Here is a 115,343-nt window from a genome sequence, read left to right on the forward strand (position 1 = left end):
TAACTGGGAAAGGCCACATCAGGGGATTAATGGTAAAAAGCCCATTGATATGGCTACCCTAAACAACAAAAATAATCCCTAATTCTGTTACCGAATTATCTAACCTTTACAATTGCGAGGTACTAAGCAATCGCACGGGAGCAGAGGTGCTATGCGAAACCGCCCCGTACAGTTCGCGATTGCTTCGTACCTACCCATGACAAGTTTAAAATGGGTGTCATGCTGAGCCTGTCGAAGCATGGTGGGTAGGGCCTCTGCGCGCTACTCTTCGACAAGCTCAGAGTGACCGGTCCGCCCGCAAATGTCATATCTCCTTCAGAGGCCTCGGCTTTTATTACTCGCAATGACGTTATTTACATCCTTCCCAAAAGCAATCCTCTTGCAATAAATACCAATTTAAATAGCAAATGCTATTTAAAATTCTATTTTTGTATCCACAAAAAATAAGGTCACTTTGTAGGTGACCGGTTAAACGTAATTTTATAAATTTAAAATCATAGTTGTAGATGATTAACATTACACTTCCTGATGGTTCCGTTCGTCAGTATGACAAGGGAATCACTGCCGCACAGATCGCACTATCGATCTCTGAAGGATTAGCACGTAACGTATTAGCGGCCGAAGTTGACGGCCAGGTTTGGGATGCAAGCCGCCCTATTGAACAGGACGCGCATGTAAAACTATTAACATGGAATGACGCCGACGGCAAATCAACATTCTGGCATTCATCGGCCCACTTAATGGCTGAGGCGCTTGAGGCTTTGTATCCGGGTACTAAATTCGGTATTGGTCCGGCTATTGAAACCGGTTTTTATTACGATGTTGATTTTGGTGACAAGGTTTTATCTTCTGACGAGTTTAAACAGATCGAAGATAAAATGATCGAGCTGGCTAAAACCAAAGAAGAGTATATCCGCAAACCGGTGAGCAAAGCCGATGCGATTGAATATTTTACTGAAAAAGGCGACGAGTACAAGTTGGATTTGATCAAAGATCTGCCAGACGGTGCCATCACTTTTTATTCGCAAGGTAATTTTACCGATTTGTGCCGCGGACCACACATCCCAAACACAGGCTTTATTAAAGCGGTTAAACTGATGAGCCTTGCCGGTGCTTACTGGCGCGGTGATGAAACACGCAAGCAGTTAACCCGTATTTACGGCGTTACTTTCCCTAAAGCCAGCGAACTAACTGAATACCTGCACATGATCGAAGAAGCTAAAAAGCGCGATCACCGTAAGCTGGGTAAAGAATTGGAACTGTTCGCTTTTTCAGAAAAAGTAGGTATGGGCTTACCATTGTGGTTGCCTAAAGGAACTGCTTTGCGCGAGCGTTTGGTAAACTTCCTGCAAAAAGCACAGGTTAAAGCCGGTTATGAGCAGGTAATCACTCCGCATATCGGTCATAAAAACCTGTATGTAACTTCGGGCCACTACGAAAAATATGGTGCCGATTCGTTTCAGCCAATTAAAACTCCGCAGGAAGGAGAGGAGTTCTTCTTAAAACCGATGAACTGCCCGCACCACTGCGAGATCTATAAAACAAAACCACGCTCGTACAAAGACCTGCCGGTTCGTTTTGCAGAGTTTGGTACCGTATATCGTTATGAACAAAGCGGTGAGTTGCATGGTTTAACCCGTGTACGTGGCTTTACTCAGGATGACGCGCACTTATTCTGCCGCCCGGATCAGGTGAAAGAAGAGTTTAAAAAAGTGATCGATCTGGTGTTATATGTATTTAAAGCTTTAGGTTTTGATAATTATATTGCACAGGTATCATTACGCGACCCTGAAAACCGCGCAAAATATATCGGTACAGATGAGAACTGGGCTTTAGCCGAGAACGCGATCATTGAAGCTGCTGCCGAGAAAGGCCTGCCAACTGTTGTTGAATACGGCGAAGCTGCATTTTACGGCCCTAAGCTCGATTTTATGGTGAAGGATGCCTTAGGCCGTAAATGGCAGTTAGGCACAATCCAGGTAGATTATAACCTGCCTGAGCGCTTTGAACTGGAATACACTGGCAGCGACAATATGAAACATCGCCCGGTAATGATCCACAGGGCACCGTTTGGCTCGATGGAGCGCTTTATCGCGGTGCTAATTGAGCACTGTGCCGGTAATTTCCCGTTGTGGTTATCGCCCGAGCAATTTATCATTCTGCCCATATCAGAAAAATATGAAGAATATGCAAAAAAACTTTCTGATATCTTAAAAGATTCCGATATTTGCGGGCTAATCGACTTCAGGGACGAGAAAATAGGCAGAAAGATACGTGATGCTGAAGTTAAAAAAATCCCTTATATGCTGATTGTGGGTGAAAAAGAAGCTGCCGAAGGGCTGGTTTCTGTCCGTAAACACGGTGCCGGCGATCTGGGAAGTATGAGCATAGAAGAATTTAAAGAACAAATAACAAAAGAAATAACAGTATAACTTGGCATTAAACAAACCTTTCAATAGAGGACCAAGGCTTCCTTTTAAGAAAAAAGAAGCTGAACACAACATTAACCAATTCATTAGGGCTCAGGAAGTTCGCCTTGTAGGTGATAACGTTGAGCAGGGTATCTTTTCATTAAGAGACGCGCTCGCTATAGCAGCTGAGCAGGAATTGGACCTGGTTGAAATATCTCCAAACGCCGTACCTCCCGTTTGTAAAGTAACTGATTACAATAAGTTTATTTACGAGCAAAAGAAAAAGCTTAAGGAAATAAAAAGTAATGCCAAGCAAACGGTTATTAAAGAGATCCGTTTCGGACCGAACACTGATGACCATGACTTTGAGTTTAAACTGAAGCATGCCATCAAGTTCCTTGAATCGGGAGAAAAGGTTAGGGCTTACGTACACTTTAAAGGCCGTGCTATTGTTTACAAAGAACAAGGCGAGATCTTACTGCTTCGTTTTGCTCAGGCATTAGAAGAAGTAGGTAAAGTAGAGCAATTGCCAAAGCTTGAAGGAAAAAGGATGTTTTTAACCCTTGCCCCTAAAGCAGCTAAAAAATAATTTGAATTGCACCTGCCGCAAGGGAGGTGCATTAAAATAAAACGTTGAGAAACGTTAATTATCTAAACACAAATAAATAGAGTTATGCCAAAAATGAAAACCAATTCCAGTGCAAAAAAGCGCTTTAAGCTTACTGGAACCGGTAAAATCGCAAGAAAAAACGCATACAAAAGCCACATCTTAACCAAGATGTCGACAAAACGTAAGCGTGCCCTTGGTCAAACCAGCTTAGTATCTGATGCCGACATGGGTAACGTAAAACGTATGCTTTGTATCGGAAAGTAATTCACATTTTTTAAAAACCAGGTAATAGAGTTTTAAGTTCGGCACTCAAGATGCAGGCACTCACTACCAAAAAACAAACAAGATGCCACGTTCAGTTAACGCAGTAGCGTCGAGAAGACGCAGGAAAAGGATCATGAACCTCGCCAAAGGTTATTGGGGTTCACGTAGCAAGGTTTATACCGTTGCAAAAAACACAGTTGAAAAAGGTTTACAGTACGCTTACCGCGACCGTAAAACCAAAAAGAGAGAGTTCAGAGCTTTATGGATCCAACGTATCAACGCTGGTGCCCGTCAGCACGGAATTTCTTACTCTCAGTTAATGGGTAAATTAACTGCTAAAGAAATTGGTTTAAACCGTAAGGTATTAGCTGATTTAGCAATGAACAACCCAGATGCTTTCAAAGCAGTTGTTGATGCAGTAAAATAAATATCGTTTAGATAATATCCAAAAAGGGCCGCAATTTGCGGCCTTTTTTATTTTACGGAATTTGATATCTTGCATTAAATTCCTGAACCAATGAAATACCTACGATTTCTGGCATTACTAATACCTATAAGTTTTGCTTGCATAGAAAAAGATCAGGCCCAATCAAAGTTAGAGAACACGCCCACAACTATAATAGTTAGTTATGGATATGTGGGCTGTACCTGTGCGCAATGGGTAATTAACGATGATAGACTAAACACAACTAAAGCAGAGTATATTTATCTTGAACAGGGAAATAAGAAACTGATCAAGGCAGATGATCTACCTGATGGCCTCCATAGTATGAGGATTAAAGTAACCGGATATTTTTACAAGGAAAAAGGATTTCCACGAAATTATACACCTGCAAAAGGTGACCCCGAACCTGCCAGGGTATTCAGGTATTCTAAGATACAAAAAGTCAAAGTAAAAGGCGCAAATGGGTAATATGCCATTGCGCCTTTAATGTGTTTATTAATGATCATTCAATAATGATCACCTCAGTAAATTCATCAGCATCATTATTGATATCCATGTACTGCTTAAAGTTTTGAATATCCTTATCAACCATGCTTTTAAATACAGGGTTTAATATTTTAGCTATTCCGGCTCCAAGCCCTCCTGCGGGTGGCTGATAGCTGATCACCACATCAACTACAGTTCCTGTACCATCAACGCTATCCTGAAAACGCACCTTGCCAGCGTTATTGATCATCGAATCGGGCAGGGAACTCCAGCCAATCATCTCGTTTGGTTCATCGTGTACAATTTCGGCATGCCAACTCACCGTGGCCACATTTTGCGGTAGCTTTAAAACCCAGTATGAGTATTTCGAATCGATAACTTCAACACTTTCGAGGTGCTTCATAAATAACGGAAGGTTATCCAGCTTGCGCCAAAAATCATAAACCTTTTGTCTCGGCTTATCAACGGTAAACGACGAACGGATATTTACATTGATTGGATTTGTAGAGAGTTTACCAATACGTTTATATAATTCACAATGCCCTGTTATGCCACGGTTTAGCAGGTAACCGCCTGCGCCAATCTTCACGATGCTGGCTAAAGGGTTACTGAAAAGATTTTTAAATCCCGAAAAGCCGATCTTCATTCCGCCCGCTATTGAAGTAATACGCTCTGGCCAATTCAGGTTTATGCGGTCGTCTCCGTAAAGTACGGGATAGTTATCGGTATATTTTACTATTGTAGTTGCCATAGGTTTTTAATAGTTATGTGTTTAAAACACTGTAGCTATCGTTAAAGTTTTGTTTAAGTGAATTTTATTGCTTTTTAGTGTAAGTGTGGCTTCTCATATCGATGGTTCATGCTAAAATTTTGCCCTTGTGAGGTACTTACTGTACCTTCGCAACGCTTTAGGTTTCATTAAGCATTTAATGAATTAAAAGGGAATACGGTGCAAGTCCGTAACTGTCCCGCAGCTGTAAGCTCTGTAACCTTGGTCAAATCAACAATGTCACTTCTTGTAATGCAGGAGGGAAGGCCAGACCAATAGGGGAGTAAGTCAGAAAACCTGCCAAAGCATAGTAAATTATTCAAAGCTTTCGGGGATTGAAGCTTGAATGCGAATGCTCATCTGTTTGGCGTATTTTCATTTGTGCTCATTTCCGTGTTAGCTTTTTAAAACACATTTATTTCATTGATAAATACTACATGGAAAAAAACTACTTGAAATTTTTATTCGGTTTGGGTTTGGCACCTTTTGTGGCGCTTAGTTCGGCCCAGGCGCAGGATACCACCAAAACGTTAAATACTGTTGTTGTTACGGCAACACGCTCACCTAAAAAACTATCAGACATTGTTAGGGTGGTTACTGTGATCTCTTCTGCCGAGATCAATCAGGCGCAGGGCAAATCGTTACCGCAGTTATTGAACAATGTAGCGGGGCTCACCTTTTCAGGCGCTAATAATGCGCCAGGTATTGCCACTTCCGTTTTTTTGCGTGGCGCATCAAGTGGTAATACGCTTATTTTAGTTGATGGCTTCCCGGTAAATAACGCCGGAAGTATTGATGGTAGTTATGATCTTAACGCGTTCTCGGTTGATCTGATCGATCATATTGAAATCCTAAAAGGTAGCGGATCTACTTTGTACGGTTCAGACGCTGTTGCAGGCGTGATCAACATCATTACCAAAAAAGCTAAAACCCAGGGCTTAACCGGGAGTTTAATGTTTACCGGCGGTAGTTATAATACCTTTAAAGAAGCAGCTTCGGTAAGTGGCAAGTTAAAAAATACCTCCCTTGCTGTTAACCTATCCAATACCGATTCCAAAGGTTTTTCGGCAGCTACAGATAAAACAGGGAATGACGCCTTTAAGAAAGATGGTTTTCATCAACGTTCGGCAAGTGTAAACCTCAGTCAAAATTTATCAGAGAAGTTTATCCTCAATGGTAATTTCCAGGCAAGCCGTAATACCGGCGATCTGCCTTACGGCGCTTTTGCGGGTGATAACGATTACACCTATAAAAACACATTCGTATTTGGCGGCGTAGGTGCAAAATTGATCTTACCTAAAGGCGATCTGAATTTAAACATATCGCAAAACACAGTTCAGAATAATTTTACCAATTTACCAAGTGACAATGATAGCACTCACCAGGTAACTAAAAATACAGGGCGCATAACCAATGCCGAGGCTGTATTTAATTATCAATTGAATAAATACCTGGATATCACGAGCGGCGCGGCTTTTAAATATAGTAATACCAGCCAGTACAGTCTGTACGAAGCTGCCGGTTATGCAGGGCCGCCAAGTATTATAAAAGCGGGCGATACGCCAACCAATATTTTTAGCGCCTACACATCATTGTTTTTTAAGTACGATATATTTCACCTTGAATTAGGTGGCAGGTACAATCATCACAACAGGTATGGCGATAAATTTACCTATACAGTAAATCCTTCTGTCTTCCTGGCCGATCAGTTTAAGATATTCGGTACCATTGCTTCTGCATTTAAATCGCCATCGCTGTATCAACTATATTCTGAATATGGTAACCAAAAGCTAAACCCGGAGATCACTACGTCTTATGAGGCAGGGTTTGATTGGGAGATTGTTAAAAACGCTTTGTCATTCAATACAGTTTTTTTTAAGCGAAATACAAAAGATGTAATTTACTTTAAGAACATTAATGATTTTCCTTACGGCATATACGAAAACGGGCAATTGCAAAAAGATAAAGGTTTTGAATCTGAATTGAAGTATCATGCGAATGGAATAAGCGCTTCGGCATATTATGCCTATGTAACCGGTAAGCTAACCAACGAGATTGGAAGTCAAAGTGATAACCTGTTCCGCAGGCCAAAAAATACTTTTGGGGCTAACTTTAGCTATCAGTTGTTAACCGGTTTACAGTTTGGCGTTAACTATAAATACACCGGTAATCGTACCGATGTGGATTTCAGTTCAGCCTCGGGACAGGCGCTTTTAAAACACTACAACCTGGTTGATCTGCACCTGGAATACAACGCCACCAAAAATCTAAATATTTTTGGCGACCTGAACAACGTTTTTGATACTAAATACGTAGACTGGTTAGGATACAATACCCGCGGCATCAATTTCGTGCTCGGTGCCAGGTATCAATTTAAATAGCACATTCCAATTATCCGGATTTTATAATTAATTTTACGGCATATGACCACTAAAGATAACTATACACGTAATTTGTTTTTAATAGCAATTATACTGGTTGCTGCTGCTTTCAGGCTATTGGCATTTGAGTATAAGGAGTTGAGCAATTTTAACCCGGTAGGCGCTATCGCTTTATTTGGAGGCGCATATTTTACATCTAAGTGGAAAGGTTATGTTACTGTGCTGGCAACCTTGTTTACTACGGATGTTATTATCAATTACCTATATACTTCAAAACTTACTTTTTGGTACAGCGGTGCGGAATGGGTTTATGGATGTTTCGCATTAATGGTATTGGTTGGCAGTATGTTAAAAGTGGTGAATGTTGCCAATGTTTTATTGTCATCAATTGCTGCGGTGCTTATTCACTGGTTAATTACTGATCTGCCTTGGTTGTACGGTACACTTTATCCGCATACCCTGGCTGGTTATGGCGAATCGTTAGTTAAAGCTATTCCTTTTGAGCGTAATATGGCAATTGGTACTTTGGTGTTCAGCGCTATTCTTTTTGGCGGTTTTGAGTTAGCTAAAAGTAAGTATACCGTTCTGCAGGATAAAAAGCAACTGGCTTTATAAAATAAAAGCATTTAAATTTAAAGCGGATTGTTGTAAGGCGATCCGCTTTTTTTATGACCTCGCGGTCTTTCATCTACATCAATTAAAATGAAAAATATAGTTGTATTAACAGGTGCGGGCATCAGCGCCGAAAGTGGGTTAAAAACATTCAGGGATAGTGACGGCCTTTGGGAAGGTTACAATATTGAAGATGTAGCCACGCCACAAGCCTGGGAATGGAACCCGGTGATGGTGCAGCAATTTTATAACGAACGCCGTAAAAATGTACTGGATGCCAAGCCCAACGCCGCTCACTTTGCACTTGCAGCTTTAGAAGAGAAACATCGGGTAACCATTATTACCCAAAATATAGATGACCTGCATGAACGTGCCGGCTCAACCAATGTTGTGCATTTGCATGGCATCATCACCCGCTCGCAATCAAGCGTTAATCCCGAGCTTACTTATCCCATAGATGGTTGGGAACTAAAAATGGGCGATAAATGTGAACTTGGTTCGCAGTTACGTGCGCACGTAGTTTGGTTTGGCGAACCTGTACCAATGATTGAGCGGGCCGCGATGATCTGCGCGGGTGCTGATCTTTTCATTTTAGTAGGATCGTCACTTGCAGTTTATCCAGCTGCCGGGTTGATCGGCTACCTTGATCCGGAGGTTCCTAAGTATATTATCGACCCGAAAATACCTGAAGTTAATGTGCGCGGGCCGGTTATCAAAATAGAAGAAAAAGCTTCGGTTGGATTAACTGAGCTTGTAAGTAAATTATTGAACGAATAAGCTAAACCAACTTAATTTGAAATGCATTTTTAACTGGAGCGGCGGTAAAGACAGCGCCCTGGCCTTATACTATTGTCTTCAGGATCCCGATATTGAAATCGCCTACCTGGTAACTACTGTTAACGACGCTGCCGACAGGATCTCCATGCATGGCGTACGTACCGAATTATTAATTGAGCAAGCCGCGAGTATCGGTATTCCATTGTACCAGATCCGTTTACCAGAAATGCCCGGCATGAAGGAGTACGACGAGGTGATGCGCCATCATTTATCCCACTTTAAAAGTGAGGGCATCACTCATTCTATTTTCGGAGATATCTTTTTGCAGGATCTGAGAGATTATCGGGATACTCGACTAAGCGAGGTCGGTTTAACCGGACTGTACCCTTTATGGAAACGCGATACCCGTGAGTTGATCAACGAGTTTTTAAGGCTTGGTTTTGGTACGGTGATAGCCTGTACCCAGCAAAGATTAGAGCGGATAGTAGGGCGGGAGATCAGTCCCGAATTGATCGATTCTTTGCCTGGTGACGTTGATGTTTGCGGTGAAAACGGCGAGTTTCACACCTTCACTTTTAAAGGCCCCATTTTTAAAAGAGCCATCGCTTACAAAACAGGCGAAAAAGTTTTTAAGGAATACAAAGCCCCAAAAAATGCTGATGATTCCTGCGTTTCTTCAACCGATGAAAAACCTGCCGGCTTTTGGTATTGCGACCTTTTACCTGCTTGATTCTTCATCCAAGCCGATAGCAGCGTAAATGCATTGTGTAAATATTGTTATTTATTTGGCCAATGCGAAGCCTTCAGTCCATGTGGCTAAAATCAATTTGGTTTAATAAATTGATTTTTTGATATTGGCCGATCAATGATCTTAAAATAGTTAATTCGTCAACTCTATATCATAACATCTTTTCTATGGATTCTATAACATTTTCAACTATCGCTCAAATTATAAAAACACGCCGTTCGGTTAAACCAGCTGCCATGAACGGTCATAAAATACCTAACGCACAAGTTGCGGCCCTGCTTGAACTGGCCGATTGGGCGCCCACCCACGGTTTTACCGAACCATGGCGCTTTGTTGTGTACGAAGATCCTACCGTATTTTCGGCCGAGCATGCTGAGGTGTATAAGAAAAGCGTATCTACCGAAGATTTTAACGAAACTACCTACAACAACCTTAAAAATCTGGGTAACAAGGTATCGCATGCTATTATCTCGATAATGAAACGTGGTGACCTGCCGAAGATTCCGCAGTTTGAGGAGATCGCCGCGGCATCAAGTGCCATTCAAAACATTCTTTTAGGGGCAACGTCGTTAAATATCGCATCGTTCTGGAGTACCGGTGGTGCTATCCTGAAGCCTGCTTTTAAAGATTTCTTAGAATTGGGCGAAGAAGACGTTGTAATGGGGGTGCTATACCTTGGTTATGCAGACCAATATCCCGAAGGAAAACGTACAATTCCGCTTGAGGACAAAGTAAAATGGGTTAAATAATTTAACCCATAACCTTTTCTTTTTTACGCCCGTATAAAACTGGGTTTTGTTACTTAACTTTTAACTTATTTTCATTTTAGTAAAAAATACCTTTTTATTAACTTGCATTTTAAGTTTTAAAGTATATTTTTGTGTTAACCTGTTAATAGCAGGTTAACCAACCGTTCAAGACCTGTTACTATACCCTAATTAATTAAAGTTGAATTAAACTCAGGCAAAGCGTATGAGGAAACATTTCTCGTGGGTTACCATGGCGGTATTCTTTTTTTCTGCAACAATTTTAAGCTGGAAATCGGATGGTGCAAACAGATTAGTGAGTGTAAGAAAGAATGTAAATTTTACTCCAAAAGAATTATTTGATCAATACGTAAACACCCTTTACCAGGCAGCACAGCTACAACAAGCCGGTTTAGCGTTTGATGTATTTGAAAAAGCGGTTACCGGTTATACTAATTTGAAGTTAAACCATGTAGTACCCGAAAATAGTTCGGTTTTAACGGTGATTGATTTTACCCGCTCGAGCAGGGAAAAGCGCATGTGGATTGTTGATCTGCTTAACAGGCAGTTGTTAATGAATACATGGGTAGCACATGGATCGGGCAGTGGCGATGAGATGGCAAACAGTTTTTCGGATAGGAACGATTCGCACCAGAGCAGTCTTGGTTTTTATGTTACCGATAAACCATATATTGGTAAACATGGTCGCTCATTATACCTGGATGGGATGGACGAGGGTTTTAATTCAAGTGCACGTATGCGCAGCATAGTGTTACACGGCGCAAATTATGTGAGCCAGGCGGCTATTAATGAGCAGGGTTTTTTGGGTAGAAGTTTCGGATGCCCTGCAGTATCGCCTAAATTGGTGAACAAGATAATTAATACAATAGAGGGGAAAACAGTAATGTTTATCAACGGCAATGATATGTCGTACACCTCAAAATACCTGGATGAGGCTGGGCCGTTTAGCTTAATGGCCAATGCCGATACAACAGCATTTGATTCGGTTAAATTTTAAATCCAAACCAAATATAAACCAAATCATGAAGCCCGGCTTACTTTGCAGTTTGCCGGGCATTTTTATTATTTAGCCAATACGGGTTGCAGGTGCGAGTACAATACAATATCTAAACCGTACACATCGGGCCGGTATTGGATCACTCCATTCCCATCAACCCAACAGGTTACGTAAGTGATATAGATGGGAGTTTTCTTTGGTAGACCGATATTTGTTGGCTCAGGTTTGTTTACTATCATATCGTTAGATATGGTATCCAGATCCGCACCTTCGCCAAACAGGTTAGTTGCCAGTCCGAGCGGATCGCCCAAACGTACACAGCCATGGCTTACTGCTCTCATTGTTTTACGGAATGCTGCTTTGTTAGGTGTATCATGCAAATAAACGCTGCTCCGGTTTTTGAACAGGAATTTGATTTTTCCTAATGAGTTATCCTCTCCTGGACGCTGTTTAAATTCGTACTCTAGGTTGTTAGGTGTAACCTGCGACCAATCAATCGTTTCCGGATCGGCTATTCGCTTACCATCTTTAAATACATCGATGTTTTTGTTAGCAAGATAAAAACGATCTTCAGCCGCTTCAACAATGATCTCTTTAGTGGCTATACTGCGCGGGATGTTCCAAACCGGGTTTACCTCAACGCTATGGATCACACTATTCAGAATAGGAGTTTCGCGTGGAAAAGGCTTGTCTGCGCGGGCTGTATCATCAAAATGCTCCAGTGTATTTTGGTTTTCCATGTTACGGCCCTGGCCAACGCAAACCTTCATGTTTAAAACAGATTTGCCATCTTCCATTACATCCAACCTGAAATCGGGAATATTTACGATCACGTATTTAGGTTCGTAAGGTTTATTTCTCCAACGCAAACGTTCAAGGCTCACCAATAAATAGCGCTTACTTTCTTCGCGGCTCAAACCTTCAATGGTGGCGCTATCGCGATATGCTTTTTGTATGGCTAAGTATTGCGGGCTTTTAGGTTGGATGCTATCAAGGTATGTTTTGAAGCTGGCAGTGCCCAAAGTGTTAAGCATCCCTAAGCTATCTGGCCTGCGGGTAGCCATAAAGTACCTGGAATAGATCTTTTTAGGATTAATAACTCCGTATTGAATCGCGTTTGAATATTTTACAAGTGCACCGGCAGATAGGATCTCCAGTTTAGCCACTGTTTCATAGCCTTCCTCAATGGTTTTTATAGCCGTTTTATCTTTCAGTTTAGCTACAAGGGTTTTAATTTCCTCGGTTGGATAAATGGAAGGATCAAGGCCATGTTCGTTGAGCCTGTTGATGTATTCGGGCAGGGCGTCCAGATCGCCGTTGTTGAGGTGGTTTACAACCAGCAGCGGCTCGTATTCATTTTTTTTGAAGAACGATTCGATAACCATTGGGTTGGCTATCTTTTTCCTGTATTTGGCAAATACACGTTTAAAAACAGGCAGGTATTCGGCTGTATCGGCCTTTTTAAAAATTTCGTTTTGGGTAACCCTGAACATCTCATCGGCAATTACCGAGTGTTTCTTTTTACAACTTTGTAAGCCAAGCAACACGATCAGGCACGTGGAAAGTATAATGGGTATAAAATGCTTTCTAATAGGGATAGGTATCATATTGCTTTGAAGATAGTTAAATATTGCACATGAATAGCAATAGCCATACCATAAAGCACCATCCTTTTTATTTATTTTTGAAAAACGCCCGTTACAATCGTTAAACCAAATAATCAGTTTAATTAGAATGAAAAAACTGCTGCCACTTACATTGCTCATCGCGCTGCCTTTCATGGCTTTAGCACAAGGTTTTAAACCAGTAAATAAAGAAGCATCGCCCGAGGTAAATAAATTGCTCGGCTTTTTATATAGCATAAAAGGCAAGCATATTTTGTCAGGTCAGCAGAATTATAACAGCGATCGTGACGTTTTTTCAGACAGCGCCAAAGCTATCACCGGGCAATTCCCCGCTGTGTGGGGTTCAGATTTCATGCTTTGGGGAGATAAAGACCTTGGTCCCGACCTGGTAAAAACCGCTCAACAAAAATGGCAGGATGGTTACCTGGTTACCCTAATGTGGCACCAGGGCAGACCTACCGATAACCCACCGTACGGTTGGAAGGAAAGTATCCAGGGCAAACTAACCGATGCTCAATGGCAGGAACTGGTTACTCCCAATACCGAGCTAAATAAAAAATGGCTTGCACAAATTGATGTAGTGGCCGGATACCTGAAACAACTTAGAGATGCGCATGTACCGGTACTATGGCGGCCTTACCATGAAATGAACGGGGTTTGGTTTTGGTGGGGAAATAAGAAGGGAAGTAACGGCATTATCAAACTTTGGAAAATGATGTACGATAGGTACACCAACTATCATCATTTAAATAACCTGATCTGGGTTTGGGGGCCGAATGGCTTACGCGATTTGCCATTGGATGAGGCTTATGATTATAAAGATTTTTACCCTGGCGCTGATTACGTAGATATTTTAGGTGCTGATATTTATCATTTTGACTATGAGCAACGGGACTATAACGATCTGTTAAAAGTGGCCAACGGAAAGATCATAGCCCTAACCGAAACCGGCGAATTGCCAAAGCCCGAGATACTGGCTGCCCAACCCGAATGGGCTTGGTTTATGGTATGGACAAGCTGGCTATGGACAGATAATACCCACGAGCGTGTAAAAACTATTTACGGCTTACCACAAACCCTTAACCACGAAGCAGTGAAAACCCTGTTAAACAAAAAATAATGTCCGCTACTAAATTACCCGAAGTATGGCTCCGCGGCCCGCTTAATGATGTACCGCCTTTATTGCAACCCGTTGCACATGCGTTGCTGCAAGCCCGCGAAGAATTGAATGAATTGATGACTGGTTTTCCCGATAATTTGCTTTGGGAAAAAGTTGCTGGTATGGCGTCACCGGGTTTTCATTTGCAGCATTTAACAGGCGTGTTGGACAGGCTTTTTACTTATGCTAAAGGCGAGTTATTGAGTGAGGAACAGTTAGCTTATTTGGCCGCTGAAGGAAAACCCAATGGCGAAGAAATTGCCGCTGCATCTTTAGTTGATGCTTTTAATCTGAAAATTGATAAGATAATTCAGCAGCTTAAAACTACTGACGAATCTACCTTAACCAATTGGAGAGGAGTGGGGCGTGCGCAACTGCCATCTACAGTAATTGGTTTATATACACATTCGGCCGAGCATACGATGCGGCATTTGGGACAGCTTATTGTTACCGTGAAGGTGCTTAGGCAGGATAAATAACCGATATGGATCGCTTATATAAACGTGACACCTACGGAGTCAAGAATCTTGCGTTAAGGTTTCTATAAACACGTTACTCCTACGGAGTGTTATCCATAACCAAAACAAACTCCGTAGGAGTAACGTGTTTATAGCTGATGAAGAAATGATTGAGGGCTCCGTTAGGTGCCTCGTGTATTTTGCTGATTTATATACCTCTACTGGTCGAAGTTTAGCGATAGCGTAACTTCGTCCTAAACTGTGTTAAGCTTTCAGCTTAACTTTATAAGATCTTACTTTACTATTTTCGAAATCAAATAACTTTAGTGCCGGACTACGGAAGCAGAATGCTTCCAATAGTTTAGGACGAAGTTACGATATCGCTAAACTTCGACCAGTAATTGGAGTACTATGTTTGTAGCCCATCGAAATAAAGGTTTCCGGCTCCGTAGATGCTTCATGCTTTTTAAGAATTTAAGGCCACTACGGCCGCATCTTTGAGGTTTTGTGAGCGATAAATTGCTTCTGCATCCGGATGTTTGTTTTTCGGATCGTACAGAAAAGTATCGATACCTAATTCATTTGCGGCTTTTATTTCAGACTCAGGATCATCGCCAATAATCAACACGTCCTCAGGCTTAAAATTATATTTCTCCAATATCGATGCAAAAATGTCCTTTTTAGTTAGCGGAGAAAGCGCCGGATCAACAATATGGATCGCCTCAAAATCACCTTCAATATCCAACATCCTAACTTTGCTCCATTGTAGTTTAGTAAAGCCGGTGGTAACTAAAAACCTGGTAATTTTTGCCTCGCGGATATGGGTGTAATCGTCAAAAGGCTGGATGGGTAGGTTGTATTCGATATTGTTTAGCAATGCAAGTCCTTTGTTTTTTAAACTTTCGCTAAAATTGTGCTTATCGGCTACTTTTTGGTAGGGGATGCGCTTCAGATCTTCTTTGATGTTATAGATAAGATTAGCATCATCGATATGCTCATTTAGAAAACTGAACAACTCATGGAATAACTCGCCGGCGATAGAACTTACCGGGTATATCGTATTATCAAGATCTAATATGAGCGCTTTTTTCATAGTTTCAAATTAGGGCAAAACCGGGACTTTTTTATCTGTAGGTATTGAGCGTTTCATAACATAATAGCCAATGGCAACCAGGAAGCAAACGCCACCAAGCAGCCACCACAACATTTCAAAGCCGCCATAAGCAATTACCTGGCTGCCAACAAAGGGCGCGATGATCTGTGCGCCGGCCCACGACATTGCATATAAAGCGGCATATTCGCCACGGTTCCGCACGTTAGATCTTGCTATCCAAAATGTATTCATAAAAGGCATGCTCAGCATTTCGCCAAGGGTTATCATAGTTACCACAAGGATGGCCACCCATGCTGCATGCGGCATAATGTTTAATAAAGCAAAGCTGCAGGCTGCTACCAATATGCCGGATATGATGTACGTTAACGGATGCTGTTTACCATCAAGCCAATTGATCAGGATCATTTCTACCAGCACGATCAGTACGCCGTTCAATGCTAATAAGAATCCGATAAAGCCTTCGTCAAAGTGCCACTGTAGTTTGTAAAATACAGGCTGCATTATAAAAAACTGGAAAAAGCAGGTAGCAAACAGCGTGGCTAATAAAATAAATATCAGGTAAGTACCATCTTTGTAGGCAGACGAAAATACTTCATCAAAGTCGGCAGCGGCTTTTTTAATGGTTTTTGCAACGCTGGCCCGCGGCATCAGCGTTAGCAATAACAAACCGGCCAAAATATTGGTGCAGCCATCAACCCAAAACAATAAATGATAATCTACCTTAGCCAATACGCCACCTAAACCGCCGCCAAAAGCCCATCCCAGGTTAGTGGCCAAACGGTTGAGCGAGTATGAACGGGTTTTAGTTTCTTCCGAACTGTAATGAGCTATAGCTGTTGAGTTTGCCGGTCTGAATGATTCATTGCAGATGCTTAATAGCAGCGTAAAAATAGCTACTTTGATAAAGCTGTGTTGGTACCCGAGTATGAGGAACAACAACCCACCGCTAAGCAAAGCGCCAACCTGCAGGTCATAAAAACCTATTTTGTTGATCAGTTTACCACCAATAAACCCGCCGGATACAGCACCCACGCCAAAAATGGCCATAATATACCCCGACTGCTCAATAGTAAAATGAAGCTGACGAATGGTATAGATGGTCATGAAAGGCACTACCATGGTGCCGGCACGATTGATAAGCATTACAATGCTCAGGTACCAGCTGTTTTTTGAAAGTCCGCTATAGGCTTGTTTGTATAATTGGATAAGATTGGTAAACATAGCCTTACAAAGATAGGAGAAGATGTGCAAATGCGCGGATGTGCAGATATGCAAATATGCAAATTGTAAATTATGCAGATGTGTTAATGAGGAACCATTTGCACATCTGCATATTTGCACATCGGTTAATCTAACCGCGCGTTTTTGTTCCTAAGCCAATGATCGGCCAGAACAAGGGCTGCCATTGCTTCAACAATAGGCACGGCACGCGGAACTACGCAAGGATCATGGCGACCTTTGCCCGAGATCTCGGCGGCGTTACCCTCGCTATCAATAGTAGCCTGATTTTTCATGATGGTAGCAACCGGTTTAAAGGCTACCTTAAATTCGATAGGCATACCATTGCTGATACCTCCCTGGATACCACCAGAGAAATTGGTGATGGTATGTACATCGCCTAAATGCGATTTTACAAAGATGTCGTTATGTTCTGAACCGCGCATTTCGCTGCCTTCAAAGCCTGAGCCAAATTCAAAGCCATGTACAGCATTGATGCTTAGCATAGCTTTGCCTAAATCGGCATGGAGTTTATCAAACACCGGTTCTCCAAGGCCAACAGGGCAGTTTTTTACGTAGCAGCTGATCTTGCCGCCAACAGTATCGCCATCTTTACGTACGCCATCAATAAACTCGATCATTTCTTCGGCTGTGGCCGGATCGACGCAGCGAACAATATTCTTTTCGCGTTCTTCAATAAATTCAAGCGGATCTGTGATAGATACGTTAGGCGCGTTGATCTTACCTACGCTGCTTACATGGGCAACAATTTCGATGCCTTGAGTTTTAAGCAACAGTTTGGCCAAAGCACCGGCAGCTACACGGGCCGCAGTTTCACGAGCTGACGAACGACCGCCGCCACGGTGGTCACGGATACCATATTTGGTTTGGTAAGTATAGTCGGCATGCGACGGACGAAAAACATCTACGTTATGACTGTAATCCTTCGAGCGCTGATCTTCATTAGGGATCAGCATAGCGATAGGAGTGCCGGTAGTTTTGCCTTCGAAAGTGCCAGATAAGATCTTTACCGTATCGCTCTCTTTACGCTGTGTTGTTATTTTTGACTGACCGGGTTTACGTTTATCCAGTTCGCCCTGAATATATTCAAGGTCAACCTGTAAACCGGCCGGGCATCCATCTATAATTACACCAATGGCCTCACCATGCGATTCGCCAAAAGTGGTTATCCTGAATAATTGCCCGAATGAGTTACCTGCCATTTGTTTTTAGATATGAGATGTTAGATATGAGATTTGAGTCTGATATCTTTAATTAATTGGTTATTGTATTAATACCACGTCATTGCGAGGCACGAAGCAATCGCGAACTATACAGGGTAGACCTGCTAATCGGGGATTGCTTCGTACCTCGCAATGACGCGTTGGGGAAGGCTTAGTTATTCGCTTTATGCCTTAAGCCTTCTGCTTTAAGCTTCTTTCTCAACCACTTCAAACCCTTGCTTTTCCAGATCGGTCCAGAAAGCGGGGTATGATTTTTCAACTACCGGGCCGTTCTCAAATTCCATTTTTGGAAGAATGAGGGCCAGTGGCGCGAAGGCCATAGCCATACGGTGATCGTGGTAGGTGTTGATGAAGATGTTATCCGGGATAAACTTTCCGCTGCAATCTAAAGTGTAAACTTCATCTTTCTCAATTAGTTTAACACCCATTTTGCCAAGCTCGGTTTGTAAAGCTAAAATGCGGTCAGTTTCTTTGATCTTCAGGGTTTCCAAACCTGTAAATGATGCTTCGTAGTTTAAGGCTGCGCATACAACAATTACGGTTTGCGCCAGATCGGGGCATTCCTTCAAATCAAATTCGCGACGGGATATCGGTTTGTTCTCTTTTTTCAAATGAACGCCGCCATCTTTAAATTGCGAAGTGATGCCAAAGTTAGCCATGATCTCGGTGATCACGCTATCGCCCTGCAGGCTGTAAGCTGTCAACCCGCTTAAAAACAGTTCGGCCTCATCAGCCAAAGCAGCAATGGCATACCAGTATGAAGCCGCACTCCAATCCGGTTCAACACTTAGCGTTGTTGTAGCGAAATCCTGTTTAGCTATCGAAATTACATTGCCTTCCCAGTTATGCTTGATACCGGCAGTTTCCAGCATCGCCAATGTCATTTCAACATATGGGCGGGAGGTGAGATCACCTTCAATATGCAATTCCAAACCTTCGGGTAAGCTTGAGGCTATCAGTAGTAATGCAGTGATGTATTGGCTGCTGATATTGCCCTTTATGCTGATTTGATTGGTTTGCTGTTTAAAGCCTCCTTTTAGTTTGATTGGAGGATAGCTGTCGTTTTCTTCGTAATCAATATTGGCACCCAGTACGCGCAAGGCATCAACCAAAATCCCTATCGGGCGTTCCTTCATACGTTTGCTGCCGGTTAATATTACTTCATCCTGCTGGATAGCGTAATAAGCAGTAAGAAAACGCATTGCGGTACCAGCCGGGCCGATATCAACGATGTCTGATTTGCAGTTTTCTAATTCGGAATTATCATCAGCCAAAACAGCTCTGCTGCTTTTTCTTAAAATACCGGCTAATAAAACCGCATCGGCAGCATCAGAGATATTCTCAACAAATACCTTACCGTTGCTCAGCGCCTCGATGATGAGGGCACGGTTACACTCACTTTTTGAACCGGTGAGGTTAACCGTACCATTAACAAGTTTGTTGTTTCTTTTAAGAATGATGTTTTGCATCATTATAAAATTAAGCGTGTGTAAGTTTTTCTGCTTGTCCCTGGCTGGCTTCGGCATTCATAACTTCTGTTTGCCTGCGGATAGATTCGCTGTGAACCAACTCTAATAATTTCTCGGTAAACTCGCCGCTTAATTTCAATGCTTTACCATAGTTGGTGCGTTTTTGCAGGATCTCGTCCCAACGGCCAACTTGTAAAATGGTAATGTTGTTATCTTTTTTGTACTGACCGATTTTCTCGGCAATCTGCATACGCTCAGCAATTTTCTGGATCACCAGGTCGTCAATTTTGTCAATCTGGTTACGTAACTCAGCCAGTTTATCGTTTACTTCAGAGTTTTTAACTTCTGGTTTACGTAATGCCAGGTGGTTAATGATATCGGTAAGGGCAGCAGGGGTAACTTGTTGTTTAGCATCAGTCCATGCTACGCTTGGATCGATATGCGATTCGATCATTAAGCCTTGCATATCCAAATCTAACGCTTTTTGTGAAACGTAACCGATCAGGTCGCGGTTGCCGCTGATATGGCTTGGATCATTAATAATAGGCAATTCAGGAGCTAAAGTTTTTAGGCTGATAGCAACATCCCACATTGGTTCGTTACGGAAAGCCGATTTTTCGTATGATGAGAAACCACGGTGAATAGCCGCTAATTTAGTGATACCAGCATTGTTAATACGCTCTAAAGCACCAACCCATAATGAAAGATCAGGGTTAACCGGGTTTTTAACCATTACCGGAACGTCAACACCTTTAAGGGCATCAGCAATTTCCTGTACGGTGAAAGGGTTAGCAGTTGAACGTGCACCTACCCAAAGGATATCCACACCAGCTGCAAGGGCTTCTTCAACGTGTTTAGCAGTTGCAACTTCTACAGCGGTTGGCAAGCCGGTTTCAGCTTTAGCGCGTTTTAACCACTCTAAACCAATGCTACCGATACCTTCAAACTCACCCGGACGGGTACGTGGTTTCCAGATACCTGCACGTAATGCTGAAATTTTACCTGTTTGGGCTAATAAATGAGCAGTTGCTACTAATTGCTCTTCTGTTTCGGCGCTGCAAGGGCCAGAAATTACCAGTGGTTCGCTGCTTGTTTTGATCCAGCTGCTAAGCGGTTGGATATTTAAATTTAGTTTCATCGTGTTTTTTGTTTGTCCGGGGTTTAGCCGGGGGAGTTAGTTAATAATGTTTTATATGTAATTCTTTTTGGTTCTTGTTTTACGAGCTTATGCGTTGCGCCTGATATTGATATACTTGCGGATGCTTCGCTCGGCCCGGTGTTGTTTTGGCGGAGATGATGGCTCATCATCATGTCGCTCATATTCGCCCAGGATATTGAAATTGTGGGTGTATTTCAGTATCTGCCTGATAGAGGCATCATATTGCTTTTGTTCTTCCCACTCAATATCAACATAAAAATTATACTCATTACGTTTACCCAAAATAGGCATCGACTGGATCTTGCTCATATTCACACTTTCCTCAGCAAAAATATTAAGTACTTTGGCCAACGCCCCAACCTTATTACTCACCTGGAAACATAGCGAAGCTTTATTGGCCGGCTTTTTCTCTACGTTATCGTGCTGGGTAATGATCAGGAAACGTGTGAAATTCCTTTTGTTCGATTCAATGCGGCGTTCCAACACATCCAAGCCATAAAGCTGGGCTGCTAAAGCGTTGGCGACTGCTACAGTATCAGTAAGTTGCTCATCCCTGATGCGTTTTGCACAAGCCGCGGTATCGCTGCTTTCTACAATTTTAAGGTGAGGGTACTCATCAAAAAAATCAACGCATTGGCGCAGGGCGATGGGGTGGGAGGTTACGTACTTTACATCCTCAAACTTAACACCCGGCAAAGCCATTAGGTGAAGTTGAATTGGCAGGTAAATTTCGCCTACAACCGGGAAGCCATAATCAAGCAGCAAAGTGTAATTAGGGAGGATACTGCCGGCAATGCTGTTTTCGATAGCCATTACCACATAGTCGGCCTCACGTTTTTTCAGGCTCTCAAATGTTTGTTTAAAAGAGTTACACTCAATGGTTTCCACGTTATCACCAAAATAACGTAACGCGGCTTCCTCGTGAAAAGAGGCCTTGATTCCCTGGATTGCAACTTTTGGTCGTTCTATTTTCATAAACCCTGTTAAAGCAAAAAAGTCCCGGCTTGTGGGCCGGGACTTTTTGTATTTTTATATGTTTTGTTTAGTACATATTAGTCCCGGCTCTTACTGGTAAAGTAAAAGTAGTAACCAAAAAAGTATGCACCTGTTAATTTCATTGTTGTTTTTTATTACGCCGTAAATGTACGGTAAAAAAACAGTTTGTCAATAGATAATTTTATTTTTTGTAAAAAATAAAAGGTCAACCAAATTTAATTTGGCATTATGCGTATTTTGACTCTCCAAAAACGGTTTTGTGAATGTAACTTACTTTTATACCCAATTTTTCGGGAAACTTTTGAATGAGTTCGTGATCTCTGATCAGCATTTTCGGTTGAATAATTTCACCGTTTTTAAATATGATCCGCACATTGCCCATATCGCGATCTCCTTTTGCTGTCAGATACAAAAGTTCAACCACATCGGCCTTGTTGTATGTATTGATATGTTTTTCATCCGGTCCGTATGAAAACACGGTATTGCCCCGCGAGATCTGTAAGTATTGATTGCGGCCATTAATATTAACTAACGCTACATAGCCAAACAGTACTCCCATCAAAATCATAATTAAAACAACTATTAAGGAAGAGAAACCTCCATTAATATTCATGGCATGCATGATGAAATATGATAATCCAATTGTTATATATGCCGAAAACATCAAGGCAAAAGCTAACACCCTAACCGGATTTACACGGTACACAAAATCGCTGGTGATAAAATGCGGCTTGTTACCAATATTAAAGAAGTGCTTTTCGAAGGGTTTTAAGTCGAGTGCCTGATCAAAAAAGTCCTTCACCAAATTGCTCGCTTCATCAATATTAGGCGCATGGTATTCATAAAGATGATTGTGATTATCAAGATAATAAACACAGAACTTGCCATTAAAGAAAAGCCCCAGTTTAAGATAATTCAAATCATTATCAATAATAGTTACTGATGGCCCCGTTAACTGAATATCAGTTAAAGGTCGTTCAGCATTCCATGGGAAATCTTTGATAAGACGGATAGTTTCGTCTACGTCGCGCGGTTGCTCGTCAGAAAACTCACTTTTTTCGTAAGTGTTATGTTGTATTTTAGATATAAGCTGAAGCATCGGTTCAGGTAATTTATACGTAATTATGACCGCTGCTGATTAAAAATGTTACGCTGCTGTTTCGTGTTTTTTTTGCGCCTGTTCCATTTCCCTATACTCACGTTGTAATACGCGTGCAGTTTGTGTACTGCCATCATGGCTCCAACCCGGTGGATGAATAAAGTAGCCTATTTTCGATTTAAGATCGGGCGCATTTTTGGCATCGTGCAATAAAGCCTTCCATTCATGGAATAACACATTTACCGGCCCCATATCTTCAGGTTGTTTAGTTAAACCGTATTTAACAGGTTCGGGCAAATCCTCATCGCGGAAGGTGCCGAATAACCTATCCCATATAATGAGCACCATACCCATGTTTTTATCCAAATAAGGAATATTTGAAGCATGATGTACACGGTGATGTGCCGGCGTTACAAAGAGCCACCCGTACCATTTTGGCAATGGAATTTTATATTGCGTATGCACCACGTTGCCATAAAGCTGGGTGATGAGATAAGCATAAAGGATATCCAGGGCGGTAAAGCCCATTAATGCAAGCGGTAAATAAAAAAACACCCGGTATAAAGGCTCAAAAACTGTTGAACGGAAACCGGTAGTAAAATTAAAATGCTCGGACGAGTGATGGGTTACGTGCATGGCCCAAAACATGCGGCAGTAATGGCCGGTATAATGTAGCACCCAATACAAAAAATCCTGAACCACAACCAGTGTAAACCAGTACCAGAAAGCATTTTTAATTTGAAACAACCTGTAGTGCTGATAGGTATAATCGAGCACGAAAAATGTAAAAACCTTAACACACAAATTGGTAACAACCGCCAGCGAAGTAAGATAGATATTAGTAAGTGTATCGCGGGTTTCATAGTATTTGCGATCTTCCCAATAGCTCAAACCCATTTCAACCAGGGTTAAAACTACCAGCAAGCCCAGCAATACCAATGCTGTTTGATTTCGCGAATCTAAGTGTTGGAGCATTTTACAGATTAATGTAATATCTTAAACTATCGCAAAGTTCGTCGGCGGTACATAAATTGTCAATACTGTATTGGCCGATGTGTGTCAGCAAGGTGCAATTAATTTCGTTGCCTACGTTTTTCTTGTCCTTTTGCATGTTCAGCAACAACTCGTCAAAACTATCTTCCTTAATGGCGTACCTCGGGTACAGATCGCTAAATACTTTAACTATTTCGTTAAGCTCATCTAAAGGTAAACCTGCTTTCTTATGGGCGATGTATGATTCGCAAATCATACCAATAGCAATAGCTTCGCCATGGGTTAGGCTGTCTTCATCGTGCAGTAGTGAGTAAGTTTCTACAGCGTGCCCAACGGTATGGCCAAAATTAAGCGCTTTGCGGATGCCTTTTTCGTGCGGATCGGCTAAGGTGATCTCATTTTTGATCTCTACCGATCGGTGAACCAATTCAACCGATGGGTTTTTAAGGTCGCTTGTTTTAAGATTGTTCCAGTAAGCAGCGTCAACAATTAAACCGTGTTTAAGCATCTCGGCCAAGCCAGAAAGTACCTGGCGAGGGGGTAAGCTTTGCAAAAACTCGTGTGCCATAAACACAGCCTTTGGCATAGTGAATGTGCCAATGATGTTTTTGATGCCATCAACATCAATGCCTGTTTTGCCGCCAACAGATGCGTCAACCTGCGAAAGCAGGGTAGTAGGCACCTGCACAAAATCGATCCCTCTTTTATAGGTAGAGGCCGCGAAGCCCCCCATATCTGTAATAACACCGCCGCCAAGGTTAACCATCAGGCTTTTACGGTCGGCACCAAAATCGATCAGCATTTTCCAAATGCCAATGCAGAAATCGATGTTTTTGTTTTCCTCGCCCGATTGAACTTCGATCAGATCATAAGTAAGGCCTTCCAGTTTACTGGTAAGCAATGGCAAACAATGTTCGCCTGTATTTTCGTCGGTTAAGATGAAGAATTTTGTGTATTTACCTTTTTTAATAAAGTTTACTAATTCGTCAAGGCTGTTATCAAAATAAACCGCGTAGTTATCGCTTTGAATAGTGTTCATTATTATATCACAATAATTTTATTCCCATCAAACTCAACGGTATCGCCTCGTTTTACTTTAAGGCGTTTACGATAGTCAACCTCGCCATTGTATTTCACAAGGCCCTCGGTAACAACTATTTGCGCTTCGCCGCCGGTTTGTACTAAGTTCGCAGCTTTGAGTAGCTGGATCATGGGGATAAAGTCCCCTTCTAACTTAAATTCGATCATGGGATGGCAAAAATAAACTATTCATGCAATTATGAGTTATCATTTTATAATTTTGCAAATGACCTCTAACGAAAATAGCAATAATCAAGGGCAAAATACGCCCTCTTTCGAAAATACAGAGATAGCTTTCCGCCATTCGTCCGATACTGATCTGAACCGCGCTTACTGGCTGTTCAAAATGATAAACGTTAACTTTTTGGTAAAGATAGGCCCGCCGGTTACAAACTTCGCTATGAAGGTTGGCTTGCCTATCAAAAGCATTATCAAAGCAACAATATTTAAACACTTTTGCGGCGGTGAAACCATTGCCGAATGCGATTATACCATCAAAAACCTTTATAGCGGCCGGGTAGGCACTATTTTAGATTACTCGGTAGAGGGCGAGGAAGAAGAAGCCGTATTTGATAACACCCGCGACGAAATTATCCGCACCATTGAACGTGCCGCTAAAGATAAAGCCATTCCGCTTACCGTATTTAAAGTAACCGGGGTTGGTCGTTTCGGTTTGTTGGAGAAGCTTGATGCCCGCCTTAAACTAAGCGATACTGAAGAAGAGGAGTGGAGAAGGGTGCAAAACCGCGTATTGGCTATTTGCGATAAAGCTTATAAAGCCAATGTACCGGTAATGATTGATGCTGAGGAAAGCTGGATCCAGGACACCATAGATTTGCTGGCCCTTACCATGATGACCCAGTTTAACAAGCAAAAGCCTATAGTATATAACACCTATCAAATGTACAGGCACGATAAGCTGGCCTCGATGCTGAACGACCATGCTATTGCCCAAAGCGAAGGTTTTATATTAGGCGCTAAAATAGTACGCGGTGCCTATATGGAAAAAGAACGTAGGCGTGCCGAAGAAAAGGGCTACCCATCGCCAATTCAACCCGATAAAAAATCTGCTGATCTGGATTATGATTCGGCACTTGATTATTGCACCAGCCATATTAACGAAATAGCATTTATAGCCGGTACACATAATGAAGAAAGCTGCCGCTTGTTGGCCGAATTGCTTAATGCCAAAGGTATAGAACATAAACACCCGCACGTGTATTTTTCGCAACTGCTGGGCATGAGTGACAACCTGAGCTTTAACCTTGCCGATTCGGATTATAACGTAGCCAAATACGTTCCTTACGGACCGGTAAAAGCAGTACTTCCATACCTTTTCCGCAGGGCGCAAGAGAACACAGCTATAGCAGGCCAAATGAGCCGTGAGCTTGGCCTGATCACTAAAGAAAGAAAGCGCCGCAAGGGCGCTTAATTATAAAGGATGAAAAGAGAGCATTTATTAAATTAAATGCTCTCTTTTTGCAAATAGCTGTATAGTATCGGGCGCTGTCATTAAAAAGGTTTGGATGCCCAATTTCTTAGCAGTTTCTAAATGCTGCGGACTATCATCTATAAATAAGGTCTCCTCGGGTTTCAGGTTGTTTTCCTGTAGTACTTGTTCAAAAATGGCGGGCTCGGGTTTGCGTTTGCCTGTTAAGTGCGAATAATACGTTTTTTCGAAAAGGTGATCATTGCCATCAAAACCAAAATCGGTTTTCAGGTAGTTCATGATATAATCGTAATGGATAGCGTTGATGTTACTAAGCAGAAAAGTACGGTATTTATCTTTTAGCTGAAGGAGCAGATCGTGGTTACCTTCGGCAATTCCAACCAAAATACTGTTCCAAGCAGCATCAATTTGCTCGTCGGTAAGGGCGGGGTTGTTGGTTTTTTCCCTTACATACTCCCTAAATTCGGCTGCGGTAACCTCGCCGCGATCAAATTTATCAAAAATTTTATCCTGCTCTTTATGGCCAAAAAATGTTTCGGGGTTAGCGATACCTAATTGATTCCATGATTGTTGAACACGTTTAAAGTCGATGCTGAAGATAACGTTTCCATAATCGAAGATGATATTTTTAATATTTTCCATAAAAAGAGTTTGAGATATGGGCGCAAATATGTAAAATTGCACCCGCAAACAAAAACAAAATAACCGCGCCTATAGCTCAGTCGGTTAGAGTAGAAGACTCATAATCTTTTGGTCCCTGGTTCGAGCCCAGGTGGGCGCACATAATTTTTAACAGCTTCTATGCGATATAGAGGCTGTTTTTGTATGTTTTCTTTTTTATATTAAACCTAAATCAATATGAAAGTATTTTTAAGCTGGTCAAAGACTCGAAGTAGGCGAGTTGCAGAGTTGTTGGGAGAATGGATTCCTTGCGTAATTCAATCGATCGACCCCTGGGTATCAAGTCAAAATATCGAAGATGGCGAACTGTGGTTTAGTGCTATTCAAACGCAGATCGCTCAGATTATCAACGGGATTATTTGCCTTACTCAAGAAAATAAGGCAGAGCCATGGATATTATTCGAAGCCGGTGGGTTAGCTCGAGGTTTAGAAAAAAATCGTGTTTATGTTCTGCTCATTGATCTTAGGAGCGAGGACATTCTTTTAAGCCCGTTGGCGGGCTTTAATCACACCCGGTTAGACGAAGATGGAATAAGAAAGCTTATTAGTGTTATCAATAATCGAACAGAAAAGCCTGTAGCTCCACAGCACTTGGACAAAGCCTTTGCAAAGTTTTGGCCTGATTTCAAGAGTCAAGTCGATGTTATATTAGAGGAAACTAAAGCTTTAGAGAAGCCAGAACAAAAAAGTAAGGCTTCAGCTGAAATCCAAAATGACATTAAACCTTTATTAGAAGAGATTCTGAAGAATGTCAGATCATCTGAGAAATCAAAATTTATTTCGATAAATCGTACAACTTTATCACCTGATATAACTCTGACTCAAAGCGATAAGGCACTTCATCTTTTACAAACAAAAAGACGATATGTTAATGAAATCGTATTATATTCTCTAAAGCGAGGTATAAAAACGTCCGACTTGCCTAATTATCGAAATCAAATTGTTATTGACCTATCGCTAAGTATGGATGGATTTGATTCGAAAATTTTTGAAGAGGCATTAAGTGAAGCGACATCATTATAAACAAGGTGTCGCAAAAGCGTACTAATTAATTGATTTTCAAATATGTTCTCGCCACAGGTGGGGCTTGCATCATTAAAAAGCCCGCTTTACATCACATGAAGCGGGCTTTTTATTTCGTACATACGAGCGAGAATAACCTGCAATTTTTAGTTTAACAATGGGTTTACCTGGCTTGAAATCAGCCTGAAAAAAAGAAACCCCCACCGGGAGGCGGGGGTTCTTTGCGGGGTCAGCCTCCTGCTAAGCCGACCCGCGTTAACCTTATCACAATGCTAAGGTGAGGATTAATAATGAAGAAAACATGAACATTAATTCAGGTTAAATTTTCATCTTAGCAAAAAACAGAATTTCCCCTATGCAGAAACCCGATAGCCTGATCTTCGACATGGACGGAACCCTTTGGGATGCCGTTGATACTTATGCCGAATCATGGAACCTTATTTTTCAAAAGCATGATATAAAGCGAGATATCAAGCGCGATGATCTTTTACACGTTATTGGCCTGGATGGTAAACGCCTTGCCAAAGTAATGTTGCCCGAATTTGACGACGACCGCGGGATGGAAATTTATTATGAAGTAAACCAGGTAAGGCGCGAAATTTTGCCTACCAGCGGCGGCGTGATGTACAAAGGGGTAACCGAGGGTATTAAGCAACTCTCAGCCAAATACAAAGTTTTTGTACTCAGTAATTGCGCGGTAGGCATTATTCCGCTGTTTTTGAAATGGGCAAAAATAACCGAATACGTTACCGATGTAATGGCTTACGGTACCAACCAGCAGCCTAAAAATTATAATATGCATTTGCTGATGGATAAGCACGGTTTGCAAAGCCCGGTTTACATTGGCGACACCAATGGTGATGCCGAACAAACACGCCTTGCCGGGCTACCGTTTACTTTTGTAAGCTACGGGTTTGGTAATACTGACGATTACGATCAAAAATTTGACGATTTTGAATCGCTTACCCAATATTATCTCGGTTTGTAAGTTTTAATGTACATGAAACAACATCTACTTTTCCTGCTCGTATTTATTTTGTGTGGCAACTTTGCATTTGCGCAACATTCAACGGTCGAATCGGAAAAGTGGATCAATGAGGATCTTGGGCACCTATATTTTAGCGGTGGCAAAGTGTACTTCAATTTTGATGGGTTCGACAAAAATAAAAACGGGTATAAAATTGAGCACGACACGCTTAAAATAATCGATACCTATACCTCAAGTGCTGATGATTTTAAACAAAAGCACATTGATGAAGCAAAGTTTATCATCAATTATTTTGATGGCAAAAAGCTGATAATTAAAGCCGTTAACGAAAGTGCCGTAAAATTGGCAGGCAGACCTCCTTTAGAGTTTAAAAACTATAAAGCAAGCTATGATAATGGCATCAAATTTTCCAAACTGCGTTTCTTATCATCTACCTGCTACGGCGATTGCCCGCAGCTTGCTACTAACATTTGGGCCGATGGTACTTATCGATTAAAAGGAGGGGAGTTTGCCGATCCTTATAAAGGTGATTTTGCCGGAAAACTTAGTCGCGGACAAATGGATAGCCTTAAATACTTGCTTAAACACAGCGAACTGAAAAAAATGTACGATTGGAAGCAAGGCAACCAGGTGGTAGATGCTCCTAACTATTACTTTGATATTGATTTTACAAACAACAAGGACAAACTGACCATTACCACCAACGAACCACCGATGAACCTTACTGAGTTGATCACTTTCCTGATCCAATCATACAAAAAAGTAAAGCTGGTGCCGTATAAAGAAACCGCTAATTGAAAGAATAGGTTAAATAAAAAGGCAGGACTGGTTTTGAATACCGATCCTGCCTTTTTTATTGGAATAAAATCTTGTCCAGATGCGGATTATTTGCCTGATGGAATTGTAGCCAATATCTCGCGCCATTCTTCAAGCTCTGGCAAACCCGGTTTACGTTTGCCGAATAGCTGAACTATCATTTCGCCCTCGCTGTCAAATAATTCGAGCGAATTAACATCTCCATCGGTTGATGGTTTAACCACGTGCCATACCTGTGCAACGGCATCCATGCGCAGGTGTAGGTTAAATTCAGGGTCGAGTACATTAAACCAAACATCCATTTCAACAATGCGGCTTACATTACCTGTATGGATCTGGATGCAGCCATGGTTGCCAACAAATACCATGATAGGCACTTGTTTATCGGCGCTGCTTTGTACTACCGCTTTAAAGTCATCAGCATTGATCTGTTTTGCAAAACCGGCAGGAGCAAGCCTTAAGGCCTGTGTGCGGTTCAAGTTGAATTTTTTAAGCAATCCAAAAAACTCGTGGGTATCCTGTAAGCCTTTCCATGCTTCCTGAAATGCGGGTACATCAATTTCCTCATCAGCTAATGATGGTTTGGCCGGGGCTGCTGTTGGCCTTATGGCTACAGACTGTTGCTCGGCTTTGCGGTAACGGGTAACCAGTTCGGGAAATACTTCGGCATTGCTTTTATCTGTGAGATAAATTTTGTGGATAGCTACACCATTGCCGTCAAAAAACTGGAAGCTTTTCAGGTTATCTTCAACAGCGAAACCTAATTTCCACTGGCTCATAAACAAACGTAGATCGATATCCGGACCTAAAACCAAACCGCCGTGTGGGCTGAACGATACTTTTTCGTAAACACCTTTACGCTCGTGAACGCAATACTCGTTACGGGTTAGTGCCATTACATAGCCAAGCGATGTTACGTCTTTTAGCAAATCCTGGAAATTATTTTCAAGGATAGTAACGCTTTCGCCAAGGCTGGTCATTAGTAGTTCGGCTTCGCTTACGTTCAGGGCGGTAGCTATATCTCGGATCCTTTTTTTAGGGTTTTCGGCTTTGAAAGCAAGATATTGTTCTTTTAAGGATATGGTTTCCATATTATAAAGTGTAAAAGGTTATTAAACTGTAGTTGTTTGTGCCTCGTGAATGATCACTTTAGGCATAATAAGTTGTTTTAATGTATTCGGGTTGGTAAAAACATCGGCCTCGGTTTCAAAAACATCGTAAATGCTTTTGGTATTCAAGATCTCGGCCGGGGTGCCATGGTACCACTTTCGGCCATTTTTCAGCATCATGATATTATCGGCATATTGGGCGGCAAGGTTAATATCATGCAAAATAGCTACCACCATAAAGCCCTTTTTTGCCAGCATAGAAGCGAGTGACAAGGTTTGCTGCTGATACAGAATATCCATGCCCGATACAGGTTCATCTAACAGCAATAAAGCCTCCGGCGTATCCCAGATTTGCGCAAGTACCCTGGCTAAATGCACACGTTGCTGCTCTCCGCCGGATAGTGACAGGAACGAGCGTTCGGCCATGTGGGTTGTGCCGGTAATGGCCATTACCTCGTTAATGATATCCAGATCATGGCTGGCCGGTTTGCTGGTGTAATGCGGATAACGGCCCATCTGTACAATTTCAATCGCCAAAAAATCAAGATTAATGATGTTTTGCTGATTGAGAATAGCGCGTTTTAAAGCCAACTCCTTAGCATTATAGTTATTCATGGCTTTTCCCGATAAGGTGATAGATCCGGCGGATGCTTTTTTCTCGGCGCTTAGCAAACGCATCAACGATGATTTGCCTGCACCGTTAGCGCCCAATATCACCATGATCTCGCCGGGATGCACCATGAAGGATACATCTTTTACCAGGGTGTGTTTCCCGGTTGTATAAGTTACGTTCTCGACTGTAAGCATATTATCGGGTAATTTTCTTTTTGTCTTTTATTAAAATATACAGGAAAACAGGGGTACCTAATAAAGCGGTAATAACACCTATCGGTAGTTCAACAGGAGCAACCACTTTACGGGCAATCATATCTGCCAGGGTAAGGATCAATGCACCCAACATGGCCGAAGCCGGTAATACGCGGCGATTATCGACCCCAAAAATCAACCTCACCATATGCGGCACCAGCAAACCAACAAAACTGATAATGCCCGATACCGCTACCGAAGCACCTACGGCCATGGTAGCCAGTACCACCACCCAGCGTTTTACCCTGCCAACTGGCAAGCCCAATTGCAGGGCCTGTGTTTCGCCAAGGGCAAAAGCATTCAGTGTTTTGGCCATGGTTGGCAATAGTATTAAAGGTATAAATACAAAGGGGATAAGGCATAATACAATTTGCCATGTAGCCCCACCTAAGCTGCCCAATAGCCAAAAGGTGATATTGCGCAATTGCTGGTCGTTTGCCATATAAGTAACCAAACCAGTTAAAGCTCCGGCCAACGCGTTGATCGCTATACCGGCCAGTAGCATCGTTGCCACATTTGGGCGGCCATCATTTCGTGAGATCTGGTAAACCACAAACGTAGCGATGCCTGCACCTGCGAATGAGCCGAAAGCAAGCAAATAGTAACCGAGCAAGTTGCTTAACCCGGCAAACAAAGCAGATTCGGCAGCGATGATGAGCACGGCAAAGAATGACGCGCCAGATGATATGCCGATTAGTCCCGGTTCGGCCAGCGGGTTGCGGAAAATTCCCTGAATGGCCGCTCCCGAAATACCCAAAGCCGCGCCAACAAGCAGGCCCATAATTACGCGGGGCATGCGTACAATGGTTAATACGGTTTCGTATTGCTCATCAACCGGGGTGTTTTTAAACAGCCAGATCTTTTTTGCCAGTATCAGCAGCACATCACCAACCGGGATTTTCATTGCACCCATGCTTAATGAAAGTGCTGCCGTAAAAAAAACGCCTAAGCCTAATAATGTGTAGATCAGTCCGTTTTTCATTGCAGGTTTTTATTCAGCCCGGTAATAGCCTGGTCAAGCCTTACGCTGAAGTTGATCAGCAATTCACCATCCATCTGCACAATTTTTTTGTTTTTACCCGCGTTGGTTTGCGCTACGCCAGGCATTTTTAAAACTGCATCAGCTCCGCCCAAACTGCTCAAACCAAAATCAAACATCAGTATAACGTCCGGGTTCGATTCAATCAATGATTCGGTAGTGTAGGGTTTGAAATTATCAAAGCCTTGCGCTGCGTTTTTACCGCCTGCCAAACCGATGATGGCATCTATATTGGTGTTTTGGCCGGCAACCAGCATTACACCGGTACCACGGGCGTAAATGAATAATACTTTGGGGGCTTTGGTGCTTTTTTTAACCTCGGCAAGGGCTTTGTTCACTTTCGCCTGCGTTTGTTTAGCCAAAGCTTCACCTTTAGCCTGAACCTGCAGGGCTGCGGCAACTGCTTTAATAAAAGCGATAGAGCCGTTTACGGAATATTCCTGTTTAATATTAACGAGGTTGATACCTGCCGACTGCAGCTGGTAAGCGATCTCTTTAGATACGCTACCTTCAGGTGCAAGTACCAGATCGGGTTTAAAGGAGATGAGGCCCTCGGCAGATACTGTGCGGTTTTTGCTTACTTTAGGTAGGCTGGCAATGTAAGCGGGGTAGATGCTGGTTACATCAACAGCTACGATGCTTTTGCCGAAGCCCAGGGCATCAACAGTTTCGGTTAATGCACCGCTTAGGGTGATGATACGTTTTGGAGCAGCTGCCCTTGCGTTTAAGCTAAAACCTAATAGCAATAGCAGGGATATACTTTTTATATAAGTGATAAATACTTTCATAGCAAAATTAACAGGGGGGATTTGATTTTTAAAGTGCGCTGTAACGGAAGGTGTAGTTACCCGAGGCACCGTCAGGGCCATCTTTATAGTAACTATCAATGATCAATTTATAATACTTACCGGCGGCGGTATGGATAAAAATCACTTTGCCGGGGATAGGGGTGATCTGGTGGTTATCCATATTATAAGTGTACCAACCATTACCGCTACCCCATGGAATAGCCTGCTTCCCCTTTTTATAGCCCGTTGTTGGGGCTTTATCTATCTTATCAAATGCCGCGTCTGCAACTATCTGTCCCTCGGCTGCACCCTGTACAATAATACCGGTATGCTGAAAAGAAATATCCCAACCGGTTTTAGCGGTATCTGCCTCATTTACTTCAATTCCTTTTTCGAGGTTGAAGTAGGCCATTTTATCGGAAGCGTTGAGGTTTTGGATCTTTTTTACAGCATTGGTTTGAGAAAAAGCGTGCGAAACAGGCATTAAAAAGCCGGTTAGCAGGAGGCTATAGCTTAATTTTTTGATGGTGATCATGGTTGAGAAGTAAATTAAAGATGACTTTGATAACGCAAATAAACTGCTTAATTAGACTAAATCAAAATAAGAAGTAGATTTTTATGAATTTGGTATTTAAGTAAAAGTTAAGTGCATGATCTCAAAAATCCAACGGTAGATAAAATTAAATAGTTGATTTTTAGATTTTTAATATATGTCTGTTCCTTTTGCTTACCCCAGTATTTTTGCCCCACTTTATATAAATCTCCACTTAGCGCAAAACTTTATCCTTAAATAGTAAAAGAAAATCCCGATTGCGTAAATGATTTCTCATTTCTAAAAACGACTTTTGCCTTTGTTTATTTAGACTGATTAAAAATAAGCAAATTTTATAACTGTTACATGTTCAAAATTTACCTATTGCTTTATCTCAGCTGTCTTTGTTTGGTAACCTCGGCCCAATCGCTTTATAAAATAAGCGGGCAAGTGAGGAACGAACAAGGCGATCCGGTAAATGCAGCCAGTATCCTGATCAAAGAAAATTTAAGAGGAACTCAAACCGATACCATGGGCCGTTTTGTGATAGATAAATTAAAACCGGGCAACTACACGCTGATCATCTCGGCGCTGGGCTACGAGAAGCACTTTATGCAGGTGGCTATCGAAGGGGCTTCGGTTGGTAATATCCATATCCGACTCAAAACATCGGCACAAAACCTAAAAGAAGTTAGCGTATTGGGCAAACAGGAAAGCCACGATAACCTGATCGACTTAACCCGCACACCCATGCCATCAACCGTAATTACCCGCAAGCAGATAGAAATGATGGGTAGCCGAAGGTTGGATGAGGTATTGAAAGAGCAAACCGGTTTGGCGATAGTGAACGATATAGGATCGGGTGCGAGAGCGGTTGGTTTGCAGCTGCAGGGGTTTGATAGTGGTTATACCATGATCATGATTGATGGCCAGCCGATGACGGGCCGTAACTCAGGCAATTTTGATTTGTCGAGGATCACGGTAGCCAATATCGAGCGGATCGAGATCATTAAAGGGGCATCATCATGTTTGTTCGGGAGCGAGGCTTTGGCTGGGGTAGTTAACATTGTTACCCGCCAAAATATATCACAAAGCCAGGGTTTGGCAAGCTTACGTTACGGCAGTTTTAATACCTTTGATGCCACGCTTGAGGGCGAAACGCCATTTGCAAAAGGTAAGGGATCGGGTTATATATCTGGTAATTATTATCGTACTGATGGTTTTAACGCTAACCCATACCTAAGCGAAGGCAAAACAGCGCCGCCTTATGATAGCTATACCATACAAGGCCGTGGCCGTTACACTTTAAGCCCTATGAACGCGCTTAATGTAACAGGCAGATATGCCGTGCGTAATTCGGTAAATCAAACTGCCTACAGTACCACCCCAAGCCGGGACGTATTGGTTGAGAAAGACTTGAATGCTTCCGCTATTTTAAATACCAATTTTAGCACCGGGTTGAGGTTAAAAACACAGTATTATTTAACCCGGTACGCTACCGATCAAAATATTACAAACCTGGCCGACGACCAGGTGATCCCTACCAACAACTTTGTGCAATATCTGCATAGGGGCGAGTTGCAGGCCTCGCAAACTTTCTGGGGAAGTATGGTGCTTACCGGAGGTACGGGTATACAGTACGAAACCATGAATAATAACCTGTACAGCGGTGTTAAAAGCCAGTCGACAGCTTTTGCCTATGCGCAGGCCGATTGGAAACTGAGTGATGAATTAGGTTTAACCGGAGGCGTAAGGGGCGAACACCATAGCCGTTACGGCAGTAGCTTAAACCCGAGTTTCGGCGTAAAATATCAACCGATAAAAGCGTTGACCTTAAAAGCTGCCATAGCAACAGGCTTTAAAACGCCGGATTTCAGGCAGCTATACCTCAACTTTACTAACCTTGCCGGTGGCGGTTATACCGTTTTAGGTACAGACGTTTTCGCGGCCGAATTGCAGAAATTAAAGGACGCCGGGCAAATAGCCACCGTGTTTGCTAACGCGACAAAAGTAAGCACCCTGAAACCTGAGCGCTCGGTTGCTTACAGTGCGGGATTTACTTTGCAGATAACGCCTGCTATAAAGGCCGATGTTAATGGTTTTTATAACGATGTGCGCAATTTTATCAATACCGACCAGGTAGCTACAAAAAATGGCGGTCAGCAGATCTTCTCTTATTTTAATATAGACAGGGCTTTTTTAACCGGTGCCGATGTTGGTCTGAGCTTCCGGGTTACTAAAGGGTTTAATATTTCGGCAGGATACCAGTTGCTGTATGCCAAAGATAGGGGAGTGATCGATTCTATAAAAGCCGGAACTGGTAATTACGCGCAGGTCTACGATACCGATACAAGGCAGGTACGCCGCTCAAAAGTATCCGATTATTTTGGTTTAACTAACCGCTCGCGCCACATGGCCAACGTGAAGTTTACCTACGAATACGAGCCTAAAGGTATCACCGGGACATTCAGGGTTAACTATAGGGGAAAATATGGTTTCCAGGAAGCCAACCTATCCAACCAGTTTCTTGATCCTTATGATACTTACGTATCAAGCTTTTTCCTGCTCAACGCGTCTGTACAAAAAAAGCTGATGAACAACCATTTTTCAGTTCAGCTAACTGCCGATAACATTATGAACTATCGCGACCAGCTGATGCCGGGCCAAAGCGGCCGCACCGTTATGCTTGGCCTTAACTATCGATTTTTTAAACAACAATAACTATGAAACTAATATCGACCTATAAAAACCATTATCAAAAGTTGCTCATCGCCATGGCTGTGGTTGCAGCCTTTAGCTCCTGTACTAAAGAGCAGGTAAAACCACAGCTTGAAGATGGCAGCAGCACGGTAGTAACCGATTTGCCCGGCGATGTAGGCAGTACCATTAACACAGGCTTCAAAACGTTCTACTTCAGCTTTGCTACCAATGGTAAGGTGGATAGCAGTGCCAAGAAAAGCACTTCATGGGATATATCTTTCGCAAGGGAATATAACTCTTATATAGGGATCAATAACGGTACTAACGAGGGTAGCTACGGCTTCGGTGGGCCAGGTAAAGGTGCTATAGTATCAATAAACCAAACTTATGATGATGTTAAAGAAGCACCATCTGATGCCGATTTTCAAAGCAAAGGCGTAACCTCGGTAGGCTGGGATCCGGGCAATGGGTTAGGCTGGTATTTCTACGATCTGAAAACACATATCGCCGTACCTGTTAAAGGGCGCACGTATGTATTGCGTACCGCAGATGGTAAATATGCCAAGCTGGAACTGGTGAGTATGTATAAAGGTGCACCGGCGGTAGTTACCGATCTCAACTGGCCATCGCCATATTTCACCTTCCGCTACTACGTTCAGCAAGATGGCAGCCGAAACTTATCAACCAAAAACTAAAAAAAAATTAATCATGAAAATCATACATATATTTCAAAAACGCGCGACAGCTTCTTTAGCGGTGCTTGCCGTTGCAGCCTTAACTTTTAGCTCGTGTTCAAAAAGTGAAGGTGTAAAGCCAGACGATACAACAACCGTAGTTACACCTACCAGGGATGCTGATAAAGTACCTTACTATAAGGTGCAAAGGGTAGAGAACCTGGCCGCCCAAACCGACGATCAAAACCCTACTGAACCTAAAACTGAGATACTGTTCAGCTTAGATTATAAAAAAGAGCAGCCTGCAACTTATGCTAAAACCACACTTTGGGATATTTCACTAAGCGGACTTTATAACAGCTTTTTAGGGCCAAACAGCAATACCGATTCAGGAAACTCGGGTTATCAGGGCCCAGGTAAAGGTGGTATCACCATTGTGCAGCAGGCTTTTGAAGATGTGACTGCAATTCCTGCCGCTGCCGATTTTAAAACCACTAAAGGCCTGATAGGCACAGATGACCGAGGCAGCTTTGGTACAGGAACCGGCTGGTACCTATATGATTTTGGCGGAACTGAAGTTGGCGATGGCAGCGCCACCAAAGTGCACGTGGCCTACGCTCTGGGCAACGCGCTTAAACTGGCAGATGGCAGCACCTTAGCCGCACGAACCATCATTGTAAAAACAGCATCGGGCGATTATGCCAAGATCAAAATGATAAGCTGCTATAAAGATATTTTCACGCCCGACCAAATGCTTACCAACTCGCCGCACATGTATTTCACCTTCGAGTATATGATAGTACCGGCTGGCAGCACCAAATTCGAGATCAAGTAACACCGCCCTACAACCCATCATATGAAAACAAAACACCTATACTTTTTAATCGCTTTATTTATCGCAGGCTTCGCCGCCTGTAAAAAAACTATCAATTACGATCCGCTGGCTCAAAACAGGATCACCGAATACAAGGTGGTGAACGTTCAGGATACGGTGATCTACGGTTCGATAGACAATATCCAAAACACCATCACCGTATATGTACCTTACTATTATGGTATGACGGTGATTCAGCCGAGCATTAAAGTTGATGCTGGTGCATCGCTGAGCGCCCAGGCATTGCCTGTTGAAGTAAGTGACGTTTCGCAAACCTACACTGTAAAAGGTGCAGATGGCAGCACGAGAACTTATAAGCTGATCATCACGCAGCAAAATCCACCGAGTTTAAGTTTGGAGTGGAGGGATGCTGATCCTGTTAACGTACCCGGCGGCGAGATCACAGTTATTACAGGGAATTTTCAAAGTACCAATACCAGCACTTTGAAAATAACCCTTCAGGGGACAACTTCAAATCAAACCATAAATCCTGATATGAGCACCGCGTTTGTGGTTACTACAGTTGAAGGAAAAGGCGGTTATATCATGAGCGTGAAAACGCCAACATCTATTGATAGCGGGCTGTATAACGTTAAGGTGAGCTTTTTAGGTAACAATGTCACTATGGATAAACCTGTACATGTGTACTATCCAACACCATCTATCGCGCCAACCTGGAATACACAAACCGTGGCAGCGGGTGATACGCTTGCTTTTATACCCAACGGAACAGGTTTGTTTTATGATTTGAAAACCGTTACTGCCAAAATACAAGGCCAAAACTATAATATCCCAATTAAAAGCACCAACCGTTTAGGAGCGGTAATCACCTTCCCGGATGGATTGCCAATAGGTAGCTGGGGCAGCGTACCATTTGTGTTTCAGTTTGGCAATTTTAATCCGGTAACTACTACTGTGCCTTTAATAGTGAAAGCTAAAGGAGGTTGATAAAGCATTATGCGCCTTGCGTACGAAGGCAAGTAATAATAAACCTATGTTGAACAAATATCACTATGCCTATGATGAAATAAAATTGTAAACACCAATAACTGAAAAGCAGCTCCTTGTGGGGTGTTGAGGGAATTGCAATACAATTTATCAAAGGCAACCCGTACATGTTTGCTAAGGGACAAATCAAAACTTGCATGTACAGGAAGCCCGATCAATGCCCAATAATAAATCAAATTTTTAAATACATCAAATACTTAAAATGAAAACAATTGTAAAAAATATATCAAAAACCGCTTTAGTTGTACTTGCAGCCTCTGTAGCTTTCACTTCGTGTAAAAAAGATAGCAGCAGCAATGTGTCGCCTTTAAAAGCAAATAGCCAAACTGCAAGTGTACCAACAATTAATAATACACTGCTTTATGGTAACTACGGCAACCCTGCATCAGGTCCAAGTGCATTTGGTACAAGGTATTTTAACCTGGCTACCGGTGCGCAGGATTCTACAGGAACCATTGCTTACCACTTAACATACACGTCTACTAATAACCTGCTTATTAAACCACGTAGTGGCGCTACACTTAAATATCTGAACACAACAAAGGCCCTTTCGGCGCTTAATGGCACCGATCTGGCTAATGCAACAACTGTTGTAGCCGCCACCGGTATTGGTTTAAACACCACTACCGATTCGTTGAATACTTCGTTAACTGCTAACGGTTGGTTAAATTATAACATCACCACACACGTAGTTAACTATACGCATAACGTAGTGTTTTTCTTAACACAAGGTTCAACTACTTACGCGTTCAGGGCAACTGCTTCAAGCGCTCAGGGTACTGCAACATCAAACCGTGGTTTGTACTGGTTTGACCGTGGCGTGCTTGTTCCGTAAGCCTGCCGCATAGCACTAAACTATGCCACAATTTTGATGGAACCGGCCTGCAGCGTTTGGCAGGCCGTTCCATCTATTTTATAACCAAACCAAAGCAATGGAAAAAAGAAACTTTTACTTATTTGCACTCATGGGCATGGCCATGCTGTTAAGCGTTTTAGCATCATGCAAAAAAGAATATCTAAAAACGCCATTTAACCAGATTGAAACATTTTCGGTAACAGATTCGCTGGGCAACCAGCTAAAAGGATCTATTACCGGCGATAGTATCATCGTTTACTGGCCGCCATTTCAAACGGCTCCCACCAAAGTAACACCACAAATCGCGGTATCTTCAGGTGCTACAATTAGCCCGGCTTCAGGTGCGCAAGTAACTTTTGCATCGGGCACTATTTACACTGTTACCGCTCAGGATGGCAGTAAAAAAACATATAAACTTATTCCGCTAATTAATCAGCCAGCGCCGGTGTTTGACGTACAAGCTACCGATGTTTTACAAATTGGCGATTATTTGAAGCTGCGCGGACAATATTTTATTACAGATACCAATCAAACAAAGCTGTACCTCACTAACAGCGCGAACAAAGATTTTCAATTGAGTTTAAAAAACGCCTCTTTTAATCCGTTTTATTTGAGCGTGCAATTACCGCAAAACAACACTATCGATACAGGCTATTATAAAGTGAAACTGATAAGCGGTAATAATACAATTGTTAAAGGCCCATTTCATTTTGGTGTACCGGCAATGCCTTTATTAACCTCACCAGATCTTGGTAAAAACCTGAAAGCCGGGCAAGTGCTTACATTCACTATACCCGGTCCGTTTGCCAAGTACTTTAACAATACGTTTGTTGGTGCCCAAGCTATATTTTATATAGGTGATAATTTTGATATGGCCACGGCTAATATTAGTGTTCCGACTGCAGGTACACTAACAATGACCATTCCGGCAGATGCCCCTGCAGGCATTATCTACTACATCGAATTTCATGATAAGGATGGGAACTTCCTAACTGATTGGTCGCCATCAACGGCAGATATCACTATAGTTCCATAATAAAGAAGACTGAAAGTGATGAAGCGAGCGGGTGTGTTTACTGGGATAATACTGGCGACTTTAACGGTTGCCTGTAAAAAATCGGAGCCAGGGTTGGCCGAACCTGTATCGCCGCTTACCGGTACGCGCACGCAGTTTACGCTCGATTCGATTTACCTGTACGCCAAACAGGTTTATTTATGGAACGAAAACCTGCCCGATTATAATACGTTTAACCCGAGGGTAAAATATGCCACTTATACTTCTGCCGATGAGGCTTTTAATGAAGAGGTGTTTGATATTTCGCAAATAGCTGCAAATCCATCAACCGCGCAACCTTACGAAGTGCCTGTGATTGCCGGTGTTGCCAAATACTCGTATATCACCGGATATAATGGCAACGGTGGCAGTCAGGCTGCTGTGGTATCTCCATCGTTGGATGCGGTATTAAAGGATACTATTATAAACGGCAGTATCGGATATATAGCCTTAGGATCATTTCCAAAATTGAGTACATGCAAAACGGCGCTTGATGCCGCTTTCGCAAACTTAAAAACTGTTAACCCAACGCGGCTTGTAATTGATTTGCGATACAATGGCGGCGGCTATGTGGAAACAGCCGAGTATGTGGCTAATCAAGTTACCTCATCTGCATTAACGGGGAAGGTGATGTTCTCCGAACAATACAACACATCGCTTAGTGCGGGCAATGCTACTATCCTCAAAAATCAAACTTACTATGATGCCAATGGTAACACCGTAAATTATAATGGCCGCACCGCAATCATGGCCGATGTAGATTATACGGAAGCTGGTAATACGCACAAATTTGCTAAAACAGGCGGCCTGGAAACTGTGAAGGATATTTATTTCATCACATCGGGCAGTACCGCGTCAGCAAGCGAACTGCTCATCAGCGCCATGAAGCCTTACTTTAATATAAAGCTTGTTGGCGGCACAACCTATGGCAAGCCTGTAGGATTTTTTTCGGTTAAGGTTGATGTGTATAGCGTTTACTATTCGGGTTTCCTGATCAGGAACGCGGCGGGTTGGTCTGATTATTTTGGGGGGATGCCTGCCGATGTAGAGGTAAATGCAGAGGAAGCGACTGTATTGGGAGATCCGAAGGAGGCCTGTTTGAGCGCTGTATTGAGTTTGATCAACGGCGCATCAAGCAATTCAATACAAACGCAATTGATCAATAAAGCCATACAAACCAACGCGGTATTTAAATCTAACCAGGCTGGTGCATTCCCTGTGCCGTTGGGAATGATTGAGAACAGATTAAAACTAAAGAGAAATTAATAACAGGAGAGATTATCTCTCCAATAAATACAACAGACATGTTAAGTACAACCATCAAAGAGGCTACCAAAGAAGCCCACCTGCAATTAGAAAAAAAAGTAGTTCAAAAATTAAAAGCTATTCGCAGCAACCAGGATTATGCCGATCTGCTAAGGCATTTCTACGCTTATTTCAATCACCTTGAAAAAGCTATCGCGCCATTTATTACTGCCGATGTATTGCCTGATTATCCGCAGCGCAGAAACTCATCATACATCAAAACCGATATCGAAGCTTTAGGTGGAGATATCAATAACCTGCCCGAAACAACTGTGCCTGAAATTGGCAACACCATCCAGGCGCTTGGTGCATTGTACGTAATGGAAGGCTCCATTATGGGTGGAAGCATTATTGTGCAGATGTTGGCTAAAGGCGGCATTACCGAAGGGGTATCCTTCTTTTCGGGCTACGGGCAAGCTACCGGCCAAATGTGGGGCGCATTTATCAATGTATTGAATGCAAGTGCTGTTGAGGATGAGCAGGAAGCCATTGCCGTTAAAACCGCTAACGAAACATTTGAACACTTCGCTGCCGTATTTGTCGAAGCTGAGCAGACTGTTAACGGATAATAAATCGTTGCTGCCTATTGAAAACCAAACCTGTTTTTTTTACCTGTATTGAATTGTTATGAAGATAAAATCGAAAATTGAAGGATTTGATGAGTGGTTGTTTATCGAAGAGCTTCCTGACGCGTATTCGCCGGGATCGCAGCTTTCCGAAAAACATATTTCGATAAAGCGTGAGCCTGTGAAAAAGCTGTTTTATTACCAGCTAAGTTCGGGCGGCTTGTTTTTGCTTCATTCAAACATGCAGTTTAATGAGCCGGTGAGGATATTATCTGAGGTAGAAGGGGAGACCATCACGTCGCAGTTTATATTTTACGAATCGGGCAGCGCGCCTTTAAAACTGGGAAGAAAAAGCGGGTACGGTAGCAACCGGCACAATATCCGTTACATCCCTTCATCAAAGGGAAGGTACGAAGTAATACCCGATATGCAGTACAGCTACTTTTTAATGGTGCTATCAAAAGAGTACTATTTCCATTTGATAGATAGGCACGCGCTTATCCACTCATCATTTGTTTCGGCCATAATGGAAGGTAAATACACTTCCTTAGCAGCGCAGGACCTGGCCGTAACCCCAGAAATGAAAAGGGTGATCACCGATATCTGCGAATGCAAAAAAACGGGCGAGATCAAAAAGTTCTACACCGAATCAAAAGTATTAGAACTGCTGATGCTTCAACTTGAGCAAATGCAGAAAAGCAGCAGTGACGATGATGGTCCGCAGATAAAAACTGAAGATCTGGAAAAACTTTATCATGCTAAAGAATTGCTGGATAAAGTTTACGTTAACCCGCCTACCATTAAAAAACTATCAAGGCTCATCAGCCTTAATGAGTTTAAACTGAAACAAGGGTTCAAGGCTTATTATGGTACAACCATATATGGCTATATAACCAGGCTGCGGATGGAAACCGCCAAAAACATGATTATTAATGATCATAAAAGCATTGGTGAAGTGGCACATGCCATAGGTTTTAAACATCAGGCGCACTTAACCAGCGCCTTTAAAAAATACTATGGAATTTTGCCCAGCGAGGTTAAGCTAAACGCTTAAACAAATTATCAAACTGCATAATAAAACAAAAGAGGTATTGGAAATATGCCTCTTTTTTGCTTTATTTGAAAAAATAAAAACCTGAACCTTTGACAAAAAATAAATTTCCCGGCAAAAGAAATTTTTTGCAATCTGTAACGTTTTTATTTCAAATACGTCTATTACCAAACGCTAACTATGAAAAGCTGATCGTTACGATCTTTTTCACCTATATTCGCGGGCTTTTTCTGCTGAGCTTGCGGTACAATATTTAAGTCTGCGTAACAGTAGTTACATTTATTTTGGAAAAACAATCCTGATTATCTGCTTAATCTCGGTTTTAATGATATTTCCCGATAGTTCTTATATGTGTGTTTTTTATTTAAAAATACAGTTTTAGTTAATAGATAATGCGCCGGACAGGGGCAGCGCATTGTTTTTATTTTCCATATCTTCTCAATAAATAATATCCATCCGCTATATACTGATTCTGTTCAAGTACCCAATATAAGGTATTTTATTTTTAATGAACACTTTTAGGAATGAAAATATTAAGTACCTATTGAAATTATCAACTAAATACCTCATCTTTAGCCAACCAGTTATTATTAAACACTTTGAAAAAGCTTATCGCATACTTTTTATTATGCATAGTCCTGTTCAACACGGCAGGGTATTTAGCTATTCATGAATACCTGGAACATAAAACACAGCAGTTTTTTGTTGATCAAACAGCCAAAGGTTTTTATAACGTTAAGGATCTTACGGAGGTAATTATCCCGGTTGATATGCCGGGTATCCATGATTGGAAAACCTTTGAAAGCGTAAGCGGACAGATCCAGTTTCAAAACACCAACTACAACTTTGTTAAAATACGTATTACACGCACCGCGCTTCATTTAATGTGTGTACCCAATTATGATACAACTAAGCCTACCGATAAAAATATATTGGATGCTAAGGGTATGAAAGATATACCTGTTCCGCATAAGGAACATGTGCCTTGTCCAAAATCAGCGGTCCTTGAAAACTCGCATTTCATTTTTACGCAGTATGTATTTAGGTGTCCGTTAATTAAAAACGTGCGTGAAAATATAATACATGCTGTGCAACCCCTGGTTAATTATCACCAGGATATTCCGGAGCAACCGCCCAAAGCTATCTGCTAATCTCATCTTAGTTTTATTAACGGCCGCTTTTGCGTAATGCAATTGCCGTGGCTTACCATTCTGATTTTTCTTTTTTCGTAGATTTTCTTACCGTTTAAGTAGGGAAGATCACAGGTTTTTTAAGTGCTTGTGAAAGAAATTTCTGTAAATGCCCGGCGTGTGGCTATTCCTCCACTTCATTTTAGTTTTTATAATGCCCCACATTCCACTCGAATCTCACCTGCCGGGTATTACCGGCTTGTTAGAATATAATAAGGTTACTGCTCAGCCAATCCGCGACCTTACACAGATCCTGCTGCGCGGACCTTCATCGCTTTCCGAATTTGAACGAGAGCTGATAGCCACCATCGTATCTCACGGCAATCAGTGTAAATTTTGTACCACCGCCCACACCGCCGCTGCCGATCTGCTGGCCGGCGAAACTGAAACATCACAAAAAGTTAAGGAAGACATTGAAACCGCACCTGTATCCGAAAAAATGAAGGCTTTGCTCACCATTGCCAAATTAACCGGACAAAGTGGTCGTAATGTTACCCCAACGCACATTGAACGCGCCAAAGCTGCCGGTGCTACCGATATCGAAATACATGATACGGTGCTGATAGCCGCCTTATTTAGCCTTTACAATCGCTATGTTGATGGAATGGGAACCGCCTTGCCCGATAGCCCGGCATATTTCGATGTACTTGCCGAGCGCCTTGTTAACCACGGTTATACCCGTTTGCCACAAGGCTATGATCATTTAAAAAAGTAAAACAAATCCCTGATTATTTATTCAACTAACCTCAATCCCAACACAATGAAAAAACTTTTATTTATCCTGTTTTTGTTTGTCCCGGCAATCCTGTTTGCTCAGGGCACTGATGTAACCGGTATTATTACCAACAGCACCACCGGCGCGCCTGTTGAAGGTGCCAGCGTTAGTGTAAAAGGTAAGCTGGCCGGTACCACAACCGATTCGAAAGGTAATTTTAGCCTTAATGTTAACAAAATTAAATTGCCTATTACGCTGGTGGTTTCGGCTGTAGGCTTTGAACCAACTGAAACGAGCATCAACAGTGCCGATGCCAAAGTAGGCGTAAAGCTGGTGCAAAAATCTATCGTACTTAATGAGGTAGTTACAGCAGCTACGCGTATAAATCAAAGCATTCTGAAATCGCCGGTAAGTATCGAAAAAATGAACCTGAAAGCCATCAGGGAAAATCCTTCGTTCACTTTTTACGATGGTTTGCAAAATATAAAAGGTATGGAGGCTGTTACCAGCAGCTTAACCTATAAACAGGTTAATACCCGCGGTTTCAACAGCACCGGTAACAGCAGGTTTTTGCAACTGGTTGATGGTGTAGATAACCAAACGCCCGGCCTTAACTTTTCGGTAGGTAACTTATTTGGCGCATCGGATATTGATATCGAGAGCGCCGAGGTTATCCCGGGCGCGGCTTCAGCATTGTATGGTCCGGTAGCCTTTAACGGTTTGTTATCATTAAAAACTAAAGATCCTTTTAAATACCAGGGCTTAACTGTACAGGTAAAAAGTGGCCTAAACCATTTTGGCGAATCGGTAGTAAAACCACAAGGTCTTTATGATTTCGCTGCCCGTTTTGCTAAAGCGTTTAATGATAAGTTCGCTTTTAAAATCAACGCTTCATACCTAACTGGTCGCGATTGGTATGCTGATAATTATACAGATATCAGCGCTTCAACACCTGTCGCACAGCGCGGGGCAAATAACCCTGGTCGTGATGCTTTGAATATTTACGGTGATGAAGTATCACGTACTTTGCCCGGTATAGGTTTGGTTTCAAGAACAGGTTATGAAGAAAAAGACCTGATGAACTATAATGTTTACAGCTTAAAACTAAACGGTGCACTACAATACCGCATTAACAATAACCTTGAGGCTATTTATCAATACAATTACGGTAGGGGTACAGCAAGCTACACCGGTAGCAGCCGTTTCGATCTGAATAACTTTGTACTGCAAACACATCGCGTTGAGTTAAGGGGAAGTAACTTTTTTGTAAGAGGATACTCTGTTGCCGAAAACTCGCACGATTCATACAACACCCGCTCACTGGCCCAGTTCATTAACCGCGATTGGGTTCAAGACCTAAACGGTACAGTAGTAACGCCTGATAAAGCCGATGATACCTGGTTTACCCGCTACGCCGCTGCCTACAACGGTACAGTTAACGGCGTAACCGCTCATGATAACAACGTGGCCCGCACCTTTGCAGATCAGGGCCGTTTTTTATCGGGCAGTGATGCGTTTAATAAAGCAAAAGATGCATCTATCCATAACTACGGTTTAGCTGGTGCAGGTGTGTTCAGCGCCAGCAAGTTTTATCATGCCGATGGTCAGTACGATTTTAGCAGCGCCATTAAAGTATTCGACCTGTTGGTAGGCGGTAGCTTCCGCGATTATCGCATGTTTACTAACGGTAGCTTGTTTGATGATAAAACCAATAAAGTCACCATACAAGAGTATGGTTCATTTATCCAGGCCGGTAAAAAACTGTTTGATGATAACCTGAACCTGGTAGCCTCATTGCGTTACGATAAAAACGAAAACTTTAAAGGCAGCTTTACGCCTCGTTTCTCGGCAGTGTACACGGTTGATAAAACCCACAATTTCAGGGCATCGTACCAAACCGGTTTTCGCAACCCAACCCCGGTCGATCAATTTATCCACCTTAATGTAGGCCCCATCACTATTTTGGGTGGCGCGCCTAACAACAGCAAAGGCATGAACGTTTATGAAAACTCATTCACCGCATCATCAGTAAGTGCTTTCGGTGCCGCGTTTGGCAGGGCTATGCAACAGGGTACGCCGTTTCCGCAGGCTGTTGAGCAAAATAAAGGTTTGCTGAAAAAATCAAACGTAGCCTATATCAAACCAGAGCAGCAAAAAGCATTTGAGGTGGGTTACAAAGGCCTTGCTGCCGATAAGTTACTCATCGATGTAAACTACTACCACAGCAGCTATACCAACTTTATCCTGAACACGGTAGTGATCCAGCCGCAAAACACCATTTTGGGTAGTGATGGTAATGTAACCACAGCATCTGCCAGTGATATCCCTAATGGTAAAGTACACGCATTCCAGCTGTACACCAACGCGCCCGATAAAGTATCATCGCAAGGTGCAAGTGCGGGTTTAACCTATTTGTTTGATAAAGGTTATGCTTTAGACGGTAACGCAACACTATCGGTATTCAGCCTTAAAAATGCTAACCCTAACAATATAGCCGCATTTAATACTCCCAAATGGAGCACCAATGCTACATTGAGCAACAGTAATATCGGTAACAACTTCGGCTTTAATGTGGCCTGGCATTACCAAACCGCTTTTGATTGGTATGGCACTTTTACCGGTACAGCTCCTGGTCGTGTAGATTCTTACTCGTTGTTTGATGCCCAGGTAAGCAAAAAACTGCCTGCCTTTAAATCAACCATTAAACTGGGCGGTAGTAACATCTTTAACAAGCACATCTATCAATCATATGGTTCGCCGGCTATTGGTGCCATTTACTATGTATCTATTGTATTTGATGATCTTTTAAAATAAAAAACTCATGAGCACAATAACATTAAGCGAAGTGGTTACAACAAAACAAGATAGTATCAGCGTGCCATACCGCGTGGTATTGTTCCTGATCTGTTTTATCAGCACGGCCCTTGGTGGCACGGTATCAACCCTCATGTCGGTTTATTTACCGGTAGTAGTGCGCGATCTGCAAGGCAATTTACCTGCCGATGAAGTTAACGCCATCAGCGGTTATATCAATGCCGTTTTCATTTTTGGCTGGGCCTTTGGTGGTTTTACCTGGGGAGTGATCAGCGATAAAATGGGCCGTAAAATAGCTTTACTAATGGCCATAAGCTGCTACGGTATCTTTACCATCCTTACCGGGCAAATGCCAACCTGGTGGGGAGTAGTAGGTTGCCGTTTTATGAGCGGCTTTGGTGTAGGCGGGGTACTGGTTACCAGTATTACGCTGGTAAGCGAGGTGTGGCCCGCTAAGAGCAAAGCGGTAGTTATCGGCATTTTGTCAATAGCTTTTCCGGTAGGAATTTTTTCGGCGGGGGTGATCAATTACGTGGTTTCATCATGGCGCGAAGGCTTTTTGGTAGGAGCGATCCCTTTATTCCTGGCCTTGCTGGGAGCTTGGCTGCTTACCGAATCGCAAAGCTGGCTTGACTATCGCGCCGATGCATCAAACAAAACTAATCCTTATAACAAACTGCTCTCTCCTAATCACAGGAGAGAGCTAATTGTTGGTTCGCTAACTTTCGGTACCATGCTCATTGGCCTGTGGGCTATATTTTCATGGTTGCCAACCTGGGTGCAGAGTCTTATTACCACTCACGATGCCGCTAAAGAGCGCGGCCTGAGTATGATGTGTTTAGGCATGGGCGGCCTCACAGGTGGTTTTTTCTCGGGTTGGTTGGTGAATTTGCTTAAACCGCGCAGATCGATGCTGTTATGTTTTGCTGTTTGTACGGGCCTGTCATTTGTACTGTTTAAAACCAATAGCACATTTGGTCCGGCCGTTTATGCCGAGATAGCTGTGCTTGCTTTGTTTTTTGGGGCGAGCCAGGGCGTATTATCAGCTTATATTCCGCAGCTTTTCTCAACCGGGATCAGGGCAACGGCTACCGGTTTTTGCTTCAATATCGGTCGCATTTTTACAGCTACGGCGGTATTGTTTGTGGGTGTGTTGGTATCAACGCTGGGCGGTTACAGTAACGCCCTCTTCATTTTCTCATTAATATTTCTGGTAGGCTTGCTGGTTGTACTTTTTGTGCACGAAAAACCTGCGACTAACCAAAACGCAAAATAGTTATGGCACACATCGAACTGAATAATGATCTGCCGGGCATCAGGGGCCTGATGGCCTACCGCCCGGAAACCGAACAACCACTCAACGCGCTTGCCGAGGTATTGCTTAGGGGAGATAACACCCTAAGCCGCGGCGAGCGCGAACTGATAGCGACTTACGTGTCCTATCTTAATGATTGCTTCTTCTGTCAGAATGTTCACGGCGCGCTTGCCGGGCATTACCTCGATTGCAATATCGACCAGATAGACGCCATCAAAGCCGATATGCAGCAGGCCGATCTGTCGCCAAAAATGAAAGCGCTATTAACCATTGCCGCAAGCGTGCAAAAAAGCGGTAAACATGTTACGCCAGAGCAAATTGAACTGGCGAGGGCCGAAGGTGCTACCGATGCCGAACTGCATGATACGGTGTTGATAGCAGCCTCGTTTTGCATGTTTAACCGCTATGTGGATGGCCTGGGTACCTGGGCACCACAAAACAGGCAGTTTTATGTGGATAGGGCACCGCAAAGGGCTATTGATGGCTATCAATCAAGTCTATTCAAATAAACATCTACCTAAAAATAAAATTTATGCCACACATTAATTTACCAAGCGAGTTTCCGGGAATCAGGAGCTTGTTCATGTACCGCCCCGAAACGGCAGCGCCTTTAAATCACCTTGTTCAAACGCTGCTGCATGATCCGCACCCAACTTTAAGCGCGGGCGAAAGAGAACTGATAGCTACTTATGTATCGCGTTTAAACACCTGTAAATATTGCTCCAACATCCACGGCGCAATAGCCAAACACCAGTTAGGCGGCGATGGCGAATTGGTTGAACTGGTACTTGCGGATCCGGATACCGCGCCTATCAGCACCCAACTTAAAGCGCTTTTAAAAATAGCTGCAAAGGTACAGGCTGGCGGTAAACAGGTTAATGCGGATGATATTGCAGCCGCCCGCGAGGCCGGTGCAACCGATGTTGAATTGCACGATACTGTACTGATAGCAGCAGCCTTTTGCATGTACAACCGCTACGTAGATGGCCTTGCAACCTGGCAACCCGACGATGCAGAACTATATGATAAAATGGGCAAGCAGCGCGCCAGCGAAGGCTACATGACCGCGCCCTTTAAAGTAAACCGGACTGAACAACAATTACAAAACTCATAAACTATAAAACTCATGGCACACATAAAATTAAAAAACGAAGAATTACCGGGCATAGTAGGTTTGCTTAACTATCGCCCCGAAACCGCCCGTCCGCTGCTTGACTTGGCGGAGACATTACTACGCGGTGAATCAACCCTTACCAGTGGCGAGCGCGAAATTATAGCGGCTTCGGTATCGTACTGGAACCAATGCCACTTTTGCCATACTTCGCACGCTGCTGCGGCGGTAGCACACCTTAAAAGCGGCATCAACCTTATTGATGACATCAAGGCCGGTTTGCCTAACACTCCGGTATCTGATAAGTTAAGGGCATTACTGCATATTGCCCACCAGGTACAACGCAACGGTAAAAATGTAACCGACGATGATATTGCCGCAGCCCGTGAAGAAGGTGCTACAGATGCCGAGATCCACGATACTGTTTTAATTGCCGCCGCTTTTTGCATGTTTAATCGCTACGTTGATGGTTTGGGTACCTGGGCACCCGGGCCTAACGAGGCTTATTTGGAAATGGGTGAGCGCATGGCGCATGTAGGGTACGGAAAATATTAAAATGCACGCTCCGTTTGGCCACTTTATTTAAGGTTTAGGGGCTTGTGTATTTATATCAATTACAATTATGAAAAATAAAATATTAATAGCGGTTACTTGTTTTTTAGGCTCGTCGATGGTGGTATCCTGCCAGGATTCATCGCACCAGCAAATGGTGGATATATTGCAAACGCTTAATAAGCGCAGTTTCACCATTACCCATCCTTTTAAGGAGGAAAAAAAGCTGGCTTATTGCGATTCGATGTTAACACTGGAAAAAAACAGCCAAAACCCGTATGTGTGGACTGAGAAGGCTTCGCTTTTATTAAAAGCCGGGCGCGAACAGCAATCGGTAGACGCTTATCAAAAGTTGATAGAAAAGCTCGATCCCATGTCACTTGATCAGTTAATGCCTTCTATCGGCATAGCCTACATGCGCCTTGGTGAGCGTACCAATTGTATGCTTAACCATACCGGTTCGTCGTGTATTTTTCCTATTAAGGATGATGGGATACACAAGATCCGCACGGGTTCAAAAACCGCTATTGATGTTTACAAGGAGATATTGAATATCCACCCCAATGATCTGGAATCGAGATGGCTGCTCAATATAGCTTATATGACCCTGGGGGATTATCCTCAAAAAGTGCCTAAAAAATTTCTGATCCCAAACTTAAACCGTGATAGCGCGGTTTATACCAAGCCATTTGTTGATATAGCCGGAAGCCTGGGCCTTAATATAAACGGCAGGGCAGGAGGTGCCATAACCGATGATTTTAATAATGATGGTTATCTCGATATTATCACATCGGGCTGGGATTTGAGCGACCGCATGCATTATTTCCAAAATAATAAAGACGGAACTTTTAGTGATAAAACTGAACAAGCCGGTTTAAAGGAAATAACCGGTGGCCTCAACATTCAGCAAATGGATTTCAATAACGATGGCTTTCTGGATATTTTTGTGCTGCGTGGTGCCTGGATAACAAATGAGTTTGGCAACCAGCCAAGTTCGTTGTTAAAGAACAATGGTGACGGAACATTTACTGATGTTACCATCCCCGCCGGATTGTTGTTTTTTCACCCAACCCAAACCGCAACCTGGGCCGATTTTAATAACGATGGCTGGCTGGATGTTTTTGTAGGTACAGAAAGTGTTAGCTCCAGTCCTAATGGTAATGTATCAAACTGTATGTTGTTCATCAACAACCATAATGGATCATTCACCAATATCGCGGATAAGGCTCATTGTGATATTTCGGCATTTGTAAAAGGAGTTGTCGCCGGCGATTATGACAATGATGGCAAGCCCGACCTGTTTATTTCAACCATGAATGGGCGTAAATATCTGCTGCATAATGTAAGCAAGGATGGTCAGGTTAATTTTGAGGATGTTACCGTTAAGGCCGGCGTTGATAATACCGAACGCACTTTCACTACCTGGTTTTTTGATTATGATAATGATGGCTGGCAGGATCTGGAGGTAAGTGATTATAACTTTGATCATGCCTTAAGCTACTACAGCGCGGCCGAGGCCTTAGGTAGACCTGTGCCAAACGCGGGCAACGTGTTTTTGTACCACAACAACCACGATGGTACTTTTACCAATGTTACTAAACAGGCCGGTTTAGATAAAGTGGTGTATAGCATGGGTGGCAATTTTGGTGATATTGATAACGATGGTTACCTGGATATGTACTTCGGTACAGGCAACCCCGACTTTAAATCGCTGGTGCCAAATAAGTTTTTCAAAAACATTGAAGGTAAGCGATTTGCAGATATTACATCATCATCGCGCATGGGCAACCTGCAAAAAGGGCATGGTGTAGCCTTTGCCGATCTGCGTAACCGGGGCTACCAGGATATTTTTGCGCAAATGGGAGGTGCTTATATAGGAGATTCATACACAAGTTCGCTATATTTGAATCCGGGAAATGATAATAACTGGGTAAGCCTTAAGCTTGAGGGTGTTAAAGCCAATAAAGCAGCCATTGGCAGTTCAATAAAACTTACCTTTACCGAAAACGGTACAAAAAGGAGCGTTTATAAAACTGTAAGTTCGGGCGGTAGCTTTGGCTCATCGCCGTTGAGGCAGGAGATTGGGATAGGGAAAGCGCAAAAAATTGACGATATTGAAATAAAATGGGCTGGAAGCGGCACAATTCAACATTTTAAAAACATTTTGCCTTGTCAGTTTTTATCTATTACCGAAGGTGTTGATAATTATAAGGTTACGCTATTGGCTAAGCTTACTTTTATTAACAAACAAGGGTTGATGTGCATGCCAATGACGGCCAGCAACCATTAATATTTAACGTACTTAAGTAATAACACCTAACAAGCTAAATTAAATCAACAATGAAAAAACTCCTGTTAATGTGCTTCCTTTTTATTGGGTTAGCAACAGTTGCGACAGCACAAACCAAAACAGCTACCGAGAAGGCGCAAGGCCTGCAAAAACAATTAAAACTTACGGATGCGCAAACAACTAAAATAGCAGCCATCTACACCGAATCGTCGCAGAAATTTGAAAAGATTAAAGCGGCTCATCATGGTGATAACACTAAAATGCTGGCAGCTATTAAGCCATTACGTACCGAAACTATTAAAAGCATCAAGGCTACGTTAACTAAAAAACAAGCCCTTCAATACGACAAACTGTTAGCCAGCGATAAAGCAGCCGGCGGCAGCGGTTGGGGCGATGGTTGGAGCGCAGGTCAATAAGGTCAACTTCTCTAACATAAAACATAAAGGGCCATGCAAAGCGAATATTTATTCGCTTTGCATGGCCCTTTTTTGTTTAGTTATTTTAAGGCTGATTTAAAACTGCAACACTTGAATCTGAAGAGGGGCGGGTTAGGAATACATCATGCGATTTATCGAATTAGCCCGGGTTGCTCCCTTAACAAAAACAATGGAAGTAAAGACTAAACTCCAGTTTTTTGGGAATTGCTGACAAAACTTGTGTTAATTATTAGTTAATGTCTATATTTAATGTTTTTATATTCAGAATTTTGTAGACTTTTATTAATGTTTTTGTTTGTCAATATAGATTACCTCCTGTCCAAATAAAGGCAAGTTTAAACCGAATGCTCATAGCTATATATTTTAAACCCCAGCCTACCATTTTGCTGGTTGGCTGGAGTTGTTAGCAGGCAGATCGTGTTGATGATCTGGCATCAGGCTAAGCAAATGTTGGTTAAAGCTTTACTCTAAACAACACCTTATTATAACGCTGTGAATTTGAAACTATGAATGATCACTTCAACGTTTTGACCATTTGTTGGTGCCGAGCCGTCATATAACCATAAATTCATATGCACAGGCATTGCCAATGTACTGATGGAGGTGCCTGGGCTGGTGAATGTAGCTGTTTGAAATTGATTGGCATCACCATCCTGAAAACCATAAAGGCTTTGCAGTTTAACGCTGGTGCTGGTCCTTTTAAAACGGTGTGTAGTGTAAGTGCCGTTAGGCGTTGTGAATGAAGCCGTATAAACGCCAGGACTGGCTGTAACACCAGTGGCTGGCCAAATGGTGTAGTTGAGGTTGTCCCAGGCGGCATTTCCCCAGCGGGCAATCTCAATATCCATTTCATCGTGCTGATCATTGCCCGAGTAATTGTACATACCCAAAACAATATTTTTATCGAACGAACCAATAGCACCTTCAACTTGCCACTGATAAGTACCATAGCCTAAACTTTGCTGGGTGTAAACTTCGGCACATTCCCAGTGCCCTGTTGACGCATTATACGCCGCTTTTAAATGCAGGTAGCCACTGGCATCAACCCAGGCGTTGGATGCGCTCCAATAGTTTGGTCCCGGAGAAACCTTACCGGCAGGGGCACTGATTACCCAGGTGTAACCACCGAATGACAGGGTAGCATCAGTTTTTTTCGCTTTCGGCGTAGTGGCAACGGTTTCGGGCGTTGTGGTTTTTACCGGCGAGTTTTCTTTTTTACAAGCAGTTACCATAACTGCAGCCAATAGTACTAAACAGATTTTTTTCATGGTTTTAAATGATTAACGAGTAAAAAAATAATGGGTTATAAAAGGCCTTTATGTTGTTGTTTTTCTTTTCAGGAAAAATCAGCTACTGTATCGTGTAATTTTTATACACAAGTGCAATGAATGTTTAACTTTTACCAAAACTTTTTGAAATATTTTATGAAGTTGTTTTGGAGGTTAGAAGAGATAGGAGGATTGGGGCTAAGAATTGAATGACCTCTTTAGAAAGGAATAAATAACGTGTCTAAAAAGGTTTGTCATCCTGAGTGAGTAAAAGCCGAGGCCTCTGAAGGAGATATGACATATCTCCGCCGTCGTGCCGAATTTATTTCACTGTTGTCCGGGGAACTTTCGTTTCCTATCTAAAAAACCTTTTTTAAGGCCTCAAAAAGGCCTTTTTTTATGCTGTTTTAAATGCAAGCCCCCTGTGTTTTTAAATTATTGAATCTCTTTTTAAAATCCGGCTGTCCGGTAAAAATTTAATCGAAACTAAGCTTTTCCTGCGGTTAGACCGTTTATGGTTGCGTTGTAGTGTTTCAAAAAGTTTTTAGTGTATAATATCGCAGCTATTTCGATACCGGCTGTCCGGTAAAACTTTTTGAAAAACCTTTCCCCGGACAACAGTGAATTTATTTCGGCATCCCATAGGACAGGTCGCCCGTTTTGCTTAGCATGATTGCTTATTAAGTGGGATGCTGAAACACGTTCAGCACGACCCACTTTTTAATTATGTCATCCTGAGGTACGAAGGATCTTCTTCAATAAGCATGTCCGCAATACAAGGCGAAGAAGATGCTTCGTGCCTCAGCATGACAAGGGTAAGAAATGTCTGCGTCCTTTGAAGAACGCGGTTTTGAACAAATCAATGATGCGAAATTTGAATAGTATTAGGATTGCAACAAATAGACAAAATCAACCCTCAACGAGTTTTCAAAAATCTAACCACCAATGTTAAGCAAATCACATCCCGCAATACTTTAATGGCGTTGTGCAGGGTGTTATAAACGGTGCGCTCGCTTAGTCCGGTTTGTTCCGAGATGTCTTTAAAAGATACAGCGTCAAAATAACGCAGGCGGATGATCTCTTTTTGGCGGGGAGATAATTGGTTAAGTGCTTTTTGTAACCGCTTTTTCATATGTTCATCGTGCTGGCTGGCTATCAATATCGATTCGTACGATTGTTCAACAGGGATAGCCTCTGCCGGGATATTGATCAGGTCGCTTGTTTGGGTTTCTTCCGAAAGCTGGAGATAGGTTTTGTATAAAATGCGTTTGTAGATGGTGAGCGTATATTGCTGCACATTTTGTACATCGGCAAGTTTGTGCTTTATACGCCATAGCTCGAGGAACAGGTTGTTGATCCCTTCTTTAACAAGCTCGGGGTTTTTATAGAGCGAAAGACCAAAGCGGTACAGATCGTCATAAAAAAGATTAAAGCACTCATAAAGCCCCTGCTTTTCACCTTCCGCAAGCAAAGCCCAGTTTTTAGCAATGTCCTTACTTTTAGGACCCATCAATACTGATTTTGATACTTCCATTTAAAGATTAAAAATTATTGAGGCTTGAGCAAATTTTGATGGTTTTTAAAATATTTTCAAAACTGCCTGATACTTATTGAATTATACAATTATACAGTTTAAAATTAAAAAGTAAAATTTATTTGGAAAAACATTGGTAAAAAAGAATAATCTACTGCACTTGTGTATAAAAGTTTCAATATATATTACACATGGACTATTCTTCATACCAAATAGAAGATTTTTTAACCGACGATAGCTTTATAGCGTATTGTTACGCGGAAAATGCTGAAGCTATTAAAAAGTGGGAAAATATAGCTGCTGAAAACCCAGGTATTGTCCAATTCATAAATGAAGCACGTGAATTATGCCTGCTATTAGGAATTAAGGTTGGCGCCGCCGAAAAAGCCGCCGCGCTTGATCACCTTAAACTTGCCCTTGAAGAAGTTGCCGTTGAAGAAGAACAACCCGAAAGCCGCATTATAGCTATGCGTAGTTATGTAATGCGATGGATAGCGGTTGCCGCTGCCATATTGATCATGGCAGGCGCGTTCACGGTTTATCAATTAAATACTAATCCTACAGGTGCAGCCCTTTACAGCGCGGCCAATGATCATAATTACACACTGATAGGCCAAACCAAAGCAGGCGAGCGTAAGTTTATCCATCTGCCTGATGGTAGTACCGCGCTGCTTAACGGCGCAAGCTCTTTAAAAATCGCTACCGACTATAATAACCACAACCGGCACTTGCTGTTAACCGGCGAGGCTTTTTTCTCAGTCACAAAAAATAAACATAAACCTTTTGTGGTAATCACCGGCAAAACCGCTACCACAGCGCTTGGTACCTCATTTAAGGTAGAAAGTTATGCTAATGCCGAAGTGGCCAGTGTAATGCTGGCAACCGGTAAGGTTAAGGTAGAGTGTACCCAGCCGGATCTGGAGGTCGCTGACGTAACGCTCATCCCCGGCCAAAAGGCTACTCTTTTTAAAGGTGATAAGGTATTTACCCAAACCAGTTTTGATAACAACGATCTGCAAAACTGGCTTAATCGCAAACTGGTATTTAAAGATGCTAACCTAACAGAGATCTCGGCGAAGATCAAAACCATGTACGGAATAACTATTGCCCCGGCAGATAAAGCAGGCGATGGTATTTCATTCACCGGTGAGTTTAGCGGCAAAGATATAAACGAAGTGCTTGAGGCTATTGGCTTCACCAATCATTTCACTTATAAACAGGATGGTAATACGATAAAACTGTTGTTCTGAAAACTAATTACCTGATTTTTCAAATTTCTTAAACCCAATTCATATGCAAAAACCACTACTTCATTCACGATTGCTTTCCTGGATGCTGCGGAGGATGATACCTTCAATATTATTGATCGTATCGTTTTCGGGGTACGCGCAGTCATCCACACAGGCTTACTCTTTTAACTGGAAAAACACGCCGGTACCGGCAGTATTTACCCAGATAGAGAAAGCAGCCGGCGTACATTTTTCTTATAACCCTAAAGATCTTGATCTGCAAAAAAAGATCAACCTTACTATTAACAAACAAAGCCTGCCACAGATAATCGATCTGGTGAGCAAGCAGCTGCATGCCCAATACAAAATTGTAGGCGAAACGGTAATGATCCAATCAGAAAAGCCACCTGCAAAAGTAACTGCAGAGGTTGCGCCGGATTTTAACCTGACTGGAAAAGTAACCGACGAGCAGAACCTGCCGTTGCCGGGCGTTACCATAGTAAACACTACCAAAAACAAATCGGCCGTAACTAACGAGACGGGCAGTTTTGTGATTGCTGTAGCCAATGGCGATGTCGTAACTTTTGCTATGATGGGCTATGAAACCAGTTCCATCATTGCTACCGATAAGGCGAAAACAGTAAAGATCACCCTCAAAACCAAATCAACCGAACTGAATACCGTTGTGGTAACCGCTCTCGGCATTAAAAGGGAAGAGCGTTCTTTAGGTTACGCCACCGCAGAGGTAGATGGTAATGATCTGCGCCATGCCCGCGAACCAAACGTGATCAACTCGCTGGCCGGTAAGGTTCCGGGCTTGATTATTAATAGCACCGCCGGCGGTCCTGCCGGTTCATCAAGGGTCATTATCAGAGGTAACACCAGTATCACCGGCAATAACCAACCGCTTTATGTGGTTGATGGTGTGCCGATAGATAACTCGAACTATGGCCAGGTAGGCGGCGGTAAATACTCGGGAGGTTTTGATTTTGGCGACGCTATTTCGGCCATCAACCCGGATGATATCGATAAGATCTCCGTGCTGAAAGGCCCATCGGCTTCGGCGCTGTACGGTAGCCGTGCCGGTAACGGTGTAATATTGATCACTACCAAAAAAGGTAATTCAAAAAAAGAGCTGGGCATTGAGGTAAACAGCACTTCATCTATCGAAAACCAGCTTACCCATTATAACGATTACCAATATATCTACGGTCAGGGTACTGCCGAGCAAATGGTGGTCGATCCATCGCAGGCAAAAAATACGCTGTTTAACAACTTTGGCCCAAGGCTTGATCCTAATTTGCAGGTGATAGGTTTTGATGGCAAGTACCGTCCGTATGCGCTGGTGAAAAACAACATCGATAACTTTTTTCGTACAGGTGCTACAACTACCAATAATGTAGCGTTTTCCAATTCGAACGATGTTTCAAACTTTCGCCTGTCGGTAACGGATATGCGCAGCCGGGATATTGTACCGGGCAGTAACCTGCGTCGCAATACTTTTAACTTTAATGGCAGTTCCAAATTTGGCAGCAAAATAACCCTTTCGGCCAAAGTAATGTACCTTAACGAGGATGTGGTTAATCGCCCGGCACTGGCCGACGATCCCGGAAACATAGGTAACGCCTTTGTTGGCTTAGCCAATAACGTTGACCAGGCCTACTTTAAAAACGGCTATAAAGACAGCGAAGGCAATTACGTAGATTGGGGCGGCGGCCAGTACCGTTTAGACCCATACTGGGTAATAAACGAAATGCGGAACGAAACCCGTAAAAACCGTTTCATAGGTACTTTACAAGGTAATTATATCATTACCAGCTGGCTTAATTTGCAAACCCGTATCTCTACCGATTTTACTTATCTAACCTACAATAAATTTAGCCCGCGCACTACACCTGGTGCTTTGGCCGGTGAGTTGGATCAGTTTGATCAAAAATTAGGCACTACCGAGGGCGATGCGTTATTAACCGCCCAGAAACAGGTTAGCAAATCGCTTAATGTGGCTTTACGCTTAGGCGGTAGTTTCTCAAGGATAGATAACCCCGGTACAACTTCAACTTTTATTAATCTGAACGTTCCGGATGTGATTAGCCCGAATAGCTTTTCGGATAAAGCCGTGGTTGAAAATCATTACCGCAAACGTAATAATGGCGCTTATGCTTTGTTGAGTTTAGGTTATAAATCATACCTATACCTTGATGCGAGTGTACGCAGGGATGCATCATCAACCTTGCCAAAAGATAATAACAGCTATACCTATCCTTCGGTAGCGGCCAGCTTTGTTTTCTCCGATTTTTTTAAGATCGATCCATCGATCCTGTCATTTGGTAAGTTAAGGGTGTCTGCTGCCGAGGTGGGTAACGATACCGATCCGTACCTGTTAAACTTAAATTATAACCTGTACCCGCAAACCTTTAACGGTACATCGGTAGGTGGGATAGCCAGTACTGTATTGCCTAATAAAAATCTGAAACCCACCCGTACCAAATCATTCGAGATAGGTACACAGTTAAAGTTTTTTGGAGAGCGCTTAGGGCTTGATGTTTCTTACTATAACTCCAAATCGCGCGATCAGATCAATTTGGTGCCTGCGCCCTTATCATCAGGCTTCGCGCAGCAATTGGTTAACGCTGGTGTAATAGGCAATAAAGGTGTGGAGATAGCCTTGAACGGTTCGCCGATTGCTACCAGAGATTTTGGCTGGGATTTGAATGTCAACTTTGCTAAAAATACCAATACTGTATTATCACTGGCTGAGGGTATCCCGTACCTGTCGCTGTCTGACGCACGCTGGTTAGGCGTATCAGTAGTGGCTAAACCAGGCTCGCCTTATGGTGCTATTTTAGGGTTTGATTATGAGCGTGATCCGCAAGGTAATATCGTTCTCGATCCTCAAACTTTAGCCCCTAAACAAGCTGCCGAACGTAGCGTATTGGGTAAAGGTACCTGGAGCTGGACAGGCGGTTTAGTAAATAACTTTCACTACAAAAGCTTTGGTTTAAGCGCCGTTATTGATATTAAACACGGTGCCGATCTGTTTTCGATGACTAACATGTTCGCCATTATTCGCGGTAGCCACGTATCTACATTACCTGGCCGTGCCGAGTGGATCAAATCTGAAGAGCAACGCCAAACCGCCGGCATGACCATCGATCAATGGCGTGCGGCAGGTAGGGTACAAGGCTATGTGCCGCAAGGTGTACTGCAAACAGGTACCGATGCAAATGGAAACCCTATCTACACAAAAAATACTACCGCGGTTGATCCGTCAAACTACTGGTCGCAGTTTTACAGCGATGGTAACGGTGTAGCTACTCCTTTTATTTACGATGCCAGCTACATCAAAATGCGCGAGATCACGGTGAGCTACAGGTTCCCGGCAAATGCCATTTCAAAGCTGGGTATTAAAGATCTGATGGTGGCTGTGGTAAGCCGTAACCCTTTTATTATTCATAAAAATGTTCCGAATGTTGATCCCGATTCAAACTACAACAATGGTAACGGGCAAGGCCTGGAATATGGTTCATTACCTTCAAGAAGGAGCTGGGGCTTTAACCTCAATTTCAGGTTTTAACAGGTGTATAATTTAAGAACAAGCAACATGAAAAAAACTTTTAACAAATATACATTGGTCGCGCTCCTTACACCGCTATTGCTCTTTTCGTGCAAAAAGTTTGGAGATGTAAATACCGACCCTACAAAATCATCCAACCTCGACCCTATAAACCAACTTAATTTAGTTGAGTTGCGATTTGGCGGCGATGTAACCATTAATGAACGTACCAGCATTATCCTCACTATGCCCATGGCACAGCAAATAGGCGGTGCGTATTATACCCGCTATGGCAGTGCCTATATCGAAAACAGGCAATACATGTCTGAACTTTGGGAGCTTGGCTATCCTAATGATGTTTTAAACATAGTTGATGCTGTACAGCGTAGCACCGCCAAAGCCAACTTGAATGCCATCTGCCGCATTATGAAGGTGTATGTTTTTGCGAGGTTAACAGATCTGTATGGAGATATCCCATATACGCAAGCCGGCAAAGCTTATATTGATGGCACGGTACGCCCTAAGTTTGATACGCAAAAAGATATCTATACCGACTTTTTTAAAGAACTGAAAGCCGCTTCCACCCAGCTTGGTACAGGTACAGATGATGTTGCCACCGAGCTAATATATCACGGCGACCTTACCAAATGGAAAAAGTTTGCCAATTCATTGCGATTACGCCTGGCTATGCGTTTGATAAAGATTGATGAGGCAACAGCCAAAGCAGAGGCAACGGATGCTTTCAATGCCGGGGTATTAACCAGCAATGATGATATCTGCAAGCTGGATTATAACAACATTACTAACGGCTACTCAGAGATCAGGGGCAACGGTGTATCGGTTGGTATCAATCAATACCAGGACGATGGCCGTCCGAGGGTTTGTACGACTTTGCTCGATCAGATGAAGAGTACCAACGACCCCCGTTTAAACTATATCCCCCGTGCATACTGGGTTAACCCCGATAAACTGACCGACAGGCTTGATGTTACTGCCCAGGTGAGGGCGCAGGTTGGCCTGATAGGTGTAGGGCCGGGTAAATATAACTACGATGATTTTTTAGGGCCGATCAATATTGATTATCCCGGTCGCGGTACGCTATCGGTTCCAAACGGCGGACAAAAAGTGCAGCTGGCCGATTTTATGGTACGCAGCGATGCCCCATATTTCCATATGACCTATGCCGAGGTTGAATTTTTATTAGCCGAAGCCAATACCCGCTGGGGATTAACCTTGGGCGGTACAGCCAAGCAGCATTTTGAAAACGGTTTGGAAGCGGCCTGCGCTCAACTGGCTTTATACCCAACCGGCCCAACATTAACCGCTGCCGAGATCCAGAAATTTAAACAGGATAACCAGCTTGCGCCGGGTAAAGAACTACAACAGATAGATACCCAGATCTGGATAGCACAACTGATGAACGGCCCGGAAGCTTATGCCACCTGGCGCCGTACCGGTTTCCCGATATTGGTACCGGGTGTTACTGTCGAATCGGACGTGACCACTATACCTCGCAGGTTTGAATATCCATTAACCGAGCGCGAACAAAACTCGGCCAACATAGCCGCTGCAATTACCGCCCTGGGTGGTAAGGATACCTGGACAGCGCATGTGTGGTGGGATAAACAATAAATTGATATAAACGATAACAAATGAAGATGTTAAAAAATAAGGCACTGATAACTACGATAGCTTTTGTATTGCTCAACATTATTGGTTGCAAAAAAAGCGACGTAAAGGCCGAAGTTAAACCTGATACTACAACACCAACGGTAACTACAAACTTTAGGGTGGTGGGTTATTTGAGGTACGAGGGCAACCTGCTTAACGAAGCAAAAGCTATTGATATGGGTAAAATAACCCACCTCAACGTAGCTTTTATCAACCCGGATGCTGATGGAAATTTTACGGTAGATGCCGATCTGAAACAGGTTGCAATTCTGGCTCATAATAGCAAAGTGCAAATTTTGGCCTCAATAGCAGGGGGGATACCTCCTGCGTATTTCAGCACGCTGATAACCCCGGCTATGCAGCCTAAATTTATTGCCGGTTTATTAAAACTGGTTGATGATAATTTGCTGGGTGGGATTGATGTAGATATTGAGCAGGACCTTATTGATAATAACTACGAATCGTTTGTTACCGCTCTTGCTGCAGCTTTAAAAGCTAAAGGAAAGCTTACAACCGCGGCTGTGGCCACTGTTTATGCAACCAAATATTCAGACAATGCTTTAGCTAAGTTGGATTTTATCAACATCATGTCGTACGATAAAACAGGGCCTTGGAACCAGGCAAACCCTGGTCAGCATTCGCCTTATAGTATGGCAGTTGAGGATCTGGCTTATTGGAATGGCACGCGCGGTATAGCTAAAGAAAAACTGAGCTTAGGCGTACCTTTTTACGGCTACGGCTTTGGCAAAAACGCGCCCGAGTCACTTGCTTTTAGCGAGATCATCACCGCTTATCCCGGTTCTGCGGATAAAGATCAAGTGACGGTTAGCGGTGGCGGTATTGTTTATTACAACGGTATCCCAACCATCAAATCAAAAACAGAGCTGGCTTATGAAAAGGCAGGTGGTATCATGATCTGGCAGTTGCGCCAGGATGCTACAGGGGCCAACTCACTGCTTGGCGCAATAAATACGGTGATCAAATCACATTCAAAATGATCAATTACTATTTAAAAAATATTAAGCATGAAAAAAATTAAGTATGCACATGCACCGGTATTAATGCTGGTATTGCTGATGGCATTTGCCGGATGCAAAAAAGACGAGGTGAAAGACCAGGAGGCGGCTAATCCGATCTACCCAAGGATCTTTGATAACCTGCGGGTATTTGGCTCAAACCAGATCATAGATGAGGGAACAAGCGCGAGTTTTACCGGCGTATTATTTACCCCGGCTAAAAAAGTAAAAATAAGCTGGCAGGTAAACGGCAAGGAAATGTCGAGCGATGAGTCGTTCAAATTTACGCCTACAGCGGGCGGCGAATACACCATTAAACTGGTGGCTACCTACAATGGCGATTCTACATCGCGCCAAACCAAGGTGCTTGTTAATCCATCTACCTATACTTTTAAACCATATACTAAAGTGGCGCTGGCCAACTTAACCGAAGATGGCACCGCCGCCGATGTGGTTTGGAGCAATATTACGCACCTGGAGTACCAGGTAGGTAAAGTAGCGGCCGATGGTACGCTTGATGTATCAAAAGGAAACGTTAACCAACATGCCAAAGAGATAGTAGCCCGTGCACATATTGCAGGTGTTCCGGTATTGATGGGTATCAGCGGCCACCTTTCGGGAATTGATGGCTGGGCTATTTATGAAAGCAATGATTTCGGTACAGCTATCCGTAACCCAACATCTATGAAGCTGCTTATTGATTCGGTAAAAGCTTACGTGGCCAGTAAAAAAATGGACGGGGTAGATATTTATATGACGGATATTAACTCTGGCAACGCGCCGGATAACATTCATGCTATCGGTCCGTTTTTAGCAGCGTTGAAAGCCGCCTTGCCTGCTGCTGCAATAGTTACAGTTACGGCATCGGTAAATTATCAGCATTGGGAATACCCCGATCTGTCAAAAGCCGATTGGGTAAATATCCATGCTTTTGAAGACAATATTCACATCGGCCCCGATGCCCCGGTAGGGCAGTCGTCAAGTTATGATTTCATGGTATCCGGCGCGCAGATCTGGACAAACTTCCACCTCCCGGCCAGCAAGCTGGTTATCGGCATCCCTGCTTTCGGCTTACGTTATAACTCACTTAACGCGGCAGGTAATAATGAAAGCTGGGGATCATACGATTACATGACCTATAAAGCCATTGTGGCCGCAGATCCGGCAAACGCAGGTAAAGAAAAAGCTGATATTGCCAAAGGTGTATATTATAATGGTGTGCCGCTGGTAACCCAAAAAACCAGCTTTATAAAGGCTGGTGGTTATAAAGGCGCTTACCTGTGGGCGGCCGATTATGACGCGACAGGTGCCAATTCGCTAATGGCGGTTATTTATAACGGACTGAAATAACTTAATACCCCGCTAATACTTAATCTCAGCTCCCTGTTATTGGAAAATAACAGGGAGTTTTTTTATGAGGCTTGATCCGGCTGGTGATACATGAATATGGTAAAATCCTCCGGCGCATAATCGTCAAGCATAACTACTTTGGGGCTTAAGGACTGGCAGTAGTTTAATATCACGGCCGGGTCATATGCTACCAGGGATCCTTTGCCCGAGATTTCCCGTAAAAGGTTAAAGCCAAATCCTATTCGGGATGCTTCATATAGTGTTTTGATGGCCCGGAAAATATAGTCTTTACCACCCACATTATAATTGAGCGATCCGCTGGCGAATACGTAATCGGAAATTGGCAAGGCTTCTACCATAAAGTCAACCCTTCGAAGATCTATTGCCGGGAAAGCCGTTGTTGCTTTTATAAATAATTCTTCAACCTGTTCAATGCCTATATAGCCTGCAAGGTTTGGATAGCGTTCTTTTAAAAAGGGATACAGATCGGCGTAGCCACAACCGGCATCAAGCACGGTGCGATGGTTAAGATCGCCAATGCGGGCCAGGGCTTCAAACCTTACCAATTGATCTGCCGTTTCCCGCCAGCCAAGCGCGAGGCTGCTGTTAAGCCCATGCCTGTTTATCATGGTTTGGTGGTAGCGTTGCACCCGGTTCCGGGTTTTAAACCAGTTTAGTTTCATGGTAGTTAGAGGTAGATGGAATCAAGCCATGGTAATCTAAAGGTAATTGCTCTGTTTGTGGGCGTATCTAAAATTACAACCGTAGTTTGGTATGTACAAGGATCAATTTTGCCACAAGCAACACGGTAGGATAGTGCTTGAAATGAGGTTTAAGATGTTTAACAGCCAATGAGATCTGATTTTCAACAGCACGTTTTGAGATGGATAACCGCTCGGCAATTTCGCTGTTGCTGAGTTGGCTTACCCTGCTCAAAAGAAAGATCTCTTTACATCTTGCGGGGAGTTTATCCAATAACTTATCCAGATCGCTGCTTAATTCATTCTCCTGGATATTGCTTTCGGCATTATTGTAAACCACGCTTAAATCATCCAGTTTTTCATAATCCTCTACATATTTTACCGGCGATGTACTGTTTGCCTTGATAGCGTTATACACACGGTAGCGCGCTGCTGATGTGAGATAGTTTTTAAATGTGATAATGTTTAATGCCTCCCGCTTTTCCCAAATGTTAACGAATATGTCGTTCACAATAGCCATACAGGCATCTGTATCATGTAAATAAGAAAAGGCTTTTTTATAAACCACCTCCCAGTAACGATCATAAAGCTGGTTAAAGGCCTTTTTATCATGGCGTTTAACGGCAGCAAATAAATCTTCGTCTGTTTGTTTGGTATAGTTCATTTAAAAGGATCCCGATATAAGCTTGAACCGTGCAATTTAACAACAAAGTTGTATTGTATGGGTGCTTTATGGATGGTTTGAAAAAAATCTAAAAAAAATAAAAAAAGTATGTGAGTTCCTGGCGGGAGAGTTGTCTATAAGAGTAACCGTTATAGCCATGTCTTACGAAGAATTTATTAAATTATACGAGCGCTGCACGTTGGGCACCTGCACGCCTGAAGAGCAAAAATTATTTGAAGAATATCGTGATAGCTTCGATCTGTCGGATACACCCTGGATCTCGGAGTACGGAGATAAGGCGGCAATTGAGAAACGCCTGAAAATAGATCTGCACAACAGGATTTCTGAAAAACCGGTAAAAAGGCTTATCCCGGCACGCTGGTGGGCTGCCGCGGCAGTAATAATATTCGCCTTGGGTGGGTTGATTGGCGGCATCAAATACTTAGGCGGAAACAATAAGCCTTATGAACTGGCGTCTGATAAAAATATCATCAAACCGGGCGGCAACAAAGCCATGCTAACCCTTGCCAATGGAACACAAATTATGCTTGATGGTCCGCAAAAAGGTCACTTGTTCACTCTTAACCATGTTTCTGCCTCTAATAATGCGGATAGCAGCGTGGTTTATCAAAAAAGCTTATCCAATACAGGCAACGCTCGGCAAGTTTATAACACACTTTCAACTCCCCGCGGTGGTAAGTACCAGCTGATATTAACCGATGGTACTAAAGTTTGGCTGAATGCCGGTAGTACTATAAAGTATCCGGTTGATTTTACAGGAAATGAAAGAGCGGTAGAATTATCGGGCGAAGCATACTTTGAAGTGGCTCATGATTCGCGCAGGCCATTTAAAGTAGCTGGGGCTGGTCAGGTGGTACAAGTGTTGGGTACTCATTTCGATGTAAATGCATATCCTGATGAAAGCATAGTAAAAACAACCCTGCTGGAAGGTAGCGTTAAAGTTTCCGGGAAAAGCCTAAGCGCTAACGTCCCATCAATCATCATAAAACCAAATGAGCAGGCCATTTTCAAAAACGATCAGCTATCCAAAACAACTGTTGATGCAGATGAATTTGTGGCTTGGAAAAACGGCGTGATCATATTTAAGGATGCTGATATCCGTGATGTGATGCGCAAAATTTCCAGGTGGTACAATGTTGAAGTGGAATATCAGGGCGAAATGGGCAACGACACTTATAACGGCGAGATCCCGAGGAACGCGGCTTTTTCTGAAGTGCTCAGGATCCTCAAGCTTGATGATATCAATGTAAAACTGAGTGGACGAAAACTTATCGTTTCTCAGTAATAACTACGCCTCAAAAAAACAATTATAAAACCAATAACCAATTATTAACCTCAAAACCCAAATTACGATGAAGAAAAAAGATACTTAAAAAGCTCCATCAAAATCCCGTTCCAAAAAAATGCCGGAAGTGCTTCCAACACTACCGGCACCGTCCGCTTGCGCGGTAGTTTCTGGATCAGGGATTAATAGAAAACCGACGAAGTTTACTTTTTAACCAAACCAAAAACCAAACGAAACTATGAAAATTAATCTACGTAGTTCAAAAAACTGCGAATTTCTGTTTTTAAGTCGAAGAACATTTTTAGTGATGAAGCTAATTATTTTGTTAACGATTGCTTTTACCTTACAGGTTAAAGCAGATGTGTTCGCCCAAAAGATCACCCTGAATGAAAACGGGGTATCGCTCGAGAAAGTACTAAAGGATATCAATAAGCAAAGCGGCTATACTTTCTTTTATAAAAATAAGCTGTTGCAAAATTCGCCGCAGGTATCTATCAATGTTAAAGATGCTGATATCAAGGATGTACTTGATGTTTTATTAAAAGGCCAGGCGCTATCCTACAGCTTTGCCGAAAAAACCATTGTAATTAAGGGTAACGGAGAAACAGCCTCAGCAGACGCAGATAAAAGCCTGCCTGCTGCGGCTAACATTGATGTTAAAGGAACCGTGGTAGATGAAGCCGGTAGACCATTGCCGGGCGCTTCGGTAAAAATTAAAGGAACAGGGCAGGGGATGACCACTAATGAAAAGGGTGAATTTGCCTTTAAAAATATCCCTGATAACAGCACACTGGTTATTTCCTTTATAGGCTATACCACTAAAGAAGTACCTGCAGCAAAAGATCTCGGTATTATCGGGCTTGTCCCGGGTACCGGCTTGCAGGAAATTGTTGTAGTAGGCTACGGCACCCAACGTAAGGAACGCGTTACCGGTGCCATAGTATCTGTAGGCACAAAGGAATTGCAGCAAAGCCCGGTTGCTAATTTAAGCAACGCTTTGGCCGGCCGTTTACCAGGTTTATTAACGGTTCAAAATAGCGGTGAGCCGGGTGCTGATGGTTCATCTTTGAACATCAGGGGTTTTGGTACAACCAATAATTCGGCTCCGTTGGTTTTGGTTGATGGGATCCAGAGGGATTTTAGTGGGATAGATGCCAATGAGGTAGAAAGTGTGAGTATCCTGAAGGATGCGGCATCAACCGCTATTTACGGTATTCAAGGAGCCAACGGTGTTGTGTTGGTGACTACTAAAAGAGGTAAAATAGGAACATCAAGAATTTCGGCAACGGCGCAGAACGGCTGGCAATCGCCAACTTCTTTGCCTCATTATGTTGATTCATACACAGGCCGGAAGCTTTATAAAGAGGGCCTGGTTAACGATGGCCTTTTTGCCGATACCAGCGCTTACACCGATGTTTTATTGAATAAATACCGCGACAGATCATTCCCGGCATATCAGTATCTATACCCTAATGTCGACTGGACGAAAACCATGTTGAAGCCATTTTCATACCTATCGCAGGGTAATTTGAACGTGACGGGTGGTACCGAAAAAACACGGTATTTTATCTCGTTATCATACCTGCAGCAAAATGGTTTATATAATTATGAAGACGCGGTAAGCCAATACGATATCCAGGCCATTACCCACAAATACAACTTTCGTTCAAATATCGACCTAAATTTGACCAAAAACCTGTCGATGGAACTTAACCTCGGCGCTATTGTTTACGACAGGAATTATCCAGGTGCCAATGCCTCGCAGATCTTTAATGATATCAAACAAACACCCGCTTGGTATTATCCTATAACCAATCCGGATGGCTCGCCGGGTGCAGCGCCAAATACCAATCAATCACCTTACGTCGACCTCACACAATCTGGTTATCAACGTAACTTTGAAACCTCGCTACAATCAACAGCAGGTTTTAAATGGGATCTGGGCTGGCTGACCAAGGGGTTAAGTACACGTGTTCGGTTATCGTTTGATAATGACAACTTCCGAAATGTGAATAGGTCTCTATCTAACATCACTTATCAATATTTACTGAACCAGGGAGTTGCTGATACGGAAACCGATCTTGCTGCTAACGGCCATTACGTTATAGTGAACAATGGTACCAATACGCTTGGTTATGATGTAAACGCCAATGGTTCGCGCCGCACTGTATTGGAAGCTTATATCAACTACGACCGCGATTTTGGTAAGCACTCGGTAAAGGCCATGGCTATCTATAACCAATCGAGTTTTTTTGATGCCGTGGGCGGTGGCGTGGCAAACGCGAGAGCTGGTTTGCCTTACAAATACCAGGGCGTATTGGGCCGTGCTGCTTATGCATATGATGACCGTTATCTTGCCGAGTTTAACTTTGGCTATAATGGTTCTGAAAACTTTGCCGCGGGCCATAGGTTTGGATTTTTTCCCGCGGCTTCTGTAGGTTGGATAGCATCAAATGAGCATTTTATTAAAGATAATTCTTCGCTTAGCTTTATCGACCAGATCAAATTACGGGGATCATACGGTATTGTTGGTAATGACAAGATAGGATCGAGTAGGTTTCTTTATTTAAGTTCATGGGTAACAACAGATGATAAATATAGGTTTGGTTTTAATAGCAACGGAAACAGCTATACCGGTTACGTTGAAGGGCAGGCCGGTAATACATTATTGACATGGGAAAGGTCCAAAAAATTAAATGTGGGCCTTGATCTGAGTTTATGGAAAGGGATGTTCTCTCTTTCGGCAGATGTATTTAAAGAGCGCCGTAACAATATCCTGGCCACCTCGCAATTAATTCCGGCGTTTATAGGTTTGCCGCAAATCCCAGCTGTTAACGCGGGCATAACCGATAACAAGGGTTATGAAATATCGCTAAGCCACAGGCACGAGTTTAGCAAAAAGCAAGGGTATAGCATTACCATTAATTACGCTTACGCTACTAACAAGATCCTGTTTTATGCCCAGCCCGATTATCCCGGCCGTGAATGGCAGGCTTTGAAAGGGACAAGTATTAACCAGATTTACGGCTATACCTCCCTCGGGTTGTTTAAAAGCCAACAGGATATTGATAACAGTCCTTCGCAAGCAAGCCTTGGTGTTACCAAACCAGGTGATATAAAATATAAAGACCTAAATGGCGACGGCGTTATCAATAGCCTTGATGCCGGTTATCTGCCTGGCAAAGTAGCCAATCCAAAATCGCAATTTGGTGTGGCGCTGGGTTATCATTACGCCAATTTTGATTTGAGTGTGTTGTTTCAAGGCGGTTTAGGCGGCTCTACTTTACTTTCAGGCTCAGGGGTGTATGCCTTTTCACGCTTTGCCAGTTCGTTAGTGCAGGTAGTTGATAACCATTGGGTGGCTTCGAACCCCGATGTCAATTATATGTTCCCGCGAATTTCATCGGCCGATAACGTGAACAATCAGCAAGCCTCTACCTTCTGGACCTATTCATCAAATTATATTCGTTTAAAAACGGTTGAATTAGGTTACACCTTACCATCAACCTGGATGAAAAAGATAGGAATTGAGAATGCCCGCCTTTTTGTTAACGGCATTAACCTGTTAACCTGGAGCAAGCTTAAAGATTTCAACTTCGACCCGGAAATAGGCAACAACGGTACCGGAACCTATCCGCAGCAAAAAGTGATCAATGCCGGTTTAAGGTTTACATTTTAAAATATTCAACATGAAAAGCAATAAATTTATATATCTGTTTTTAATTACCTGTATTTCTGTTGTTTCCTGCAAGAAATATCTCAACGTGGTGCCAACGGAGCTGGTTACGCAAGACGCTGTTTTTAGTAACATCACCAATGCCGAAGGTGCCTGGAACCATTTATATGCATCCTTAAACAATAACGATATCCAATACATTTACGGAGGGGGAACGGTTTTAGGCGCTTGTACTGATGAGTGTAAAAACCACTGGGAAAATGTACCCGAACTGGCTTTTAATTCTGGCGCCTGGAACGCTACTAACAACTCGCTCGATATCTGGTCCAGGGCTTATCAATATATCCGTTCATCAAATATATTTTTGGCGAGTATCGATAAAACACCAATCCCTGCTTCAAGGAGTGATTACTATACGCCGCGCATCCCTCTTTACAAGGCGGAAGCAAGGTTTTTGCGTGCCAACCAGTATTTTGAATTATTCAGAAGGTATGGCGCTGTTCCGTTGGTGAATACGGTTTTAGCAACAACAGATCCGGCAGCTACTACAACAACAAGAAACACCGTTGATGATGTGGTAAAGTATATAACATCGGAATGTGATGCCATTGCCGAAATTTTGCCTGTAAGTTACGCCAGTGCATCTGCAGATTACGGACGTATTACCAAAGGTGCCGCATTAGCGCTAAAAGCCCGTACTTTACTTTACGCTGCCAGTCCGCTGTTTAATGGTAATAGCATGTACGCCGGCGTTAAAAATGCCGATGGTACGCAGTTGTTCCCTCAAACTTATGATAACAATAAATGGTTACTGGCAGCTAACGCGGCTAAGGCGGTATTGGATATGAACGCCTATTCATTATCCAATCCAAACCCATCAAACCCGGTTGATAATTACGCGCAGTTGTTTTTTACGAGGAATTATGATGAGATCATTTTGCCTTATATCATGGGGAATAACCGGAATTTTGAAGGTAACTATATGCCCAACGGCCGTGATGGCAACGCTGTTAATGGAAACGGAAAAATGAGCGTATTCCAGGAGCTGGTTGATTCGTACGAAATGAATAACGGTAGGCCGATAACAGATCCGCAATCAGGATATCAAACTACCGGCTTTTGGAATGGACAATTATGGGATGGTGTACGCAATACCGCGGTATCCAATATATCAAATATGTATAAAAACCGCGATCCCCGTTTTTACGCCACTATATTTTTTCAGTATGGTGTTTGGAATTATACCAACAATGCAAGGCCATTAAAATTTGCCTGGTTTGGCAATAATGGCGGTGGCTGCGATGGCTGGCCTAAGCCGGGCACCAATTGCGAAACCGGTTACAACTGGCGCAAATGGGCCGATCCTAATGTTAATTTAAAAGGCAGTGGTGATGCAAACCGTAATTTTCCGTTGATACGCCTTGCCGAGATCTACCTCATTTATGCTGAGGCAATGAATGAGTATTCGGCAGCTCCTAATAGCGATGTGTATAATGCGGTAAACGCTGTAAGGAGCCGTGTATCTATGCCTGGCTTGCCTATCATCGCATCAGATAATACCAAAGAGGGTATGCGCAAAAGGATCCAAAACGAAAGGCGCGTTGAGTTCGCTTTCGAAAATCAGCGCTTTTGGGATGTGCGCCGTTGGCTGATAGCCAAAACTACCGACAATGGAAATATGCACGGTATGAACGCGAGGCCAACTCCCGAAGAATTGAGTTCGACCGGGTTAGATGCTAACAGCGAAGCCGCTGGTGTGGCGGTATTTTATAAAACAGTTGTTGATCAAACCCGTGTTTTTGCCGACAGGCATTACCTGATGCCGATACCTCAAACCGAGATCAATATTGATCCGGCATTGGTACAAAACTATGGATGGTAACCTAAACCCAGATAACGGTGCTTGTTCTTTTTACCAGCTACTTAAATTGATATCTGCGTAAAAGATCAAGCCCGGTCAATTGATAAAGCGGCTGTTATGAATAATGCAGCCGCTTTACATCAATTGAACAAGGCAAGTAAATGCTTAGTGGGACTTACGTTTTAATTTAATAGTCACCCTTATTTTTTTCTTTTAATATCAATTACAACCGGATTTTTTATCCGGCCGGATATGCTATGCGCTGTCCATAGTATTCTTAATCACAATTTAAATATTCATTTATATGTTTAATACCCATAAACAAAAACTAATCATAACCTTCCGAACGGTAGTTTGGGCGCTTGTGCTGCTCACTACTAAAACATACGCCCAAAGCGGCAATCAGCTAACGCCCGATCCTAAAGCGGTAATACAAATGGGGAACGCCCGGTTCACGGTACTTACTGATCAACTGGTAAGGTTGCAGTGGGGGCAGCCCGCCAGTTACGATAACAGGGCCTCGCTGGTTGTAGTTAACCGGAAGTTACCTGTGCCCTCATTCGTTACACGTACTCAAGACAATTGGTTTTACCTCAAAACGAGTAAAGTAGAACTTGCTTATAAAGTCAACTCAGGAGCTTTCGATAGCACCAACCTGAAAATCCGTTTTTTGAACGCTGATACTGTATCATGGAAACCGGGACAAAAACAAAAGTTCAACCTAAAAGGAACCTCACGCACATTGGATGGGCAGGATGGCGAAATGAACCTTTACAGTAATCAGAAACTTCAGTTGGAAGATGGCATCCTTGCCCGGGATGGCTGGTTTTTCCTGGATGATTCTCAATCGCTAAGGTTGGATAATTCGGATTGGCCGTGGGTAACTACGCCCGGTGCACCCAAATTGGACTGGTATTTCATGGCTTATGGCGATGACTATAAATCGGCATTGTTGGATTTTAGCAAAATTGCAGGCCGTGTGCCGATGTTGCCTCGATATGTATTCGGTTATTGGTGGTCGAGATATTGGAGTTATTCAGACAATGAGCTTCGCGAGTTGGTCCAAAATCTCAAACGGTTTGATGTGCCTACCGATGTTTTAGTGATTGATATGGACTGGCATACCAAGGGCTGGACAGGCTACACCTGGAACAAAAACCTTTTCCCGGATCCTGCCGGTTTCCTAAAATGGACAAAAGAAAATCATTTAAAAACAACATTGAACCTGCACCCGGCAGACGGTATCCAACCAACAGAAGAGCGCTATAACAGCTTTGCCACCTACATGAAGGCAGACTCATCTCAAAAGAAAGCGGTTCCGTTTGAAGCATCGAATAAAGCCTTTATGCGTGGCCTTTTCGATATTGTGTTAAGGCCGATAGAAAAAGGAGGCGTTGATTTCTGGTGGCTGGACTGGCAGCAATGGCCAAATGATAATAAGATCCCGGCGTTGAGCAATACCTGGTGGCTTAACTATACCTTTTTTACGGATAAGGCCATGCATGGTCAAACCCGGCCTTTATTGTATCACCGCTGGGGAGGCCTGGGCAACCATCGTTACCAGATAGGCTTTTCGGGGGATACTTTCATGTCGTGGGAATCGCTGGCTTACGAACCTTATTTTACAAGTACGGCCTCTAATGTATTGTATAGTTACTGGAGCCATGATATTGGCGGTCACATCCTCAAAGGAAATGAAAAAGGGGTAGAGCCAGAGCTTTATACCCGCTGGTTGCAATATGGCGGTTTCAGTCCCATTATGCGTACCCACTCTACCAAAAACGCGGCTATAAAAAAGGAGATCTGGAATTTCGGTCCGGAGTATGCCAAAGCCCAGCATGATGCTATCAGGCTTCGATACGCGCTTGTGCCCTACATCTACACCATGTCCAGGAAAACATTTGAAACCGGTATCGGGCTTTGCCGACCGATGTATTACGATTATGCTAAACAGCCGGAAGCATATAATTATAAAGAAGAATATATGTTTGGCGATAATATGCTGATCAGGCCGGTAACAACACCATCTAAGGATGGATTCGCTACAGTTAAGGTTTGGCTGCCTGCCGGTAATGATTGGTACGAATGGCACACCGGAACGCTGCTAAAAGGCGGACAGGTTGTAGAACGCTCTTTTTCTATAGATGAATACCCGGTTTATGTGAAAACCGGTTCGGTAATACCAATGTATAATGACCAAATACAAAACCTCGATCAAAATCCCAACAATTTAACCATCGGGATCTTCCCAGGCGGCAGCGGTAAGTTTCAGCTTTATGAGGATAACGGAAATGATAAGGGTTATGGAAAGGAGTTTGCCACCACAAGCATATCAACACAAAATTCAGGTACCGAACAGATAATGAATATAGGCCCGGCTACAGGTAATTATCATGATAAGCTTTCACGCAGAAAGTTTACCGTTAAACTGTTCGGTACTCAACCTCCTTCAAAAGTATTACTGAACGGTAAATTGATTCAGTTCGATGCTGATAAACGTGATGGCAGCTGGAATTACGATGGTACTAATTTGTGTTTAAATATCTTGTTGCCTACTCAGGATTGTAAAGTTGCACAGCAAATACGTATAACTTATGGCACTGTACCAGCACCCGAGATAACGGCAGGGCTTATTGAAAAATTTAAACGCCTAACAATGATCACAGCCGCGCTAAAAAGTGGTGATAATGGTAACGAAGGCATGTACATCCCAAAAAATCTTGGTATTGTGGAAGAAACCAATCGTTTATTGAGTTATCATCCGGATAATTTTCAAATCTACATGAAGCAGTTTGAAAACGCTTACAAGCTTATTCCGGATGAGCTAAAATTGATAAGGCAGGTGGATGAGCAGAAAAGGAGCAAGTTGATAAACCTACTTCCATAAACAGAATACTTGATTTTATCGTCCTGCCGGAGATAATGTACCGGATAAGCTTATCTACCTAAAATAGAGAAAGCCCTGATATGATACAGGGCTTTCTTTGTTAAAACAGTAATTAAAACTGTGCGATTATTTTTCCGCGTTTTTCTTTTCGGTTACGTCTTTACGTACGTCAGATGCAATTGCTTTAATTTGTTGTAAAGCGTTGCGTAAACGTGTGCCGGCAGCTTTATTGTTTTTTTCGTAAAACGCTTGGCCTTCTTTTTCTGCGGTCTCAACAAGAGCCTTTAATTCTGCTAATTTTTCCATGTTTCTTTCTAAATAAGGGGTGAAAGATACTAAAAGATTCTAATTAGCAAATTAGTTTTGATTTAACACAACTGTTAGGAATGGTTGGGCAATGTGGCCTCTGTTGATTGTGGGGGCGGTTAAATCCATCAAGCTTTGTCAATATTTCTATCGCGCCAATTCAGGAACGTTGGCAATGCCCGCTTTTTGCGTAAGGCGGGTATCTACATAAGCCTGGGTTGGAATTATGTTTCTAATCGTTTTCTAATCTCGTTCTAATCGTGTATTAATTTGATTGTGGTTTGATTGTTAAAAATGGCAATTTTATATCTTTTTTGAGTGTTTTTTGATTTGTTTTTACAGGTCTTAGTGTAACGAATTGTTATATTTGCAACAGTGGATTTAGTTAGTTTTTTAAGACGGACATCGGTAAAGGGAATTTTGGGGGTATTGCTCATTGCAATGTTCGCCGTAAAATCGTGCGATGTATTTGTCCACTATTATACTTCTCATAGCAAATCCGCGTCTACCGATAATCCCGCCGAAAATGAAAAAAACAGCGGGGATGAAAATCGTGATCTGGCCGAAAAAAATTTCGAGAAAAGTGGGAAAAAGCTTTATTCCTGCTTTGATAATGCCATTTTATTCAACTCTGTTATTTGGGTAACCTCCTTATCGGGGCCTGAACATGTTTATTGTTTCAGTTTCTTTAAAGAACATTTCCGGGAAATACTTACTCCGCCTCCCGATGCATTCTTAGTATAACACGCATTTATTCCGGGCTTACACGTTGCCGCTTGTCGCGGAGGATTTGTTGTGGATCGGCCTTAATGTTTCTGGCTGTAAAACGCCTGGAATATGGCTTTTTTATGCCGATTTGATCCGACTTGGTCAACACACCACGGCTGTAAGCTCATCTTTTGATCTTTTTAAATTTTAGTTATTACCCCATATTATGAAAAAACAGAAGCATGTAAATGCCGCCACGCCCTGGCAAAGACTGGTGCGGATGCTGCATTACGAACGTACAACCATTAACTACATTTTTATTTACGCCATACTAATTGGCCTTATTGGATTAACGCTGCCGTTGGGCACAACCGCCGTGTTCAACCTACTCTCAAACGGAGCTATGTACAGCTCAACTTATATATTGATAGCCGTTGTGCTGATAGGTGTTGTGATAGGCGGCTCGCTTTTAATAGGGCAGCTTACTTTGGTGGAGTTCCTGGAACAGAAGATCTTCACCAAAGCTTCGATGGAATTTGCTTACCGCCTCCCACGCATAAAAAAAGAAGAACTTCATGGCGAGCACCCGCCCGAACTGGTTAACCGCTTTTTTGATATCCTCACTATACAAAAGGGACTTACCAAGCTACTGGTTGATATTGTAGCTGCAGCGGTGCAGATATTTTTTAGTGCCATTTTGCTTTCGTTTTATCACCCGGTATTCATGGCTGTGGGCTTGTTGGCCCTAATCTCCATCGCTGTGATCATTCTGCTTTACTACAGGCAGGGCGTGGAAACCAGTATTGACGAGTCTGGCCATAAGTACGAACTGGTGGCGCACCTGGAGGAGGTTGCCGGCGACCTGGATAAATATCGCGGTAACCAGGAAAAGATGGACGAGATTGTTAAAACTACAGACGAGATAACCTCTAAATATCTTGGCGCCCGTAACGACCACTTCGGCATCCTGAAAAAGATGTTTGTTGGCTCGGTAGTGTTGCGTACAGTATTAATGGGCGGTTTGCTTTTACTGGGATCTTTCTTTGTAGTTGAGCGCGAAATGACCTTCGGGCAGTTTGTAGCAGCCGAAGTGATCGTAGTACAGATCAGCTACGCTGTAGAAAAATTATTAACCAACATGAATACTGTTTTTGATATGGTAACCGGCAGTGAAAAGCTGGCCGTGGTGACTGATCTTGAATTGGAGGGAGCAAAATAACATGGCAAAATTATCACAGAACGGCTTGCACAATCAGCATATGGAAGATCTGGCCGTGCAATCAACAGATACATTGATCAACGTGAATGGTCCGCGCAGGTTAGGTCGCATTATCGCGATATGCCTTGGGCTTTTCCTTATTATATTGATGTTGCCCTGGCGGCAAACCATACCAGGCAAGGGAACTGTAACGGCGTTACGCCCTGAAGATCGACCACAAACGGTTCAGAACCAGATTGGAGGCCGTATTGAGCGCTGGGCAGTGCGCGAGGGGCAGGAGGTTAAAAAAGGTGATACGATATTGGTGATCTCAGAAACCAGTCAATCATACTTTGACCCTGAATTGCCGGATCGCTTAGATGAGCAACTGGAAGCAAAAAAAGGCAGCGAAACGGCTGCATCACAAAAAATGGATGCTACAACCGCGCAGATCAAAGCGATGACCAACGGTTTGCGTTTTCAATTGTCGGCAGCAGAGAATAAAGTGCAGCAATCGGCCAACTATGTAAAAATGGATAGTGCAGATCTGGTTGCAGTTCAAAATTATTATGAAACCACCAAGGCACGTTTAGCCCGTTACGAATCAGGTTATAAAAATGGCCTGTTCTCCTTAACTGATATTGAAACCCGCAGGTTGAAACTGCAGGAAGATAACGCAAAGGTTATAGGTCAGCAAAATAAACTCAATAACTCAAAACAGGCTTTGCTTAACGCGCGGATCGATCTGGATAACATTAACGCCAAATACCAGGAATCGGTAGCTAAAGCGCAATCAGATATGAGTTCGGCAATTTCAAGCCGGGCTACAGTACGCGGCGAGATAGCCAAGCTACGTAACGATATCTCGAACATAGCCATACGCAGGGGCCTGTATATTGTACGTGCGCCACAGGATGGCTTTGTTGTGAAAACACTAAAAGCCGGTATTGGCGAAAATATTAAAGAAGGCGAATCAATAGCCACGTTGCAACCTAAAAACCCAATGGTTGCTGCAGAATTATATGTAAACGCGATGGATGTGCCGCTGATATTGGATACCAGCGATGTGAGGTTGCAATTTGAAGGTTGGCCTTCGGTGCAGTTTTCGGGCTGGCCATCGGTAGCTGTGGGTACGTTCGCGGGCAAAGTTTGGGCTATTGATAGGGTGAGCAGTAAAGGCGGCAAGTACCGTTTGCTGATAAAACAGGATCAGCCGTTGCCTAATAATGATGAGCCATGGCCAGTACAACTACGCCAGGGTTCGGGTGTTTATGGTCGTATAATTTTACGTTCGGTACCGCTATGGTATGAGATCTGGCGACAATTAAACGGTTTCCCGCCGAGCCTTGAAAAAGAACCTTCGGATAAAGAAACTGATGGTAAGAAAGGATAAACAATGAACATCAAAATAAAAAGATATTTAATAACCTTGCTATGCGCCCTAACGCTATACATAGCAGGTGCTTCCGCGCAAACGGGGCAGGTGGCTAACAACAATGGCGTGTTTGCCCTTGCCGATCTGGAAGAGATAGTTTTTAAAAATCACCCCATAGTAAAACAGGCCGCCTTATTAAGTGAAGCCGCTAAAGCAAACGTGCTGCAGTCGCTGGGGTATTTTGACCCTGCGCTTAAGGCATCATTTGCCCGTAAAGTATTTGGCGGAACAGAATACTATAACAACTGGGGCGGCGAACTGAAAGTGCCTTTGTATGTGGCCGGTGCCGATTTAAAAGTTGGCTACGAGCGTAATGTAGGGACTTATACTGCTCCGGAAACACGTACGGGCACCAACGGCCTTTCGGCAATAGGGATCAGCATTCCACTGGGGCAGGGCTTATTGATCGATGCGCGGCGCAGCACACTTTGGCAGGCCAAAGCTATGGTTAGCTATGCAGAGGCTGATAAGATCAAGCAGATAAACGCCGTTTGGTACGGTGCCGTTAAAGATTACTGGAATTGGTATTATACTTACCGCGAGTATATGCTGATAAAAGAAGGTGTTGAGCTTGCAAACAAAAGGTTTAAAGCCGTAAGCAGGCAAACATTAATGGGAGATAAGCCACCTATCGATTCTGTAGAGGCGGCAATCACGGTGCAGGACAGGCAACTGCAATTGGAAAAAAGTACGATAGAGGTGCAAAACGCCCTGTTGGTACTATCAAACCATTTATGGAATGAAGAAGGCCAGCCGCTGGAGTTGCCCCAAAACGCGGAGCCGCAGATGGTTAGTGAACGTATTACATTGCCTGGAAATATGGTGCTCGATACCTTGCTTGGCAATGCCCGCCAGCAACACCCCGAACTGGTTAAACTACGGGCCAAAGGCACCCAGCTTGATATTGAACGCCGTTACCGGATAGAGGCCATGAAACCGAAGATCAACATCAGCGGTGCCCTTGTATCATCGCGCCGGGATTTTAATTCGTACGTGCCGGATTATTATGATTTTAAATGGAATAACTACAAGGTAGGCCTTGAATTTGCTTTCCCGTTATTTTTGAGGGCCGAACGAGGTAAACTTAGAGAGGTAAAGATCAAGCAGCAACAGGTTAATTACGATCTGCAGCAATCTGGCAGGGAAATAGGCAATAATATTATGGCCTCATACAATAGCCTTACCGCCTATAGATCGCAGTTGGGAGTGCAGGTACAAAGTATCGATAACCAGCAGGCGTTACTTACCGGCGAATTGCAAAAATTTGACCTGGGCGAAAGTACTTTGTTTTTGATCAACAGCCGCGAAAGTAAACTGATTGATATGAAGATAAAGCGCGAAAGCCTGATATCGGGTTATCAGAAAACACTTGCCGAGCTTTATTACAAAGCTGGTACAAGACAAAATCAGGGTAATTTGTAATGTATTAAAAGGATTGATAGATTGATAATCTCAAACTCGTCATTGAGGTACGAAGCAATCGCACGCTGGCAGGTCCGCCCTGTATAGTTCGCGATTGCTTCGTACCTCGCAATTGACGAGTTTTTTTATTTATACAGGATGAATTAAATTGGGATTGTTTAAATAAAAAGAAAAAACCTTGCAACTAATTAAATAGTAACGGCGTCTTATCATTATCAAAGCCTGATCCATATGCTGAAAAATTACTTAAAGATCACCTGGCGTAACCTTTTGCGTCAAAAAACATTTTCTCTCATCAATATTCTTGGGTTAACCATTGGTATGGCCAGCGCCGCGCTAATCTTGCTATGGATCCAGAACGAATTGAGTTTTGACCAGTTTCACGAAAAAGGGGACAGGATCTATTCTGTTTATAACCGATCCAAATTTGACGGGAAGCTGTGGTGCTGGGAAACTACGCCTAAAATTATGGGCAGGGTGATGAAACAGGAGTTACCGCAAATGGAAGGCGTAGCACGGGTTACCAATGCCAATTTTCTGTTCACCATTGGTGATAAGCGGCTAACTGCAAGCGGTGATTTTACCGATCCGGATTTCCTTTCAATGTTTAGTTTCCCATTGATCAGCGGGGACAAAAAAACGGCTTTGAACGAGTTGCACAACATTGTGATAACCGAAAAATTTTCGAAAAAGCTTTTTGGAGAGGGAAACGCTTTAGGTAAAACTGTTAAGATAGATAGTAACGCCTATTTTAAAGTTACCGGCGTAATGAAAGATCTGCCGAATAATACCCGCTTTGATTTTGAGTACCTGTTACCATGGCAGTACCTAAAAAAAATAGGCCAGGACGATGAATACTGGGGCAATAATTCCATTCAAACTTTTGTGCTTTTAAAACCCGGTGTGACAGAAGCTAATGCCGATGCCGCGGTAGAGAATTTTACTAAAAACCACTCTGATACAAAAGATATTTTCCAGTTTTTGCACCCGGCAACCAAATGGCGGCTGTACTCGAATTTTGAAAATGGAAAAATAACAGGTGGTAAAATTGAACGGGTTAGGGTGTTTTCGCTTATCGCGTTACTCATCCTGGTCATCGCCTGTATCAATTTCATGAATTTAAGTACGGCCAGGAGCGAAAGGCGTGCAAGGGAGGTGGGCATCCGCAAAACCGTCGGCGCGTTAAGGGGCTCATTGATCTGGCAGTTTTTGGGCGAATCTGTTTTGATAGCTGCTATAGCGGGTGTTTTTGCCATCATAGCTGTGCAGATCAGTATGTCGGGGTTCAATCAGCTTACTTTGAAGCAACTATACGTACCGTATAGCAATCCATATTTTTGGCTGATAGCACTTGGTTTTATCATTATAACAGGTGTTATATCCGGTAGCTACCCGGCATTGTATTTATCTTCTTTCAGGCCTGTTGCTGTGTTAAAAGGCACTTTTAAGGCTGCAAATGCTTTGGTCACGCCGCGTAAATTGTTGGTAGTTGTTCAATTTACTTTTGCTGTGGTGCTTATTATTTGCACCATCGTTATCCGCCAGCAGTTACAATATGCCCAGGATAGGGATACCGGTTACAAAAAAGATAACCTGGTTTACAGTTTCATGTCGGGCGATATCGATAAGCATTATAAAGCCATCAAAGACGAACTGCTTTCAAGTGGGGCCGCAAGCTCTGTATCCAAAACAAATTCGCCCATAACACAAAGATATAGCGATAGCTGGGGCTTTAACTGGCCGGGTTCAACTCCTAAAAACAAAGTGGATTTTATCATCTACAGTTCTGATGGCAGCCTGATCAAAACCATGGGGCTTAAATTGGTAGCCGGACGGGATATCGATCCTATTAACTATCCTACAGACTCGACTGCAATGTTATTGAACGAGGCCTCGGTTAAGATCATGAACCTTAAAGATCCTGTTGGTAAAACAGTTACACAGGGCGAAGGTAAAGATGCCAAAGCCTGGCATATTGTGGGCGTTATTAAAGATTTTATCATCAGCTCGCCTTACGAACCTGTACAACATATGCTGATACAAGGGCCAAGCTCATGGTTTAATATTATCCACTATAAACTCAATAACGCTAATACGGTTAAAGAAAACCTGCGCCGTGCTGAAGCTGTATTCAAAAAATACAACCCCGAATATCCGTTTGAATATACTTTTGTTGATCAGGAATATGCTAAAAAGTTTGGTGATGAGCAAAGGATAGGCACGCTGGCCAGTTTGTTTGCCGGCTTGACTATAGTGATATCATGCCTCGGATTGTTTGGCCTCGCCGCTTATATGGCCCAAAACCGGATCAAAGAAATAGGCATCAGAAAAGTGCTTGGCGCATCGGTTACAAATGTGACCACGCTGCTGTCCAAAGATTTTCTGAAACTGGTTGCCTTATCGTTTTGCATTGCCGCACCAATTGCATGGTATGTAATGTTCCAGTGGTTAAAAGGGTATAGCTATCGAATCAGCATTAATGTTTGGGTGTTTGTAATTGCTGCCGCGTTAACATTGCTTATATCTGTTTTAACGGTAAGCTACCAGGCTATCAAGGCTGCATTGACCAACCCGGTTAAAAGTTTGAAAGGGGAGTAATCTTTCATAACCAATAAGTAAGCTGTAATTCAGCACATATACAGAGTTCCAAAACACATTCAAAATTAGCGGAAAGGGCTGCATCACAATAAATGGTGCAGCCCTTTTTTTATCGCCCGTTTTTAAATTTTGTAATAATAAAATCACTTTATTTAAATAAACTATAATGTCTATGGATTTAATAGTGTATTTGTTATCTTAGCAGCGGATAGCTTGCAGTGTATAGTAAAGAAATTCAATAAAACTTTTATGATGTGCGAACTTGTTGGGAGATACCCCGGATTTCATAAGATAGAGATCATTGCCGAATTGGAAACGCCGGTAAGAAAAGGGGCCGCGCTTAGGGCCGTAAGGGATGGCGATGAGGGAAATGGTGCGCGGTTCAAACGGTTTATCCCTCAATCGTCTTATACCCCAAATTCGGTACTCATCCGGAAGCTATCCGAAAATTTGATGGTTGTGAGTTTTTACAGTAATGCCTGGCTTAATTACGGCTTAAAATACCTTAAGGAGGTTAATCAGCTTCAATACGCTGTCGGCGCGCTGGGCGGGCAACTTACCCTGGTTGAACAGAGCGAACCGAATGAAGGTTCCGGTTTAAATATTGGAGGTTATGATTTGAATTTGCATTTCTATTTTGATCCGATGGATCTTTTTGCAGATAGGTTCAGGATCTATCCCAAAAACTTTAATAGCGAAGATGCCAGCACAAGTGAGGAAAGCAATATTACAAGATTGGCTAACTATATCATCACTAACTTTTATAAAGCGGCCTCTTCGCTTATGGATATCAGGCCTGTTCAAGCCATACAGCATGCGGAATTACGATATGCTTAATAAAGCAGAATTTAAATAGAAGTAGATGAAAAAACTTAAACTTATAGCAATATTCTTATTCTTTAGTACGGCTTTGCTGGCACAGGAGAAGCCCCTCACCATCGAAAACTACTATAAGCTGAAATGGGGGCACGCCGAAGAATTTATCGCGCTTTGGAAAAAGAACCATTATCCGCTGCTTAAAAAACTACAGGAAAAAGGCGATATCTTAAGCATCAAAGCCGAAGCGCCCATACTGCATAGCGGCGAAGATACCCGCTGGGATTCTAAAGTGACACTCACTTTTAAAACAGAGCACCTCGCGCTTGATTACAGCATTGTTGATCCTTATAAAAAACAACTCTTTCCGGATCAGGAAAGCTACAACAAAGCCGAGCAGCTACGCTTTGAACTGGTTATTTCCCATTGGGATGTCCCTGTAGAAACCATACCATTAAACTAACTGATAAAATGAAAAATAAATTATACGCGCTTGCTCTTTGCTATCTTCCTATTGCAGTTACTACCGCTAAAGCCCAAACTTTTATTGCCGAAGGTGCATGGCGTGGTGTTTTCCATCAGCCTAATGGCACCGAAGTCCCTTTTAATTTTGAAGTAAAGGGAAAAACCGCCGCCAAGGCCAAAGTTTACCTTGTGAACGGCCCCGAACATTTTGCTACCAGTGGCGTAAGCCAAAAAGGAGATTCGCTGTTTATTGCCTTCGATCAGTTTGATAACGAACTGGCGTTGCAGATAAACGATAAAAAGCTGAGCGGTGTACTGCGCAAAAAAGACCTTTCGGGTCGCGCTATTCCGGTAGAGGCTACTTTTGGCGAAAACTACAGATTTGTAAATAACGGAGAGAAGCCCGCCGGAGATATTTCCAGTAAGTACGATGCTGTATTTAAAGGCCGGAATGGAACGGATGAAAAGAAGGTAGGCATATTTAAACAGGAAGGCATTAAATTAACGGCAACCTTTTTAAGTATCACCGGAGATTCGCGCTACCTGGAAGGTATAGTACAGGGGAATAAATTTTATTTATCGTCTTTCATCGGCAGCGGGGCTTCTTATTATACAGGTACTTTTGATAGCTCCGGAAAAATTATCGGCACAGCTAACGGTAGTTCATTTACGGCCACAAAAAATCCCGATGCAGCTTTGCCCGATCCATATAAATTGACTTACCTTAAAGAGGGCTATAAAACTTTCGATTTTACATTACCGGATGCCGATGGTAACAAGGTTTCTTTAAAGGATGATAAGTTTAAAAACAAAGTAGTTATCTTAACCATCGGCGGTACCTGGTGCCCTAACTGTATTGACGAGGCCGGGTTTGTAGCTCCATGGTATCAGAGAAATAAGAGCCGCCGTGTAGAGGTGGTAGGCGTGCAATTTGAGCGCAAAGCCGATCCCGTTTATGTGAAAAACGCTATGGATAATTTTAAAAAGCGTTTCAATATCACTTACACGGAAGTATTCGGTGGCCTGGCCGATAAAAAAGCCGTAGCCGAATCGTTCCCTGCGTTGAACACCTTTTTATCGTTCCCTACTATTATTTTTATCGATAAAAAAGGAAACGTAGATAAGATCTATACAGGCTTCACCGGCCCGGCTACAGGAACTTATTATACCCAGTTTATTAAAGAATTTAACGAAGAGGTTGATCAGTTGCTGAAAAAGGATGCTATTTAATTGAGTAGCGAATAAAAAGACCTTTAGGTACAAGCCGTCATTGCGAGGCACGAAGCAATCGCGAACTATACAGGGCGGACTTGCCTATGTGCGATTGCTTCGTGCCTCGCAATGACGATAATTTGTTCTTTTTCAATCAGTAAACTCCATAAAATTAATTCACCACCACATCATATTCCTTATTATGAAACATTTATTCAAATTTTTTAGTCTTGTTTTTTTCTCAGCGTTCAGCTACATGGCCGTAGCTCAAAATAAGATCGTTGTTTTTCAGTCGGATTTTGGGTTGAAGGATGGCGCGGTATCTGCCATGAAAGGCGTGGCCAACGGCGTATCGCCCGATCTGAAATTGTATGACCTTACTCACGAAATACCTGCCTACAATATCTGGGAGGCATCATATCGCTTGTTCCAAACTGTAAATTACTGGCCGGCAGGTACCGTATTTGTTTCGGTTGTTGATCCTGGCGTTGGCACGGCCCGCAAATCGGTAGTGCTAAAAACTAATACAGGCCAGTTTATTGTAACACCCGATAATGGTACGCTAACGCTGGTTGCCGAAGCCTTTGGCATAGCCGAGGTGAGGCAGATAGATGAAGCTATTAACCGCCGTAAGGATTCGGGCAAATCATACACCTTTCATGGACGTGATGTTTATGCTTACACCGCTGCCCGTTTAGCCGCAGGAGTGATCAGCTTTGAACAGGTTGGCCCCGCGTTGCCTAAAGAAGTGGTAAATATCCCATATCAAAAAGCAGTGCTTGAAAACGGAAAGCTGAAAGGCACCATCGCTATTCTTGATGTGCAATACGGCAACATCTGGACAAACATTGGCGATGACCTGGTTAAACAGCTCAACCCGTCTTATGGCGACGCTTTACATCTTGTTATTTACCACAATGGTAAAAAAGCTTATGAAGGAGATGCTCCTTACAGCCAAACTTTTGGCGCGGTAGCAAAAGGGCAACCCTTAAGCTACCTGAACAGCCTGCTGCAATTATCTTTCGCGCTTAACCAGGCCAGCTTTGCCGATGTTCATAAAATAGCAAGCGGCAGCAACTGGAGTGTTGAGGTAACATTGGCCTCTAAAAAATAAAGTTTAAACCATTACCGGGTATCCAACGCCCGGTAACGGCTTTTAAATAGTTTTTTACCGATACTTTATTCTATCCTTATGACAAAAAAACTTACACTCGTTATTCTGCTTTTCCTGTTCATCAATTCACTTGCCAACGCCCAGGATAAAATAATTACCGGCCACATTACTGATAATACAGGTAAACCCGTTAACGGGGCAACAATTATTGCCCAGCCATCGGGCAGGGGCACGGCCAGTACTGCTGATGGTTCGTTCCGTTTAGCGGCTGCCAACACCGATAAAACCATAAAAATTACGCTTCTGGGTTATGAAGCCTATGTGCAAGCCATAACAGCTTCCCATAAATTTGATATTGCCTTGCAGCCATCATCTGGTAATGTATTGAATGAGGTGGTTTTGGTTGGTACCCGTAGTGCAGGCCGCACCCGTTTAAATACCACCGCACCGGTTGATGTATTTGATATCGCGAAACTTCAGCAGCAAACACCTCAAAATGATTTGAACCAGTTGCTGCAGTACGCCTCGCCATCGTTTAACTCCAACAGGCAATCATCCTCAGATGGTACCGAGCATATCGACCCTGCAAGTATCCGCGGCCTTGGGCCAGATCAGTTGTTGGTACTCATCAACGGTAAACGCAGACATACCACATCCTTGGTAAATAACCAGGGAACTATCGGCAACGGTTCAGTCGGTACCGATCTGAACGCTATCCCGGCCTCGGCAATTGAACGGATCGAGGTGCTGCGTGATGGCGCTTCGGCGCAGTATGGATCAGATGCTATCGCGGGTGTGGTAAACATCGTGCTCAAAAAAAATACAAACAGCCTGTTCGCATCTGCAACTGGTGGAGCAAGTTCAAAAGGCGATGGTACGTTAGGGCAACTTAACCTCAACTACGGTACCGCCTTAGGCAAAAACGGTGGTTATTTCAACATTACCGGCGAAGGTTACATTCGCGATCGTACAACCCGCGCGCAAAACAACAACCTCATTATTTTCGATCAATCGGCATTGAACAACTTCTTCGCTTATGATTTTGCGGATGATCCGGCAGCTTCGCGCAAGTACGATGACGATATGCTGAAACAGAAAGGTTTGAGCCGGGATAAATTTAACTTTCAGATAGGGGATGCGAAGATCAAAAATATTGGTTCATTCTTTAACCTGAGCCTTCCTTTCAGCGATGGTAAAGGGGAATTTTATGCCTTTGGCGGATACAGCTATCGTCAGGGTGAGGGCTATGGCTTCCGCCGTTTACCAAGTGATTATACCGTAAATGTTTATAGTATTTTTCCGGATGGCTATCAGCCTAATACCACATCGCACATTAGTGATAGGTCGATAGCTTTTGGCTTTAAGCACGCGCTGGGCAGTTGGAAGGCCGACCTGAGCAATACGCTGGGCGATAACCGTTTTGATTATTTTGTAAACAACACCGTAAATGCCTCGCTTGAGGATAAATCGCCAACCAGCTTCAAAGCAGGCGGTCACGAGTTTTTGCAAAATACAACCAACTTTGATATCAGTCGTAAATTTGATGCATTGCAAGGATTGAACCTCGCTTTTGGGGCCGAGTTCAGGGTTGATAAATACCAGATCCGTGCAGGCGAGGAGGCTTCGTGGAAAAACTACGCGCTGGTAACTGCTTCGGATGGTACTGTTTCAAACCCATCGGGTTTAGCTGGTGGTTCGCAATCATTTCCCGGTTTTTCACCGCAGAACGCTGTAGATAAAAGCCGTAACAATACCGGTGTTTATGCCGATGCAGAACTGGATGTAACATCAAAATGGCTCATCAGCGGCGCTATCCGTTTTGAGCATTATAGTGATTTTGGCTCGGCGCTAAGCGGGAAATTTGCAACCCGTTATAAAGTGGTCAGCGGTTTTAACCTGAGGGGCGCTGTAAGTAATGGCTTCCGCGCACCATCATTACAGCAGCAATATTTTAGCTATGTAAGTACAGATATCCTGCCCAATAATACTTTAGGTGCATCTGGCTTTTTTACAAATGGCAGTGCTGTAGCTAAGGCATTGGGCATCCCTAAATTAAAACAAGAGAAATCGGTTAATTATAGTTTTGGGTTTACTGCTCAGCCTGTAAAAGATCTGAATATTTCTGCAGATAGCTATTTGATCAATATTAAAGACAGGATTGTACTTACAGGCAGTTTCGGCTTCGACCCGGATGGCAACCCAGTGCAATCAATTCAGGATATCATTAACCCGTTGGGAGCAAGCTCCGCACGTTTTTTTAGTAATGCTGTTGATACCCGAACCAAAGGCATTGATGTAGTGGCTGATTATACTATTCGCAGCGGCGATAGCAGATTCAACGCTTCGTTGGGCTTTAATATCAATACCAATAAAATAACCGGCATTCATGTGCCAAACCAACTAAAAGGGCAGGAGCGCATCTTCTTTTCGCCCAATGATAGTACCCTGATCACCAAAGGGACCCCGCATACCAAAACCAATTTATCACTAACCTATAGTTATAAAAAGTTCAGTGTATTGCTGCGTAATGTTTACTTCGGCGCGGTTGATCGTAATAACTTCCCATTTGGCGAGGAGCAGCAATTTAAAGGCAAAGTAGTTACCGATATTTCTTTTAGCTACACGGTTAATCCGCTTACGTTAACTGTTGGTGCCAACAATCTTTTCAATATCTATCCGGATAAGCAGATCTATGATAATAGTTACTTCGGCGTATTTAAATACGCGCCTGTACAAATGGGCACTTTAGGCTCGTTCTTTTTCGGAAGGTTGACACTCAATCTCCCTACATCAAAGTGAAAAAAAGAAATTTGAGGTTTCGATATTTATTAGGTGGAATAATTATTAAATACTTACTCATTCGTTAATTAATTTTTGTATATTGCAATTATGATGACCGAACCGAAACTAATATTCTTTTTTGATCTTAATCATAGTATTTTTTGTCCATGTTGTCCTGAAACAGATTAGAGAAGGCTTATGGATCTTATCCGAACTACATAATGATATGGCCTTTTCCACCGGAAGAGGCCATTTTTTTTACCTATATACAAACCTTTTAAATCCTATCCTATGAAATAACCCCCTCAAAAAGATGTAAATCCGGTCAGATCGGGTGGCGTCAATTTCTCAAAAACTAAACTATTTACTATTAACACTATTAACATGACAAAAAAAATACTTTATGTATTATGGGTGATTTTATTGGCGGGGACCCAGGTTTACGCGCAAACCCGTAATATTACCGGAAAGGTTACCGATGCCGCGGACGGTGCAGCGCTCCCTGGTGTGTCTGTAACCGTAAAAGGCACTAATACAGGCACACAAACAGACGGTAATGGTAATTTTACCATTGCTGTATCCGGCAGCAATACTACGCTAACATTCAATTTTATTGGCTATGCTTCAAAGTCGGTTGAGGCTACATCAACAAGGCTAAATGTTTCTTTAACAGCAACCTCCAGCCAACTTTCGGAGGTGGTAATCTCCGGCTACTCGAGGATCAGTAAAAAGGATTATACAGGTTCGGCTGTGAAAGTTACTTCAGCCCAAATCGTTAATAAACCGGTGCAAAGTTTTGACCAGGCGTTGGCCGGGCAGGCGGCAGGTGTAAACATCATCCAACCAAATGGTGTTTTGAATAACCCGCCGGTGTTCAGGATCAGGGGTTTTAACTCGATCTCGCTAAGCTCATACCCCTTGATCATCGTTGATGGCGTACCGGTATTTACCGGCAGCACAGGGAACAGCGCCTCGAATAACCCGCTGGGCGATATCAACCCTAACGATATCGAATCGGTAGATATTTTGAAAGATGCTTCTGCAACTGCCATTTATGGTTCAAGAGCGGCCAACGGCGTTGTGGTAATCACCACTAAAAAAGGTAAACAAGGTAAAACGCAGGTAAACTATGATGCCTGGGTGGGTATCAATAAGGCGTTTAATCTGCCTAAACTGCTCAATGCTGATCAATACGTGGAGCTGAAGAACGAAGCCCGCACTAATGCCGGCCTTGGTCCGGGTTTTGCCATTCAAAAAGATGCAAACGGAAACGAGGTCAGTACAGATTGGTACAAAGTTGTTTATAAAACAGGGCTTTCGCATAATCATAACTTGAATTTCTCGGGCGCTACCGAAAAAACATCGTATTTTATCTCTACGGGCTATAGCAACCAGGAGAGCTTTATCAAAACCAACTCTTTTGAAAGGAAGATCTTCAGGGGCAACCTCGATCATCATTTATCAAAATCAATAACCATTGGTACAAACTTTAGCTATAGTAATACATTAAATCAGGGCCCTAACAGCGGGTCGCTTCCAGGCCAGGCATATAATACAGGAGGTTTAGCGCGTTTACCCCTTGTGTTGAACCCCAATGTGGCCCCGCGCAATGCCGATGGATCATACAACATCACCAGCACAGGTACGCTGGGTTTAGGTGCTAACACTATCGCCAATAACTACCCTAACGCACTTGTATTGCTTGATCTGGATAAATACACCTCGGGCAATACCAACGTGATTGGTAATGTGTATGGCGAATGGCAATTGGTAAAAGGGCTAAGGTTTAAAACCCAGTACAGCATTAACAAGCTACATACTGCGAATACCAGTTTCCAAAACCCGATTGCGGGAGATGGGCAAAGTTCAAACGGTTTGGCCCTGAACACCTTCCAGGAGTATAATCGTAATGATTGGACAAATACATTAAATTATATTGTAGACCTTGGGAAAAATCACATCAATGCATTAGCTGGCTATGAAGAGTACCATACAACCAATGTTGGTACAGGCACACAGCGCACTAACCTTGCCGATTCATACTTTAATAATTACCAGGGCAATTTCCTGAATGTTTTAAGTGATGCTACTACTGGCAACTTCCAATCAGAAAACGGTTTCAGATCGTTTTTCGGAACCGCGAATTATGACTTTGATAAAAAGTACCTGTTAAGCGCCACCTTCAGGCGTGATGGTTTCTCCGGGTTATCGGCCAGTAATAAGTATGGTAATTTTGGTGGAGGCTCTATCGGCTGGAACATAGCCGAAGAAGGCTTTTTCAAAAACTCAAAACTGGGCCGCATTTTTGAAGATCTTAAACTAAAAGGCAGCTACGGCGTAGTGGGTAACGTAGGCGTAGGCGATTTTGCTTCGTTGTCATTATATAACTCAGGTTTATACGGCGGTGCTGCAACGGTTTATTTTAACCAGGCCGGCAATTCCGATCTGAAATGGGAAACCAGTAAAAAAACAGACGTAGGCCTTACCTTCGGCTTATTTAAAGGACGCATACAGGCCGAGGTTGATTATTACAACAACAGCATCAACAACCTGATCCTGAATGCGCCTCAGGCACCTTCAAGGGGTATTCCCGGCAATACCATAGCGGCCAACGTTGGTTCGATGTATAACCGTGGCTTTGAGTTAAACCTTACTTCAAGAAACATTGTAAAAGGCGATTTTACCTGGACAACCAATTTTAACATCAGTACGCTGAGCAACAAGGTTACAGCGTTGGCGCAGGGTAACTCTGATATATACGGTGTTACCTCAAGCCTTGAAACGGCGAGCGTTACCAGGGTCGGATATACTTTGGGTTCTATTTTTGTTGTTCCGGTAGATGGTGTTAACCCAGCCAACGGTCAGCGTATTTTTATAAACCGTTTTGGCCAGAAGGTGCAATATAATCAGGTTGGTACTCCATCCAAATGGACTTTTCTTGATGGCTCAACCGCCCCGGCTATTGATGGTACCCTTGATGGCAGGATAGCTGGCCGGTCGATCCCTACGTACTACGGTGGTTTAAATAACACATTCACGTACAAAAACTTCGATCTGAATGTTGGTATCACCTTCTCGGGAGGTAACAAGATCTATAACGGAACCCAGGCTACCCTCCGCGATCAACGTTTCTGGAACAACCAAACAGATATATTAAGGCGCTGGACAACAGCTGGCCAGGTAACCGATATCCCTAAAGTTGTTTATGGCGATAACTATTCAAACGGTTCGGCTATCCCTAACTCATCCAACGTTCAAAACGGCTCATATGCTAAATTGAAAAACGTTGCATTGGGTTATAAACTGCCAACAGGGTTGGTAAACCGCGCAGGTATAGCCTCAGCAAGGGTATATGTTCAGGCAACCAACCTTGCTGTAGTTACGGGTTATAAAGGTTCAGATCCGGAAGTTTCTGCAAATGGTAACTCTAATCTCGCGCCTGGTATTGATCGTAACACCGTACCCTCGAGCCGCATATTCACCTTCGGCTTAAATGTTGGATTTTAAATTTTGATGATCATGATAGCAACAAAAAAATATAAATATACCGTTGGCGCGGCTATGCTCGGGCTAACCATGTTGTTGGGTAATTCCTGCAAAAAAAATCTGTTAACGCCTTCGCCTACTACCAGTATTGTTGACTCTAAAGCGTTTGATTCGCCAACAAGGATACTGAGCCAGTTAAATGGCCTGTATGCAGGTGTTAAAAATGGCCAGTTTTATGGTGGCCGGTATGTGATCTATAATGAGATCCGCGGCGAGGAATTTATAGTGAACAAACCTAACGGCGTTACCGGGCTTGACACCTGGAACCAAAACGTTAACTCAAATACCAACGAGGTAGTGAACCTCTGGAGCTCGGCATACACAGCTATTAACCGTGCTAACGTTTTCCTGGTAGGGTTAAATGCTAACATCACTAAAGTGGATGCGGCTACAGCCAATCAATACATAGGCGAGGCTGAGTTTTTGAGGGCACTTTCATACTTTGCCCTGGTACAAACCTATGCCAAACCTTATGTTGCCGACCAGGGTGCAAGCCCAGGTTTACCACTGCGCTTACTGGCCGAAACCGACCTTACGGGTGCCGGTAAAAATGACCTTGCCAGGAGCACCGTGGCCCAGGTTTACACCCAGATACTAAAAGACCTGGACGACGCCGAAACCAAACTTGGCGCAACCCAGGCTAATGGCGCGTTTCGTGCTTATAAAAATACAGCCATAGCGTTGAAAGCACGTGTTTATCTGTCGCAAGCTAATTACGCGAAGGTGTTGACCGAAACGTCAAAAATTATAACTACTACTGCTCCATACCAATCACCTAACGGAGCAAGTAAACTGGAGAGTAGTATAGCTACGGTTTTTAACGGTTCGTATTCGGGTGCTGAAGCATTGTTGTTTTTACCGTTTACCACAAGCGATGCTCCCGGCACGCAAAATCAACTGGCCTATTATTTTACCTCGGGGCCGGGTAATGGCGAATATTACTTAAACCCAACCGGCATTTACGCCAACGATGCATTGAGTGGCACAAGTTCAACCGATGCACGTAAAGGTTTTATAACTAAAGTAGGTACAGTTAATTATCTTACTAAATATAAAACAGCTTCGCCATTTACTGATTATGTGCCGGTGTTAAGATACAGTGAAGTATTACTGAACGCCGCCGAAGCCTATGCCCGCACCGGCGATCTGGTAAACGCGACTGCATTGTTATATGCCGTAAGGCACCGGTCAGATCCTTCGTTTGTTTTCGATCCTGTAGCTATTGCCTCACAAACCAGCCTGGTGAATACCATCCTTACCGAGCGTAGGATAGAGTTACTGGGTGAGGGCTTCAGGCTTACTGATCTGCAGCGTACAGGGCAGGCGCTTCCGGCTAAGTCTGGTCCGCAAGGGTCATCACCTTCGGTGGCAGCTACGGCATCTAACTACATCTGGCCTATTTCTGGCGTTGAACTTCAAACTAACAAGCTGATGCAACCAAACCCGTAAATTGGGAGTAGTTTTAGCATAAAATGTAAAAGCGCGGGGCCGGTTAGTTTACTGGTCTCGCGCTTTTTGATTGTTAATGTATTGTGATATGCTTACCAAATCAAGAACGACCATCAAAAAAGAAGTGCTTCAATAAAGTCAGTTACACTTACAGCAAAAGTGTACAAGCAGAATTAAGCATGGCTCTGTAGTTGGAAATTTTTTCGCAAATGAAGCAGCTTATGGATGTTTTTGTTAACGCAGGACGAAACGTATTACATGTAACAATTTTGAGTATTTGATAAATTAATAATAATTGTTAAAACTTTAATTAAATTAGGCATAAAAAAGGATCATAGATTGTTGTTCATCTGAATTTATGAGCACTGTTAAATATTTACTTTTAGTTTTAAAAGCGCAAAATATGGCAAAGACCCTATCGCTGTGTTATAGCGCTGAAAGGGCGATCAGAATTAAGTTTAACACACCAGCATTAAAAAAAATGGAAATCTTTGCAGGCTATAGAGTAATCCAGGGCCTGCAAAATCTTTTTTTATAAACTATTCTGAATTTGCTATTGGACTTAGTTGGTTGATCTTAATACTGTAAAATCATATCAACTATCGCTTATATCATTTGTGATAGTGAAATTTTAGAAGATTTAATTCAAATTCACTTTCACGACGAGTGCAGAGAGCATATTTTGTTGCCGAAAAAAATTACCGGCACACATAACGTTTCTTTTAAATGAGGCTTGGTTGTTTTGGAACTAACATCAAGATCATTTACATGGGGTATTTGTTTTAATTGTTTACGGAAATTCCAAATCATGGTTGATACAAGTGGGAGAATCATGTTGGTATTTTCAAGCCATTAAACCATGTATTGCTTCATATTCTGGAAATATCAAATTAATCTGAGATTTCCCGGATCTGTCATTTGTTTTCACACGCATGTGGTTACCGGTAGCCTGCTTTCCGCGGCACTGTTGTAAACTATGTACATGAGTGACGTTATTTTCCGGCAGTTATACATTAAAAATTGATCTGAGAGATACTTAAGTGTGCAGAAAAATTAATTTATTAATTAATAATACCTATGAGAAACTTTTTTCTTAGCGTTTTGACCGTTGCCTGCTGCCTGTTGCTTTGCTACACACAAATAGTCAAGCCCCGTTTTTCGCCTCATGTCTCCTCCTTAGCTATCGCTGATTCTGATGCTTCGTCACCAACCTCATTGCCCGAAATTCAATACCACTTAACGGCACGGCCATGGAATGCTTTAAACATATCAAGCGATGTTTATTTATCGCGAGTAGAAGGTGTAGTGCGTGAGGTTGTAAAATATCAAAATTCAGATGGCGCTATTATTGATCCATATGCCCGTCGTGAAGTACAATATTCTACGCCTTATTTTGCAAATGCGGTAGGAACATTATTATCTGCCGGCAAGGCTACAGATTTGCTAAATGCTGGCATTTTGGCTATGAACCACGCAACAGCAAATGTAAATGCCGGCGTAGCATCTATTCCTGATAATCATGGTGAATTCTATTTGGCTGCTTTAGCCAGCGCTATCCCCCTATATACGCCATTTGTGTCTGCCACTCAATTGCAAACGTGGAAAACAAGGATGGGAAAGCCGTTAGCCGCAATAATTAGCAGCCGAACTAATAATTGGCGATCATATGCAATGAAAGGGGAGTGGTTACGTGCCCAAAATGGATATGTAAACATGGGTTCGGCTGTAAACTGGATTGAAAACAGCTGGGTCACCACTCAAAAGGCCCGACTAACAAACAATTCCTGGAATTTTTATCACGATACCAGTACAGATCCCGATGCCTGGGCTTACGAAGCTGTTGGAAGGAGTAATTTATTGGCGATGGTATTCAATGGGTATAGCGGGGCCTCTAAGGATGAAATTTTAAATATATTAAAAAGAGGAACACAGTCAAGCCTTTTAATGCAGGATCCTTCAGGACAAGCGGTTGCAGGCGGCAGAAGTGGCAACCATACCTGGAATGATATTTTGTTGGCCAACGGCTACGAAATAATGGCCGAAATAGTTAATAAAGAAGGAAATTTACGCTTGGCTGGTCAATACCGTCATGCTGCTGCTCTTGCTTTCCAAAGCGCCCAAAGATGGATCAGGCCCAATCGAACGTATTCTGTTACGAAAAATCTTTTTGACCCGTCTGCAAAGGTAGGATATGCAAGCTACAGCTTTGTTACTAACTATAATGGTAACATGATGTTTCATATGGCGGAGAATTATCTGCTGCATAAATCCGTGATACAAGAAGAACCGACCCCAAACGAAATAGGTGGTTACACCATGGTAAGCGACAATCAATTTGCTACAGCCGTTGCAAATGCTGGTGGGATAACTATGGAAGCATGCTTAAGAGGTTCAACAGAAGCACTATACAACCGTTATTGGACTACATTAGGGGTTGTGCGTTTCGCCAAACCCGGTTGGGATTCACGCCTCGGGCCATCTGACGGAACGAGAGATGCATCTACTAACCTTGGCGTATCCTTCGCTCCAACTTTTTTGGAAAATGGCAAATGGATATCCCTGGCAAGTGTACCAGATCGCTATGAAGCTTTTTTTACTACTCAATTTACACATCCTTTGCTTGTTCGCTGCCAAATAGTTTATAAGCCTAAAAGCGGTAAAACAGGGCCAACATTCACTAATATTTTTACTATTACTCCAGATGGGGTCCTGTCAACTCTAACATCTACTTCCGGAAATTTTGGAGTTACCTGGCCTGTAATGAGTTTTGACGGTTCAAATCGTCTTACTTCCAGTCTTACATCCAAAATTGCAAGTGTCTCATACCCAACCGGAACAGATCAGCAAAATTTTATTGCTTTACACGCAAATCCTGTTATCTCGGCAGTTGATAAAGTAATACGAAGCGCTTACGGCGATATACTGCCCGTGCGAATGGTTTCAGGAAATACAAATAATGTTACATTCATTTATCCCCGCAGTTCGGGGGATGCATCTGCAGAATCGGTAAGGGCGAGTTTTGTGCGATCGGGTGGGGATTTTTCGTCCGTATTAGCCAAAGTTCAGGGGAATACCTATGTGGGGCGTACCTCGGCGGGTGGAGTAGCAACATCCCTCGATACCAATAATGATGGTACGGCAGACATTGTTTTTAATACAAGTACCGGATTTATAATGCAATTAGCAGCAGGAAAAATAACCAAAGTTGAAACAGACACAGATGTAACAGGAGTAATTGGCGGACAAACTTATAGTTTTAAGGCTTACACTCCCTTATCAATTACCGCACAAGGGCCGAGTGTTAAAAAAGTAGTTGTTAATACTAACAAAGCAGACAGCCTAAATGCTAAAATTTATAAAAATAACTCGAGTGTCACAGCTGGATTATTGGCTGATTCAATTCATTCAGAAAGTAAATATAAAATTGCAGACTTTGAATTTAACAATAATACAGCTGATCTGGCCTCAAAAAAGGATGCCGAAAAGTATGATTTCAAAGTGTGGCCAGTTCCAACTCAAGGCCTACTAAATTTGCAATCGTCGGATTTTTGGGCAAATAGCACAGTAACAGTTTATAGTTTTTTTGGTAAAATTGTTACAACGGGTAGTTTAAATGGCACTTTCATCCTGTTAGACCTTTCTAAAATGGCAAAAGGAACTTACATAGTTCGCCTTACAAAAAACGGTAAAACTGCAGCAAGGAAAATATTGCTCCAATAAATACAGAGACGCAGTTTTTTGTAATTGTTAGGACAATGGAGCAAACCAATCACGCTTTATCACACCAATTTACATTTCGATACACAACTTGTGTGAAAGATTAAAACCACCCACTATTTTAAATAGATTTGTTTGAGTGAGCATTAAAGGGGTAATTAAAATATATTTTGAGTTTAAAGATAGTGTCAATTATTTCAAAGTAAAGTAGCCGGAAACACAATAGCAAAGTGATAAAAAAGTAATCGCTTTTTCTCTAAATAATTCGACAGTCATATACATTATGATAGAATTAGTAATGTGGATTATGTTATATGGCATACTTTGCATAATTCTCGTTTGTTTTATGTAGGCTACCTGATAAAATACTGTTTTGGCGATAGCAATGTCTTAAACAGGGTGTAATTAATGGCAATACTATCTTTAATTAAGGTATTATCCCCGGCAATGCAGTAAGTATAATTTAATTGTTATGAGGATACTTTTAATTAATACCTTTTATTACCCAAAGTTTGATGGCGGAGCCGAAATATTGGTTCAGCAATTAGCTGAAGGACTGGTTAAAAAAGGGCATTCAGTTTATATTTTGGCTACGGGCGAAAGTAATAAGGTATATCGCGTAAACAACGTTGTTGTGATAACTTTTAAAGAACGTAATATTTATTCACATTTTGATGGTACCACAAAAAAGCCTGCATATTTAAAAATTATATGGCACCTTATCGACTCATTTAACTTAGGATATCATTTTAAGTTGTCAAACCTATTAAAAACCATCAACCCAGATGTGGTTCACACTCATAATATTCACGGTTTTTCACCATTCATTTGGGTTGCTATAAAACTACGTCGCATCAAGCTGGTACATACAATACATGATTATTATTTGCTTTGCCATAAATGTACGCGATTTAACAACGGAGTTAACTGTGAAAGCTTGTGTACTCCTTGCAAAGCTACCTCGTCAATAAAAGGGTTATTTGCTAATTACCCGGATCACTATACCGGTATAAGCCAGTATAGTTTAGCAGCACACACGGATAATTTGAACATAAATAAGCCCACTTCCATCATTTATAATAGTACATCGATAAAAAAGATAGCCGAACAACCTTTGGATACGGGAGACGTAGTTTTGGGATACATTGGCAGGATAACCGAAGCGAAGGGGCTGTTGTATTTGGTGAATGAATTGGAAGCATTAAGCCCCGATCATAAAAAGAAAATAAAAGTAATTTTTGCAGGGGCCGGCGATGCTTCTTTTATTGATTTACTCAAAACTAAATTAGGTGGAATTAACCACGAATTTGCAGGAGTTGTAAATCCTGGCGTTTTTTTTAAACAGATTAGTCTTTTGATTGTGCCCTCTATATGGAATGAGCCTTTTGGGCTTACCGTAATCGAAGCACTTACTTGCGGTGTTCCGGTTTGCCATTCGGACAGGGGAGGTTTGAAAGAACTATATAATCCTGAAAGCGGGTGGGTATTCTCACCAGAAGCAGGGAAACTTACTACGCTCTTAACTCAAATATTAACAAACGAGGAAGATATCGAAGTGAAAAAAAGTAATTGCGAAACCAGCTCCCTGCCATTCCATTCGGACGAAAACCTTAAGCGCTATATAGAGGCGTATGAATTTAATTAATAAATATAGAACTAACCCTTAACTCAGACTTTAAGCCCCAACTTAACAAAATGGTTTCAGTTATCATCCCGTGTCATAATTGCGAGAAGACAATAGACCGGGCTATAAAAAGTGTATTGCAGCAAAGTTATAAGCATATTGAAGTTATTTTAGTTAATAACAACTCAACCGATAATACATTTCAACGATTGCTCCGTTATCAAAATATCTTTCCGGGTAAGATAAAAGTTTTAGACGAGTTAAAAAAAGGAGCGCCAGCAGCTCGTAACACCGGCATAAAGAAAGCCCAGGGAGAGTGGATTCAACTGTTAGATGCAGATGATGAACTGCTTACCTCCAAGCTTGAACGCCAGGTTTTGATTGGCGAAGAAAATGATGCTGACGTAGTTGCGGGTGAAAGTATGCTCTCTTACATATCAAAAAGTAAAGAGGTGAATGTTGTTCGACATACTGATGTTGATATCTGGCGAGGATTGATTACATCTAATCTGGGTATTACCAGCTCAAATCTGTGGCGAAAAACTGCCCTTGATCAAGTGAACGGCTGGGATGAGGAACTAAGTTCGTCGCAGGAATACGACTTGCTATTACGTTTGCTTCAAAATGGGGCGAAGATAATTACGGATAAGGCTGTTAACACCATTATCCATTTATCAACAAACTCCGTGTCAAATAGCCCCAGCATTGAGCGGAAAAAGGAAGTGCTTAATAATCGTATTGCGCTTAGGCTTAGGATTCGCGAACAGCTTATAGCCACTGGTCAATATACGTTTAATCTCGAGCGCACCATCGACAACTATATTTATACCGAAATTTTGAGCTACTATAAATTATTCCCAAAATATGCTGTTGAGCTTTTAAAAACCCATAAACCCAACGTAAAGTTCAGTTTAAAACTGCGGCTGTGGTGCCGTTTACTTTTTAAAAAACCTGCTTTTAATTAACTTAAATCTTTCTTATGAAACCGTTTGTATCTGTTATTATACCAACATATCGCGACTGGAGCCGGTTAGCAATTTGTATCCAGGCGCTCAGCGTACAGGACTACGACAATTTTGAGGTAGTAGTAGTAAATAATTGTGTGGAGGATGTTATTCCCGAGGGATATAACATACCTGTAAACTTCCGTATCATTACCGAGCCGAAGCCCGGCTCATACGCTTCAAGGAACACCGGAATAAAAGAGACTTCTGGAACTATAATAGCCTTTACAGATGCTGATTGCATACCCGATAAATCGTGGATCAGCACAGCAATTCAAACTTTTGATACAGACCCAACCTGTAGCCGTATAGCTGGTAAAATTGAACTTTTTTACAGTTCGCCCAAGCCTAATAATGCAGAGATGTATGAGCAAGTATATGCTTTTAATCAGGACTTATATGTGCAAATGGATGGGACAGGCGTAACGGCTAACCTGTTTGTTAAGCGAACGGTTTTTGAAGCGGTAGGCCCTTTTGACGAGGATTTATTATCTGGTGGTGACTATGAATGGTCTGTACGGGCACGTGATGCCGGTTATAAAATTTGCTATGATGCGGGGGTGAAAATTAGTCATCCGGCACGAAACCGCATTACAGAGCTGGTAACTAAAGCCAAACGCGTTGGCGGTGGCCAGGCTGGGTTCACCTCCAAACATAATCGTGGATACTTAAAAAGAGTTTTTCGTTTCATATATGATTTACGCCCCCCGGTAAGAAGCATTCCTTTGATTGGTAGAAAAGGGAAGGGCATGGCGCTCAACCAAAAGGTAACGGTATTCTTTATCCACTACTATTTATCCTTGGTAACGGCTATTGAAAAATTCAAAGTTGCTTTAGGCAAAGAGCCAAGCAGGGCCTAAAGCTTTTTATTATAGCATGTAAGCTAACTACTATTGCATCTCATGTTATCGTAATCGGATGAGTTGATATATGAATGAGATGGTTAATGTGCTATACTGAAACTGACGAACGGCAGTATTCTTGAGTTTTAGTGAATAATCGGTTAGCAATTATGGATAAACAAATAATCCTTGTCAGGTAATACTGAGAGGGATTATTTGTTTGCAATAGATGTTGCTCAGGTATGCCGGCCAAATAAAACATGAACGTATTAAATCTTACGGTCAATTATCTTGAAGTGATTTAAAATAAGTTAGTTACTCTTAGTATGAAAACGTTCAGGCATCAATTTGTAGTCCCTTCGGCATTGTCGTTACTTTTAATAATCATTGCGCTCTCCTTTTGCATATCTAACACCATTCAGATAGAACAAGACGAATTAGGCGCTTTATTAAATGTATTTGTGCCTGTGATTATTGGTGCATTAAGTTTGATTATTATGGCTATTGTGTTAATTTTTTCAAAAAAAGAAAGAATGATATTTTATGCCCTGACATTTTTAAGTATCATTAATATAGCTACAGGGATTTTTTTGAAGCTTAGTTTTAAAGGTTTTTCTCCTCTTTCTGCCATAAATTATAACGAAGGTTTTACTACCTCAACAGTACAGATCTCGTCGCTTGTAGCGCCGCTTGAAGAGCCAAATGATATAGATATAAAGAACCTTGATGGCTTGTCGAATCATGGTCCCTTGGCTTTTTCATTTGTGCATAAATCAGGAGAAATTAATAGTGATATCCGTAAAAATACTTTTGATCGCCAGTTAGTAACTTTTCGTTTAACTAATAACGCACCCTCCGGCTTAACTATAATCGGCACATCATTTTCTGATAAGGAGTTTTGGAGTATTAAATTAATAAAAAAAGACAATAAAGCTCAAGGTAATTTCCCGGTGGTTGTTGCACCTGGAGGGCAATTAGATATAACAGTTGCTTTCAACACCACTAAAATTGGACAGCGAATTAAGGCGCCATGGTGGAAATATCTGTTTAAAACGCAAAACTTTTTGCTTACTCAAGCAAGGAATTTTAATTACCAGGGATTAAGTGGTACCACTTGTGCTAACATAAAGGGCATCCTCGTTTTAAAAACGGATAGCAAAACAAAACCATACCGTAATATTTATTTAAATGGATTGTGGCAGTATAGGGTTGAGGGAGATTGGGAACCGGATTTACAACGAGTAGTTAATACTTTAGGATTCACAACATTAATTGGTTTTAAAAACTTCGATAATGGTTTAAAAGGGGATAAGCTGGTTCCTTTTTCAGATGAAGTTGCTGGTAATTATTTTAGCATTGCCGAACATGATAAATTGGTACGAATAACAAAGATCGCGGCTTACCATGGCTGCTGTTCAGTTGAAGCCGCTGATTCTACCAGTTACTATTATTCCGGAAAAAATAAAATGTTCCCTTTGTTTTTTGCAATTCCCCGAACCGGGCAAATGTTGTTTCCTAACGATAACACGGGTGTAAATTCTGTCTGTTTTAAGCCTGATTCACAATTCGCTTTAAAAATTGGAAAATCTGCCACTGAGCGAAAAATGAATTTTCAACATAAAATAGGAGTGAGGATATGGAAAGCCCGGGATACTAACGGCACGCTTATTTCAAATGCCTTTATTTTAGGCGCTGATCATTTAGGTGCTAAAGGAACCAACTATGATTACCAGGACGAGGTTTTTTACATAGAGAATGTTAAAGTTGAATGAAGCATCTCATAAAGATCAATTTCTTATTGTTTCTGTCGTGAAAATTTGCATTCAATTATAAAGAATGATCGAAACTATAAATAGTAAGAATCTTTTAAGATGAGGTCATTATATTCTTGCAATAAATGCAAGTATTTATCTTTCCAATGCTCATTGTGGTCGTAACCGGCATAAATCGTCTTAGCATCCTGTATTTGATGAATAGCGCTAAAATCATCATTCTTAAAAAACTCCGGAAACTCATGCGAAAAATCATGCTTTATTGCCAATCCAATCCTCAGGATGATCTCTTCTTTAAGTCGTTTCGAATTAAACCAATTATATATTGATCTTCTGTTTATGTGGCACGCCCTGGCTAAATCACTGATACAATAAGCATTTTTTCTTACTCTATACTCCACAATTTGCCCGTGATGTTTTTCCATAAATTTCAAAATTGATCGTTAATGTTGTCCGTGTTTTTTAATTGGATGATAATGATGATTGGCGGTTTGTGCCGTTTGTTAGCCTATTCGATAATAGTGAACCAGCTAAAACTTTACGGGATATCTCTGTTCCGTTTGTTGTAGATATAAACAAATATGTTTAACAGGACCAGTGATGTAACTAATGTCTCCATAGTGGTAGTTTATAATAAGGTAGAAGATAACGGTATGTTCCAAATTTAACTAACGCGACAATGAAATTCTACTATTTAGTTTCCCGCAAAATGACACAATATTATGCTCACAAATGCCACTTTTTTATGATGTTTTATAAATGATTTTGTGCAATTAAGATAGGATAGCTTTTATCAAAATTCCCTATTTATAAAAATTACACACTATGCAGACATAGACTTTACAACTATTCTCATAATGATATACACTTTTGTGTATGAGGCTTTTCCCACGTTTTGATATGGTATTTTTACTTTAAAAAAAGGATGATTATGAAGATTTTAGACAAAAAATTAGAGCTCGGAACATTAAACCGCGCTAATGCAAGGCCGTTGCGTGCAGCCACATTTATTGGACGATCAGGATGTTTAATTTTAATATCTGTGTTGTTTTTGTCAAGTTTAGGATGTAAAAAACCTGCAGCAGATGAAGGTAGTTATTATGGATATGGCAGGCTTGCGGTTACCTGTGCCGGAGAGTGCAATGTATCATTTGGCTCAGTTGGTAAAATGAATAACTATACAGTTACTTCAACTACTGCTGTTTACACTTTCAGGTATCAAACCAAATATGAATTGGGTATCACTATCACTCCGGTGGATAAAGATCAGAGTTTAAGAATGGAAGTATATAGCAGAGAAGAAATGCAAATTTTTAAAAATTCGGTTGATAGAAAGGTTAATGAACCGTGGGTGGCTCAAATACTTGTACCATAAGGTTTAAGCACGTTGTTAGTAATTTTGGTACTTCAGCATATTTAAGAAGATGTAATTGAATAACGTTTAATTAAATATCCTAAAAGTTCTGATCACAGCGACGCTACCAAAAATTGTTACTTATATATTTATTTGTTTAAACGACCGAGTAAAACATTTTTTGCATGGTCGTTTTTTGTTGTCGATAAAACTGGGTTGAAAGTTAAGACTAAAGTTGCTTTAGGTTTTTGGAATAACAAGCAGTTAAAAATAACTTTTGTTGAAACTTTGAGCTTAATTTAATAGCTCTTACATTTTTTTAAATTCATGGCGAAGATGGCCGGCTCGTTAAGTGTATTTAGCCTGGCCAAACCATAAACTATTGAGCCGTTATAACTACGTTGGTAATGCGAGGGAATGGCCGGGAGGGGAGCCATATAGATATTGACTTAATCATCAGACCTTTTTCAATACCAGAGGGATGAGTTTTGTTTATTGGCATACCGGCGAATCCGGTATCCTTTAACTGATATTTTTGAATTTAGTACACTAACCAGGATTCATAGCGCCATCTTCAGACCACATCCTGGAAATACCTAAACCTCGTATCATATCAGAAATGCTCGACGCCATTAGTATCTAAAATATTATGGGCGGATCTATTCTTCAAGAACAGATGTTTAACATTTGTATGGGTTTTAACACACACACACACACAATTTTTGAAATACTGATTTTAACCTATTGAAAACTAATAGCCTGGATAGTTTTGGTTATTATCACCATTAGGAGTGTCGTTCACTATCTACTTTGCTTCTTAATAAAGTATTGTATTTTTCAAGTAATTCAATGTATTTGTCCTTCCAGATATAATTTGAGTTATCGGAAGCATTATCGGCATGAAAACCTCCCTGCACCTGTAAAAAATCCGTTTTACGGAATAATTCGGGAAATTCGACAGAAAAGTCGTGCGAAATTAACAGGCCTATCTCATGAATAATTTCCTGTTTTAAATATTTTTGGTTAAACCAATTATAAACAGATCGTCTGTTCATATTTGTCATTCTTGCCAGTTGGCTTATACTAACCCCCTTTTTTCTAATGACTAATTCAACTATTTGACCATAATGCTTGTCCATGTCCTGTAGAGATTTGGTTGAATGATTTAAATACACATATTAATCGGTGAGATAAAGCAACTTAAATTTGTTGAAAAACTTGACGGTTTTGCTGTGTTCCGGGCGGACGAGACAAATATTCTGGTTTTATCTTAACAGTTAACGCAAACCCCAGGTTTTCGATAGTCATGACAACCAACCTTCCGTGATACGCTTTTACAGTACCTTTCTGATTTGAAAACATACCATCGTTAATTTTAATCTGTTCGCCTATTGTATAGTTTTGCAATGAAACAGCCTCAACATCAGCATAAGTGTGTATTATTGATTTTATATTTTCTATTTCCTGATTTGAAATTGTAACCGGATTGGCACAATGTTTTACTATATGCAATACACCTGCAACCTGCATTATTTTAGGAATATCATAAATATTGGCTAAAACAAAGATGTAAGACGGAAAGAGCGGCATTTCCACACATTTTACACGATCTGACCATTTTTTGGTAATTTGTAACAAAGGGCAGTACGATTTGAAGCAATTGTCTTTTAAAGACTGATCAATTTTTTTTTCCCACCTCGGTCGTGTGTAGATAACTATCCATTTCTTTTCAATCTGATCCATTTTTGTAAAAGATTATTCTCTTTAAGTGATTTCCGGTTGGTTTTTAGGGCTTGTATTGAATCATACTGTTAGAACGATTCATCTCTAAAGGTAAAATAAAAGTGCCGCGAGAGTGAGCAAGATGGGAAATTGTGTAGGAACATGAGAAACGGTGTGAAGTAAAAAACTCAAATACCTCGCTGTTTTTTAACGTTGTCGCGGATAGGCAAATGTTGGATATTATTATTTAGGTACCCATTTCCCACATTTATACAATTAGGCCACAATGATGTTCATTATCAGTTTTTTATAGCGTTTTATAGGTAAAATTGTTATCGAGTAGACTACAAAAAAATGATGTTGCTGAGGTGGTGAAGTTATCTATTACGCTATTGTAAAAGGTAGTTATCAATATTAACTCACGCGAGTATTAACGATGAACTATAAAAAATTCAGATATGGCCAGATTTTTTTCCATAGCGTTCCTGTTTTTTGCAAATCTTATTTGTGTCCAGGCGGCAACGAAGGGGAGCGACCATAGCGTTGTTGGTACAGAAGCGCGGAACAGAAAAGATACATGCAGTAGTATTAGTACATTGCCTTGTAGCGCCCTTGCTGTAACGCTGCCTTTCAAATTATCTTTTAATGCCTCAGTCCCCAATTCTATTATCGATAAAAATGGGCAGGGAACTGGTTTTACAACCGTAAACAAATATTCGGGTACAAGGTTGCCCGCCGACGGCAGCCCTTCAAATCCTGCCATCCCCGGTTATGAAGCATCAAAAATAACAATTACAGGCGGGCGTTTACAGCTTGTAACCAATAAGGGAATTGATATATTAACTAATAACAACCAGCTTAATGTGCTTGGTGTAAAGGTTAATCCAGTTAAAAAACTACAAATAGATGTAAAAATCATCAACCCGGTAAATGGGGCGCAGTCTGAGCAAGGCGGTATTTGGTTTGGCTTAAATGATAAAACCTATCTTAAGCTGGACGTAAGCGGGAACAAAATTGAATTAAGAAGAGAAATTAATGACGTTACCAGTACAATATCTGGTATCACTAACCCCGATCAGCGTATTACGCCAACTATTACGGCTTTGAGTGCTAAAACGGTTAGTCTAAGGCTGATAATAGATTCTATAGCAAAAACGGCAGAAGGTTTTTACTCAACCGATGGGGTCAATTTTTTGAGCGTGGGCGCAGGGTATGCTCAGTCATATATCAGCATTGATAGTACTGGTTTAGCCAGCGCCGCAGCTTATGCCGGCATTTTCGGAACACACCGAAACGCTACCGGAGCAGTGACCTATAGTTTTGATGATTTTGCAGTTACTGATATAGGGTCAAACTCGAAAGTACTTTCCTTTTCGCAAAATATCCTGAGCATATCAATAATCAAAAAAGGGCGGGTATATCCTCAAACTGTAAATATTACTTCAAATGTGGCGCTGCCAGCTGGTTACATATTATCTAAAACAGATGCAAGCTGGTTGAACTTACCCCAACCTATTAATAACTCGCTAACTTTTGATGCTAATTCTATCGATTCAAATACCAGTGCAGGCAGTTATCAGGCAGTTGTTACCTGCGCGGCAGCTGGTTATAAATCGGCAACATTGCTTATAAACTTCAATGTAGTTGATGGTCAGTACTCGCAGCCTATAAACGTTAATTTTCAAGATCCTCCAACAATTCCGCCTGTAAATTATATGAGAGATTATGGGCAGGGTTATGGCCTGCGTACCGCACCTTTTCAGGGTAGCGGGCTGGAGTTTGGATGGCGGCGAAAATCGGATGGTTCGTTTATAGACATAACCGGTAATGGCCGAAATAGAAACAACCCTGAGGATGTATTATTGGCTACCCTGATCCACATGCAGGCCAATAATATCAGTGGCTCATTTAATGGTCTCAAAGTCGAATCTTTTTGGGAAATAAAGGTGCCTAACGGCATTTATGATGTAACAGCATCTGTGGGCGATGGTTATGTAGGCGCGGCACCCGAGTTTCATTCGTTAAATATCGAAGGCGTTAATGTAATAAACCGATTTGTTCCTGTTGGTGCGGAAGGCTCGATAGGACGTTTTAAAGCTGTTACCAGCCGGGTAACAGTTAGTGATGAAAAGCTAACGATAACAGCAGACGGCGGTACAAATACTAAAATAAACTATGTTAATATAGTGCCGTATTCTTTAAGTTCATACCTGTTTTGGGGTAAGGGTAATCAAAATTTAGTTGTAAATGCGGGCTCAAAAGATGTGAGCACTTTTTCAATGCCTTTAGGCAGTTCAAATAATCAGGCAACTTCATATACAGTTGGTGTTAGCTATACCGGACCAGGTAATTGGCTTACTTTTACACCCACACAGATGGGGGTACAGCCCGAGGTGTTTTTTAACTATTCCGACGCGAAAAACTTACCAATTGGCAACTACAAAGCAATTGTTACTGCAAAAACACCGCAGTTTACAAGCAGTACATTTGTTGTTCAGGTAAATGTTGTTGATACTTTACGCCCTTATGTAATTTCCTCATCACCGGCAAATGGCGCGATAAAAGTTCCGTTAAACTTGGTTAGTGTGGCTGCTAATAATTTACATGTGCCCGTGTCGGCCGGATATCCGGGAGGCGTAGATAACAGTACGATAACTAATGCAACTGTTAAATTATTTAAACTTGTTGATACAACTTATGTCCCGGTTCCGGGTGTTGTTCAAGGTACAGGAGGGGGCGACGCGATCAGTATTTCTCCTTCGGCCGCGTTAGATCCAAATACTATTTACAAATTTTCCATATCATCGGGAGTAAAATCATACGCGCATATTCCGTTTGTGCCCTATGAGATGACCTTTACAACAGATGCAGCCCTTGTGGATTCTTCGGCACTTTTAAACGCCCAGTTCACCAAAGTACCTATTGCAGGCACACAAAACAAAAAATATAGTTCGTTGGCCATCGGCCCGGATGACAAATTTTATGCTTTACGGCTCGATGGAAACATTGAACGCTATTTTATCAATCATACAAACGGCACGCTTAGCCTGGATAAAACGATAGGTACATTGGCGAGTAAGTATGGTGTGCGGACAGCCATCGGGCTAACTTTTGATCCTTCATCAACAGCAAGCAATGTAATAGTGTGGGTTTCTCATTCTTCAGGTGGTTTAACTGCCGCCCCATCATATGATGGAAATATATCTAAGTTATGGGGGGATAGTTTAGAGTTTGAACAGTTAGTAGTAACCAAACTACCCCGATCTACCAGAGATCATATGGTTAATAGCTTAGCCTTCGGGCCAGATAATGCGCTTTATATTTGCCAGGGAAGCAACAGCTCTGCCGGTTCTTATGATAATGATTGGCAGCGTAACGAAACGTTGTTATCTGGAGCTCTGTTACGATTGGATCTGAACAAGCTTAGTGGTTTTAATTTGCCGTTAAATGTACAAACTACATCGAACCTAAACACAATAAACGCGGCTCCTGCTAACGCTGCTACTATGTCCGATGGAACTTATAATCCATATAGTACAGTCTCTCCCTTAACTATTTATGCATCCGGTGTTCGCAACGCGTTTGATATGGTTTGGCATACCAATGGCCAATTGTATTTGCCAACTAATGGCTCGGGCGGCGGCGGTAATTCGCCGGCATCGGTTGCAGGCACAAGAAGGCCGGACGGAAGCTTTTATCACGGGCCTGCTGTTGCAGCCACAGTTGGCGTTAAAGTACAAAACGACTGGTTGTTTAGGGTTAACCCCGATTTTCCTGTTGGCTTTTTCGGGCATCCCAACCCACTCCGCGGCGAATATGTTATTAATAGGGGATACCCGGATAATCCGTTATATTCTCCTACAGTTAACCCCGATTCCAATTATAGGGCCGCATATAACTTTGGCTTAAATAACTCCCCGGATGGTGCACTGGAATATAAAAGTAGCACTTTCAATGGAGCTTTAAAGGGAAAATTACTGGTGTGCCGATTTAGCGGCGGCGGCGATATCATTGTAATGGACCCCGGATCCAAGAATAAAACTACCTATTCCGGAACTGACGATCATATATATGATATAGTTAGGGTTACTACAGGATCAAGCAACAGTGGCTTAGTAGGGATGTCGGGATTTGCCAATCCTCTTGATATAGTGGAAGATGTGGTAAATGGAAATTTATATGTGAACGAGTTTAATTGGAATAACAACACAAATCTTATTTCTCAAATAACTTTACTGAAGGTTTCAAACCCGTCACCACCAATGGCAGTTTTAGCGGTTAGCGCGGTGTCGCGCTCATCGGTTAATGATATTGACGACAAAGAATACGAGGTAACCGTGACTAATAAAGGGGATGGCGTATTAAAGATCAAAGATATCCGTCTTTCTGGTCGTGATGCAGGGCGTTTTACTATAGATAATATTCAACAGCCTTCTGAAAAGTCGTTAATGATAATCGGCAAAAATAGGTCGTTAAGTTTCAAAGTCAATTCAAAAAACAAGCTCGATGGCAATTTAAGCGCCATGTTAAAAGTAACAAGCATTGATGATACAACTAAAATAGTGCAGATAGATAACTCTGCACATGTGGATTCGGTTATCATAAAAAAGACCGACATAGTAACAAAATCGGCAATTACTAATAGCGACGAACGTGTTCTACAGGTTTATCCTAACCCAATAGTAAATGGAATAGCGAATGTTAAGCTAAGTCATTTCAAACCCAATGAGGTTGTTTCGCTCTACGTTTTTGACATGACAGGCAGGAAGCTGAGAACAAATAAAACCCAGGTTGATGAAAAGGGGACGTTAACTACAAAATTTGAATTGGAACAAGGCGATCTCAACAAGTTTTACATCATTAGAGCTGTGTACAGGTCTGGATATAAGTATGCCAAAATAATAGTTGATGCAAGTAAATAAATAAGAAGTGCCGTGAACCAAATTGCGGCATAACCATAAAGATTGTTTTTGAATGAGGCGTTTTATAAAAAAGAACTTAAGAACTTATATAATTTATTTAACAGCTTTTGGCTGTATCGTGTTTCTGTTTTGTAGTAATTATGAAACTGTAATAATGCCTTCTATTTATAAACACGATGAAAAGCTTGTTTCATCGCTTTTATGTATAGCCGAGTATCCCGTTATAGAGCCTGTTAAGATAAATTTTCAGGATGAAAAAACCGTGCCTCCCCCTGGGTGGCTTAAGGATTTTGGAGGCCAGTTTGAAAACAGACCGGGGGTTTATGAAGGTTCGCAATTAATGTACGGCTGGAAACGCGTTGACAGTGGAAGGCCTGTAGATATAACCGGTAACGGACGCGCAAGAAATGAACCCGAAGATGTTTTGTTATCAACCTTCGTACACATGCAGGCCAACGATATCAATAGCCTCTTTTATGGGATTTTTAAGGGAAAAAGAATAGATAGCTATTGGGAATTAAAACTATTGAACGGCGTATATAAAGTTACTGTAGCTGTAGGTGATGGTGAAGTTGGCCGGGCACCTGAAAAGGATTGCATTAATGTTGAAGGGGTGAAAACCATCTACAATTTTACACCAATAGGTCATATACGTAGCCCGGGAAGGTTTAAAACATCTACCGTTACGGTTACTGTTAGCGATGGTGCATTAACGATAGATGCAATAGGGGGAACCAATACCAAGATTTGTTATGTTGAAGTAGATCCTATCAGTATATCGCCATATGTTTACCTATCAGCAGGATCTCAGAACCTTTTAGTTGATAAGAATAATAAGGACAGTAATACCGTAGATGTTATTCTGCATAATTCACTAAGTACCAATATAAAATATGATGTATCAACCACCTATGATAAGGAAAGCAATGGGGTACGATGGTTAAATAAATTGAAGAACGTTACGGGGGCGGTTGACTCTGTTGTAACCTTTGATTATTCTGCCGCGAGAGCAATGCCGGTAGGTACCTATACAGCTACTGTGCATGTTGCGGCTAAAGGATACAATAATGCGGTTATAAATTTGGCATTGCGGGTTGTGGATCATAAGCGGCCTTATGTTATATCTTCCACACCAATAAATGGTTCACGAGTAACCTACAACAATGTTACTATAGCAGCCAATAACCTGTTTGTACCTGTTGCCAAAGGGGTGAAAGGAGGGGTTAATAATTCAACAATAACCAACGAAACCGTCAAGCTTTTAAAAATAGGGAACGGGGAGAGTATAGAAGTTGCCGGAACAGTGCAGGGTACGGGCGGGGGAGACGCGATTAGCTTTTCGCCTGCTAAGCCGCTTGAACCAAATACCATTTATAAGTTTGTGATAACAAGCGGTGTAAAATCATATGCAGGGGCTTCTTTCATGCCTTTCGAAACCGCATTCTCAACCGTTTCGGCACCTGTTGATTCTTCAAATCTTATCAACGCTTCGTTTACTAAAATATCCATCCCAGGTACTCAAAATAAAAAATACACCTCGCTAACATTTGGTCCCGATGGGAAATTCTACGCGTTGAAAATGGACGGCAGCATAGAGCGATTTGATGTAGACCATGTAAGCGGGATGTTAACCAATATGACACTCATCAATACCATGGTTGCCAAATATGGCGAAACTACGGCTATTGGCTTAACATTCGACCCAAGTTCGACTCCTACTAACCTCGTGGCATGGGTATCATTCTCTTCATCGGGACTTACCTCGGCACCAGTGTTTGATGGTAACATCAGCAGGCTTAGTGGAACGGATTTGAAAGATGAACGGCTTATGGTTACAAAATTACCGCGATCAACAAGAGATCATATGGTGAACAGTATGGCTTTCGGCCCAGATAGTGCCTTATATATATCGGTAGGTAGCAACAGTTCGGCAG

At 42.3% G+C, this 115,343-nt stretch carries 90 protein-coding genes, 1 tRNA gene and 1 riboswitch (1 of these 92 running past the window's edge); of the genes, 65 read left to right on the forward strand and 26 right to left on the reverse strand.

Annotated elements, in window-relative coordinates; translation table 11 throughout:
- The first annotated feature begins 506 nt into the window (after nucleotides 1-506).
- From thrS to AAFN85_RS25070, 5 genes are all read left to right on the forward strand, one after another.
- On the forward strand, nucleotides 507-2,432 hold the full coding sequence (thrS, locus tag AAFN85_RS25050) for a threonine--tRNA ligase (protein ID WP_347530526.1): 1,926 nt from the start codon (nucleotides 507-509) through the stop codon (nucleotides 2,430-2,432).
- Nucleotide 2,433: 1 nt separating this feature from the next.
- A complete protein-coding gene (gene infC / locus AAFN85_RS25055) occupies nucleotides 2,434-3,000 on the forward strand; it encodes a translation initiation factor IF-3 (protein ID WP_347530528.1) in 567 nt (188 codons plus the stop codon).
- A gap of 84 nt (nucleotides 3,001-3,084) precedes the next feature.
- A complete protein-coding gene (rpmI, locus tag AAFN85_RS25060) occupies nucleotides 3,085-3,285 on the forward strand; it encodes a 50S ribosomal protein L35 (protein WP_090525627.1) in 201 nt (66 codons plus the stop codon).
- 82 nt (nucleotides 3,286-3,367) lie between these two features.
- The gene (gene rplT, locus AAFN85_RS25065; protein WP_347530530.1) at nucleotides 3,368-3,712 is read left to right on the forward strand and encodes a 50S ribosomal protein L20; all 345 of its coding nucleotides are present in this window, start codon (nucleotides 3,368-3,370) and stop codon (nucleotides 3,710-3,712) included.
- 90 nt (nucleotides 3,713-3,802) lie between these two features.
- Nucleotides 3,803-4,198, forward strand: coding sequence for a hypothetical protein (locus AAFN85_RS25070; RefSeq protein WP_347530532.1), 396 nt, complete (start codon nucleotides 3,803-3,805; stop codon nucleotides 4,196-4,198).
- A 34-nt stretch (nucleotides 4,199-4,232) separates the two neighbouring features.
- Here the strand turns inward: AAFN85_RS25070 and AAFN85_RS25075 are convergent, their stop codons facing one another.
- On the reverse strand, nucleotides 4,233-4,967 hold the full coding sequence (locus AAFN85_RS25075) for an SRPBCC family protein (protein WP_347530533.1): 735 nt from the start codon (nucleotides 4,965-4,967) through the stop codon (nucleotides 4,233-4,235).
- 142 nt (nucleotides 4,968-5,109) lie between these two features.
- Nucleotides 5,110-5,305, forward strand: a riboswitch (cobalamin riboswitch).
- 117 nt (nucleotides 5,306-5,422) lie between these two features.
- Here AAFN85_RS25075 and AAFN85_RS25080 point away from each other — a divergent pair.
- The 6 genes from AAFN85_RS25080 to AAFN85_RS25105 all read left to right on the forward strand — a co-directional run bounded on the left by AAFN85_RS25080 (nucleotide 5,423) and on the right by AAFN85_RS25105 (nucleotide 11,267).
- Nucleotides 5,423-7,366 carry a TonB-dependent receptor gene (locus tag AAFN85_RS25080; protein ID WP_347530534.1) on the forward strand — a complete coding sequence of 648 codons (1,944 nt, stop codon included), beginning with the start codon at nucleotides 5,423-5,425 and terminating at the stop codon, nucleotides 7,364-7,366.
- 42 nt (nucleotides 7,367-7,408) lie between these two features.
- The gene (locus AAFN85_RS25085) at nucleotides 7,409-7,981 is read left to right on the forward strand and encodes a DUF6580 family putative transport protein (RefSeq protein ID WP_347530535.1); all 573 of its coding nucleotides are present in this window, start codon (nucleotides 7,409-7,411) and stop codon (nucleotides 7,979-7,981) included.
- Between the two features lie 87 nt (nucleotides 7,982-8,068).
- Nucleotides 8,069-8,755 (forward strand): Sir2 family NAD-dependent protein deacetylase, encoded by a 687-nt coding sequence (locus AAFN85_RS25090; protein ID WP_347530536.1) that lies wholly within the window; start codon nucleotides 8,069-8,071, stop codon nucleotides 8,753-8,755.
- Between the two features lie 16 nt (nucleotides 8,756-8,771).
- A complete protein-coding gene (locus AAFN85_RS25095; RefSeq protein ID WP_347530538.1) occupies nucleotides 8,772-9,485 on the forward strand; it encodes a diphthine--ammonia ligase in 714 nt (237 codons plus the stop codon).
- A 185-nt stretch (nucleotides 9,486-9,670) separates the two neighbouring features.
- Entirely contained in the window at nucleotides 9,671-10,252 is a 582-nt protein-coding gene (locus AAFN85_RS25100; protein ID WP_347530539.1) for a nitroreductase, read from the forward strand.
- A gap of 223 nt (nucleotides 10,253-10,475) precedes the next feature.
- Entirely contained in the window at nucleotides 10,476-11,267 is a 792-nt protein-coding gene (locus tag AAFN85_RS25105; RefSeq protein WP_347530541.1) for a murein L,D-transpeptidase catalytic domain family protein, read from the forward strand.
- Nucleotides 11,268-11,332: 65 nt separating this feature from the next.
- On the opposite strand, the gene AAFN85_RS25110 is transcribed toward AAFN85_RS25105, so the two are convergent.
- Nucleotides 11,333-12,874 carry a L,D-transpeptidase family protein gene (locus tag AAFN85_RS25110; protein WP_347530543.1) on the reverse strand — a complete coding sequence of 514 codons (1,542 nt, stop codon included), beginning with the start codon at nucleotides 12,872-12,874 and terminating at the stop codon, nucleotides 11,333-11,335.
- A 127-nt stretch (nucleotides 12,875-13,001) separates the two neighbouring features.
- Between AAFN85_RS25110 and AAFN85_RS25115 the strand changes: the two genes are divergently transcribed.
- Both AAFN85_RS25115 and AAFN85_RS25120 read left to right on the forward strand, forming a co-directional pair.
- Nucleotides 13,002-14,012 (forward strand): glycosyl hydrolase, encoded by a 1,011-nt coding sequence (locus AAFN85_RS25115; protein ID WP_347530544.1) that lies wholly within the window; start codon nucleotides 13,002-13,004, stop codon nucleotides 14,010-14,012.
- The gene (locus tag AAFN85_RS25120) at nucleotides 14,012-14,530 is read left to right on the forward strand and encodes a DinB family protein (protein ID WP_347530545.1); all 519 of its coding nucleotides are present in this window, start codon (nucleotides 14,012-14,014) and stop codon (nucleotides 14,528-14,530) included. Before AAFN85_RS25115 ends, AAFN85_RS25120 begins: the two co-directional genes overlap by 1 nt.
- A 445-nt stretch (nucleotides 14,531-14,975) precedes the next feature.
- Here AAFN85_RS25120 and AAFN85_RS25125 read toward each other — a convergent pair whose 3' ends face one another.
- The 10 genes from AAFN85_RS25125 to AAFN85_RS25170 form a co-directional block, all read right to left on the reverse strand.
- Entirely contained in the window at nucleotides 14,976-15,602 is a 627-nt protein-coding gene (locus tag AAFN85_RS25125; RefSeq protein WP_347530546.1) for an HAD family hydrolase, read from the reverse strand.
- A 9-nt stretch (nucleotides 15,603-15,611) separates the two neighbouring features.
- Nucleotides 15,612-16,844: an MFS transporter gene (locus AAFN85_RS25130; RefSeq protein WP_347530548.1), complete on the reverse strand. Its 1,233-nt coding sequence runs from the start codon at nucleotides 16,842-16,844 to the stop codon at nucleotides 15,612-15,614.
- Nucleotides 16,845-16,969: 125 nt separating this feature from the next.
- Entirely contained in the window at nucleotides 16,970-18,064 is a 1,095-nt protein-coding gene (aroC, locus tag AAFN85_RS25135; RefSeq protein ID WP_347530549.1) for a chorismate synthase, read from the reverse strand.
- A 206-nt stretch (nucleotides 18,065-18,270) separates the two neighbouring features.
- Nucleotides 18,271-19,557 (reverse strand): 3-phosphoshikimate 1-carboxyvinyltransferase, encoded by a 1,287-nt coding sequence (aroA, locus tag AAFN85_RS25140; protein WP_347530551.1) that lies wholly within the window; start codon nucleotides 19,555-19,557, stop codon nucleotides 18,271-18,273.
- A 7-nt stretch (nucleotides 19,558-19,564) separates the two neighbouring features.
- Nucleotides 19,565-20,692, reverse strand: a complete 1,128-nt coding sequence (locus AAFN85_RS25145) for a chorismate mutase (RefSeq protein ID WP_347530552.1) — start codon at nucleotides 20,690-20,692, stop codon at nucleotides 19,565-19,567.
- Between the two features lie 87 nt (nucleotides 20,693-20,779).
- The gene (locus AAFN85_RS25150; RefSeq protein ID WP_347530554.1) at nucleotides 20,780-21,688 is read right to left on the reverse strand and encodes a prephenate dehydratase; all 909 of its coding nucleotides are present in this window, start codon (nucleotides 21,686-21,688) and stop codon (nucleotides 20,780-20,782) included.
- A 247-nt stretch (nucleotides 21,689-21,935) separates the two neighbouring features.
- Nucleotides 21,936-22,808 carry a hypothetical protein gene (locus AAFN85_RS25155; RefSeq protein WP_347530555.1) on the reverse strand — a complete coding sequence of 291 codons (873 nt, stop codon included), beginning with the start codon at nucleotides 22,806-22,808 and terminating at the stop codon, nucleotides 21,936-21,938.
- Nucleotides 22,809-22,856: 48 nt separating this feature from the next.
- Entirely contained in the window at nucleotides 22,857-23,783 is a 927-nt protein-coding gene (locus AAFN85_RS25160) for a sterol desaturase family protein (RefSeq protein ID WP_347530556.1), read from the reverse strand.
- A 1-nt stretch (nucleotide 23,784) separates the two neighbouring features.
- On the reverse strand, nucleotides 23,785-24,840 hold the full coding sequence (gene aroB, locus AAFN85_RS25165) for a 3-dehydroquinate synthase (RefSeq protein ID WP_347530558.1): 1,056 nt from the start codon (nucleotides 24,838-24,840) through the stop codon (nucleotides 23,785-23,787).
- A gap of 2 nt (nucleotides 24,841-24,842) precedes the next feature.
- The gene (locus AAFN85_RS25170) at nucleotides 24,843-25,049 is read right to left on the reverse strand and encodes an RNA-binding S4 domain-containing protein (protein WP_347530559.1); all 207 of its coding nucleotides are present in this window, start codon (nucleotides 25,047-25,049) and stop codon (nucleotides 24,843-24,845) included.
- Nucleotides 25,050-25,107: 58 nt separating this feature from the next.
- Between AAFN85_RS25170 and AAFN85_RS25175 the strand changes: the two genes are divergently transcribed.
- The gene (locus AAFN85_RS25175; RefSeq protein ID WP_347530561.1) at nucleotides 25,108-26,313 is read left to right on the forward strand and encodes a proline dehydrogenase family protein; all 1,206 of its coding nucleotides are present in this window, start codon (nucleotides 25,108-25,110) and stop codon (nucleotides 26,311-26,313) included.
- A gap of 27 nt (nucleotides 26,314-26,340) precedes the next feature.
- Here the strand turns inward: AAFN85_RS25175 and AAFN85_RS25180 are convergent, their stop codons facing one another.
- The gene (locus AAFN85_RS25180) at nucleotides 26,341-26,973 is read right to left on the reverse strand and encodes an HAD family phosphatase (protein ID WP_347530563.1); all 633 of its coding nucleotides are present in this window, start codon (nucleotides 26,971-26,973) and stop codon (nucleotides 26,341-26,343) included.
- A 65-nt stretch (nucleotides 26,974-27,038) separates the two neighbouring features.
- Between AAFN85_RS25180 and AAFN85_RS25185 the strand changes: the two genes are divergently transcribed.
- The 4 genes from AAFN85_RS25185 (at nucleotide 27,039) to AAFN85_RS25200 (ending at nucleotide 29,821) form a co-directional block, all read left to right on the forward strand.
- A tRNA-Ile gene (locus tag AAFN85_RS25185) sits at nucleotides 27,039-27,112 on the forward strand.
- A 77-nt stretch (nucleotides 27,113-27,189) separates the two neighbouring features.
- Complete coding sequence (locus AAFN85_RS25190) at nucleotides 27,190-28,035, forward strand: hypothetical protein (RefSeq protein WP_347530564.1); 846 nt, start codon at nucleotides 27,190-27,192, stop codon at nucleotides 28,033-28,035.
- Nucleotides 28,036-28,390: 355 nt separating this feature from the next.
- Nucleotides 28,391-29,023, forward strand: coding sequence for an HAD family hydrolase (locus AAFN85_RS25195; protein WP_347530566.1), 633 nt, complete (start codon nucleotides 28,391-28,393; stop codon nucleotides 29,021-29,023).
- A gap of 12 nt (nucleotides 29,024-29,035) precedes the next feature.
- On the forward strand, nucleotides 29,036-29,821 hold the full coding sequence (locus AAFN85_RS25200) for a DUF6438 domain-containing protein (protein WP_347530568.1): 786 nt from the start codon (nucleotides 29,036-29,038) through the stop codon (nucleotides 29,819-29,821).
- 86 nt (nucleotides 29,822-29,907) lie between these two features.
- Here the strand turns inward: AAFN85_RS25200 and AAFN85_RS25205 are convergent, their stop codons facing one another.
- From AAFN85_RS25205 to AAFN85_RS25225, 5 genes are read right to left on the reverse strand one after another with little or no spacing between them, the layout of a single operon-like run.
- Entirely contained in the window at nucleotides 29,908-30,930 is a 1,023-nt protein-coding gene (locus AAFN85_RS25205; RefSeq protein WP_347530569.1) for a ChuX/HutX family heme-like substrate-binding protein, read from the reverse strand.
- Between the two features lie 21 nt (nucleotides 30,931-30,951).
- Complete coding sequence (locus AAFN85_RS25210; RefSeq protein ID WP_347530570.1) at nucleotides 30,952-31,755, reverse strand: heme ABC transporter ATP-binding protein; 804 nt, start codon at nucleotides 31,753-31,755, stop codon at nucleotides 30,952-30,954.
- Between the two features lies 1 nt (nucleotide 31,756).
- Complete coding sequence (locus tag AAFN85_RS25215; protein ID WP_347530571.1) at nucleotides 31,757-32,797, reverse strand: iron ABC transporter permease; 1,041 nt, start codon at nucleotides 32,795-32,797, stop codon at nucleotides 31,757-31,759.
- Entirely contained in the window at nucleotides 32,794-33,642 is an 849-nt protein-coding gene (locus tag AAFN85_RS25220; protein ID WP_347530572.1) for an ABC transporter substrate-binding protein, read from the reverse strand. Before AAFN85_RS25220 ends, AAFN85_RS25215 begins: the two co-directional genes overlap by 4 nt.
- Before the next feature lie 28 nt (nucleotides 33,643-33,670).
- Nucleotides 33,671-34,177 carry an HmuY family protein gene (locus tag AAFN85_RS25225; protein ID WP_347530574.1) on the reverse strand — a complete coding sequence of 169 codons (507 nt, stop codon included), beginning with the start codon at nucleotides 34,175-34,177 and terminating at the stop codon, nucleotides 33,671-33,673.
- Nucleotides 34,178-34,540: 363 nt separating this feature from the next.
- On the opposite strand from AAFN85_RS25225, the gene AAFN85_RS25230 reads away from it, so the two are divergent.
- The 18 genes from AAFN85_RS25230 to AAFN85_RS25315 all read left to right on the forward strand — a co-directional run bounded on the left by AAFN85_RS25230 (nucleotide 34,541) and on the right by AAFN85_RS25315 (nucleotide 54,665).
- Nucleotides 34,541-36,895, forward strand: coding sequence for a TonB-dependent receptor (locus AAFN85_RS25230; RefSeq protein ID WP_347530575.1), 2,355 nt, complete (start codon nucleotides 34,541-34,543; stop codon nucleotides 36,893-36,895).
- 2 nt (nucleotides 36,896-36,897) lie between these two features.
- A complete protein-coding gene (locus AAFN85_RS25235) occupies nucleotides 36,898-37,569 on the forward strand; it encodes an HmuY family protein (RefSeq protein ID WP_347530577.1) in 672 nt (223 codons plus the stop codon).
- Between the two features lie 13 nt (nucleotides 37,570-37,582).
- Nucleotides 37,583-38,383 carry an HmuY family protein gene (locus AAFN85_RS25240; protein WP_347530579.1) on the forward strand — a complete coding sequence of 267 codons (801 nt, stop codon included), beginning with the start codon at nucleotides 37,583-37,585 and terminating at the stop codon, nucleotides 38,381-38,383.
- 21 nt (nucleotides 38,384-38,404) lie between these two features.
- A complete protein-coding gene (locus tag AAFN85_RS25245) occupies nucleotides 38,405-39,370 on the forward strand; it encodes a hypothetical protein (protein ID WP_347530580.1) in 966 nt (321 codons plus the stop codon).
- A 262-nt stretch (nucleotides 39,371-39,632) separates the two neighbouring features.
- Nucleotides 39,633-40,265, forward strand: a complete 633-nt coding sequence (locus tag AAFN85_RS25250) for a hypothetical protein (RefSeq protein ID WP_347530581.1) — start codon at nucleotides 39,633-39,635, stop codon at nucleotides 40,263-40,265.
- A 97-nt stretch (nucleotides 40,266-40,362) separates the two neighbouring features.
- Nucleotides 40,363-41,322 (forward strand): hypothetical protein, encoded by a 960-nt coding sequence (locus AAFN85_RS25255; RefSeq protein ID WP_347530583.1) that lies wholly within the window; start codon nucleotides 40,363-40,365, stop codon nucleotides 41,320-41,322.
- 18 nt (nucleotides 41,323-41,340) lie between these two features.
- Nucleotides 41,341-42,606 (forward strand): S41 family peptidase, encoded by a 1,266-nt coding sequence (locus tag AAFN85_RS25260; protein ID WP_347530786.1) that lies wholly within the window; start codon nucleotides 41,341-41,343, stop codon nucleotides 42,604-42,606.
- 38 nt (nucleotides 42,607-42,644) lie between these two features.
- Nucleotides 42,645-43,214, forward strand: a complete 570-nt coding sequence (locus AAFN85_RS25265; protein WP_347530585.1) for a biliverdin-producing heme oxygenase — start codon at nucleotides 42,645-42,647, stop codon at nucleotides 43,212-43,214.
- Between the two features lie 58 nt (nucleotides 43,215-43,272).
- A complete protein-coding gene (locus AAFN85_RS25270) occupies nucleotides 43,273-44,265 on the forward strand; it encodes a helix-turn-helix transcriptional regulator (protein ID WP_347530586.1) in 993 nt (330 codons plus the stop codon).
- A gap of 596 nt (nucleotides 44,266-44,861) precedes the next feature.
- A complete protein-coding gene (locus tag AAFN85_RS25275; RefSeq protein ID WP_347530587.1) occupies nucleotides 44,862-45,413 on the forward strand; it encodes a hypothetical protein in 552 nt (183 codons plus the stop codon).
- 193 nt (nucleotides 45,414-45,606) lie between these two features.
- Nucleotides 45,607-46,167: a peroxidase-related enzyme gene (locus AAFN85_RS25280; RefSeq protein ID WP_347530588.1), complete on the forward strand. Its 561-nt coding sequence runs from the start codon at nucleotides 45,607-45,609 to the stop codon at nucleotides 46,165-46,167.
- A 45-nt stretch (nucleotides 46,168-46,212) separates the two neighbouring features.
- Nucleotides 46,213-48,981: a TonB-dependent receptor gene (locus tag AAFN85_RS25285; protein WP_347530589.1), complete on the forward strand. Its 2,769-nt coding sequence runs from the start codon at nucleotides 46,213-46,215 to the stop codon at nucleotides 48,979-48,981.
- A 7-nt stretch (nucleotides 48,982-48,988) separates the two neighbouring features.
- On the forward strand, nucleotides 48,989-50,257 hold the full coding sequence (locus AAFN85_RS25290; RefSeq protein ID WP_347530590.1) for an MFS transporter: 1,269 nt from the start codon (nucleotides 48,989-48,991) through the stop codon (nucleotides 50,255-50,257).
- Between the two features lie 2 nt (nucleotides 50,258-50,259).
- Nucleotides 50,260-50,805, forward strand: a complete 546-nt coding sequence (locus AAFN85_RS25295) for a peroxidase-related enzyme (protein ID WP_347530592.1) — start codon at nucleotides 50,260-50,262, stop codon at nucleotides 50,803-50,805.
- Between the two features lie 23 nt (nucleotides 50,806-50,828).
- Nucleotides 50,829-51,410: a peroxidase-related enzyme gene (locus tag AAFN85_RS25300; protein WP_347530593.1), complete on the forward strand. Its 582-nt coding sequence runs from the start codon at nucleotides 50,829-50,831 to the stop codon at nucleotides 51,408-51,410.
- A 12-nt stretch (nucleotides 51,411-51,422) separates the two neighbouring features.
- Nucleotides 51,423-51,962 (forward strand): peroxidase-related enzyme, encoded by a 540-nt coding sequence (locus AAFN85_RS25305; protein ID WP_347530594.1) that lies wholly within the window; start codon nucleotides 51,423-51,425, stop codon nucleotides 51,960-51,962.
- A 67-nt stretch (nucleotides 51,963-52,029) separates the two neighbouring features.
- On the forward strand, nucleotides 52,030-54,249 hold the full coding sequence (locus tag AAFN85_RS25310; RefSeq protein WP_347530595.1) for a CRTAC1 family protein: 2,220 nt from the start codon (nucleotides 52,030-52,032) through the stop codon (nucleotides 54,247-54,249).
- 50 nt (nucleotides 54,250-54,299) lie between these two features.
- Nucleotides 54,300-54,665, forward strand: a complete 366-nt coding sequence (locus AAFN85_RS25315) for a hypothetical protein (RefSeq protein ID WP_347530597.1) — start codon at nucleotides 54,300-54,302, stop codon at nucleotides 54,663-54,665.
- A gap of 503 nt (nucleotides 54,666-55,168) precedes the next feature.
- Here AAFN85_RS25315 and AAFN85_RS25320 read toward each other — a convergent pair.
- Complete coding sequence (locus AAFN85_RS25320) at nucleotides 55,169-55,954, reverse strand: glycoside hydrolase family 16 protein (RefSeq protein ID WP_347530598.1); 786 nt, start codon at nucleotides 55,952-55,954, stop codon at nucleotides 55,169-55,171.
- Between the two features lie 916 nt (nucleotides 55,955-56,870).
- Nucleotides 56,871-57,488, reverse strand: coding sequence for a sigma-70 family RNA polymerase sigma factor (locus AAFN85_RS25325; RefSeq protein WP_347530599.1), 618 nt, complete (start codon nucleotides 57,486-57,488; stop codon nucleotides 56,871-56,873).
- 191 nt (nucleotides 57,489-57,679) lie between these two features.
- Here AAFN85_RS25325 and AAFN85_RS25330 point away from each other — a divergent pair, with 191 nt between their 5' ends.
- From AAFN85_RS25330 to AAFN85_RS25350, 5 genes are read left to right on the forward strand one after another with little or no spacing between them, the layout of a single operon-like run.
- Nucleotides 57,680-58,738 (forward strand): FecR domain-containing protein, encoded by a 1,059-nt coding sequence (locus AAFN85_RS25330; RefSeq protein WP_347530600.1) that lies wholly within the window; start codon nucleotides 57,680-57,682, stop codon nucleotides 58,736-58,738.
- A gap of 43 nt (nucleotides 58,739-58,781) precedes the next feature.
- On the forward strand, nucleotides 58,782-62,291 hold the full coding sequence (locus tag AAFN85_RS25335) for a SusC/RagA family TonB-linked outer membrane protein (RefSeq protein WP_347530602.1): 3,510 nt from the start codon (nucleotides 58,782-58,784) through the stop codon (nucleotides 62,289-62,291).
- 27 nt (nucleotides 62,292-62,318) lie between these two features.
- Entirely contained in the window at nucleotides 62,319-63,902 is a 1,584-nt protein-coding gene (locus AAFN85_RS25340) for a SusD/RagB family nutrient-binding outer membrane lipoprotein (RefSeq protein ID WP_347530604.1), read from the forward strand.
- 20 nt (nucleotides 63,903-63,922) lie between these two features.
- Nucleotides 63,923-64,939 (forward strand): glycosyl hydrolase family 18 protein, encoded by a 1,017-nt coding sequence (locus AAFN85_RS25345; protein ID WP_347530605.1) that lies wholly within the window; start codon nucleotides 63,923-63,925, stop codon nucleotides 64,937-64,939.
- A 27-nt stretch (nucleotides 64,940-64,966) separates the two neighbouring features.
- Complete coding sequence (locus AAFN85_RS25350) at nucleotides 64,967-66,307, forward strand: glycosyl hydrolase family 18 protein (protein WP_347530606.1); 1,341 nt, start codon at nucleotides 64,967-64,969, stop codon at nucleotides 66,305-66,307.
- A gap of 62 nt (nucleotides 66,308-66,369) precedes the next feature.
- Here AAFN85_RS25350 and AAFN85_RS25355 read toward each other — a convergent pair whose 3' ends face one another.
- Together AAFN85_RS25355 and AAFN85_RS25360 are read right to left on the reverse strand one after the other, a co-directional pair.
- Nucleotides 66,370-66,990, reverse strand: a complete 621-nt coding sequence (locus AAFN85_RS25355; RefSeq protein ID WP_347530607.1) for a class I SAM-dependent methyltransferase — start codon at nucleotides 66,988-66,990, stop codon at nucleotides 66,370-66,372.
- Between the two features lie 73 nt (nucleotides 66,991-67,063).
- On the reverse strand, nucleotides 67,064-67,672 hold the full coding sequence (locus tag AAFN85_RS25360) for an RNA polymerase sigma-70 factor (RefSeq protein ID WP_347530608.1): 609 nt from the start codon (nucleotides 67,670-67,672) through the stop codon (nucleotides 67,064-67,066).
- Between the two features lie 157 nt (nucleotides 67,673-67,829).
- Here AAFN85_RS25360 and AAFN85_RS25365 point away from each other — a divergent pair, with 157 nt between their 5' ends.
- From AAFN85_RS25365 to AAFN85_RS25380, 4 genes are all read left to right on the forward strand, one after another.
- Entirely contained in the window at nucleotides 67,830-68,978 is a 1,149-nt protein-coding gene (locus AAFN85_RS25365; protein ID WP_347530609.1) for a FecR domain-containing protein, read from the forward strand.
- A gap of 238 nt (nucleotides 68,979-69,216) precedes the next feature.
- Entirely contained in the window at nucleotides 69,217-72,657 is a 3,441-nt protein-coding gene (locus AAFN85_RS25370; RefSeq protein ID WP_347530610.1) for a TonB-dependent receptor, read from the forward strand.
- Nucleotides 72,658-72,667: 10 nt separating this feature from the next.
- Nucleotides 72,668-74,536 carry a RagB/SusD family nutrient uptake outer membrane protein gene (locus AAFN85_RS25375; protein WP_347530611.1) on the forward strand — a complete coding sequence of 623 codons (1,869 nt, stop codon included), beginning with the start codon at nucleotides 72,668-72,670 and terminating at the stop codon, nucleotides 74,534-74,536.
- Nucleotides 74,537-74,819: 283 nt separating this feature from the next.
- Entirely contained in the window at nucleotides 74,820-77,402 is a 2,583-nt protein-coding gene (locus AAFN85_RS25380; RefSeq protein WP_347530612.1) for a TIM-barrel domain-containing protein, read from the forward strand.
- A gap of 126 nt (nucleotides 77,403-77,528) precedes the next feature.
- Here the strand turns inward: AAFN85_RS25380 and AAFN85_RS25385 are convergent, their stop codons facing one another.
- Nucleotides 77,529-77,708 carry a histone H1 gene (locus AAFN85_RS25385; RefSeq protein WP_347530614.1) on the reverse strand — a complete coding sequence of 60 codons (180 nt, stop codon included), beginning with the start codon at nucleotides 77,706-77,708 and terminating at the stop codon, nucleotides 77,529-77,531.
- Nucleotides 77,709-78,083: 375 nt separating this feature from the next.
- Between AAFN85_RS25385 and AAFN85_RS25390 the strand changes: the two genes are divergently transcribed.
- From AAFN85_RS25390 to AAFN85_RS25470, 17 genes are all read left to right on the forward strand, one after another.
- Nucleotides 78,084-78,452 carry a hypothetical protein gene (locus AAFN85_RS25390; protein WP_347530615.1) on the forward strand — a complete coding sequence of 123 codons (369 nt, stop codon included), beginning with the start codon at nucleotides 78,084-78,086 and terminating at the stop codon, nucleotides 78,450-78,452.
- Nucleotides 78,453-78,642: 190 nt separating this feature from the next.
- Nucleotides 78,643-79,635 (forward strand): ABC transporter transmembrane domain-containing protein, encoded by a 993-nt coding sequence (locus tag AAFN85_RS25395; protein WP_347530616.1) that lies wholly within the window; start codon nucleotides 78,643-78,645, stop codon nucleotides 79,633-79,635.
- Nucleotide 79,636: 1 nt separating this feature from the next.
- Nucleotides 79,637-81,007 (forward strand): HlyD family efflux transporter periplasmic adaptor subunit, encoded by a 1,371-nt coding sequence (locus AAFN85_RS25400; protein ID WP_347530617.1) that lies wholly within the window; start codon nucleotides 79,637-79,639, stop codon nucleotides 81,005-81,007.
- Nucleotides 81,008-81,010: 3 nt separating this feature from the next.
- On the forward strand, nucleotides 81,011-82,471 hold the full coding sequence (locus tag AAFN85_RS25405; protein ID WP_347530618.1) for a TolC family protein: 1,461 nt from the start codon (nucleotides 81,011-81,013) through the stop codon (nucleotides 82,469-82,471).
- 231 nt (nucleotides 82,472-82,702) lie between these two features.
- The gene (locus AAFN85_RS25410) at nucleotides 82,703-85,069 is read left to right on the forward strand and encodes an ABC transporter permease (RefSeq protein WP_347530619.1); all 2,367 of its coding nucleotides are present in this window, start codon (nucleotides 82,703-82,705) and stop codon (nucleotides 85,067-85,069) included.
- A 249-nt stretch (nucleotides 85,070-85,318) separates the two neighbouring features.
- Nucleotides 85,319-85,906: a hypothetical protein gene (locus tag AAFN85_RS25415; protein ID WP_347530620.1), complete on the forward strand. Its 588-nt coding sequence runs from the start codon at nucleotides 85,319-85,321 to the stop codon at nucleotides 85,904-85,906.
- Between the two features lie 25 nt (nucleotides 85,907-85,931).
- Nucleotides 85,932-86,348, forward strand: a complete 417-nt coding sequence (locus tag AAFN85_RS25420) for a hypothetical protein (RefSeq protein ID WP_347530621.1) — start codon at nucleotides 85,932-85,934, stop codon at nucleotides 86,346-86,348.
- 8 nt (nucleotides 86,349-86,356) lie between these two features.
- On the forward strand, nucleotides 86,357-87,580 hold the full coding sequence (locus AAFN85_RS25425) for a TlpA disulfide reductase family protein (protein ID WP_347530622.1): 1,224 nt from the start codon (nucleotides 86,357-86,359) through the stop codon (nucleotides 87,578-87,580).
- A gap of 184 nt (nucleotides 87,581-87,764) precedes the next feature.
- The gene (locus AAFN85_RS25430; protein ID WP_347530624.1) at nucleotides 87,765-88,676 is read left to right on the forward strand and encodes an S-adenosyl-l-methionine hydroxide adenosyltransferase family protein; all 912 of its coding nucleotides are present in this window, start codon (nucleotides 87,765-87,767) and stop codon (nucleotides 88,674-88,676) included.
- Between the two features lie 78 nt (nucleotides 88,677-88,754).
- Nucleotides 88,755-91,475, forward strand: a complete 2,721-nt coding sequence (locus AAFN85_RS25435) for a TonB-dependent receptor (RefSeq protein WP_347530625.1) — start codon at nucleotides 88,755-88,757, stop codon at nucleotides 91,473-91,475.
- 366 nt (nucleotides 91,476-91,841) lie between these two features.
- Complete coding sequence (locus AAFN85_RS25440) at nucleotides 91,842-94,964, forward strand: SusC/RagA family TonB-linked outer membrane protein (RefSeq protein ID WP_347530626.1); 3,123 nt, start codon at nucleotides 91,842-91,844, stop codon at nucleotides 94,962-94,964.
- A 12-nt stretch (nucleotides 94,965-94,976) separates the two neighbouring features.
- Nucleotides 94,977-96,452, forward strand: coding sequence for a RagB/SusD family nutrient uptake outer membrane protein (locus AAFN85_RS25445; protein WP_347530627.1), 1,476 nt, complete (start codon nucleotides 94,977-94,979; stop codon nucleotides 96,450-96,452).
- A 1,077-nt stretch (nucleotides 96,453-97,529) separates the two neighbouring features.
- Entirely contained in the window at nucleotides 97,530-100,172 is a 2,643-nt protein-coding gene (locus AAFN85_RS25450; RefSeq protein ID WP_347530628.1) for a T9SS type A sorting domain-containing protein, read from the forward strand.
- Nucleotides 100,173-100,641: 469 nt separating this feature from the next.
- Nucleotides 100,642-101,814, forward strand: coding sequence for a glycosyltransferase family 4 protein (locus AAFN85_RS25455; protein WP_347530629.1), 1,173 nt, complete (start codon nucleotides 100,642-100,644; stop codon nucleotides 101,812-101,814).
- Between the two features lie 50 nt (nucleotides 101,815-101,864).
- Nucleotides 101,865-102,758 (forward strand): glycosyltransferase family A protein, encoded by an 894-nt coding sequence (locus AAFN85_RS25460; RefSeq protein WP_347530631.1) that lies wholly within the window; start codon nucleotides 101,865-101,867, stop codon nucleotides 102,756-102,758.
- 14 nt (nucleotides 102,759-102,772) lie between these two features.
- Nucleotides 102,773-103,657, forward strand: coding sequence for a glycosyltransferase family 2 protein (locus AAFN85_RS25465; RefSeq protein WP_347530633.1), 885 nt, complete (start codon nucleotides 102,773-102,775; stop codon nucleotides 103,655-103,657).
- A 308-nt stretch (nucleotides 103,658-103,965) separates the two neighbouring features.
- Complete coding sequence (locus AAFN85_RS25470) at nucleotides 103,966-105,411, forward strand: hypothetical protein (protein WP_347530635.1); 1,446 nt, start codon at nucleotides 103,966-103,968, stop codon at nucleotides 105,409-105,411.
- Nucleotides 105,412-105,485: 74 nt separating this feature from the next.
- Here AAFN85_RS25470 and AAFN85_RS25475 read toward each other — a convergent pair whose 3' ends face one another.
- Nucleotides 105,486-105,836: a hypothetical protein gene (locus tag AAFN85_RS25475; protein ID WP_347530636.1), complete on the reverse strand. Its 351-nt coding sequence runs from the start codon at nucleotides 105,834-105,836 to the stop codon at nucleotides 105,486-105,488.
- 506 nt (nucleotides 105,837-106,342) lie between these two features.
- Here AAFN85_RS25475 and AAFN85_RS25480 point away from each other — a divergent pair.
- Entirely contained in the window at nucleotides 106,343-106,786 is a 444-nt protein-coding gene (locus tag AAFN85_RS25480) for a hypothetical protein (protein ID WP_347530638.1), read from the forward strand.
- A gap of 764 nt (nucleotides 106,787-107,550) precedes the next feature.
- On the opposite strand, the gene AAFN85_RS25485 is transcribed toward AAFN85_RS25480, so the two are convergent.
- Nucleotides 107,551-107,820 carry a hypothetical protein gene (locus AAFN85_RS25485; protein ID WP_347530639.1) on the reverse strand — a complete coding sequence of 90 codons (270 nt, stop codon included), beginning with the start codon at nucleotides 107,818-107,820 and terminating at the stop codon, nucleotides 107,551-107,553.
- A 145-nt stretch (nucleotides 107,821-107,965) separates the two neighbouring features.
- Nucleotides 107,966-108,508 carry a UpxY family transcription antiterminator gene (locus tag AAFN85_RS25490; RefSeq protein WP_347530640.1) on the reverse strand — a complete coding sequence of 181 codons (543 nt, stop codon included), beginning with the start codon at nucleotides 108,506-108,508 and terminating at the stop codon, nucleotides 107,966-107,968.
- Between the two features lie 437 nt (nucleotides 108,509-108,945).
- Here AAFN85_RS25490 and AAFN85_RS25495 point away from each other — a divergent pair, with 437 nt between their 5' ends.
- The gene (locus AAFN85_RS25495) at nucleotides 108,946-113,409 is read left to right on the forward strand and encodes an Ig-like domain-containing protein (RefSeq protein WP_347530641.1); all 4,464 of its coding nucleotides are present in this window, start codon (nucleotides 108,946-108,948) and stop codon (nucleotides 113,407-113,409) included.
- A gap of 154 nt (nucleotides 113,410-113,563) precedes the next feature.
- Nucleotides 113,564-115,343, forward strand: the 5' portion of a protein-coding gene (locus AAFN85_RS25500) for an Ig-like domain-containing protein (RefSeq protein WP_347530642.1). Its footprint extends 962 nt past the window's final position; only the first 1,780 of its 2,742 coding nucleotides appear in the window; it begins with the start codon at nucleotides 113,564-113,566; its stop codon lies off the right edge, out of view.

The organism is Mucilaginibacter sp. CAU 1740 (assembly GCF_039839285.1).
GTDB lineage: Bacteria > Bacteroidota > Bacteroidia > Sphingobacteriales > Sphingobacteriaceae > Mucilaginibacter.

Excerpts from the sequence above, each read along its gene's own strand:
- AAFN85_RS25365 (WP_347530609.1), top strand. The coding sequence starts at position 67,830 with ATGTCTTACGAAGAATTTATTAAATTATACGAGCGCTGCACGTTGGGC.
- AAFN85_RS25415 (WP_347530620.1), top strand. The coding sequence starts at position 85,319 with ATGATGTGCGAACTTGTTGGGAGATACCCCGGATTTCATAAGATAGAG.
- AAFN85_RS25235 (WP_347530577.1), top strand. The coding sequence starts at position 36,898 with ATGAAACTAATATCGACCTATAAAAACCATTATCAAAAGTTGCTCATC.
- AAFN85_RS25150 (WP_347530554.1), bottom strand. The coding sequence starts at position 21,688 with ATGAAAATAGAACGACCAAAAGTTGCAATCCAGGGAATCAAGGCCTCT.
- AAFN85_RS25265 (WP_347530585.1), top strand. The coding sequence starts at position 42,645 with ATGTTAAGTACAACCATCAAAGAGGCTACCAAAGAAGCCCACCTGCAA.
- AAFN85_RS25475 (WP_347530636.1), bottom strand. The coding sequence starts at position 105,836 with ATGGAAAAACATCACGGGCAAATTGTGGAGTATAGAGTAAGAAAAAAT.
- AAFN85_RS25280 (WP_347530588.1), top strand. The coding sequence starts at position 45,607 with ATGCCCCACATTCCACTCGAATCTCACCTGCCGGGTATTACCGGCTTG.
- AAFN85_RS25090 (WP_347530536.1), top strand. The coding sequence starts at position 8,069 with ATGAAAAATATAGTTGTATTAACAGGTGCGGGCATCAGCGCCGAAAGT.
- AAFN85_RS25460 (WP_347530631.1), top strand. The coding sequence starts at position 101,865 with ATGGTTTCAGTTATCATCCCGTGTCATAATTGCGAGAAGACAATAGAC.
- AAFN85_RS25225 (WP_347530574.1), bottom strand. The coding sequence starts at position 34,177 with ATGATCACCATCAAAAAATTAAGCTATAGCCTCCTGCTAACCGGCTTT.
- AAFN85_RS25180 (WP_347530563.1), bottom strand. The coding sequence starts at position 26,973 with ATGGAAAATATTAAAAATATCATCTTCGATTATGGAAACGTTATCTTC.
- AAFN85_RS25340 (WP_347530604.1), top strand. The coding sequence starts at position 62,319 with ATGAAAAAAACTTTTAACAAATATACATTGGTCGCGCTCCTTACACCG.
- AAFN85_RS25305 (WP_347530594.1), top strand. The coding sequence starts at position 51,423 with ATGGCACACATAAAATTAAAAAACGAAGAATTACCGGGCATAGTAGGT.
- AAFN85_RS25190 (WP_347530564.1), top strand. The coding sequence starts at position 27,190 with ATGAAAGTATTTTTAAGCTGGTCAAAGACTCGAAGTAGGCGAGTTGCA.
- AAFN85_RS25295 (WP_347530592.1), top strand. The coding sequence starts at position 50,260 with ATGGCACACATCGAACTGAATAATGATCTGCCGGGCATCAGGGGCCTG.
- AAFN85_RS25335 (WP_347530602.1), top strand. The coding sequence starts at position 58,782 with ATGCAAAAACCACTACTTCATTCACGATTGCTTTCCTGGATGCTGCGG.
- AAFN85_RS25440 (WP_347530626.1), top strand. The coding sequence starts at position 91,842 with ATGACAAAAAAAATACTTTATGTATTATGGGTGATTTTATTGGCGGGG.
- AAFN85_RS25445 (WP_347530627.1), top strand. The coding sequence starts at position 94,977 with ATGATAGCAACAAAAAAATATAAATATACCGTTGGCGCGGCTATGCTC.
- AAFN85_RS25125 (WP_347530546.1), bottom strand. The coding sequence starts at position 15,602 with ATGAAAAAAGCGCTCATATTAGATCTTGATAATACGATATACCCGGTA.
- AAFN85_RS25310 (WP_347530595.1), top strand. The coding sequence starts at position 52,030 with ATGAAAAATAAAATATTAATAGCGGTTACTTGTTTTTTAGGCTCGTCG.
- AAFN85_RS25320 (WP_347530598.1), bottom strand. The coding sequence starts at position 55,954 with ATGAAAAAAATCTGTTTAGTACTATTGGCTGCAGTTATGGTAACTGCT.
- AAFN85_RS25470 (WP_347530635.1), top strand. The coding sequence starts at position 103,966 with ATGAAAACGTTCAGGCATCAATTTGTAGTCCCTTCGGCATTGTCGTTA.
- AAFN85_RS25100 (WP_347530539.1), top strand. The coding sequence starts at position 9,671 with ATGGATTCTATAACATTTTCAACTATCGCTCAAATTATAAAAACACGC.
- AAFN85_RS25360 (WP_347530608.1), bottom strand. The coding sequence starts at position 67,672 with ATGAACTATACCAAACAAACAGACGAAGATTTATTTGCTGCCGTTAAA.
- AAFN85_RS25160 (WP_347530556.1), bottom strand. The coding sequence starts at position 23,783 with ATGCTCCAACACTTAGATTCGCGAAATCAAACAGCATTGGTATTGCTG.
- AAFN85_RS25130 (WP_347530548.1), bottom strand. The coding sequence starts at position 16,844 with ATGTTTACCAATCTTATCCAATTATACAAACAAGCCTATAGCGGACTT.
- AAFN85_RS25220 (WP_347530572.1), bottom strand. The coding sequence starts at position 33,642 with ATGAAAGTATTTATCACTTATATAAAAAGTATATCCCTGCTATTGCTA.
- aroA (WP_347530551.1), bottom strand. The coding sequence starts at position 19,557 with ATGATGCAAAACATCATTCTTAAAAGAAACAACAAACTTGTTAATGGT.
- AAFN85_RS25345 (WP_347530605.1), top strand. The coding sequence starts at position 63,923 with ATGAAGATGTTAAAAAATAAGGCACTGATAACTACGATAGCTTTTGTA.
- AAFN85_RS25315 (WP_347530597.1), top strand. The coding sequence starts at position 54,300 with ATGAAAAAACTCCTGTTAATGTGCTTCCTTTTTATTGGGTTAGCAACA.
- AAFN85_RS25145 (WP_347530552.1), bottom strand. The coding sequence starts at position 20,692 with ATGAAACTAAATTTAAATATCCAACCGCTTAGCAGCTGGATCAAAACA.
- AAFN85_RS25485 (WP_347530639.1), bottom strand. The coding sequence starts at position 107,820 with ATGAACAGACGATCTGTTTATAATTGGTTTAACCAAAAATATTTAAAA.
- AAFN85_RS25425 (WP_347530622.1), top strand. The coding sequence starts at position 86,357 with ATGAAAAATAAATTATACGCGCTTGCTCTTTGCTATCTTCCTATTGCA.
- AAFN85_RS25250 (WP_347530581.1), top strand. The coding sequence starts at position 39,633 with ATGAAAACAATTGTAAAAAATATATCAAAAACCGCTTTAGTTGTACTT.
- AAFN85_RS25230 (WP_347530575.1), top strand. The coding sequence starts at position 34,541 with ATGTTCAAAATTTACCTATTGCTTTATCTCAGCTGTCTTTGTTTGGTA.
- AAFN85_RS25370 (WP_347530610.1), top strand. The coding sequence starts at position 69,217 with ATGAAAATTAATCTACGTAGTTCAAAAAACTGCGAATTTCTGTTTTTA.
- AAFN85_RS25395 (WP_347530616.1), top strand. The coding sequence starts at position 78,643 with ATGAAAAAACAGAAGCATGTAAATGCCGCCACGCCCTGGCAAAGACTG.
- AAFN85_RS25480 (WP_347530638.1), top strand. The coding sequence starts at position 106,343 with ATGAAGATTTTAGACAAAAAATTAGAGCTCGGAACATTAAACCGCGCT.
- AAFN85_RS25300 (WP_347530593.1), top strand. The coding sequence starts at position 50,829 with ATGCCACACATTAATTTACCAAGCGAGTTTCCGGGAATCAGGAGCTTG.
- rpmI (WP_090525627.1), top strand. The coding sequence starts at position 3,085 with ATGCCAAAAATGAAAACCAATTCCAGTGCAAAAAAGCGCTTTAAGCTT.
- AAFN85_RS25290 (WP_347530590.1), top strand. The coding sequence starts at position 48,989 with ATGAGCACAATAACATTAAGCGAAGTGGTTACAACAAAACAAGATAGT.
- AAFN85_RS25255 (WP_347530583.1), top strand. The coding sequence starts at position 40,363 with ATGGAAAAAAGAAACTTTTACTTATTTGCACTCATGGGCATGGCCATG.
- AAFN85_RS25155 (WP_347530555.1), bottom strand. The coding sequence starts at position 22,808 with ATGCTTCAGCTTATATCTAAAATACAACATAACACTTACGAAAAAAGT.
- AAFN85_RS25350 (WP_347530606.1), top strand. The coding sequence starts at position 64,967 with ATGAAAAAAATTAAGTATGCACATGCACCGGTATTAATGCTGGTATTG.
- AAFN85_RS25385 (WP_347530614.1), bottom strand. The coding sequence starts at position 77,708 with ATGGAAAAATTAGCAGAATTAAAGGCTCTTGTTGAGACCGCAGAAAAA.
- AAFN85_RS25330 (WP_347530600.1), top strand. The coding sequence starts at position 57,680 with ATGGACTATTCTTCATACCAAATAGAAGATTTTTTAACCGACGATAGC.
- AAFN85_RS25495 (WP_347530641.1), top strand. The coding sequence starts at position 108,946 with ATGGCCAGATTTTTTTCCATAGCGTTCCTGTTTTTTGCAAATCTTATT.
- AAFN85_RS25260 (WP_347530786.1), top strand. The coding sequence starts at position 41,341 with ATGAAGCGAGCGGGTGTGTTTACTGGGATAATACTGGCGACTTTAACG.
- AAFN85_RS25410 (WP_347530619.1), top strand. The coding sequence starts at position 82,703 with ATGCTGAAAAATTACTTAAAGATCACCTGGCGTAACCTTTTGCGTCAA.
- AAFN85_RS25430 (WP_347530624.1), top strand. The coding sequence starts at position 87,765 with ATGAAACATTTATTCAAATTTTTTAGTCTTGTTTTTTTCTCAGCGTTC.
- AAFN85_RS25375 (WP_347530611.1), top strand. The coding sequence starts at position 72,668 with ATGAAAAGCAATAAATTTATATATCTGTTTTTAATTACCTGTATTTCT.
- AAFN85_RS25355 (WP_347530607.1), bottom strand. The coding sequence starts at position 66,990 with ATGAAACTAAACTGGTTTAAAACCCGGAACCGGGTGCAACGCTACCAC.
- AAFN85_RS25115 (WP_347530544.1), top strand. The coding sequence starts at position 13,002 with ATGAAAAAACTGCTGCCACTTACATTGCTCATCGCGCTGCCTTTCATG.
- AAFN85_RS25435 (WP_347530625.1), top strand. The coding sequence starts at position 88,755 with ATGACAAAAAAACTTACACTCGTTATTCTGCTTTTCCTGTTCATCAAT.
- AAFN85_RS25205 (WP_347530569.1), bottom strand. The coding sequence starts at position 30,930 with ATGGAAACCATATCCTTAAAAGAACAATATCTTGCTTTCAAAGCCGAA.
- AAFN85_RS25325 (WP_347530599.1), bottom strand. The coding sequence starts at position 57,488 with ATGGAAGTATCAAAATCAGTATTGATGGGTCCTAAAAGTAAGGACATT.
- AAFN85_RS25465 (WP_347530633.1), top strand. The coding sequence starts at position 102,773 with ATGAAACCGTTTGTATCTGTTATTATACCAACATATCGCGACTGGAGC.
- AAFN85_RS25270 (WP_347530586.1), top strand. The coding sequence starts at position 43,273 with ATGAAGATAAAATCGAAAATTGAAGGATTTGATGAGTGGTTGTTTATC.
- AAFN85_RS25240 (WP_347530579.1), top strand. The coding sequence starts at position 37,583 with ATGAAAATCATACATATATTTCAAAAACGCGCGACAGCTTCTTTAGCG.
- AAFN85_RS25080 (WP_347530534.1), top strand. The coding sequence starts at position 5,423 with ATGGAAAAAAACTACTTGAAATTTTTATTCGGTTTGGGTTTGGCACCT.
- AAFN85_RS25075 (WP_347530533.1), bottom strand. The coding sequence starts at position 4,967 with ATGGCAACTACAATAGTAAAATATACCGATAACTATCCCGTACTTTAC.
- AAFN85_RS25110 (WP_347530543.1), bottom strand. The coding sequence starts at position 12,874 with ATGATACCTATCCCTATTAGAAAGCATTTTATACCCATTATACTTTCC.
- AAFN85_RS25105 (WP_347530541.1), top strand. The coding sequence starts at position 10,476 with ATGAGGAAACATTTCTCGTGGGTTACCATGGCGGTATTCTTTTTTTCT.
- AAFN85_RS25170 (WP_347530559.1), bottom strand. The coding sequence starts at position 25,049 with ATGATCGAATTTAAGTTAGAAGGGGACTTTATCCCCATGATCCAGCTA.
- thrS (WP_347530526.1), top strand. The coding sequence starts at position 507 with ATGATTAACATTACACTTCCTGATGGTTCCGTTCGTCAGTATGACAAG.
- AAFN85_RS25175 (WP_347530561.1), top strand. The coding sequence starts at position 25,108 with ATGACCTCTAACGAAAATAGCAATAATCAAGGGCAAAATACGCCCTCT.
- AAFN85_RS25490 (WP_347530640.1), bottom strand. The coding sequence starts at position 108,508 with ATGGATCAGATTGAAAAGAAATGGATAGTTATCTACACACGACCGAGG.
- aroC (WP_347530549.1), bottom strand. The coding sequence starts at position 18,064 with ATGGCAGGTAACTCATTCGGGCAATTATTCAGGATAACCACTTTTGGC.
- aroB (WP_347530558.1), bottom strand. The coding sequence starts at position 24,840 with ATGAACACTATTCAAAGCGATAACTACGCGGTTTATTTTGATAACAGC.
- AAFN85_RS25285 (WP_347530589.1), top strand. The coding sequence starts at position 46,213 with ATGAAAAAACTTTTATTTATCCTGTTTTTGTTTGTCCCGGCAATCCTG.
- rplT (WP_347530530.1), top strand. The coding sequence starts at position 3,368 with ATGCCACGTTCAGTTAACGCAGTAGCGTCGAGAAGACGCAGGAAAAGG.
- AAFN85_RS25215 (WP_347530571.1), bottom strand. The coding sequence starts at position 32,797 with ATGAAAAACGGACTGATCTACACATTATTAGGCTTAGGCGTTTTTTTT.
- AAFN85_RS25210 (WP_347530570.1), bottom strand. The coding sequence starts at position 31,755 with ATGCTTACAGTCGAGAACGTAACTTATACAACCGGGAAACACACCCTG.
- AAFN85_RS25245 (WP_347530580.1), top strand. The coding sequence starts at position 38,405 with ATGAAAACAAAACACCTATACTTTTTAATCGCTTTATTTATCGCAGGC.
- AAFN85_RS25195 (WP_347530566.1), top strand. The coding sequence starts at position 28,391 with ATGCAGAAACCCGATAGCCTGATCTTCGACATGGACGGAACCCTTTGG.
- AAFN85_RS25380 (WP_347530612.1), top strand. The coding sequence starts at position 74,820 with ATGTTTAATACCCATAAACAAAAACTAATCATAACCTTCCGAACGGTA.
- AAFN85_RS25450 (WP_347530628.1), top strand. The coding sequence starts at position 97,530 with ATGAGAAACTTTTTTCTTAGCGTTTTGACCGTTGCCTGCTGCCTGTTG.
- AAFN85_RS25085 (WP_347530535.1), top strand. The coding sequence starts at position 7,409 with ATGACCACTAAAGATAACTATACACGTAATTTGTTTTTAATAGCAATT.
- AAFN85_RS25070 (WP_347530532.1), top strand. The coding sequence starts at position 3,803 with ATGAAATACCTACGATTTCTGGCATTACTAATACCTATAAGTTTTGCT.
- AAFN85_RS25405 (WP_347530618.1), top strand. The coding sequence starts at position 81,011 with ATGAACATCAAAATAAAAAGATATTTAATAACCTTGCTATGCGCCCTA.
- AAFN85_RS25200 (WP_347530568.1), top strand. The coding sequence starts at position 29,036 with ATGAAACAACATCTACTTTTCCTGCTCGTATTTATTTTGTGTGGCAAC.
- AAFN85_RS25455 (WP_347530629.1), top strand. The coding sequence starts at position 100,642 with ATGAGGATACTTTTAATTAATACCTTTTATTACCCAAAGTTTGATGGC.
- AAFN85_RS25400 (WP_347530617.1), top strand. The coding sequence starts at position 79,637 with ATGGCAAAATTATCACAGAACGGCTTGCACAATCAGCATATGGAAGAT.
- AAFN85_RS25420 (WP_347530621.1), top strand. The coding sequence starts at position 85,932 with ATGAAAAAACTTAAACTTATAGCAATATTCTTATTCTTTAGTACGGCT.
- AAFN85_RS25120 (WP_347530545.1), top strand. The coding sequence starts at position 14,012 with ATGTCCGCTACTAAATTACCCGAAGTATGGCTCCGCGGCCCGCTTAAT.